The sequence below is a fragment of the Mesorhizobium sp. USDA 4413 genome, assembly GCF_056280365.1.
Genome location: NZ_JBVPRP010000001.1, coordinates 3,821,075 through 3,936,417 on the forward strand (window position 1 = coordinate 3,821,075; position 115,343 = coordinate 3,936,417).

A 115,343-nucleotide genomic window follows, 5' to 3' on the forward strand; every position below is an offset into this window, starting at 1 on the left:
GCATTTGGCTGGGCGACACTAGTCGCTGCGCCGACGGCCAGTTTGATCGAAATTGCGCTCTGGGCAATAATGGTGATGTGCGAGCCGGGTCGAGTGGGAAGGGCCCGGCATTGTGCACGATAGGCGGGAAGGGGTGTTCCCGATGACGACGGCGACGGCCGATCAGGTCTTTCGATTTGGCGGGTTCACGCTCGACCTTGCCATGGGCACGCTGCGCGGCCTCAACGAGCCGCTGTTCCTGCGTCCGAAAGCCTATGCGCTGCTGTCGCACCTTGCCCGCAACATGGGCCGCGTCGTGCCGAAATCGGAACTGATGGATGTCGTCTGGCCGGGCGTCTACGTCACCGAGGATTCGCTGACGCAATCGGTACGCGAAATTCGCAAGGTGCTGGGCGAGGACATGGTGCGCACCGTCTCCAAGCGCGGCTATATGCTTGCCGCCGAGGCCGAAGCTGCGCCCGAGATCAGTACGCAGCCGATCGTGGCGGTCGTGCGCTTTCGCAACGATAGCGGCGATCCGGCCGACGAGGCGATGGTCGACGGTTTTGCCGAGGACCTGATCAACGGCGTGGCGCGGTTCGGCACGGTCACGGTCCTGGCGCGCAATTCGAGCTTCTCCTTCACCTCCTTCGGCCGCGCCGAGTGGCCGCAGATCCGCGCCCGCATCGGTGCCGACTATCTGGTCGAGGGGTCGCTGCGCCGGCAGGGCGAGCATGTTGTGGTGGCCGTCAGCCTTGTCGACATCGCCAGCGCCAGACAGCTCTGGGGCGATCGGTACCAGTCGCAAGGCGCCGGCCTGTTTGCGATCGAGCGCGAGATCGTCGAGCAGATCGTCAGCCGCCTGGTCACCCGGGTCGCCAATGCCGGACTGGAGCAGGCTTCGCGCAAGCCGGTGACCAGCCTTGCCGCCTACGAACTCCTGCTGCGTGGCTTTGCGCTGCTGCGCGATCCCGCCCAGACCGACCAGCGCGGCGCCGAGGCCTTGTTCGAGGCGGCGATCGCTAAGGATCCGAATTATGGGCTGGCCTACTCCTATCTCGCCTTGGCGCGCTCGCTAGATGGGGAGTTCGGGCGCGCCAGCGATGCAGTCCTGGAAAACGCGCGCGACCTTGCCGACAAGGGCCTGGCCTTGTCGCCCGATCAGCCGACCGGCCATCGCGTGCAGTCGCTGATCCGCCTCTATATGCGAGATCACGAGGCGGCCGAGCATCACATGCGCATTGCGCTCCAGCTCAATCCCTATGATGCCGACAGCATCGAGCAGATGGGCATGCTGCTCACCATGCGCGGCCGGCCGCTGGACGCGCTGACCTGGCTGGCCCGCGGCATTCGCATCGATCCCTTGCATCCGCACTGGTACCAGTTCGACCGCGCGCTGGCGCTTTATATGATGGGGGAGTACCGGCAAGCTGCAGAAGCGCTGGAATTGGCAACGCGCCCGGCGCCTTGGATCCGCACGCGGCTGGCAGCCTGCTATGCCCAGCTGGGAGATATGGAGAAGGCGCGTCGGCAGATCGCCCTCATCGACGAGGGCGCTCCGTTCTCGCCGCTCGACTACGCGTTGCGCGGCGTTCCGTTCGAGAGCCAGGCGGATGCCGAGCATCTCGCCGAAGGCGTTAGGCTTGCCCTCGGCTAAATGCGTGTCGCTCAGAGAAACAAAGACCTAAAGCGCGTCGCCTGACTCCGTTTCAGCGCGACGCGCTTCAGGTCGTGCTCGGGACCGATCAATCGGCCACGACCACAATGTAGCGGCCCTGATAGGCGCGATAGTAGGTGCCGCCGCAGCGCCAGACGTCAAAACCGTTGACCTTGGTGCGGACGCAGCCGGCTGGCAGCGTCGCGACCCAGGCTGTCGTGTGCCGCAGCACGCGCCAGGTGGTGGTGCGGCGGGCAACGCCGGCTGCGCTGCGCGGCGTCCAGGGCGCGCCGATGCGGGCCTCGGCGGTACTGACCAGCGACAGGGCCGGGACGGCGCTGCCGATGATCTCGACGGCAGTGATTGCGAGGGCGAGCATAGCTGCTGCCGAGCGGAATTTCCTGGGGGATTTCAAAGGCATATTGGTCTCTCCAGATGTTGGTTGAAGTCTAGTGGGAGGATGTAGCGGCAAGCCGGGCCGAACCCGCCAGTGCCGCCAGGTGAGCAACCACGAACAGAAAGTGCGCCGCGGTTGTGAGATAGCCGACGACGAGCACGTCGGCGGCGATGAAGAACTGCCAGAACAGGAGGTTCGTCGTTCCGAGCAGCACATGCACGGCAGCCATCACGGCATGCCAGATGCGGGAGTAGGCGATACGCCAGAGCGTCACACCGATGATCAAAGCGAGGCCATGCGCCTCGATGAAGCCGATGCCGGTGCCGGGAGCGTTGTTGAGCAGCACGGCCTCGGCGCCGCGGCCAAAGAAGGAGCCGGCAATGTCGGTGGCGAGCCCGCCGACCGATGCGAGGATCAGGAAGCCGGCGTTGAAGCGAACGAGGAGATTTCCAAAAAAGGGAGTCATTGTCGTTCCTTTCGGTAGCTGGTGAGATGCGGCCACGGCGACTCTTCCGCCGTGGCCTGCCTTGTCTCGCCGCTTAGGCGGCCATGGACTGAGGTTCGGCTGCGGCCGTGATCGGTTCGCCCGCCGGCGTGGCCTTGGCCGGCGCCTTGATGCCGAACCAGGTGACGTAGAGCGTCGGCAGGAACACCAGCGTCAGCACCGTCGCCACCATCAGGCCGCCCATCACCGCATAGGCCATCGGTCCCCAAAACACGGTCGGCGCGATCGGGATCATGCCGAGAATGGCGGCCGCCGCCGTGAGCAGGATCGGCCGCAACCGATGGGTGGTGGCGCTGATCACCGCGGCCCACGCCTCCTCGCCGGCGGCGATGTGCTGGTCGATCTGCGCGATCAGGATCACCGAGTTGCGGATCACCATGCCGATCAGCGACATCACGCCGAGGATGGCGACGAAGCCCATCGGTGCGCCGGAGAGGAGCAGCGCGCCGGCCACGCCGATGATTGCGAGCGGAGCGGTGAGCAGCACCAGCACCAGGCGCTGGAAGCTCATCAGCTGGATCATCAGCACCGTCGCCATGATGAACAGCATCAGCGGGAAGACCACGAAGATGCTGGCCTGCGCCTTGGCGCTGTCCTCGATCACGCCGCCCTGCTCGACGCTGTAGCGTGCGGGCAGCTCAGCCCTGAAGGTGGCAATGGCGCTCTCGAGCCGCTTCGACACGGTGGTGGCGTTCTCGCCCGGCGCGACGTCGGCCTGGACGGTCACAGTCGGCAGCCGGCCGCGGCGCCAGATCAGCGGCGGCTCGGTCTGGTAGCTGAGCTTCGCCACCTGCTCGAGCGGCACCCGCCGTCCGCCGGACGCGCTGATCGTCAGGCCGCGCAGCGTGTCGATGCTGGCGCGTTCGCTATCCACGGCACGTGCGACGATGTCGACCAAGTAGGTGTCGTCGCGCATCTGCGTGATCTTCGAGCCCGACAGCACTGCGTTGATCGTCTCGGAGAGCTGCTGCGAGGAGATGCCCAGCGCGCGCGCCCTGTCCTGGTCGACATCGACCTTGATCACCTTGGCCGGCTCGTTCCAGTCGTAGTTGATGTTGCGCACCGAGGCGTCGCTGCCCAGCACCTGCGCGAACTGCTGCGCGAGGCTCCGCGTCTTGTCCGGATCCGGACCGCTGACGCGGAACTTCAACGGCCAGCCGACCGGCGGGCCGAGCTCCAGCGGCGTGACGCGGGCCATGACGTCGTCGAAGCCGGTCGACAGCTGCTTCTCCAGCCGGTCGATGACGGCCTGGCGCACGGCGTGGCCCTTGGTCACCACCACCGCCTGGGCGAAGAAGTCGTTGGCGAGCTGCGCGTCGAGCGGCAGGTAGAAGCGCACCGCGCCCTGGCCGACATAGAAGCTCCAGCGGTCGATATCAGGATCGGCGGCGAGCAGCTTCTCGACGCGCTCGACCACGGCATCCGTCGATTTGATCGAAGCCGTGCGCGGCAGAGTGAGGTCGACCATGACCTCGGGCCGGTCGGACTTCGGGAAGAACTCCTGGCCGACGAAGCCCATGGCAACGACCGAGAGCGCGAACAGCCCGGCCGTCGCCGACAGCACCAGCCACTTCGCTCGTATTGCCATATCGAGCAGCGCCTGGAAAGCGCGGGCGATGCGCGAGGGCTGATGGTTGCCATGGCCCTTGAGGCGGTCCGGCAGCAGGAAGACGCCGGTGAGCGGCGTGAACAGCACCGCAACCACCCAGGAGACGACGAGCGCGATCGCCACGACAGCGAACAGCGAGAAGCAGTATTCGCCGGCGCCGCTCTTGGCGAAGCCGACCGGCACGAAGCCGGCGATCGTCACCACCGTGCCGGTGAGCATCGGGAAGGCGGTGGAGGTGTAGGCATAGGTGGCGGCCGAGATCTTGTCGTAGCCTTCCTCCATGCGCGAGATCATCATCTCGACCGCGATCATCGCATCGTCGACCAGCAGGCCGAGCGCGATGATCAACGCGCCGAGCGAGATGCGCTGCAGCGAGATGCCGAAATACTCCATCGTGACGAAGGTGATCGCCAGCACCAGCGGGATGGCGACCGCCACGACAACGCCCGGACGCCAGCCGAGCGCCAGCAGCGAGACGGCAAGCACGATGGCGATCGCCTCGCCGAGACTTTTTGTGAACTCGCCGACGGATTCTTCCACGACATGCGACTGGTCGGCGACCAGGCCGAGCTCGGTGCCGAGCGGCAGCTCGGCCTCCATCTCATGCATCTTCTCCTTGACGTTATCGCCCAGCGCCAGCGCGTCGCCGCCCGAAGTCATCGAGATGGCGATGCCGACGGCGGGCTTGCCGTTGAAGCGGAACATCGGCTGCGGCGGGTCGGAATAGGCGCGCTTGACCTCGGCGACATCGGCCAGCCGGAAGTAATGGCCGTTGGCGTAGAAGTTGATCGCCTTGAGGCTCTCCTCGGAGGCGAAGCTGCCGGAGACGCGGATGGCGATGCGCTCGGGGCCGGCATCGACCGTGCCGCTCGGCGTAAGCGCGTTCTGCGCCTGCAGCGCCTGCGACAGCGTGCCGACGTCGAGGCCGAGCGCCGCCACCTTCTGTGTCGAGAATTCGAGATAGATCTTCTCGTCCTGCTGGCCGATCAGGTCGACCTTGGCGACGTCCTTCACCGTCAGCAGCCCCGCACGCAGGCTGGTGGCGATATCCTTCAGCTCGCGATGGCTGACACTGTCGGAGGTGAGCGCATAGATCAGCGAATAGGTGTCGCCGAACTCGTCATTGTAGAACGGACCCTGCACGCCGGACGGCAGCGTCGGCTTGATGTCGTCGAGCTTCTTGCGCACCTGATACCAGAGCGGCTGCACCTGGTCGCCGGCAACAGTGTCCTTGAGGTTGACGAAGACGACGGATTCGCCGGGCTTGGTGTAGCTCTTGACGTAGTCGAGGTCCGGCAGTTCCTCGAGCTTCTTCTCGATGCGGTCGGTGATCTGCTCGACCGTCTCGCTGGTGCTGGCGCCCGGCCACATCGTCTTCACCACCATGGTCTTGATGGTGAAGGGCGGATCCTCTTCGCGGCCGAGGCCGCCATAGGCATAGAGCCCCGCAAGGGCAGCCGCGATCATCAGATAGACGATGAAGCTGCGGTGGCGCAGCGCCCATTCGGAAAGATTGAAGCTGGTCATGATGCGGTTCCTTTTCAGGGCGCGCGCAAGCGCGCTCCGCCGGCGCTTGCCGGCTCGCTAAAGAAATGACGGTTTGGGTTCAGTCAGCGCCCGCTGCGTCGCGGGCGCCGTAGTCAGGCCAGGCTGTGCATGGTGCCCGGCACACGGTAGGGCGCGCGCTCAGCGGTTCTCGGCCGAATGGCGAGGCCGGCGAGATAGCGCTGGAAGGCGGACGCTTCCTGGACCGGCGAGGCGAGCGCGACATGGCCGTCCGGCCTCACCAGATAGGCTGCGTCGCGCCGCAATCCGGCTTTCCCGGCGGCGTCGGTCCAGGCGAAGGCGTGGACTGGGATGCCGGTCGGCGCGAGCATCGCCCGGAAATCGCAATCGACCTCGCCATAGACATGGACCTGCCAGTCGAGCGACCGCAGCGGCTCGAAATTCTCGCCATTTGCACCAACAACATAGGGCAGGCGATCGCCGCCGCTGACCTTGCCCGCCACCCCCGAGCTGATCGGCCCGGGGCGGTACTGGATCGCCGTCTGCGAGATCACGCCGAAGAATGCGCGCGACCCGAACGAAGTGTGGAGCCCGATGTTCATGACCTTCGGCATCACGTAACGCCGGAACAGGCCGACCAGCCGCGAGCGGTTGGTGATGAAGCGGAACACCTTGTCGGTGCTTTCGATCAGCTTGTGGGCAAAGGCGATGCGCTCCGGCTCGTAGCTGTCGAGCAGGCGCGGATCGGCCCGGCCCTGCACCACGGCGCCTAGCTTCCAGGCGAGGTTCACAGCATCGCCCATGCCGGTATTCATGCCCTGGCCGCCGGCCGGGCTATGGATGTGTCCGGCATCGCCGACGAGGAACACGCGGCCGGCGCGGAAGCGCTCGGCGACGCGATGATGGACGCGGTAGGTCGAGAACCAGTTGACCTCATGGATCGTGACCCCGGTCTCGCGCTCGATATCGGCGCGGATCGCCTCGAAACTGATCGTCTCGTCGGCCTCATGCGCCTTCGGCACGATGCCGATGAGGCGCAGCGAGCCCGACTGCCGGACCGGCATCACGATGGCGAAGCCGTAGGTGCTGATCGTCGTGTCCATGCCGTTGCGGGTGACGTCGCCTGTGCCCTTCACGTCGGCGACGTAGAAGGCCTGCTCGTAAGTGCCACCGGGAAAGCCGATACCGAGCCCATGGCGCACCGTGCTGCGGGCGCCGTCGCAGCCTGCGAGATAGGCGGCGCTGACGGTCTCGGTCTGGCCATTCCGGCAAAGGGTCGCGATGACCGCGTCACCCTTGTCCTGGAAGGCAACGAGCTCTGTCCCTCGCTCGACCTCGACGCCGGCGCGTTCCAGATGCCTGATCAGCACGCGTTCATGGATGTCCTGCGGCAGCGCGAAGGCGAAGGAGTAAGGGCTGATGCCGCGGCCGAAATCGGACAGTGGCAGCCTGGCGGCGACGCCGGCCGGGGTATGCAACGTAAGCCGTTCCAGCCGGATGCCTTCTGCAAGGATGTCCTCGACGATGCCGATCTGGCGATGGAATTCCAGCGTGCGTGCCTGGACGGCGAGCGCGCGCGAGGTTTCGCCGGGAGCGGCGGCCTTGTCGAAGATGCGCACCGGCACGCCAAGCCTGGTCAGCCACAGCGCGAGCGTCAGCCCGGTCGGGCCGGCGCCGGCGATGAGGACCTTGGTCCTGGACATGGTCATTTTCCTTCTCCCTCGATGATACGAACTTTTTCGTGCTCCCGCAGCCGGTTCACGCCGGCGGTGACGACCAGATCGCCCTTGGCGAGCCCGTCGCGGACCACCACGCGGTCGGTCTCGTAGCGGACGACCGTGATGGGCTTGAGTTCGACAGCGGACGAAGCGGTGACAACCCAGACGGCCGGCTTGCCGTCCTTGTCGAAAAGCGCGCTGCCCGGCAGCACCACGACCGGGGTGCTGGCCAGTTCGGCGCGGCCGCCGACGCTCGCGCCGAAGCGCATTTCGGCGGGGGCATTCTGCAGCGAGACCTTGACCTGGAAGGTGCGGGTCGCGGCGTCGGCCATGGGCGCGATTTCGCGGATGGTGCCGACCGCGGTGATCGCCGGATTGCTGAGCAGCGAGACAATCACTTTTGGTGGATGCTTTGTATCGGGGGCATTGGCGAAAACCGCTTCCGCGATCGAGAACACCGCGTCGCGGCCCTTCGGATCGGCGACGCGCACCACCATCTGCCCGACATTGACGGACTGGCCGGCTTCGGCTCCGGTGGCGGTGACGATGCCGTCGAACTCGGCATGCAGCTCGGTATAGCCGAGCTGGTCCTTGGCCATATCGAGGGCGATGTTCGCCGACTTGAGCTTGGCCTGCGCCGAGCGCAGATTCTTCAGCGTGGCGTCGTAATTGGCGCGGGTGGTAAAACCCTTGGCGAGCAGCGCGCCGATGCGGGCCTCCGCAGCTCTTGCCTCGACAAGCACGGCCTGTGCCGCCGCGACATCGGCCTCGGCGCTGGCGAGCCGGTTGCGATAGTCCTGGTCTTCGATGCGGGCGAGAACCTCGCCCTTCTTCACCGTCGCGCCGATCTCGGCGACGCGTTCGAGCAGTTTGCCCGATACACGGAAGCCGAGGTCGCTTTCGAGCCTTGGCCGGATCTCGCCAATGGCGGTTCGGGTATCTGCGTCGAGCATCGGGGCAACCGCCATAGTCTTGACGAGCTTAGTCTCCGGCGCGGCGGGCTTGGCATTCGAGGCCTCGCTTTTGGCGCCGTGCCAGACCATCGCGGCGCCGCAGGCAAGAACGGCGATCGAGCCGGCGACGAGGCGGCGCCTCAGAGGCTTGTTGTGGAAGAGTGAGGCAATCATGTTGTCTCCATGCCCAAGTTTGCGGTCGCGCAGGGAGGATGCGGCGACCGGGAAATATGTTGGCTGGAGAAGGGATCGGCCGTTGTGGCCTGTCTTTCGCCAGCCCGATCTTCTTGGCGCTTCCGGCTCCGGAAATCCCGAACGGTTTCTGAAAATTTTCCGATGTTTGGGTGAGGCGACCTTGGAACGGCGCAGGGAGACGCCGATGCGGAAGGTCAAACCGTCCAGAAATAGCGCACGAGGTGGAAGAAGATCGGCGCGGCAAAGACCAGGCTGTCGGTGCGGTCGAGCATGCCGCCATGGCCCTCGATCAGATGCCCCCAATCCTTCACGCCCTGGTCGCGCTTGATGGCGGAAGCGACCAACCCGCCGAGGAATCCCATCGTGCAGGCGACGAAGGCGACGGCCGAGGCCTGCAATGGCGAGAACGGCGTAATGAAAGCGAGCAGGGCGCCGAGCAGGCTCGAGGCGGCGAGCCCGCCGATCAGCCCCTCCCAGGTCTTCGACGGCGAGACCTTTGGCGAGAAGCGGTGCTTTCCGAACAGCTTGCCGAAGATGTACTGCAGCACATCGCTGCCCTGCACGACGATGATCAGAAAGGCGACGAGCAGCAGGTTGCGCCCCTCGAAGCCGGGCACGTTCAGCGTCAGCAGCGCAGGGACGTGGCTGACGCAATAGACCGCAATCATGATCGCCCATTGCTGCGCCGACACGCGCTCCAGGAAGCGTTCGGTATCGCCGTGAAGCGCCGTGATCGCCGGCATCAGCAGGAAGCAGTAGACCGGGATGAAGATGACGAACAGTCCATACCAGGCGGTCCACACCAGCCAGTATTGGATCGGAATGACGATGCCGAACATGCCGAGCAGAACCCAATGGTCGCTGCGGCGGCTGTGCGTCAAGGTGACGAACTCGCGCAGTGCCGCGAACGAGATCAGCGCGAACAGGATGGTCATACCGTAGCGGCCGAAGAAGAAGGCGACCGTCATCAGCGCCACCATCACCCACCAGGCATTGATGCGCTGGGTGAGGTTGGTGAGCGTCGCGCTGAGCGGCTTCGGCGCCCGCGCCGACAGCACCGCGGCGGTGGCGCTGGCCGTGGTCAGCACGACGAAAAGTCCGATGATCAGGATGCTGATTTCGTGGCGCATCATTCGTCTCGATGGGGACGGGGATTGAGGGCCAGAAGTTCGGCCCGGGCGCGCTCGAGGAAGGCGCGGCGTTCCTCGCCCGGCGCCACCGCCACCGGCGCGCCGAAGACGACGCGGCAAAGCAGCGGCACCGGCAGGAACTGGCCCTTGGGCAATACGCGCGACATGTTCTCGATCCAGCACGGGATCAGCTCCACTTCCGGCCGCGCCATCGACAGATTGTAGAGCCCGGAGCGGAACGGCAGCAGCTCGTCGCTCATGTTGCGCGTGCCTTCCGGGAAGATGATCAGCGAATGACCCCGGTCGAGGACGGAAAGCATGACGGAGATCGGGTTCTCTTCCGGGCTCGTCCATTGCCGGCTGATCAGCACGGAGGATAGCATGTCCTCGGCGATGAAGCGGCGCAGCCGCGACTTTCGCCAATATTCGGCGGCGGCGACCGCATGTGTGGTGGCGCGTTCTCTTTCGCTGAGGCAGGCTGACAAAAGGATGAAATCGCCATGGCTGGTGTGGTTGGCGAAATAGATGCGCTGCCGGTCCGATGGCTGGCAGCCGCTCCAGATCGGACGCACGCCGGTCACCGCCCGGGCCAGCGCCGCCAGGCCGACGGAGGTAGCCGTCTGCAGCAGCGTGAAGGTCCGGAGCGACAGCTTGTTCATTCCGGCATCCAGAATCCGGCTGTCAGGAACGCGATGACGAAGATCGCGAAGGCGATACGCTGCCGGGCAAGCAGGCGGCGCGTTCCGGCGATGCGGTCGTGGAGCGGGCGCGGAGAGGAGGAGGCGGGCTTGAGCCGCATCCGCGCCAGCACGTCGTCGACAGCGGCGCATCCCGAACGCTCATTGTCATGGCTCGCCATCAGTCGCAACAGCAGTGCGTCGAAGGCGAGAAGCGCCGAAAACCCAAGCACCACGACGGCGCTTGCCGCCGCGACCAACAGCGCCAGCACCGCGATCGGCGCCTGGAGCGCGCCGCGCGCCGAGGCGACCAAAGGCGCGAAGCCGTCGCAGACGAGCACGATCGCGGCCGGCCATGCGGCGTGTTTGATCAGCATCGCGGCAAGGCCGGCTGTCCGCTGCTGATAGGCTTGGTCCGTCATGCCGGCTCGTCCAGTCCGATCTGAAGATGCACTGGTCGTCCGGACGCGGCGAGCTGTTTGCGCGCCTGAGCCGACGTGTGCGAGCGGCCTGTCGCGACCAGCCATCCGGCAACGACGGTGGCGCTGCGCTGGAAGCCGAGCGCACAGCAGACCAGCACCGTGCCTTGCCGGCGCGCCGGCTCGATCCCCGCCACCGCTTGGTTGAGCACACCCACTGGCGGCGGCAGGAGATCGAGCATGCCGAAGCTGTGCCAGCGGCCCGTCGCGTCTCGCGGCCGCTCAAGCTCGGCGGCGAGATCGATCACCGTGCCGAAGCCGTCAGCCTCAGCGGCGCTCGGGAACCGCCCAAGGAAGATGCCATCGGTGACCGGCACGACCGGCGGCAGCTTGCGCGTCCAAGCCCAGACATTGACCCTGGCGCCTAGGCGATAGGGCCAAAGCAGGATGCGACTTGCCAGCGATACACGGCCATCCGCCGCCTTCTGGAACACTTTCGCGCCGGCCCCGGCATAGGCGAAGGCGATGATGGCCAGCGCCAGCGAAGGCCATAGAAGCAACAAGGCGAGGGCGGAGAAGAGGGCGCCGGCCGCAGCGCCCGTTAGCGCCAGAGCGGCGCCCAGCGCGTAGTATAGCGCAAGCCGCCTTGCCTTGTCGTCGGCGGTCAGGCGGAAACCGGCGAACGGCAGCTCGCCCCGTGCCGGAAAGAGCCACAGGGCAAAGAAGCCGAGCAGCGCGCCGGTCGGGATGTCGATGAAATGGTGCTGCCAGGTCGTCAGCACCGAGGCGCCGATCAGAAAGCACCAGCCGTGCCATAGGCCCAGCAAAGGACCGGCGAGGCGCTGGCGCCAGTGATCCCAGACGATCACCAATAGCGCGATGTGCAGCGACGGCGCCTGGTTGAACGGCTTGTCGAAGCCGCCGAGCACGGCAAACAGGAAACCCGGCAGGCCGCTCGTTTCCGGCCGCACGAAGGTGGCGGTCAGCGGAAACAGGATGAAGCAAGCGACGGCGACGATCTGCGCGGTGAGGTAGCGGCCGGCCAGCCGGTCGACGCCCTGGCGGCTGTCGTTGAGCAGGAGCGACAGTCCGTAGAGCAGGTTGATCGACCAGTAGGGCACGATCGTCCAGGCGACGAACGGAACATGGTGTTCCCAGGAGAACACGATGCTGCCGACATGGTCGCGCGTCGAGGCGAGCCAATTGGCGAAGCCGTAAGTCGAATAGAAGAACGGCGCGAGGAAGGCGAGCCACAGCGCTGCGCGAAGGACGACACGCCCATAGGGCTCGGCGCTGGGTGAAAGTGGCGGGGGCTCGACACTGGAAGGCATGCGGCGGTGGTCCTAAAGCCGCCTTGCCATCGAGACGGTGAACATGCCCCATTGGTCGATGCGCTGGTCGAGCTTCTCGAAGCCTGCCGCCTCGACCAACTGATCCATCTCGCCTTGCGTGCGCCGCCGCATCACCCAGGCCTGGCCGCCGCGATGCGAGGTCAGGGTGCGCGCGATCATTTCGAGCTGCGGGTGCCAAGGCTGGTTGGTGTAAATGAGCAAGCTGCCCGGTTGCATGGCGCGGGCCAGGCCGCGGAGCGAGCGCGCAATCAGCGCATTGTCGGAGAAGAGCTCGTAAAGGCCGGACACGATGGCGAGGTCCGGTGCCGGATCGAGCGCGGCGAGCCCGTCGCCGTCGAAGGCGTCGGCGCGCTGGAACGACACGCTGGCCGGCAATTGCCGCTCGGCGATCAGCTTGCGGCCGAGCTCGACATTGAGGTCGGAATAGTCGCACAGCCGAACGCTGGTCGGTTGCTCCCGGCTTTTGTCGATCGCATCGAGGACGTAGCGGCCGTGGCCAGACGCAATGTCCACGATGTTGGTGGACCGCCCAGTGGTCTTCAGTATTGCCAGCGCCGAGCCGATCAGTTCTTCGATGTGAAGCTTGCGCTGACGGATGCCGCGCCAACCGATGGCGTCGAGGAAGGTCCGGTCGACCATGCGGCCGATCGGCCCCAGGCCGCGCGGCTCGTTCTCATAGACATAATCGAGCGTCGAACCGGAATCGAAGCCGGTGGTAACGCCGACCTTCATGCCTTGCGAGAACCAACTGCCGATGCGGATGAAGGCGCGGCTCATCGTCCAGTAGAGGCCATTGGGCGACAGGAGATCGAGCGGCGAGGCGAGGCGGTCGGCCTCATCGCGCGTGTAGCCGGCGATGTCCGCCTGCTGCAGATCGACAGCTGCTGCGGGTGCCGCGAACTGCGCTTCGAGGAACGGCCGGATCAGGTCGAGCGCCTTGGCGCGGTCGCGCTCGCCCAGCGTATCGTGGAAGAAGCCCGGCAGCACGTGGCGTTGCTTCGCGCGGCTGCCGAGATTGACGAAGAACTCGTGCTGCGGCGCGTGCCGCACCACCCAGTCGCTGCCCGACAGAAGAAGTTGCGTCGGCACGGTGATGGCGCGCGCATCGGCAACGACGCGCGCCGCGTGCTGGTAGAGCTCGAGCAGGATGTTCGAGGCGATTGGCCTTGTGATCAGCTTGTCGTTTTCGAAGGAAGCGATGCGCACAGGGTCATGAGTGAGAAGGTTCGCCTTGACGTAGGAATTGACGAAGAAGCGCCCCTTGATCTTTTGCCACAGTGCGATGCCTTCCTTGGCGAAAGGGACATAGAGTTTCACTGAGAAGGCGGGCGAGGCGAGCACCATGGCGCGCAGTTTGGGCGCATAGTCGTGCACCCACGCGGCCGCCAGCACCGCGCCGAAGGACTGCGCGATCAACGCGATATCCTGCGCGGCAAAGCCGTCCCTGGCGGCGATCTCGCGCATGAAACAGTCGATATCGCGCACCAGCGCAGCGAAAGACGGAGCATAGCCGCGCTCACCGGCGGAGCGGCCGTTGCCGCGCGCATCCCAGGCATAGAAGGCGTAGTCGGGCATGCTGAGTTCGTCGACGAGATGCGCCATGCGGCCGCCATGCTCGTGCCCGCGATGGAAGAGCACGACCGCGCCCTTGGCCGTGGCCTGCATCGCCGGCCAGTAGCGGTAAAAGATCTGCGTGCCGTCATGGCTGCGGAAGGCGCGTTCCTGCGCCTGCCGCGCAAGGCTTTCCGCCGGCGCGCTGGCGACCTGTTCGTGAAGCATGGCGGTTCCCCCGGACGGCATGGCGAGTCTCGGTGCTCAGCCGGTGCTGCCAATAAGACCGGCGCGTATCCGGTTTATGGCGGTCAGCAGCGAAAGCGTAGCCATGGCCGGAAACACAAACGGCGCGATTGCCTCCGGCCAGAGTCCGGCGGCGGCGAGCACGGCGACCACGCCGAGCGCCAGCGCCCTGTCGCTCTTGCCGAACGGCCCGGCATAGTTTCGCCCGATCCCGGCGGCGATGCCGAGCACGCCGGCGAACTCGGTGAGCGCCGCGGCGATGGCAAAGGCGACGACACCCCAGGCGCCGAATTGGGGAAGGGCGGCGAAGGGCAGGATCACCGCGAGGTCGGAGACGACATCGCAGATCTCGTTGAGGTACATGCCGAGCGTTGAGGCCTGGCCATGTTCCCGCGCCATCATTCCGTCAATGGCGTTGAGCGCCATGCGCAGGAAAAGCACAAGGGGGATGAGGAAGAGCAGCAGGTTCCAACCGGGGAGGATCGCGATCGCCGATCCAGCCGCGATGGACAGCAGTGCAGCCGCGATCGTTATGCCGTTGGCCGTCACACCCATCGCCGCCAACCTGTTGACCAGCGGCCGCAGCCTTTCCTGGAAAGCCGGCTTCAGCGCATAGAGCGTCGGCATTGCGATGATCCCCCGATCCTCGCCGCCAGATGTATCACAAACATGCCGAACGGCACCAGCACAGCTGCTAAAACACAGTGAATCTCAGGCGGTTGGCACCGTGCCACGCACTCATCGCCTAAGGACGCCGCCGGAACCGGCGCTCAGTGGCGCTTACATGCCGACCTGCGACCATACATTCCTGGCACGGCGCCATGTCGATATGCCGGCTTCTGGAACAAAGCATCCTCTTGAATAGTAAGCACGCTTATCATATGTATCGCTCATGGTTTCAGATGGTATCGACAGATTGGGCTTTTTGATCCACGACGTGCAGCGCCTGATGCGCAAGCGTTTCGAGGCGCGCGCCAGCGGACTGGGCCTTTCATCGGCGCAATGGCGGCTGCTCGTCCGCGTCGCCAAGGAGGCCGGCGTCGCGCAGGCGCGGCTTGCCGAGCTCCTCGAAATCGAGCCGATCAGTGTCTCGCGCCTGGTCGACCGCATGGAGGAGGGCGGCTGGATCGAGCGTCGCCAGGACGCGACCGACCGGCGTGTGCGCATGATCTTCCCGACCGAGAAGGCGAACGCGGCCTATGCCGACGTCAAGAGCCTGGCCGGCGAAGTCTATGAGGAATCGCTGACCGGTGTGTCGGCCGAAGAACGCCGCGTCCTGATCCGCGTGCTGGACACCATCGTGCAGAATCTGACGGACGGCGAGACGTCGTCCCTGGAAAAGATCAAGAATAGAGAAGGGCGGGCAGCATGAACGCGGCAGCCAAGATAGAGGACGACAACGTCACCAAGTTTGCGTCGGCGCAGCCGGTCGCAGAAGCCCCGGCGCACCCGGCGGCCGCTCCGGTCGCGGCTGCGCCCGAGCCGCAGCCAGTCCCGGCCGCGCCAAAAAAGAAGCGCCGCCTCGGCCGCTTCCTGTTGATGGTTGCCCTGCCGCTGGCGCTGCTTGCCGGCGGCGCGTATGTCTGGGTGACCGGCGGCCGCTACCAGGAAACCGAGAACGCCAACCTGCAGCAGGCCAGGATCTCGGTCGCCTCCGACACAGCCGGCCGCATCGTCCAGGTCGGCATAGCCGACAACCAGCTGGTCAAGCAGGGCGACCTTCTCTTCGTCATCGATCCCGAGCCTTACAGAATAGCGCTCGCCCAGGCCGATGCGGCGGTCGCCGCCGCGCGCCTCAATGTCGAGCAGCTGCGCGCCGCCTACAGCCAGGCGATGGCGCAGGAGAAGTCCGCCTCCAGCGAGGTCGACTACGCGCAGTCGCAATATGACCGCGCCGCCGATCTCGCGCAGAAGGGCATCAACGCCAAGTCCTCGCTCGATCAGGCCCGCAACGATCTCGACAAGGCCAAGCAGCAGCTGGCTGTCGCTCAGCAGGGCATCGTCAGCGCCAAGGCGGCACTCGGCGGCAATCCGGATATCGAGACCGACAAGCATCCGACCGTGATGGCGGCGCTCGCCGCGCGCGACAAGGCCGCCTACGACCTGGCGCAGACGACGGTCAAGGCGCCGGCGGACGGCGTCATCTACCAGGCGGCCTCCTTCAAGGTCGGCCAGTATGTTTCGGTCGGCACGCCGCTTTTCGCGCTGGTCGAGACCGGCGACACCTGGATCGACGCCAATTTCAAGGAAACCCAGCTCACCAACATGAAGCCGGGCCAGAAGGCCGAGATCGTTGTCGACACCTATCCGGGCCGCACCTTCGAGGCGACTGTCAAGGCGATCGGCGCCGGCACGGGCGCGGAGTTCTCGTTGCTGCCCGCGCAAAACGCCACCGGCAACTGGGTCAAGGTCACGCAGCGCATTCCCGTGCGCCTGGAGTTGACCGATCCCGACGCCAAGATGGCGCTGCGCACCGGCATGAGCGCCACCGTCACCGTCGACACCGGCGTGGCGCGCGGCCTGCCGTCGATCTTCGGCCACGCTACGGCAGGAGAGCACGCGCAGTAACAATACGCCCCCGCGAATTTTGGGGGCGGAGCAGGGGATTGGTCTGATGGGAGGAGTGGGAAGGATAAGCGTTTAAGATCAGCCGCTTGGCGGCGCGATCAAAACCGAAACCTTCGACACGGACCCGTCGGTCCTCAGGTTTCCGGGCGGCAGGCATCCGCTCCAACAGAGACTTTCGGTCGATGTAACCCCCACATCGATAGTCGCGTCCCACCGCGATGAGGGTCTCTCAACGGAAGGCTTGCCGCCCGGAAGCCCAGTCTACACGTTTTTGTTACCTGCTGGAAGTTCAGCATCATGAGCACGCCCGAAGCCTTCAAGGAAGTGCCGCATCGCGGACTGATCACGGTCGCGCTGATGCTGGCGACGATCATGCAGGCGCTCGACACCACGATCGCCAATGTCGCGCTGCCGACCATGACCGGCGACCTTGGCGCGTCGCCCGACAACATCAACTGGGTGCTGACCTCCTATATCGTGGCCGCGGCGATCATGACGCCGGTCACCGGCTGGCTCGCCGACCGGCTCGGCCGCAAGGAGCTGTTCCTCGCCTCTGTCGTCGGCTTCACCATCTTCTCCATGCTTTGCGGCCTCGCCTGGAGCCTCGAGACGATGGTGCTGTTCCGCCTGCTGCAGGGCGTGTTCGGCGCCGCCATCGTGCCGCTGTCGCAGACCTTTCTGCTCGACATCAACCCGAAGGAACGTCACGGTCAGGCGATGGCGATCTGGGGCGCCGGCATCATGCTGGGGCCGATCCTGGGGCCGACGCTCGGCGGCTGGCTGACCGAGAACTTCAACTGGCGCTGGGTGTTCTTCATCAACCTGCCGGTCGGCATCGTCGCCTTCCTCGGCATGGCCGCCTATCTTCCCGTCATCGCCAAGCGCGTGCGCGGCTTCGACTTCTTCGGCTTTGCCATGCTCTCGCTCGGCGTCGGCGCGCTGCAGCTCCTGCTCGACCGCGGTGGCGAGGTCGATTGGTTCAACTCGGCCGAGATCTGGATCGAGCTCGCTCTGTCGATCACCGGCTTCTGGGTGTTCATCATCCATACGGTGACGGCCGAGCATCCTTTCATCGATCCAAAGATCTTCCTCGACCGCAATTTTGTGACCGGGCTGGGCTTCATCTTCGTGATGGGCGTGCTGATCCTGGCCTCGATGTCGCTGTTGCCGCCGATGCTTGCCAACATCTTCGGCTATCCGACCGTGACGATCGGCGTGGTGCTGGGGCCGCGCGGCATTGGCACGATGATTTCGATGCTGGTCGTGGGGCGCATCATGCACAGGATCGACGCCAGGATCCTCGTCGCCATCGGCTTCCTGCTCACGGCGCAGTCCCTCTACACCATGGCGAGCTTCACGCCGCAGATGGACAACTGGCTGATCATCACCTCGGGTGTCATCCAGGGTCTCGGCATGGGAATGGTGTTCGTGCCGCTGTCGGCGGTCGCCTTTGCCACGCTTGATGCACGCTATCGCACCGACGCCACCTCGCTCTTCAGCCTGGTGCGCAATCTGGGCTCCTCGATCGGCGTCTCGGTGGTCGCGGCGCTGATGGTGCGCAACACCCAGATCAACCACACCGAGCTATCGGCCTTCATCAATCCGTACAATCCGAACCTGTGGGCTGCCTCTCCGGCGGCCGCCGCCGGCGACCCGGCGGCCCTGTCGCAGGTCGACCGCGCGGTGAATGTCCAGGCGATGATGATCTCCTACATCAACGACTTCAAAATCCTGATGGTGATGACGCTGGTCGCGATCCCGTTCGTCATCCTGCTGCGCAAGCCAAAAGCTGCGCCCGCCGGCGGGGCGCCCGCAGCCCATATGGACTGATCCGGCGAAAGCCGGTCTGCTATCTGCCCAGCACCAGCGCCCAGTAACGCAGGGCAGGATCGCGGCCGTCGCGCACATAGGCGAGGCCAAAGCGGCTGAAGTCCGGGTCGAGCATGTTGCGGCGGTGACCGTCCGAATGCATCCAGATGTCGAACAGCTTGTGCTGATCGAAGCGGCCTTCGGCGATGTTCTCCCCCGCGGCACCCCGCACACCGTTATCCTTCATCCGCGAGGCGAAATCCTTGCCCCAGCCGGTGGTGTGGCTCATGCGGGCGCGCGACGCCATATAACCGGCCTGCTGCAGCGCCGCCTGCTCGAGCTGGGCGTCCGGAATCAGGGCCGGCAGTCCGGCAGACGAACGGATCGTGCTCAACGTGCTTGTGGCGGAGGACGACACGCCGGCGCCTTCGCCGGTCGGCAGCGAGACGCTGGTGCAGGCGGCAATAGTGGTGAGTGCCGCAAGGCCGGCGGCCGTGAGCAATGTGCGTCTGTCGATATTGCGGGAATCGGTGATCAGGCTGGTCATAGGCCTCTGATACCGGCGATCGTGGCTTTTGCCGGGCAGGCGTTGAAAATCGCGTTATCCGGCGACATTCCCTGGGAGATCGGCTATGATCGCCATGTTCATGAAGTGGCAGCCACGGGCGGCCACCCTGGCGGTGACCGCCCCCGCGAGAAACGGAGGACGGTTATGGCCGGTTTTCATGTCATGGCGGACGCGCATGGGATGCATGTGCAGCCCACGGTGCGCCACATCACCACGTCGGATCTCTGGGACGCGTTGAGGCTTGGCGCCGAGGATTTCTGGGCCAAGCCGTCGCACTATGTGTTCCTGTGCCTGATCTATCCGATCGTCGGCCTGATCCTGACGCGGTGGAGCTCCGGCTCCAACGCCATCCAGCTCGTCTATCCGCTGATGTCGGGCTTCGCGCTGATCGGGCCATTCGCGGCCATCGGCCTCTATGAGATCAGCCGCCGGCGCGAGCTCGGCATGAGCAGCCGCTGGCATCATGCGCTCGATGTTCGCCATTCGCCGGCGCTGCCGTCGATCGCGGTCATAGGCATCCTGCTTTTCGCGCTGTTCCTGTTGTGGCTATTCACCGCGCAGTCCCTCTATACCAGCCTGTTCGGCGCCGAGCCGCCCGCTTCGGTCGGCGCTTTTCTGCGCGACCTGCTGACGACCGGCAAGGGATGGACGCTGATCCTGGTCGGCAACGCCGTCGGCTTCGTTTTCGCCGTCGTCGTTCTGGCCACCACGGTCATTGCCTTCCCGCTGCTGCTCGACCGCGACGTCGGCGCCGTCTCGGCGATCGAAACCTCGGCCCGTGTGGTGATGGCAAACCCGCTGACGATGGCGCTCTGGGGCCTGACGGTCGCCGTGTTGCTGGTGATCGGCTCGATCCCGCTGTTTGCGGGCCTTGCTGTCGTCATGCCGATCCTCGGTCACGCGACCTGGCACCTATACCGCAAGGTGGTCGAGCCGGAGCAGATCCGGCCGGTGCGCCGGCCGATGTAGATCTCAAGGGCGCCCGGGTGCGTTGAGATTCAGGTCAGGCCGAATCGAGAATGATGGCTGTCGAGAACCGGAGCGGAGCGTACTCAAGTACGTGAGCACCGGAAGCGCGGACAGCCGTCATTCGCAACCCGGCCTCACCTGAATATCAATGCACCTAACGCTGCGCCTCGGTCGCCATCTTCAAGGCCAGCGCCGTCAGCACCGTGCCCATCATCCAGCGCTGCACGATCAGCCAGAAGGGCCGCCCGGCGAGGAAGGTGGCAATCGAGCCGGCCGTCACCGCAATGATGGCGTTGACGGTGAGGCTGATCGAAATCTGCGTCACGCCGAGCACCAGAAGCTGCGACAGAACATGGCCCTTGGCCGGATTGATGAACTGCGGCAGCAGCGACAGATAGAGCACGGCCACCTTCGGATTGAGCAGGTTGGTCATCAGCCCCATTACGAAAAGCTTGCGCGGCCGGTCCCTGGGCAGCTCGCGCAACTGGAACGGAGAGCGCCCGCCGGGCCGCAGCGCCTGCCAGGCAAGCCACAGCAGATAGAGCGCGCCGGCCAAGCGAAGCGCGTCATAGGCGTAAGGCACTGCGAAGATGAGCGCGGTGATGCCGAAGGCTGCCGAGACCACATAGAACAGGAAGCCCAGCGCCACGCCGCCGAGCGAGATCAGCCCGGCTTTCGGCCCTTGCGACAGTGAGCGCGAGATCAGGTAGATCATGTTCGGCCCAGGCGTGAGCACCATGCCGAGGCAGATCAGCGCGAAGGTGAGATGGTTGGCGGCGTCGGGCATAGGATCTCCGGAATGGCTCGAGATGTGCGCCGCTTCGCGGGAACTCGCAAGGGGCTTGGCGGTCAGAGCCTGTTGCGCCAGCGCAAGGCGAGCTTACCCGACCACCCGCAAATTCGACAGCTCGTTGGCAATCTCCTTGAAGTTGTCCGAGAGCGTTGCGCCGGTCGCGTTCCAGAACAGCTTGGCCGGTTTGCTGGGGTCGGTCGGATCCTTGCGGAAGCGGGAATCGGAAGAGCAGGCCTTCAGCGCGGCCATCGCCTTCTGGTCGCTTGCGCTGGTCGACGACATGTCGAGCGCGACTGTCATCACCATGATCTTGGCCGCCTTGGCGTTGTCGCACAGTTTCGTCATCTGCTCGTTCATCGCCGCGGTGTAGTTGCTCGACGAATAGTTGAACTGGCCGATGGCGCTCGATGTGCCGCCGAACAGGCGGGTGACCGAAGTGCCGTTATAGCCGACGCCGGTATAGCCATAGGCGGCATAGGTCGACTTGTTGCCGGCCGGGTCGGGATTAACCGTCGAATAGGTGTTCTCGCCGTCGGTGAGCACGATGACCACTTTGTCGTTGCCGCGTTCGGTTTCCGGCCGCCCCTCGGTGAAGGGCGGGGCGCTGGAGACGGTGCGCCAGCCCCAGGCCATGCCTTCGGGCACATTGGTGTTGCCGTTGGGCTGCATCAGGTCGATCGCCGCCTTGATGGCCGCCAGCCCATCCGTGGTGGTGACGTCGGTGAGCGGAGTGATCGGCGTGGTGGTGCAGCTGTAGTTCGGGCCGGCGCCCTTCGACAGCACCGGTGCATTGATCGGCCGGGGCATGAAATACTTGGCCATGTTGGATTGGCGCGTCTTGCCGGTGGTGCTCGACGGATCGTCGTTCCACCAGCTGTTGGCCGCGCCATAGGTCACCGGCCTCGGCTCATCCGGGTCCTGGGTCACGTACCAGTGGTTGCCGGGTTCGTCCGGAGCGAACATCGGCACGAACATCGTCGCGGGGTCTCCGACGCCAATGCCGGTGTTGTTAGGGCCGCCGGATGCCGGCGTGTCGTCGACATTGTAAGGGTAAGGCCGGACCTCGACGCAGCCCTGCCAGCTGGCGAACGGCCCGTAAGTATCGATATAGTCGTATTCGTCGTGGCTGCGCTTGCAAGTGTGGTTGTCGCGATATTCGTCGCAGACGACGCGCTTGCTGCCAGCGATGCGTTCGTGGCTGGTGACGACCTTCATGTCCCTGTAGAGCTCGAAGCGGGTCAGTATCTGGCCCTCCTCCGTGCCCCAGCCGGTGCCCTTCTTATACCACATGCCGTTGGTCTTCTGGGCGTATTTGTCCGGCGCGTTCAGCGTCGACCAGTCGAAATTCTCATTGGCGACCGGTGACAGCCCGTAGGTGTCCATCCATGGGGCGTTGTCGTTGTCCGGCCCGACATTGACCGAGGCCGCGAACGGAACCAGGCTGAACTGGACCGGCTTGTCGATCTGCTTGATCTGCGAGGCCTGCTGCGCCAGCGTGTCGACGAGTTGCTTGGCCGCCTGCTTGAGCAGGTCGATGCGCTTCTGTCCCGTGCCTGTGCCAGGCGTTGTCATGGAGCCCGAATTGTCGAGCACCATTGCCACTTCCAGCGTGTTCTTCAGCCGCACCTGGGAGTCCATGCCGAGGCTGATCGACTTGTTCGCATCGATCGTGGATGCGCCGACAAGCAGCGAGGAGGACGGATAGAAGTAAGGACGGTAGTTCAGCGTCGCGCTCATCGTAAGCAGGCCGCCGCCGGCCTGGTTGGTCGGCAGCGTGATGTTGAGCGAGATATTGGCGGGGTCGATGCTGTTGAGGTTGGCGTTGAAGAAGTCGACGGCGTAGGCCCTGATCTGGTCGTCGGTGGCGCCTTCGGCAAGCCGCCGCGCGGCAGCGAAATTGGCGGCGTCGAGGGCGTTCAGCACCATCTGCTTCTGGCGGTTGAGCTCGCTGAAATCGACGGCTATCGCCACCGCTCCCATCAGCGGCACCATGGCGACTGCCGTCATGAGCGCATAGTTGCCGCGGCGGTCACGGCAGAATTGATGCCAGGATTTGCGCATTGTAGTTGAAGCGGCCCCCCGCCGGCGGATTCTCTGTCGGACCACACTTCCACAAAACGCTGAAGGACCGGTTTGGCAAACTGGTCGATTGCTTAACGGCGACTTCACCAATCGCTAACCAAGCCAATTATGACAGCATGCCTACGATGAAAAACGCCCGCCTGGGCGGGCGTCGTCGATCGTTCGTCGGGGGCGATCAACTGACGATGCGCAGGTTCGACAATTCGTTGCCGATGTCCCGGAAGTCTTTCGACAGTGAGTCGCCAGTCGAGTTCCAGAACAGCTTCTCCGGCTTGCTCGGGTCGGTCGGATCCTTGCGGAAGCGCGAATCCGACGAACAGGTCTTCAAGGCCGCCATCTGCGCCGCCTCGGCCGTGTTCCTCGAATTAAGGTCGAGGGCGATGGTCATGACGATGATGTTGGCGGCCTTTGCGTTATCGCAAAGCGTGGCGAAGTGCTCGTTCATGGCCTTGGTGTAGGTGGCATTCGAATAGTCTGTCTTGCTGACGCTGTTGCTCGTGCCGAGGAACATGCGGCCGTAGGCGTAGGAGGTATTGTAAGGTTTCACATAACCCAGTGCGGAATAAGTAGACTTGGTAGCCGCCAGGTCATTGTATCCTAGCGAATTTGGTGTGTAATAGGTACTGGCGCCGTCCGTCAGAACGATCAAAACCTTATCGTTGCCTTTTTCACTTTCAGCGCGGCCCTCTGTAAATGGGGCTGTGCTGGAAAGAGTTCTCCAGCCCCAGGCCATGCCTTCCGGTACATTGGTGGCGCCATTGGCGGTCATGGCATCGATAGCTGCCTTGACGGTTGTTGAACCAGCCGTGGTCGAGACATCGGTGAGCGGTGTGATCGCAGTGGTGCTGCAACTTGTATTCGGGCCGGCGTCCGACCCGTAGGCCGGGGTGACGGCGGTTCCCGGATTGAAATACTTCGGCATGTACCGCTGCCGCTCCGCATCCGTACCTGTCGTCAACACATCGGCATGCCAATTGCTGTAGGCGGAGCGCCAAGAGCCGTCGATATTGTCGGTTTCGTCCGGAGCGAACATCGGGACGAACAATGTTGCCGGAGTTGCGGTGGATGCAGGAGTATCCTGGATGTTGTAGGGGTATGGGCGGGATTCCACGCAGCCGCCCCAACCCGCGATGCTGGCATAGTTTGGCGTTGTCGTGGTCGTGCACGCCCTGTTCCTGCCTGTACCCGTGCATGTTGTCGTGGACGTCGTGCTTGCGACGCGTTGCATCTGCTTGTAGAGCGAAAATCGCGTCAGTGGCCGATCCCTCTGCGTGTTATCCCAACCTGCACCACGCGCGTACCAGGCGCCGCCGACGGGTTGGACGTATTTCGTGGGCCACGGCGAATGAGACTGGTCCATGGTCGTCCAGTCGAAATTCTCATGCTGGATGGGCGAGATGCCATCCTGGTCCAACCAGCTTGCCGAGGCGTTTGCCGGGCCGACATTGACCGACGCGGCGAACGGCACGAGGCTGAACTGCACCGGCTTGGAAACCTGTTTCATCAACTGCGCTTGCCCCGCCAATTGATCGACAAGCTGCTTGGCGGCGCTCTTCAATAGGTCGAACCGCACTTTATTCGAGACGCTGATATCGTTCATCGAGCCCGAATTGTCGAGCACCAGCGCCACTTCCAGCGTGTTCTTGAGGCGGATCTCGGACCTGGCCGAGAAGTTGACGGTGGTCTGGCCCGGGGTTCCGCCAAGCAGCGCCACTGCGGCCGGCAGGAAATAAGGTTTGTACTTCAGCGCGGCCTCGAGAATGAGCGTGCCGCCGCCCGCATTGTTGTTCGGCAGGGTTACCGTCAGCGTCGTGTTCGCCGGAAGGACGTGCCTGAGATTGGCCTCGAAGAAGGTTTTGGCATAGGCCTTTGCCTCCGCATCGCTGGCGCCGGCGACGATCTGCTGTGCCGTCGCGATGCCGGCGGCGTCAAGCGCGTTGAGCGTCTCCTGCCGCTCGCGCACCAACTCCGTATAGTCGACCGCCAACGCAACGCCGCCCATCAGCGGTATCATCGTGATGGCAGTCATCAAGGCGTAGTTTCCACGCCTATCGCAAAAAAAATCGCGGATCATTGTGCTTACCCCCGCCAAGGACCCATGCTGGAATACGACCATGGTCGTAGTTGGTGTGCTACCATGGTCATAAATCGTTAAATTTCAGCTTGCGCGAAACGATCAACAACGCGCCGCCTTTTTGACGGCGCGTTAACTCTGTCTTTGCGAGGCTGCGGCACCACCTCGACAGCTGGCGACCGGGAAAGCTCGTGACAGGATGAAGCGCTTCGGTTATGCGGGACCGGCCGTGGCGGCGTCTGAATCGAAGAATGGCTGTCGCGGTCTTGTCAGGGATCGAAATCAGGGACATGGCATGGCGGGTTCGCCTGACATCATCGCTTCGCTCGACAATCTGGCGGGGCGCTACGCCGCTATCCTGTGCGACGTATGGGGCGTCGTGCACAATGGCGAATGGCATTTTCCGGCCGCCGCGGCGGCGCTTGCGAGGGCGCGTGCGGCCAATGTGCCAGTCGTGCTGATCACCAATTCGCCGCGTCGCAGCGCCGACGTCGTCTCCCAGATGAAGGTCATCGGAGTTCCAACCGATGCCTGCGACCGGGTCGTTACGTCCGGCGACGTGACCCGCGACCTGATCGCCGAAGGACCCAGGAAGATATTTCACATCGGTCCGGAGCGCGATTTCACCCTTTACGACGGGCTCGACGTCGATCTCGTCGAGGAATTCGAGGCCTCCGGCATCGTCTGCACCGGCCTCTATGACGACGAGGTCGAGAAGCCCGCCGACTATACCGAATTGCTGCAGCGGCTGCGGGCCCGCAACCTGCCGTTCATTTGCGCCAATCCGGACATCCTGGTGGAGCGCGGCGAGCGCACCATCTGGTGCGCCGGCGCGCTCGCGCGAGATTACGCGCAACTGGGCGGCCGCACGCTGATTGCCGGAAAACCCTTCGCGCCGATCTACGACGTCGCCATGAAGGAGGTCGCTGGCCTTCTCGGCCGCGCCGTCGAGCGCAGGGAAGTCCTCGCCATCGGCGACGGCATGATGACCGATATCAAGGGCGCGGCCGACAACGGCTTCGACGTGCTCTATGTCTCCGGCGGCATCCACGCTCGCGACTATGGCGATCCGCTGCGGCCCGATCCGGAAAGGCTGGCGGGCTTCCTTGAAAGGCACGGCTACCGGCCGGTCGCCGTCATTCCGCGTCTGCAATAGGTTGGTAGTCTGGCCATGACGGGCGCCTCGACATGAAGCAAGCCTTCGAACGTCTTTCGGCGATCGCGCCGCTGCCCGCGCACCTGCGCGGCGGCGTCGTGGCGATCGGCAATTTCGACGGTGTCCATCGTGGTCACCAGTCCGTCCTGGAGCGCGCGCTGAGCGAAGCGCGCCGCAGCGGCGTGCCCGCCCTGGTGCTCACCTTCGAGCCGCATCCGCGCAAGGTGTTCCGGCCACAGGTGCCGCTCTTCGTGCTGACGCCGCCGCCGATGAAGGCGCGGCTGCTCGCCGGACTTGGCTTTGCCGCTTTGGTCGAGCAGCCGTTCACGCGCGATTTTGCCTCGCTCTCGCCCCAGGCTTTCGTGACCGATGTGCTGGAGAAGAACCTCGGCATCCGCCACGCCGTCACCGGTTTCGACTTTCATTTCGGCAAGGACCGCCAGGGTGGTCCGGCCTTTCTGATGGCGGCCGGAGAACGGCACGGCTTCGGGGTGACGCTGGTCGACGCCTTCCGCGATGAAGGCGCCGAGGTTGTCTCGTCGAGCCGCATCCGGGAACTGCTCGCCGAGGGCAGGGCGGAGGAGGCCGCCGGCCTGCTCGGCTACCGTTTCACCGTCGAGGCGGAGGTGATCGGCGGTCAGCAGCTTGGCCGCACTCTCGGCTTCCCGACCGCCAATATGCGGCTTTCGCTGGAAGCGGCCTTGAAGGAAGGGATTTATGCCGTCCGCTTCCGTCGCGCCGATGGCACGCTTCATGACGGCGTCGCCAGCTTCGGCCGCCGTCCGACCGTCGATGACAATGGTGCGCCACTGCTCGAAACATATGTCTTCGATTTTTCCGGCGATCTCTACGGAGAGAACTGCCGGGTTTCGTTCTTCGGCTTCCTGCGGCCCGAGCTCAAATTCGACGGCCTCGACGCGCTGGTGGCGCAGATGAAAAACGACGAGGCCGAGGCGAGGGCGCTGCTGGCGGGCGTGCGCCCGCTCTCGCAACTGGACGCCGAGATCGCGTTCTAGATCGTCCTGTTGCTTCTATCGCTTCAGCGCCAGCCCGATGGCGATGAAGCTCCAGCCCTGGAACACCAGGTCGATCGCCAGGAATATGCCTAGCACCCAGAGGCTGTTCACCGGCCAACCCATGGCGATCATCAGGCCGAGCAGAATGGTGATGATGCCGGCCGCGAGCAGCCACCCCCAGCCTTCATGCGGCCGGTGATTGAAGGCCACCCAGGACCGCAGAAGCCCCGAAGCGACGAGCGCAATCGCCAATAGCAGCGTCAGCACCGCGGAGGCGAGCAACGGGTTGTAGAAGGCGAAAAAGCCGGCGACGGCGTAGAGCAGGCCACTCAGCAGCCAGTAGAAGAAACGTCCCCAGGTCTTGACCCCGAAGGCATGGATGATCTCGATGATGCCTGCCATCAGCATCAGCCAGCCGACGACATAGACGGAGGCAACGGTGGCGATGAACAGATTGCCGAAAGCGATGCCGCCGAAGATCAGCAGCAACACGCCGAGCGCCACGAACCATCCCCACTTGTCCCGCGTCTGGCCGATCGTGTCCTTGAGAGCGTCGCTTGGCAGAGTCATGGTTTCATCTCCCTCGAAATTCACCACCGGTTGTACGGTGAGGGAAAGCTAAACCCAATAGTATTGTCCGTCCAGCAACACGGGTCGACCTACGGGCGGGCGGCGGCCCCCGACCGTGAAGGCGGTCATTCTCGCGATGGCAAGGCTTCGTCCGCAAATGGCGCAAGCACCGCCTCCAGCGTCTCCCGGCCGGCCTGCTCCCAGCTTCGCGCCACGAATTCCGTGGCCTTCGCCTCGTACGCAGCACGGGCCGCGGGCGAGGTGATCCAGCCGCGCATGGCGCTTTCCCACCCTTCCGCGTCGAGCGGATCAAGGCAGAGTCCCGACGAGCCGACGACTTCGGCGATGGCTCCGCCCGTCGAGGCGATCAGCGCCTTTCCGTAGGCCAGCGCCTCAACGGGCGGCAGCCCGTATCCCTCGTAGAGCGACGGGTACACGCAGAACGCACTGTTGCGATAAAGAAGAGACAACGTTGCGTCATCGACGTTGTCGAGATGGACAAGGCTCTTGCCGTAGTCAGGGTGGCTGTGAAGCTTCGCCAGGACCTCTTCGACCATCCAGCCGCTGCGGCCGACGAAAACCAGCTTCATGCCGCTGCGCGCGACCGTTCCGTCAAGGACGAGGCGGCGCCAGACATTCATGAGCAGCGAATGGTTCTTGCGTGGCTCGATGGTCGAAACGAAGAGGATGTAGCGATCCTTATCGAGCCCGTCCGGCAAGCGGCCGTCCGCCTTCGACTTGCGGGCGCTGTCGCAGCCGAGAGGGACATGCCTCAGCTCCGGCAGGCGGACGCCGAGCTTGGCGGCATGGTCCTCGATATCGGCGGTGACCCGCTTCGACGTCAGGATGAACCGGTCCGCCAACCTGATCGCCAAATCCACATAGTGCCTGAATCGCTTGACGTCATGCGGCTTGTACCAGTCGGGAAACTGGATCGGAATGATGTCGTTCAAGAGCACGACAAGCTTTGCGTCCGCCGAACGGCACTCGCGCGAAATGGCTTCGATATCGGTGTGCGACCAGTCATTGTTCATCAAGAGCAGATGGTCGCCCGACGCCGGCTTGTATTTGTCGCCGGCCACCGTCCGCAGCGGCATGATGCGGACGCGTGAACCGTCGTCGCGAGCGACCAGCCGCCGCTCGTTTGCCTTCATCAGCCGGTTTTCGATCCGCTCAAGCACAGGAAGAAGACTACTGCCGGGATTGCGCCGGCCGAAAGCGCCGATTTCCGTTATCAGGACACGGCGCGGCTTTATGATCGCCATCAGCAATTGCCGCGCCCAGTTGGGCCAGCGATCGTAAAACCGCGTCTTGATGCGCGCCGGGTCCGGATAGAAACTCATGTCGCATGAGATATCGCCGGCGATAATCTCTGCCGACACCTGCGGCGAAACCTGCCTGAGGACCCGGTCGATCGGGTCGAACACCGTGAACGCCACCTCGGACGCCTCGAACGCGGCCGCCGCCGCGCTGTAATGCCGCTGCACGCGGACCAGGCCGACCGGAGGGCCGAGCCAGCGCGCCATGCTCGTGAGATCGACGACAAGCCGCATCAGCCGGGCCGCATCAGTTCGGCCGCATCTTTGCAGGGCGCGCGATCATCCTGCGCCAGGCCAATCGAGGTCCGAGCGCGAGCGTCCCGAAAGAGGGGGCGCCGACAGCAGTGAGGAACAGCAGCTTGCACGTGACGGCGATGGGTATGCCCGCGCTTCGCAACAGCAACTCGATGTCGCGTCTTTCCAGGCTGGAGACGCCGACCCCCGTGGCGGCACGCCATGCCAGAAAACTCGCGATTGTCTGCGCGGGTTGGCCGTTCACATCGAACGGCTCGGCGCGATGGCGACGCAACAGCGCGGACTGCCTGGCCAATGCCGCGGCCGCCTTTTGCTGGTCCTGCTTCACGCGCGATACTTGTCCCGGATGCGATCTCAGCTTCACGAGCGGCACTTCCATGTTGGCCAGTTTTCCCGCCTCGGAAAGCCGCAGCCATAGATCGTAGTCTTCGGCATAGGTGAACGCGCGACGATAACCTCCCGCTCGCCGGGCAGCCTCGGTCCGGAACATCACCGTCGGATGGAGCATGGGATTATATCTGGCAAGCGCGTCCCGCAACGGGTCGTTGCCGACGGGGACCTCGATCGGCCTCAACAGCTTTCCCTCCCGGTCGATCTGCAATCCCGCCGTGCCGAGCAGCTGCAAATCGGGATCCGCCTCGAAACGCGCCACCTGCAGGCGCAACCTGTTGGGCAGCGAGACGTCGTCGCAATCCATGCGCGCCACGAGAGAAGCCTGTGCGAGTGAAATCCCCATGTTCAGCGCATCGACGATCCCCTTGCCGCTGTTGGCGACAACTTTGACGCGGCTGTCACGATCGCTGATCGACGTCGCGATCGCGGCGCTGTCATCGCAAGATCCGTCGTCGACGACGATCACTTCGATGTCCGCCAGATCCTGGTCCAGGATGCTTTGCAGGGCCTCGCCGACATATTGTGCGCCGTCTCTCACCGGAATGATCACGCTTACTGTCGGCAATAGAATGATCCTTGCGATAACCGGCCGCGATCGAATGGCCGTCGATTGCCGGATGCGGCAGTCAGGTCTCAAAAATTCCAATTCCAGAGTTCAGCCGATCTGTCGACTGTCAATTTCCTTGTCTGGCCGATCCGAGGAGACCGCAAGGGCGGGGGCGAGCAGCCGCAGGACCGCCTCACGCTTTTTCGCCTTCAACGACGGGTCGCCATCGAGGCCGACTTCATGAAGCCAGCTTCCCCGCCATTCGCAATAGGCCTGTCTGAGATCAATCCCCGGCAAGGCGGCGAATGCATTTATCGGCCGTTGCGGCACCGTGTCCGGGTCCACGTCCCGATAGAGCACCTCCCAATTGGCTCCGCCCGTGTCGAGGCCGGCGAACCAGTCGAGCCCGAAATCGAGAGGCTCGCGGCCGACCGCGTCGAATCGAAAGAAACAATAGCCGGCCCACAAATACCATCGCGCGCCTGCCCAGCGCAGGTCGCCGTAGAAGGCCGTGGCCTCAAGAGGTTCGAACGGGTCGCATCGCTGCGTGGGGAAAAGATCCTGGTCCAGGAATCCGAACGCGGCCGGTGCGGCAGGCTTGAGCACATTGTGCCACATCCAGTTGAGCGCCGCGCCGTGCGACCGGCTCGGGTTTTTCACGGTCCACGGATTGGCCGGCAGCCTGATATAGGCGGCGCCACGCTTCGCGCAAACCCGTCTGTTCTCGTCTGCGGAAGCTTCATCGACGCTATTGTCGGCCACGATATGGAGATCGTGACGAACAAGTCCCCTGGTCAGCCGCAATTGCAGATCCAGGCATTGGGGATCGCCGAAGGCTACCGTCAGCAGGACATGGCGGCCCTGGGCGGCGGCACGAATATCCTGGATACTGCCGTCCGTGGCCGGTTGACGCAGAAAGCTCCGGTCGATTCGCCGGTAACGGGCAGTCTTGATGGCGTGTATTGGCGGCTGCAGCCTCAGCCATTGCCGCCAGTCATATTCGCGCAGGGCCTTTGGCACGGTATGGCAGCTTTCAATCGAGTCCGGCCCGGCAATCGCGGTCGATCAGGGGAATTGCGTGGGCGCGCGCTCCAACTGGCTTTTGGAAAAGCTCGAACGCGGCAGCATCCAAGTCTCTTGATAACCGATTATATACAGCATATTCGTATTTTCGACACGACTGACATTTACGCGCCCTGCTTGTTTGTTTGAACGGAGAAGTCCGGGCGCACCCGGATGCTCTCTGCCGACCTGACTGGGGTAAGACGGCGCTCCGGAAGATGCGATGAGAATCTGCTGCGCAATCTCTGCCCTCTTTATGAACGGGGGGCTGCAAAGGGATTGTCTCAATATCAGCGACCACCTTATCCGGCGCGGCCATAGCGTGACGATCCTGACGACGCGCCAGGTCGGTCATGTCGAGAGCTCGGCGACAATAAAGGTCCATCCGGCACGGGTTCTCTCCAACCCGGGCACCGAATATGCGCTGGGAAGGACCGTCCTGGCGGCCCGGCGGGATTTCGACTGCGTGGTCGGGTTCAACAAGATGGCTGGCCTGGACATCTACTATGCCGGCGACCCACCTTACTTTGCCTCGAAGCTCGGCTGGTGGCGGCCGTTTTCGCCCCGCTTCATTCGCCAGCAGAACCTCGAATCGATGATCTTTGCCCCCGGCAACGCCGCGCAGATCATCGCGCTCAGCGAAAACCAGGCAGCGCTTTACCGCGACTTCTGGCGAACCGAGGGATCTCGCATCCACGTCGTCGGGCCGACGCTCGATCCGCGACGCTGCAGACCGGAACTGCAGGCCGGCGACCGCAGTGATATCCGCGATCGCTTTGGGCTTCCTCGCGAAGCGGTCATTGCCTTGAGCATCGCAAACAGATTGAAGGTGAAAGGTCTCGACCGGGCGGTAAAGGCTCTTGAGCCGTTCCCGGGGATACATTGGCTGGTTGCCGGCTTTCGAAAGGGCAGTGAGGAAGAAATCCGGCTTCGCGGCCTGATCGCCAAATCGGGGATGTCGGATCGGGTCGCGCTGATGGGCATCCAGGAAGATATCCCGGCGATCGTGGTTGCGAGCGATTTCATGCTGCACGCGGCGCGCTTGGAAAATACCGGCACGGTGATCCTCGAGGCGCTCGCGAATGGCCTGCCGGTTATCACCTCGGACGCGTGCGGATATGCAAAATATGTCGAGGCCAGCGGGGCGGGACTGGTCGTGGCCAATCGCGACGATCCCGAAATCTGGCGGCAGGCGATCCTGAGGGCCGGCGATCCGGCAGTCCGCGCGCAATGGCATCAGGCGGCCCTTGCTTACGGAGCGTCAAACCCGCTTACCGGCGGACTGGAAGCGGCCTGCGATCTGATAGAGAGCCTGCGCCGCAACCGGCGTGCCGCTTAGCGCAGCGACATAAGCGATCCCAAATCGCCAAGGGCGCTGCCGCTGTGCCTGGCGCATGCTATCGTCAGGGAGGGTCGTTCCACTGCCGCCCAGAGTCGCCGCTATTGCAAAGGCGCGCCGAAGCTGGTGTCATCCTGTTTTGCACCACTGGTGAGGTACGGTGATGAAGCGCTCTTGTGGGCTTGCCCTGATTTCCTCGACTCTCGCTTTGTGTGCTGCCGCTCCGGTTTCCGCCTCCGCAGCCCAGCCAGGCGATCCGCCGGACGGCATTTCCAAAATAGAAACGGTGGTCGTCATCTTCGCGGAGAACCGCGCTTTCGACAATCTCTATGGACATTTTCCCGGCGCCGAGGGCATCGACAAGGCGAGCCCGGAAAGCCTGCAGCAGCGTGACCGTGACGGTTCCGTCTTGTCCGAACTGCCGCCGGTCTGGGACGGGCTGACTGCCAAGGGCGTTACGCCGCCGGTGACGCAGTCAATGACCGAGCACCTTCCGAACGCGCCTTTCACCGTCAACGACGCGAAAGGTTTCAACGTCCCACTCAACGTCATAACGCACGATCTCTGGCACCGCTATTACCAGAACCAGATGCAGATCAACGGCGGCAAGAACGACATGTTCGTCGCCTGGGGCGATTCAGGCGCCATGCCGATGAGCAACTGGGACACCTCCAAGGGCGATATGTGGGCCGTTGCGCAGAAGTATGTTCTGGCCGACCATTTCTTCATGGGCGGCTTCGGCGGCTCTTTTTTCAATCATCAATGGCTGATCTGCGCCTGCGCGCCTTATTATGCGGATGCCGACAAGAACCCGGCCAAGCCGTCGATCGCGGTGACGGACGCTAGCGGCACAGCACTGAAGGTCGCGGACAATTCGCCGAAATCGGCGCGCGACGGCATCCCGAAATTCGTCTCCGACGGCAATCTGACGCCGGATTTCTACGCGGTGAACACGATGCAGCCACCCTACCAGCCCAGCGGCAACGATCCGGCGCCCGGCGGCGATCCGCGCCTGGCCGATCCGGCCAAGCCCACGACATTGCCGCCGCAGACGGAGCCGACCATCGGCGACGTGCTTAGCCTCAAGCACGTCAGCTGGGCGTGGTATTCGGGCGCCTGGCAGTACACGCTTGAACACGGCAACCACACGCCGATCCCGAATTTCCAGTACCACCACCAGCCGTTCAACTATTACGCCAACTTCGCGCCGGGCACCGAAGCCAGACGCGAGCATCTGCGCGATGCCGGGCTGGGCGGCGTGAGCTTCATCCAGGCCGTTGACGATGGCGTCCTGCCGCAGGTCTCCTTCTACAAGCCCCAGGGCAATCTCAACGAGCATTCCGGCTATGCCGACATCCAGGCCGGCGACCACCATATTGCCGATGTCGTCGCGCATCTGGAGAAAAGCCCGCAATGGCCGCATATGCTGGTCGTCGTCACTTATGACGAGAATGGCGGCATCTGGGATCACGTCGCGCCGCCCAAGGGCGATCGCTGGGGTCCCGGCACGCGCATCCCCGCGATCATCATTTCTCCCTTCGCCAAACACGGCTACGTCGATCACACGCCCTATGACACGACGTCGATCCTGCGCTTCATTACAGAGCGCTTCGAGCTGCCGGTCCTGCATGGCATCGTTGTTCGTGACAAGGCGGTCGCAGCGCATGGGGAGCCGCCGCTCGGCGATCTCACCGGCGGGCTCGATCTGAATTGATGGCCCGTATCCGGAGGACGAAGATGGACGCCGACAGAATTGTCGCGCTGGTCACCGCCGGCGGCATTGAACTCACCGACCGCCGGCGCAACGCCAGCAACGACGGGTGGTCACTCAGCTTCGCCAACGGCGCCACGGTGGAGGTGGGTGAGGACGGATCTGCGCGTATCGGCGGAAAAGGTGCCAAGGCCGTGGCCAGGCTGCTGGACCCGCCGGCCGCGCCGCGCAACGCCTGATCCGGTGGGCCGTCCTCATCTTCGCATGCTGCCGACCGTGTACCGATTTTAAATCAAATTTTACCGAACGCACGGCATGGCTTGCGCGTCGGCGGGTGGTGCCGCCGGCGCGTTTCGCGTAGGGGGTCACAATGCGCATTGTCGGGACGATTCCGTTGGCTCTCGCCGTAGGTCTGTCCACAGCGCCTGTCGCCCAGGCCGGCGAAGGCGGCTGGATATCCGGTGACTGGTATCTCACCCTCGGCGCCACGGCTCTCGTCGCGCCGAATTTCGAGGGCGGCAAGAGATACATGTTGAGCGCCCAGCCGATCATCTCGCTCGGCAAGGCCGGTCCCGAGGCGCGCTTCACCTCACGCAACGACAACATCTCGCTGGCGCTGATCGATGACGGTTCCGTTCGCGCCGGCTTGACCGGCAAGTTCATATTCTCGCGCGAGAGCAAGGACGAGTTGAAGGGCCTCGATCCGGTGCGCTGGGGCGGCGAGGCGGGCGGCTTCTTCGAATTCTACCCGCTGGATTGGGTGAGGGCGCGGGCGGAGCTCACGCACGGCATTCGAGCCCATAACGGTTTCGTCGCGGATATTGCCGCCGACGCCTTCTACGACATCACGCCGACGGTCCGCATTTCTGGCGGCCCGCGCGTCTCTTTCGCCTCGTCCAACTATTTCGACGCCTATTACGGCGTCAGCGCCAAGGAAGCGGCGGCTTCGGGCTTGAGCGAGTACCATCCGGGCGGCGGCGTGAAATCGACAGGCCTCGGCGGCGCGATCACCTGGAAAGTGACGGAGCCGATGACGGCGAGCGTCTTCACCGAGTATTCGCGCCTGATGGGGCCGGCTGCCGATTCCAGCCTGGTCAAGGAACGGGGCGACCGCAACCAGTGGACCTTCGGTGTCTCGACCACTTACCGCTTCAATTTCACGATGTAGGTCGTGAAAGCGGCTTCACGCCTTGAAATCCGCGCTTTATTCCTGTCGCGCCATCCGCTAAAAGCCACGCCATGACGAGCTTTTCGCGCCTTTTCGCGATCGCGATACGAATTACGGGCCCGGTGTTCCGGGCGGCCTGAGCGCCGCTGGAGCCGCCGGGAGTTTCGCGCGCGCCCCTCGCGTTTTTTCATGAACATCAACGCATATTGCCCGAAGGTGGCTTCGGTTTTGGGAAAACGATACGCGTCAAAGCAAGACTTGAACGCCCGGCTTTGTCGTCGGGTACCCTGAGATGGCAGATCAATGACCGACACCGTTGAGACGATCGACTATTCCAAAACGCTCTATTTGCCGCAGACGGATTTCCCTATGCGCGCCGGGCTGCCCGAGAAGGAGCCGGGCCTGGTCAAGCGCTGGCAGGACATGGACCTTTACAAAAAGCTGCGCGAGGAGGCTGCCGGCCGCGAGAAATTCGTACTGCATGACGGCCCGCCCTACGCCAACGGCAACATCCATATCGGCCATGCGCTGAACAAGATCCTCAAGGATGTCATCAACCGCTCCTTCCAGATGCGCGGCTACGATGCCAATTACGTGCCGGGCTGGGACTGTCACGGCCTGCCGATCGAATGGAAGATCGAGGAGCAGTACCGTGCCAAGGGCAAGAACAAGGACGAGGTGCCGGTCAACGAGTTCCGCAGGGAATGCCGCGACTTCGCCGCCAACTGGATCAAGGTGCAGGGCGGCGAGTTCCAGCGCCTCGGCGTCATCGGCGATTTCGACAATCCCTATACGACAATGGCTTACCATGCCGAGTCGCGCATCGCCGGCGAGCTGCTGAAGTTCGCGATGTCCGGCCAGCTCTATCGCGGCTCGAAGCCGGTGATGTGGAGCGTGGTCGAGCGTACCGCGCTTGCCGAGGCCGAGGTCGAGTATCAGGACTATGAGAGCGACACGATCTGGGCGAAATTCCCGGTCGCGAGCCTCGCCCAGCCGGTCGTTGGCGCCGATACGGCGCCGGCGCTGGATGAGACCGCGCTCGATCTGGTCGAGGCGCATGTCGTCATCTGGACGACCACGCCCTGGACCATCCCCGGCAATCGCGCGGTCAGCTATTCGCCGCGTGTCGCCTATGGCCTCTATGAGGTGACGGCGGCCGAGAACGCCTTCGGCCCGCAGCCCGGCGAGAAGCTGATCTTTGCCGACGCCTTGGCCGAGGAATGCGCCGCCAAGGCCAAGGTTACGTTGAACAGGCTTCACAGTGTATCGGCCGAACAGCTTGGCAAGCTTACGCTTTCGCATCCCTTCAAGGGGCTCGGCGGCGGCTATGAATTCCCGGTGCCGATGGTTGCCGGCGAGCATGTCACCGACGACGCCGGCACCGGCTTCGTGCACACCGCGCCCGGCCATGGCCGCGAGGACTTCGATGCCTGGATGGAAGCGGCCGCTGACCTTCGGGCACGCGGCGTCGACACCACGATCCCCTTCACCGTCGATGATGCCGGCTTCTTCACCAAGGACGCGCCGGGCTTCGGCCCGGGGCGCGAAGGTGGCGCGGCGCGCGTCATCGACGACAACGGCAAGAAGGGCAATGCCAACCAGGCGGTCATCGACGAGCTGATCAAGCGCAACGCGCTCTTCGCGCGCGGCCGGCTGAAGCACAGCTATCCGCACTCCTGGCGCTCCAAGAAGCCGGTCATCTTCCGCAACACGCCGCAATGGTTCGTCCATATGGACAAGGACCTCGGCGACGGCACGACGCTGCGCAGCCGCGCGCTGAAGGCGATCGACGATACGCGCTTCGTGCCGGCGGCGGGCCAGAACCGCATCCGCGCCATGATCGAGGAGCGCCCCGACTGGGTGCTGTCGCGCCAGCGCGCCTGGGGCGTGCCGATCGCCGTCTTCGCCGATGAGGACGGCAACGTGCTGAAGGACGAGGCCGTCAACCGGCGCATCATGGATGCTTTCGAGAAGGAGGGCGCCGACGCCTGGTTCGCCGAGGGCGCCAAGGCGCGCTTCCTCGGCAACCACGATGCCTCGAAATGGCACCAGGTGATGGACATCCTCGACGTCTGGTTCGACTCCGGCTCGACGCATGTCTTCACGCTGGAAGACCGCCCGGATCTCAAATGGCCGGCCGACGTCTATCTCGAGGGCTCGGACCAGCATCGCGGCTGGTTCCATTCCTCGCTGCTCGAAAGCTGCGGCACCAGGGGCAAGGCGCCTTACGACACGGTCATCACCCATGGCTTCACCATGGATGAGGAAGGCCGCAAGATGTCGAAGTCGCTCGGCAACACCGTCGTGCCGCAGGATGTCATCAAGCAGTCCGGTGCAGATATCTTGCGGCTCTGGGTGGTGACGACCGATTATTGGGAAGACCAGCGGCTCGGCAAGAACGTGCTGCAGACCAATATCGACGCCTACCGCAAGCTCAGGAACACGATCCGCTGGATGCTGGGCACGCTTGCCCATGACGATGGCCAGGATGTGCCGGTCGAGGCCATGCCGGAACTGGAGCGGCTGATGCTGCACCGGTTGTCCGAACTGGACGAGGTGGTGCGCCAGGGCTACGACGCGTTCGAGTTCAAGCGCATCACCCGCGCATTGCTCGACTTCATGGTGGTGGAGCTCTCGGCCTTCTATTTCGACATCCGCAAGGACGCGCTCTACTGCGACGGGCCGTCCAGCCTGCGCCGCAGAGCGGCCGTGCAGGTGGTGCGCCATCTCTTCGAGTGCCTGGTGAAGTGGCTCGCGCCGATGCTGCCCTTCACCACCGAGGAAGCCTGGCTCGACCGCCATCCGGAAGCCGTCTCGGTGCATCTCGACCAGTTCCCGGCAATTCCGGAAAGCTGGAGGAACGAGGCGCTTGCCGAGAAATGGCGCAAGGTGAGGCAGGTGCGCCGCGTGGTCACCGGAGCGCTCGAGATCGCAAGGGCCGAGAAGGTGATCGGCTCCTCCCTGGAAGCCGTGCCGGTGGTCACCCTCGACGACGCCGCGTTGGAAGCGGCGATCGCTGATGTCGACATGGCCGAGATGGCGATCACCAGCGACCTCGTCATCAGCCGTGGCAAGGCGCCGGAAGGCGCCTTCACGCTCGACGACGTCACGGGCGTGGCGGTGGTGGTGGAGAAAGCCGAGGATCGCGGTCTGGTCAAATGCGCGCGCTCCTGGCGCTACACCGCCGATGTCGGCCAGGATCCGGAATTCCCGGATGTCTCGGCCCGCGATGCGGCCGTGCTGCACGAGCTAAGAGCATTGGGCCGACTCTAGCCACTGTTTATAAGCCGGTGCAAAAGTGCCACGCCGGGCGGCCCGAAACCGCCCATGCGTTGCCCTTAACAAGTGGTTGAGGTAAACACGCGACACTCCGGCAGACAAATTGTCGCCGGATTTCCATCGCAAGTGCGGGGAAGAAGGGGACCGTGCCGTTGGCCGGTGGCGACCGAGAGGCTGTTAGAGTGGGACTTTTTGGCATGACCGACAGAACGTTTGCGCGCGCCGCGCTGGTGGCGCCGCTTGTGGTATCGGCCATCGCAATGTCCGGCTGTGTGAGTTCGCCCACCTACGGAACCGGCAAGACCGCTGCCGCGCAGCTCTTCGACGATGTTTCCGGCGCCGCCTCGATCACGCCGAAGCGTCGCGATCCGATCGACTACAAGCCGCGTCCCGACCTGGTGAAGCCCGCTCCGGGGCAAAAGGAAAGCCTGCCACCGCCGCAGCAGAGCATTCAGACGGCGAGCGCCGACTGGCCCGAATCGCCGGAGGCGCGCCGCGCCCGCATCCGCGCCGACGCCACCGCGCACCAGAACGATCCCAACTACCAGTCGGAAGCAGTCGAGGACGTGCAGACCGATCCCGAAGCGGTGAAGAAGGCGATGGCCGAGTCGGGCTCCAGCCATCCGCCGCGCTGGTCGCCGGATGATTCCAGCGCTACGCGCCGCGCCGAGATTCAGCGCCGGCTCGCCGAACAGAAGCAGGGCGACCCGACTGTTCGCAAATATCTGAGTGAGCCGCCGCTCGCCTATCGCCAGCCCGCCGACACCGCGCCGCAGAACGAGCTCGGAGAGGACGAGTACAAGAAGGAGCGCCGCCTCAAGGCGCAGGCGGAAGGCAAGAAGAGCGGCTGGTTCGATTGGCTGGGTCTGTGAATAGCGAATAGCGAATAGCGAATAGTAGCATTCATTCACTACTCACTTACTACTCACTACTCACTACTCACTACTCACTACCACTCGCCGCCATTCCGTCTCTCCCGAAAGAAATCCTTGAGAATGAGGGCGGCGTCGCTCTCGCCGAGCCCCGGATAGATGTCCGGCGTGTGATGGCAGGTCGGTGACGCGAAGAAGCGCACGCCGTTGATCACCGCGCCGCCTTTCTCGTCGGCGGCGCCGAAATAGAGCCGCCGCAGCCGGGCGAAGGAGATGGCGCCCGCGCACATCGCGCAGGGTTCCAGCGTTACATAAAGGTCGTGGCCCGTCAGCCGCTCGCTGGCGAGCTTGCGGCACGCCTCGCGGATCGCCAGCATCTCGGCATGCGCGGTCGGGTCCGACAGTTCACGCGTGCGGTTGCCGGCTTTCGCGACCACGGTGCTGCCCTTGGTGATGACGGCGCCGACCGGCACCTCGCCGCGGCCGGCGGCCGCCTCGGCCTCCTCAAGCGCCAAGGCCATGAAATGCGGTCGTTTCAAGCGGTTTCCATTCCGATTACTTCTCGCCACCCGGGAGTGATCCTGTTATCTAGCGCGAGACCTTGAAAACCGGAATCGGTTTTGCCGCGCGGCTGGATGCGCAAAATCAAGAATGACACTGCCTGCGTTGGGCGTCCGCAAGGGCGCGCGGCGTCGTAGCAGGCGAAGACGGACAAAGTAATGGACGACGACAAGAAATCTCCACGCGGGCCGCGCAAGGGCGGCTCGAAACCGGCCGGCCCGCGCGGCGGCAAGCCGGGCTTCGGCGCCAAGAAGCCGTTTGCCAAGGGTGAGCGGCCGGTGGCCGCCGGAGGCGAGCGCGGCGACTTCAAGCGCAGCTATAAGCCAGGCGAGACAGGCAAGGGCGCGGAGCACGGCGAGCGACCGTTCCGCAAAGGTCCGCCGCGCGACGGCAAATCCTTCGAAAAGCGTGAAGGCCGCAAGCCTTATACGCCGCGCGGGGACCGCCCGATGGCTGCGGAAAGCGGGCGTCCGGCGCGCGACTTCAAGCGCAGCTACAAGCCGCGCGAGGTCGGTGAAGGTGCAGAGCGCGGCGAACGACCCTTCCGTAAAGGCCCGCCGGGCGACGGCAAGCCCTTCGAGAAACGCGAAGGCCGAAAGCCTTACGCGTTGCGCGGCGACCGGCCGACGACCGCTGAGGGCGAGCGCGGCGAACGCCGTTTCGACCGCCCCAAGCGCGAGTTCGGCGATCGTCCCGGACGCGACTTTGCCGACCGGCCGAAACGCAATTTCAGCGATCGTCCGCGCGCCTCAAAGCCGGAAGGAGGGTTCAAGCCGCGGCCGCGTCCCTCGGAAGCCGCGCCGGAGAGCGGCGAGCGCATCGCCAAGCGGTTGGCGCGCGCCGGTATCGCCTCGCGCCGCGACGCCGAGGAACTGATCGCCGCCGGCCGCGTCAAGGTCAACGGCAAGGTGCTGGACTCGCCCGCTTTCAACGTCGGCGCCAACGACGTCATCCATCTCGACGGCACCGAGATCCCGCCGATCGAGCGCACGCGTCTCTTCCTGTTCCACAAGCCGGCGGGCGTCGTCACCACCAACCGCGATCCGGAAGGCCGCAAGACCGTCTTCGACGTGCTGCCATCCGATCTGCCGCGATTGATGACGATCGGCCGGCTCGACATCAACACCGAGGGCCTCCTGCTCTTGACCAATGACGGCGGGCTGGCGCGTGTGCTCGAACTGCCGGCCACCGGCTGGCTGCGGCGCTACCGCGCGCGCGTCCACGGCAAGGTCGAGGAGAGCGCGCTTGCCGGCCTGCGTGACGGCATCGCCGTCGACGGCGTCTTCTACGGCTCGATCGAGGCCTCTCTCGACCGCGAGCAGGGCACCAATGCCTGGCTGACGCTCGGCTTGCGCGAAGGCAAGAACCGCGAGGTGAAGAACATCCTCGGTGCGCTCGGCCTCGAGGTGACGCGGCTGATCCGCATCTCCTACGGGCCGTTCCAACTGGAGGACCTTCCCGAAGGCCATGTGTTGGAGATCAAGGGGCGCGTGCTGCGTGAGCAGCTCGGCGAGCGGCTGATCGAGGAATCCGGCGCCAATTTCGATGCCGAAATCCAGAAACCGTTTTCCAACAAGCCGGTGCGCGGCGGCGGGCCGCGCCGTGAGGACGTCGAACGGCCGAAATTCACCCGCGACGGTGACCGCCGGCCGATCGGCGAGGGCGGGCTGATCAAAGCGCGCAAGCGCCGCGAAGACAGTCGCGACGAGGCGCTGAGCAAGCTCTCGACGAAACCCGAGCGGGTGTTCGGCGAGCGCGGCGCGAAGTCCGACCGCGGCGGCTTTGGTGACAAGCCGCGTGGTTTCGGCGACAAGCCTCGTTTCGGCGGGAAGAAATCTGAGCGCGAGCAGAGGCCGATCGAACCGCCGAGGCAGCGAAAGGCCAATGTCTGGATGGCGCCGGGCGCCAGGCCGATCGGCAAGGGCAGGGCAGAGGCCGATGCCGCCAGAGCCGCCGAAGCGAAGAAGCGCAAGGCGTCGTTCAAACCGGGCGGCAAGGGCAAATCGGGCGCAAAGCCGTTCGGCAAGCCGCGCGGCGAGCGCCCTGAAGGCGATGGCGGCAACAGGCCGCGCGGTCCGAAGAGGGGCGGCGATGCGGATCGTCGGCGGTGAGTTCCGCGGGCGTCCGCTGGCGACGCCGAAAAGCAATGCCATCCGCCCGACCACCGACCGCACCCGCGAGGCGGTGTTCAACGTCCTGGCGCATCGCTACGCGGAAAAGCTCGAAGGCGGCCGCGTGCTCGATCTCTTCGCCGGCACCGGCGCGCTCGGGCTTGAGGCTCTGTCGCGCGGCGCCTCCTACTGCGTCTTCATCGAGGAATCGACGGAGGGGCGAGGTCTGATCCGCGAGAATGTCGAAATCTATGGGCTCACCGGCCGCACCAAGATCTTCCGCCGCGACGCCACGCATCTCGGCGACGCCGGCACGATCTCGCCCTTTGGGCTGGTCTTTGCCGATCCACCTTATGGCAAAGGGCTCGGCGAGCGCGCGCTGCGCTCGGCCAAGGCCGGTGGCTGGCTTCTGCCTGGCGCGCTCTGTGTCGTCGAGGAGACTGCCTCGGCGCGGTTCGAGCCAGGCCCCGGTTTTTCCGTGATCGACGAGCGCAATTACGGCGAAACGATCATCCGCTTCATCGAGGTGGAGTGAGCGAGGCGCGTCCCTTCTCTCGCATGGGAAGAAGGAAAAGGCACAAGCGCCTCGAAAATGCCGAACAATTCACTTTGCCTCGCCAGCGAACCTTGCCTATCGTCGCAACCGGGACCGGAGACCTTGATGACAACAACGGGGATTGGGCTGCGAGCGGCGCTTCTTGTCGGCACGCTGGCGCTCGCCGCGGCTCCGGCCCGCGCGGCAGACGACAGCGCGGTCAAGGATTTCCTGCTCGACAACGGCATGGAAGTGGTCGTCATCCCGGACCACCGCGCCCCGATCGTCACGCACATGGTCTGGTACAAGATCGGCAGCGCCGACGAGCCGCCCGGCAAATCCGGCATCGCGCATTTCTTCGAGCACCTGATGTTCAAGGCGACGACCCACCACGCCGCCGGCGAGTTCGACCGGGCCGTGGCCGAGATCGGAGGCTCCAACAATGCCTTCACCTCCTATGATTACACCGCCTTCCATGAGACGGTGCCGCCTTCCGCGCTCGAAGAGATGATGAGCTTCGAGGCCGATCGCATGCGCAACCTCATCCTGACCGACGATGTCATCAAGACCGAGCGCGACGTGATCCTGGAGGAGCGCCGCTCGCGCATCGACAGCAATCCGCAAGCGGTGCTCGACGAGGAGGTCGACGCGACGCTCTGGCAGAACCAGCCATACCGCATTCCGGTGATCGGCTGGCTGCAGGAGATGGAAGAGTTGAACCGTCCGGACGCGAAAGCCTTCTACGACGCCTATTATCGGCCGAACAATGCCGTGCTGGTGGTGGCGGGCGACGTCGATCCCGACGCGGTGAAGGCGATGGCCGAAAGGACCTATGGCAAGGTCGCTCGCGGCCCGGACCTGCGGCCGCGCATCCGCCCCGTCGAGCCCGAGCAGAACACGAAGCGCACGGTGACGCTGACCGACGCGCGCGTCTCGGTGCCGAACTTTTCGACGCAATGGGTGGTCCCGTCCTATCACACGGCCAAGCCCGGCGAAGCCGAGGCGCTCGACCTGCTTGCCGAGATCCTCGGCGGCGACAACCGCAGCAGGTTGTATCAGCAGCTCGTCGTCAAGCAGGGTATCGCATCCGAGGCCGGCGCCTATTTCCAGGGCACCATGCTCGACGCCACCAACTTCACCGTGTATGGCGCTCCGCGCGGCGACGCCAGGCTTGCCGATGTCGAAGCGGCGGTCGATGCCGAGATCGCCCGCATCGTCAAGGACGGCGTGAGCGACGACGAACTGGAGCGGGCCAAGACCCGCTATGTGCGCTCCATGATCTTTGCGCGCGACAAGCAGGAGGACATGGCCAACATGTATGGCTCGACGCTTGCCACCGGCGGCAATGTCAAGGACGTCCAGGAATGGCCGGACCGCATCCGCAAGGTAACCGCCGACGAGGTGAAGGCGGTCGCCGCTCGCTACCTGGTGCTCGATCGCTCCACCACCGGCTATCTCTTGCCGCAGCAGCAGGCGGGGAATTGACGATGAGCATGGCAATCGCAACGACAAAGAGCATCTCGTACCCCGCGGCTGAAGGCGGCAGGGTCTACCGCGCCGTCGCCACCCTTTGCTTCGCCCTGTTCTTCCTGCTTTTGCCGGTGCTTGCCGCGCGCGCCGAGATGAATATTCAGGAGGTGAAGTCGAAGAAGGGCGTCACCGCCTGGCTGGTGGAGGACCATTCCATTCCGCTGATTGCGATCCGTTTCGTCTTCGACGGCGGCACGGCGCAGGACCCCTCCGGCAAGGAAGGCCTGGTCAACCTGATGACCGGACTGTTCGACGAGGGCGCCGGCGACCTCGACAGCGAGGCCTTCCAGATGAAGCTCGACGATGCCGGCGCCGAGATGAGCTTCCAGGCGGCGCGCGACGGCACCTATGGCTCGATGCGCATGCTGTCCGACCGGAAGGACGAGGCTTTCGGCCTGCTGAAGCTGGCGGTGAACAGCCCGCGCTTCGACGAGGCGCCGATCGACCGCATCCGCGCCCAGATCCTCTCCGGCATTCTCGCCAATGAGCGGGACCCCAACACGATCGGCCAGCAGCGCTGGCTGCGCGCGATTTACGGCCAGCATCCTTATGCGCGGCCGGACGAGGGCAACAAGGACAGCCTCGCCACCATCACTGCCGACGACCTCAGGGCCTTCCACAAGGCGAATTTCGCCCGCGGCGGCCTGCATGTGGCGGTGGTGGGCGACATCGACGCCGCGACATTGAGCGGCAGGCTTGACGAGGTGTTCGGAGACCTGCCGGACAGGCAGACGCTGGCGCCGGTTGCCGACATCAAGCCCAAGCTCGGCCAGCAGCTCGAAGTGAATTACGACTTGCCGCAGACCTCCCTGCAGCTCGCCTGGCCGGGCGTGAAGCGCAGCGACCCCGATTTTTACGCCGCCGTGCTGATGAACGAGATTCTCGGCGGTTCGACATTTACGTCGCGGCTTTACGAGCAGGTGCGCGAGAAGCGCGGCCTGGCCTATAGCGTCAGCTCCGATCTCGTCGATCACGAGCATTCCAACGCGCTGCTGGTGACGACGGCGACGCGTTCCGACCGCGCCGCCCAGACGCTTTCGATCGTGCGCCAGGTGGTGAAGGACATGGCCGAGAACGGCCCCACCGAGGAGGAACTCGCGGCGACCAAGAAATACATGATCGGCGCCTACGCCATCAACAATCTGGATTCCTCCAGCTCCATCGCCGCGACGCTGGTGGAGCTGCAGCTCGATGATCTCGGCATCGATTATATCAAGCGCCGCGCGGCTCTCATCAACGCGGTGACGTTGGCCGACGTCAAGGCGGCGGCGAAGAAGCTCCTGTCGGCCGACCCCGCGGTGATGGTCATCGGGCCGCCGCTGGTGCAGGTGGCCGGAGGCGGCAAGGGATGAGCCCGACCTTCGGGGTGGCCTTCGGCGGCGGCGGCGCGCGCGGTCTTGCGCATATCCATGTCATCGAGGCTCTCGACGAGCTCGGCATCAAGCCGGCGGCGATCGCCGGCTCCTCGATCGGCGCCATCATGGGCGCCGGCATGGCGTCGGGCATGACGGGCGCCGAGATCCACGACTATGCCCGCTCGATCCTCGGCAGCCGGGCCGAGGTGGCGGCGCGCATGTGGCGCTCGCGGCCGGGCACGATCGCGGAGGCCATGCAGGGCGGCATCCGCGTCAGCCAGTTCAACATCGAGCGCATTCTGAAGGCCTTCCTGCCCGAGGCGATCCCGCCGACGTTCGAGGCGCTGAAGATCCCGCTCAAGGTGACGGCGACCGATTATTTCGGCCACAGCCTTGCGGTGTTCACCGAAGGCGACCTGCATTCGGCGCTTGCCGCTTCGGCGGCGATCCCGGCGGTCTTCCGTCCGGTGACGCGCGAGGGCCGTGTGCTGATCGATGGCGGCATCTACAACCCCGTGCCTTTCGACCTCATCGAGAGGGACGCCGACATCATCATCGCCGTCGATGTCGTCGGCGCGCCGAGCGAGGCCGAGCGCAGGCATCCGACCACCGTCGACCTGATGTACGGCGCCACCCAACTGATGATGCAGTCGATCATCGCCAACAAGCTCGGGCAGCGCCCGCCGGATATTCTGATCCGGCCGAATGTCTCGAAATACCGCGTGCTCGAATTCCTCAAGATCGAGACGCTGATGGCCGAGACGGTCGAGATCAAGGACGAACTGAAGCGCGCCGTCGAGAAGGCCGTGGAGGCGCATGGCGGCAGGCAGGGCGAGAAGAAGGTGGTCTGAAGCAAATGTGCCTCAGTATCGCATCGCCATGCCCGGCCGGCACTCGACCTCATCAAGCCGCTGCCGAGCGATGTGACCGGGAGACAGAGCGACTCGCAAAAGAAAAGCCCGCCATTCGGCGGGCTTCCTTTGCTTTGGCTGAGGCCTTTGCTTAGTTGAACTTGTACTTGGCGTCGATCCGCACGGTGTGGAACGATGGCGTTGAGGTAAGCGTGCCATCCGGCGCACCGAGCTCGGACGAGAAGTCCTTCTTCTCGAATTGCGAATAGCGGTATTCGAGACCGACCGTCATCTTGTCCGACACGGCCGTTTCCAAGCCTGCACCGACCGAGAAACCGCTCGAACCCCAATCGAGAATGTCGCCGATCGGGTCGGAAGCATTGAGATCGAAATGCTGCCAGCTATAGCCGGCCAGCGCGTAGGCAAGCGTCGCTTCATTGACCTTCATGCCAACGCGGCCGAGCACGTCGAAGCCATAGTCGGTGTCAAGGTTGATCGAGCCGCCGCCGAGATCGAGCTTCGAGGTCATCCCGGAATAGCGCGCGTCGACCATGACACCCGCGACCCAGGTGCCGAAGTCTTGATCGTAGCCGAGGCTGGCTTCGCCGAACACGCCTTCGCCGCCGATGCCGTTGAGCTTCACGCCGGCCGGCGGAACTTCGAGCTGATGCACCGACGCGCCGGCGCCGAGTCCGCCACCGACATAGAAGCCAGTCCAGTTATAGGTCGGCGTCTCGAAGCTGACGCCGCCGCCATTGGCCGCGTTGAAGCGATAGCTGGCCGCAACTTCGAAGGTGTGGCGCGAGGTGTCGAGATTGAGCGTGCCATCGGGCGCTCCGAACTGGGAAAGCAGGTCGTCCTTGGTGCTGAAGCGCGTGTAGCGATACTCGCCCTTGAGCGTCCAGTTGCTGTTGATCGCGGTTTCGACGCCGGCACCGACGAAGTATCCGCCCTGGTCCCAGTCCATGCCGAAGCCGGCATTGGTGTCGAGCTTGTACTTCTGCCAGGCATAGCCGCCCAGAACGTACCCCAGCGTGCTCGGCGTCAGCAGGTAACCGGCGCGAACGCCGACATCGAAGCCGTAGGTTTCCTTGATGTCGGCACTGAGGCCGCCCAGAAGGCCGGCATCGAGCGAAGTCTTGATCGTGCCGACATGCGCGTCGATCAGGCCGCCGAGCAGAAAACGCTGCGAGACCATGTAATCGTAGCCGACGGTTGCCTGGCCGAAGATGCCTTCGCCGCCGATGCCGTTCAGCGAGATAGGTATAAAATCACTGCTGAGCTTGTGCACATTGGCGCCGGCGCCGACGCCGAAGCCGACATAGAGACCGCTCCAGTTGAAGCCCGGAGCGGCCTGCTCCTGGACGACGTCGGCGGCATGCGCGGCCGACACCAAAGCGACGGCCGAAACAGCGCCCAACAGAACGGATTTCGCACAAAGACGAAGAAACATAGCCCATAACCCCAAGTTAAAACCCGGCGATGTTCTAGCAGGGGTTGTCGAAATTTGTGGTGGCAGAAATGCCACACCGATGCGCGAACTGCCCCGACGGCAGGCGAAACCGGGCAATGCACCCAGAAATGGTCAGTTCGGCTGTGGACCACCGCGGCAGCTGGACTTGCCTCTCGGTTGTAGCTGGACCAGCCGCGTGATGCCGGAGAAGGCAGGCGGGGTGGAATCGCGCCGGGGACCTTTGCTCGTCCACTTTGTCGACGCCATCAGCGAGTCAACTGGCTCTCGCTCGCTCACCCGCCTCTTCGATCTTGTCCAGAACGGCTTCGGGCGCGACGTCGCGCTTCAGTTCCTTCAACTCGTCGTCCGCTTCGATTTGCACATCCAGGTGCTTGGCAATCTGTTCCACCAGCCTGATGAGCCTGGTCGTCTCGTGTTCGTTGAGCAGGCTTACCTGCAGGTCGAGGTCCGCCCTGGCGTCATCCTCGGCGGCCATGCGGTTCTGGTTGATCAGCACGAAGGTCGACAGAAAGATCGCCTCGACCGAGGCAAACATGGCCAGGACGACCAAAGAAGGGTCCCACGGCCTGATGAGGTTTACTATTCCGACATTGAGGACGATCCAGGCGCCGAAGAGGACGAGGTGGATATAGACGAACATCATGCTGCCGGCGAAGCTGCTGATTGCCGCCGCCGCGCGCTGCTCCAGGGATGCGGCCTTCGCCTCGCGCTTCCGCCTCTCGATAAGAGCCTCGATGTTGCGCGCCAGGGCAGGGGCGAGCCCTTCCGCCGCCGGCCTCGTCGGAGTGGCGTAGCCATGATGCTCTGGGGCGGCTGTGGGATCCATGGTGTCTCTCTCCGGTCTGGCAGCCTAACTCCCTGTTCGGCAATTCGCTCCATCCCGATGTCGAGAGCGACGAAACGCCCGGGACCTCGTTCCGTCCGGCAGCGGGGGCCGGCAGCCCGCTTGCACGGCTCCATCCGCGTTGAGTTCGGTGGGCGAGAGACCTATCTAACGAGGATGCCCGCGCGCCGAAAAACCGACCCGACCGCAAAGCTGGTCGCAGAGTGGCCGCTGTCCGCTGCGGCGACGCTTGGGTCGCCCATGAGGGCGAGGGGCATTTTTCTTGAAATGCGGGCTCGCCTTCCGATCGCCTTGAGAAAGCTGCTCCACATCGAGTCCAGAGTGCTCACCTTGCGCCTGCCGGAGGGCTCGGATGCTGACGCCGGGGCCGCATCGGCGATCTTGTCCAAAGCCATGCAGAATATCGAGGAGCTCCCCGTGATCCCTCGTGAAGTCGAGGACATCCTGACGATCTCGGCGGGCGAACGGCACCGCTGGCTGAAGGACGGTCGGCTGAAAAGCGCCGGGACCAGAACGGTCAAGCTTCGCGGAAGGGCGAGAAAGATCACCTTTCACGTCTTCGACCCGCGCCACATCGAGGATGTGCTCGACCGCGACCTCGTCACCCTCTGGCGCGAGCAAGACGCAGCAACAGCTGCCGAGAACCGGCGCCGAGCCGCCGGCAAGGCGGCCCTGATGCGCGCTCAAAAGAGCCGAGCGGCCGCAGGTGCGGATGACAGCGGGCGGCCCGAAGCCTCTCGCCTGCGCGGTTGGGAAGATTTCGAGAGCGACGGACTGCTGCGCTGACTGTCTCGCGGACGCGCCCATGCGAGGGCGACCCGTGGCACGCCAGCAGCCATAGGCCAGTTTCCATCCGCGCCCGAAGGAAGAGCCGGGCGAGGGGACCGCCCCCATGCGCGATGCTTTCAGCTGCGCGTGCTGCCAAGGCCGTCGGGGCCAAAGCAACAAAGGAGCAGTCTGGGCGTTCTGATCAGCCGCTTGCGGAGCAGCCGAACACATGACCATGCCGCAAATTCTGTCGTTCGCCGTCACCTTCGTGATGATGGCAGCGTTCGTATGGGGGCGCTATCGCTATGATCTCGTCGCGGCGGCGGCATTGTTGCTCGCTCTCGCCGCTGGGATTGTGCCGTTTGACAAAGCCTTTAGCGGGTTTAGCGACGATATCGTGGTCATTGTCGGCAGTGCTCTGCTGGTGAGCGCAGGCATAGCGCGATCGGGCATCATGGAACTCGCCATCCAGCGCTTTGCTCCGAAATTGTCGGGAGTTCGGTCGCAACTGGCGCTGCTGGTGATCGTGGTGACGTGCCTGTCCGCCTTCGTCAAGAATATAGGCGCGCTGGCGATCATGATCCCGATCGCCTTTCAGTTCGCGCGCCGGTCTAGCACATCGCCATCGATATTTCTGATGCCTATGGCGTTCGGGTCGTTGCTCGGTGGTCTCATGACGCAGGTGGGCACTTCCCCGAATATCGTTGTCTCCCGAGTGCGAGAGCAGTTGACCGGAACGGCATTCACAATGTTCGACTTCGCACCCGTCGGAGCGGCTGTAGCCGTCGCTGGAATGATCTTCCTGATGTCCTTCTATTGGCTGTTGCCAGTGCGCGAAAAGCTCGGCGGGGCGCTGAATGAAGCCCTCGACATCAAAGACTACCTTACAGAGGCTCGAGTTGTCGGCGATTCCACCGTGCTTGGGAAAACGGTCGCAGACGTCATGAAGCTTGCCGGCGGCGATGTCATCGTGACGTCGATCTTGCGCAAACGGACGATGCGGATGACGCCGCTGCCCGATGCTGTCCTGAAGGTGGACGACATCCTGTTGCTCGAAGGCGATCCGACGGCGCTGGATCGACTTGTCTCGCAAGGCAAGCTCAGCGTCACGGGCGATCGGGTGAATGATGATGCCACCAGCAGCGAAATGGTAGCCATTGAGGCCGTAATTGGTGAAACCTCCTCCTTGATCGGCTGGACGGCCCAGCGACTTGCCCTCTACGATCGCTTCAACGTCAACCTCCTGGCCGTGAGCCGTCGCGGCCAGCGCCTCGACCGCAGGCTCGCCAATGTCGAGCTAAGGCTCGGCGACGTCGTCGTGTTGCAGGGCAACGCAACGACAATGCCCGAGACACTGCGTGAACTCGGCTGCCTGCCGCTGGCGGAAAGACCTATCCTTCTTGGCAGCGTTCGCAAAGGCATCGTGCCCGTGGCAATTCTCGCCCTTGCCATGCTCACGACTGCCGTTGGCCTGCTCCCTGTTCCCGTCGCTTTCTTTGCGGCCGCGGTGGGGATGGTGCTTTTCAAGGTCATCCCGCTCCGCGACGTCTACCAATCGCTGGATGGTCCAATCCTCGTGATGCTCGCCGTTCTCATCCCGGTGAGCGATTCGCTGCGCACGACAGGGGCGACCGGACTGCTTGCCGCGGAGCTTGCCAGGTTCGGGACCATTCTTCCGGCGCCCGGCGCACTGCTGCTCATCCTCGTCGCCGCCATGGCAGTGACGCCCTTCCTCAACAATGCCGCCACTGTTCTTGTCATGGCGCCTGTCGCCTCGGAATTCGCCGCCGATCTGGGCTATAGGCCGGAAGCATTTCTGATGGCTGTCGCTATTGGCGCCGGCTGCGACTTCCTCACGCCGATCGGGCACCAATGCAACACCCTTGTCATGGGGCCGGGAGGCTATCGTTTCAGCGACTATCCGCGTCTGGGGCTGCCGCTGTCCTTCCTTGTCATCATTGTTGCCGTGCCCATGCTGGCGATCGTATGGCCAATGACCTGACAAGCCATGGAGGAATGCGAACGACCTCGCTGGGAGGCGAGGAGTTCACCGCAAATTGCTCTTTGGAAACAGCACGCGATCGGGTTCTGCATTCATTCGCGCCAGCATTTCCTTGATCAAGCGTGTTTTGGTGCGTCCCGCTTCCTTGGGCGGGACGAGGTAACGCACGATGGCTTCGAGCCAGGTATTTTCGCTGACGCGAAAATGAACCACCGGATGCTCCTTCACTTGCAGCTCGTCCACCGGCGTTTTCGACAGGATGTTCTTATAGACCTTCACCTTCTGGCTCATGATGTCGCCGATCTGCTCGTCCACGACCTCTCTCATGGTTTTCGCCACGAATTCCAGATCGCTCTCATAGGCGAGCTGGAACTTGATTTCGTTCCAGACATAGGGAAACAGCGGCCAGGAATAGTTGAAGACCGGCGTGTCGAAGACGGTGGAGTTCGGGAACTTGATGACGCGTCCGCTGGGATGATCGGTCCAAAGATGTTCTCCGCCGAATTCCCACAACGTCGTGTCGAGATAGCTGACATCGATGACATCGCCATGGGCATCGCCGATGCGAATCCGGTCGCCCACGCGATAAGGCGCCCGGGCCAGAATATAAATCCACGCGATGAAACTGGAGATCGGCATCTGCAGCGCAAAGCCGAGTGTCAGTGAAATCAGGCCGAGCGAAACGACGGCGGCGTACCAGTTCACGAACAGAACTGAAATGGCCACGAAGACGACGGCGATCACCACGATCAATCGGAAAATTCGTTTCAGGTTGAAACGCGAAACACGATTGGGAATTCGGCCGATGAGAAAGACTTCGATGATATTCGCCACCGTCAGCATGACGAAGATGAGAAAGCCGCCCCAGACATAATTCAGCACGCGAACGCGCAAAGACGCGTCTAGCCATTCCAGGCGCCAATTGATGAGAAGTTGGGCGGCAAAGAGCAGCAAGGCGGCGGCAGCGAAGCCAGCCGTCCACCAGAGGTCTTCCTTGCGAAGGCTGAAGCGGAATTTTTCCTCGGGCTTTTTCGCCTGCTGCTGGATGGTTTTGGGATCGGCAGTCCGCTGTGCGGCCCGTTCGAGGCGGGAAAGGTTCTCCTGTTCTTTGTCGCGCGGTTCCATGGCTTCGCCATCCGATGTCGCATCAACATCGAGCAGCGCCTTATCGTTCCCGAGGGCGGCATTGCGATGAGGCGTTTGCCAAGTGGTGGGACCGCGGCGCCATGTTCGACGTGCTCGAACCGGATCTCAGTTTCCTCGCCCGCCTCAAGACCCGGGACCTTGCCGTCGAGGGGCTTCATCCGCAATGGCCTTCAGCTCCGTGAGCTGATCAGCACAGCGGGCAAGGAAGGGTTGGCGCAAGGGGGCGAAGGGGTCGGTCGAGATGGGGTGTGCCCCGTGGGCAGGATGGAAGCGGTTCAGGCAGAAAGCGGATTGGGTGGAATGGCGGGCCGGGGTTGCTACTTGGACTGGTGTGGGAGTGGAAGGATGGGTTGATACTGCCACTAAGCAAGGCGCCCAAGCAGAAGTTGACCCTCGATTTGGTTTTATTGCACTCTTCCTTTAACGCTCTCGGCGAAAGTATTGACAACTTACAACTGGGTGAGCTCTTTACAAACCGAACGCAGCGACAGCGATTCTCAGACGCGATTGTTCATGACGCTAACCTCGCCTACCGAAGAAATCAGCTCCTTAGAAGTTCAAGACAGCAAGACGAACTTTCTGTCACCGCTGCTCGGTGACGAGGCCGAACTGGCGTCGGAATATCGCAGGCGTAGGAACGCCAATGATTTGAAAAGTGTGCACCCCGCAGACGTTCCCGCTGAGGAGGCCAAGGGGTGGGCGATCCAACGCGCCGGAAAGCGCGCCACCCGGCTCAAGCGGCAGAAAGGGCACGACAAATGGCTGGAAGATCGTGTGTGGTGTCTGCTCCACACCATGGGTTATCGGAGTCTCAACGGCGACAGTTTCAGAATCACTTTCACTAGAGGCGACGATTCAGTCGGAAGGAAACAGATTGACGTCTACGCTGAGGACGGCGAGACCGCGCTAGTTATTGAATGCAAATCACGAGCTGAGCGTGGACGGCGATCGCTGCAAAAGGATATCCAGGAGACTATTTCCCTACAGCCCTACTTTAGGGATGCTATTAACAAGCACTCTAAAGGGAAGGCGAAGCCAAAAATAATTTGGGCATACGTGACAAGTAATATACTCTGGTCAAATCAAGATATAGAGAGGGCTGATGCTCACGACATAAAAGTTATCACTGAGAACGAACTTCAGTATTTCGAAACTTTTGTTAAGCATATGGGGCCGGCTGGTCGATACCAGATTCTTGGCGAGTTCCTGAAAGGTCAGAAGGTTCCAGGCCTCGCCGATGTCAAGTTGCCTGCAATTCGGGGCAAAATTGGTGGTGAGTTATTTTATAGCTTTGTTACAACACCTCGCAACCTCCTAAAAATTGCATTTATCAATCATCAAGCTCTCAATCACCCGGACGGACGCCCAGCCTATCAGCGTATGATATCTTCTAGCCGCATTAAGGAAATTGGGGCCTTCATCCAGAAGGGCGGCTTTTTCCCAACCAATATTTTGGTCAATTTCTCGGATGCCCCGAGGTTCGATCTCATCTCGAACGCCGAAAATACCGATCCAAACATCAAATTCGGCTGGATCACATTGCCGTCAAAATACCGCTCGGCTTGGATCATCGATGGTCAACACCGCCTCTACGGATTCTCGCATTTGGATAAGGAATTTTTGGAGCAAAGTCTTTTTGTGCTGGCCTTTGAGAAGATGGCTGTTCAGAAGGAGGCGGATCTCTTTATTACCATCAACCACAAGCAAAAGAGTGTTCCGAAGAGCTTACTGGTTAGCTTGCTTGCCGATATCCGGATGGGTGACAGCGATCCTTCCACTGCACTTTCTGCTCTGGGCTCGGCAGTTGTCAGGGTGATGAACACCGACAAGACAAGTCCACTTGCACGCCGTTTCGCTACCCATGGGGTGCCGCCAGAGCCGAACCAGAACTTGACGATATCTGAAACCGTAAACGGCCTTCGCCGATCGGCGCTGGTCGGCAAGCTTATGGGCAAGACACTTGCCCCGGGGGTGCTATCCGGGGCCACCGATGAGGATACGATAAAGCGGGCTTCAACTGTTTTAAGCGCCTATTTCGAGGAAGTGAGAGTGGCAAATCCGGCTCGATGGGAGGCTGGCCGCGACGCATACATAGCGGTGAATCCGGGTATTCGTGCTCACCTGAGTGTGATCGCCGAGGTGGTGGCATACCTTTCGCACAAAAAGTCGCTGGATTTTCCGCTGATGAAGCCAGAAGAGTTCGCAGGTCACGTCAAAGAGTTCTGCAAGCCCATTTTCACTTTCATAAAAAATGCCTCCGACGATGAAGTCCGGACCAGATTCGCCAGGAGGTTCGGTGAGGGTGGTGTCAAAGAATATACTTATCACCTCATGCAAATCTTGATGCAGACGCACAGCGATTTCGGTTCGGAAGAGTTCAGGCGTTGGGTGGAGCAAAGCACGTCAGAAAAGATTGATGAGGTGAATCAGTTCCTTATGAAGCTTTCTGAGCGCTTAACCGACTATGTAATCGACACATTGAAAAAAGTCCACGGGACCCATCGCCTAGCGAGTGATGAACAAGCGTTCTGGGAGATCGGTGTCGAGAGTGAGCGCATTCGCCGCAACGCGTTTGAAGCACAGCAGAGAGATAAGGCGCGGCGCAAACCCAAGGAGGCTTATCTGAACATAATTGATCTTGCAGAGATCGTTAAGCAGCAGAACAATTGGGACCACTTTGAGCATGTATTCAAAAACCCAACTCCTGGAGAGCGCTCTGGCCAGAAGTACTATCTCTCGTGGATACAAACTTTTAACGAATTGCGTAATATTGCGGCGCACAAGAATCAACTCAAGACTTATACGGACGAGGATCTTGAATTTGTAGAATGGCTACGGACGGAAGTGCATCCGAAGGTTCCGGCATGATACGTCAGCCATTGAAGCCTTTTTTGAAATGGGCAGGGGGAAAACGCTGGCTATTTGAAAGTGGCCAGTTTTCACTGCCGAGCATTTCCGGTCGATATATAGAGCCCTTCCTGGGTGGTGGCGCCGTCTTCTTCGAGAATCAACCAAAGAAGGCAATTCTAAGCGACTGTAATAAGCGGCTGATCGAGTTGTTTGTTGTGATAAGGGACGATCTGCAGCCGTTCGAAGCGTTGATGCAGGAGCACGCCAAGGCTCACTCGAGCGAATATTATTATGAGTTGCGTTCCAAACAGCTAGGAACCCCCGTCGCAAGGGCTGCGCAATTTCTCTATCTGAATAGGACGTGCTGGAATGGTCTTTATCGGGAGAACCTAAAAGGAAAATTCAACGTGCCTATCGGCACGAAGCAGACGGTTATTTTCGACGCAGATGATTTTCCAGCTTGGTCAAGGGCACTACAGGGGACGGACCTAAGGCATCTGGATTTCGAGGAAGCTATCGACGAAGCAGAGGAGGGCGATTTCATATTTGTAGACCCTCCTTATACGGTGCGGCACAATATGAACGGCTTCGTTAAATACAATCAAAATATATTTGCTTGGAACGATCAGCTGCGCTTGCGGGATACGCTTTGGCGTGCGCGTGAACGAGGCGTTTCCTTCGCCATGACGAATGCGGATCACGAAAGCATTAGAGATCTGTATGCAGGATTTGGACTGCACAGGCAGCTAGTTCGGCATAGTGTGATCGCGGGTAAGTCTGCTTACAGGGCTCAGTCGACCGAACTCCTAATTATCGCGTGACGGGCAGAGGCGTAATCCCCTTGCCAACCCCGCCACCTTCCCCTAGTCTCCCTTTTGAGAAAACCTTTTCCCACATCGCCCACGCTCGCTGACCTCGCCGGTCATCTCGCGCAGGGCGATAAGAGAAAACCTTTTCCCAACTTGAGGGTGCACTTCGAAACATGTCCGCCGACGCCCAGCCAGCGCCAGTTTCCGTCAAGCCGCCGGTCACGCTGCGCGAGGTGGCGGCTGCGGCCGGCGTCAGCGTGGCGACGGCGTCCAAGGCGCTGAACGGGCAGGGGCGGATGACGGCCGAGACGCGCGAGCGCATCCGCGAGACGGCGCGGCTGCTCGGCTTCCGGCCGAACAGCCTGGCGCAGAGCCTGCTGCGCAAGCGCTCCTTCACCGTCGGCCTGCTCACCAACGATACATATGGCCGCTTCTCGCTACCGCTGATGGCCGGCGTTTCGGATGCGCTGGTCGACAATGGCGTGTCGGTGTTCCTGTGCAATGTGGAGGACGACACACGGCTCGGCCAGCTGCACGTCGAGGCCATGCTCGACAAGCGCGTCGACGGCATCATCGCCACGGGAAAACGCATCGACCGCCATCTGCCGGTCGATCTTTCCCATCTGCGCATTCCCGTCGTCTACGCCTTCACCCAGCCCGATCCCGGCGCGGTCGGGCTCGTCTCCGACGATGCCGGCGGCGCGCGGCTGGCGGTCGAGCACTTTGTGCGGCTCGGGCGTCGTCGCATCGCCCATGTCACCGGCCCGGCAAGCTTCGCGGTGGTGCATACGCGGGCCGAGGCCTACCGCGATGTCCTGAGGGAGAACGGCTTGGCCGTGAGCGAGCCGCTGCTCGGCGCCTGGTCGGAAGGCTGGGGGCACGATGCTTTCGAAAAACTGTTCGGCAAGGCGGGCAGGGAAGGATGGCCGGACGCCGTCTTCTGCGGCAACGACCAGATCGCCCGCGGCGTCATCGACGCGCTGCGCGAACGCGGCATCCGCGTGCCCGAGGATGTCGGCGTCATCGGCTTCGACAATTGGGAGATCGTGGCCGAGGCGACGCGCCCGCCGCTCACCTCGGTCGACATGAATCTTTCGACGCTCGGCCGCGAGGCCGGGCTCGCTTTGCTTTCGCTCGTGGGCGGCCAGTGGGCCGCGCCGGGCATCAGGAAACTGCCGTGCCGGCTGGTGGTGCGTCAGTCATGCGGCAGTCCGCCGGGATGAAGCAACAAGGCTCAACCGCCCGGATCCGCCGGGCGGCGTGGCCAAAAACAGGGAGGAGAACCATGAGGAGGAATACCGTGAAAACCATGTTTGCCAGGCTGATGCTTGCCGCAGCCGTGATCGGCGGCGGCCTGCAGGCGGCGTCCGCCGAGACCGCCAATATTTGGGTGCGCGCCGACGGCTCGAACTTCATGCCGCGCATCGTCGACGCCTTCAACAAGGCGCATAAGGACCAGATCAAGCTCGACATCATCCCCAATGCCGAGATCATCCCGAAATACGGCGCGGCCGCCGCCGGCGGCACTGCGCCCGACGCGCTGTCGCTCGACCTGATCTATACGCCGTCCTTCGCCGCCGCCGGCCAGCTGGAAGACATCACCGACTGGGCGAAATCCTTGCCCTATTTTTCCAGCCTCTCGCCGGCGCATGTGAAGACCGGCACCTATAAGGGCCACATCTACGGCCTGCCGTTCTCGGCCGATTCCTCGGTGCTGATCTGGAACAAGAAGCTGTTCAAGCAGGCCGGGCTCGATCCGGAGAAGGGGCCGACCAACTGGGCCGAGATCGAGGCGGACGCCGAAAAGGTCAACGCACTCGGCGGCGACATCAAGGGCTTCTACTTCTCCGGCAATTGCGGCGGCTGCAACATCTTCACCTTCACGCCGCTGATCTGGGCTTCGGGCGGCGACATCCTGTCCGAGGACGGCTCGAAGGCGACGCTGGACAGCCCGCAGCTGCGCGGCGCCATCGACCTCTATCGCTCCATGGTCAAGAAGGGCCTGGTGCCCGAGGGCGCGCAGACCGACACTGGCGCCAACTTCTTCGCAGCCTTCGCCGGCGGCAAGATCGGCCTCTCGCCGTCCGGCGCCTTCGCCATCGGCGCGCTCAACACGCAGTATCCGGACGTCGACTACGGCATCACCTTCCTGCCGGGCAAGGATGGCGGCTGGTCGTCCTTTGCCGGCGGCGACAATTTCGTCGTCACCAAGGGCACCAAGAAGATCGCCGTGGTGAAGGAGTTTCTGGACTTCGCCTATTCGCTGGAAGGCCAGACGATCCTTGCCAAATATGGCAGCCTGCCGGTGCGCGGCGACATCGCCAAGGAGGCGCTGAAGGATCTCGACCCGCGCTACCAGGTGGCGGCCGAGGCGATGGCCAAGGGCAAGACGCCTTATTCGGTGGTGTTCAACGACCTGATCAACTCCGCCAACGGCCCGTGGACGCAGATGATCAACGAGGTGTTCTTCGGCGACGACGTCGACGGCGCCATCGCCAATGCGCAGGAGACGATGCAGTCGATCATCGACCAGGCGCCGAACAAATAACCAGGGCCAGCCGGCGGCGGGGATCGCGCAACGTCTCGCCGCCAAGGCTCTGACCGGCCGCCCGCCCCGTCTCCCTGGCCGGGCGGCCGGATGATGTATCCGCTGAATGGCAGGGACTATTGCGTTGAGAAAGCTCTCAAACATGTCGATGGGCAGCCCGATTGTGACAGGCAGTTCGGGGCGCCGGCGGGCTGGCTCCTCCTTCTCCCCTTGTGGGAGAAGGTGGCCGAGCGAAGCTCGGTCGGATGAGGGGTGCTCCAGCGGAGTGAGACGCCGGCATTCCCTGGGAGACAAGCCATGACCGCCATCACCGCCGCCTCCGCGCCCGTCCGCTCACGCGCCGGCGTCAGCCGCCGGCAATGGGTGGGCCTGCTCTACGTCCTTCCGGCGGTCGCCTTCGTGACTGTCTTCTTTGTCATCCCGCTCGGCATGACGGCGTGGATGTCGCTCAACAACTGGCCCTTGATGGGCGAGCATTCCTTCGTCGGCCTCGACAATTATGTCGCCATCCTGCACGACACGCGCTTCTGGAATGCGCTGAAATTCACCTTCTACTATACGGTGGTCGTCACCATCGCGATCTTCGCCGTCGCTTTTCCGCTGGCGATCTTCATCGAAAAGCCGCGTCCGCTCACCAATCTCTACCGCACCGCCTTCTTCATGCCGGCGGTGGTCGGCTTCGCCTCGGCGAGCCTGCTCTGGTCGTGGCTCTTGAATGTCGATTCCGGCCTGTTCAGCCCGGCCGCTTACGACCTCGGCCTGACCGAAAGGAAGGTCAATCTCCTGGCCACTTTCCAGCCGGCCTTCTGGTCGATCATCGCCATGGTGGTCTGGAAGGTCGCCGGCTTCACCATGATCATCCTGATGACCGGCCTGCAGTCGATCCCGCAGGATCTGCAGGAGGCGGCCGTCATCGACGGGGCAGGGCCGTTCGCCAGGTTCAGGGCGATCACCTTGCCCTTGATGCGCCGCACGCTGGCGCTGGCGCTGATCCTGTCGGTCGCAGGCTCGATCCTTGCCTTCGACCAGTTCTACATCATTCTGCGCGGCGGCCCGCGCAACCAGACGCTGACGGCGGTCTACTGGATATTCAACCAGTCCTTCGTCTCGTTCAAGCTCGGCTACGGCGCAGCACTTTCTATGGTGCTGCTGGTCATCCTTGTGGCGCTCAGCCTCGTTCAGCTCTGGCTGCTGCGCAAACCCGAGGGACTCGACTGATGGCCGAAGCGATGTCGCAGAACCGCAAGGCGGCCTTCAGTTTTGCGAGGCACTCCACCGGCATGATCGCCTCGGTCCTGTTCCTGGCGCCGATCGTCTGGACCGTGCTCTCGACCTTCAAGCCGGCGCAGGAAGCGCGCCAGCCGCCGCTGCCGCCTTGGCCGACCACCGGCTTCTCCGTCGAGAATTATGAGACGCTGAACACCTTCGGCGACGGGCTTTGGGCCTCGGCGCAGAACAGCATCTATGTCTCGGTGATGACGGTGCTGCTCTCGGTGCTGGTCAGTGTGCTCGCCGGCTACGGCTTCTCGCGCTTCCGCTTTCCGTTCCGGGACTTCTTCTTCGTCCTCATCCTGTCGACGATCATGATCCCGTTCCAGTCGATCCTGACGCCGATCTTCCTGGTGCTGACGAAACTCGGCCTGCACAACACGCTGACCGGGCTGGTCTGCGTCTATGTCACGCTGCAGCTGCCCTTCTCGATTTTCATGATGCGCAACGCCTTCGACGCGGTGCCCCGCGAGATCGAGGAGGCCGCGCGCATGGACGGCGCCAACAATGTCACCATGCTCATCAAGGTGATGCTGCCTTTGGTCTGGCCGGGCGTCGTCACCATCGCGCTGTTCGCCTTTCTCGGCGCCTGGAACGAGTTCCTTGCCGCGCTCGTGCTGATGACCGACCAGTCCAAATTCACCTTGCCGGTGATGATGACGGCGCTTCAGTCCGGCCGCTTCGGCGCCATCGACTGGGGCGCGGTGCAGGCCGGCGTCACGGTGATGATGGTGCCGTGCCTGATCCTCTTCCTCGCCCTGCAGCGCTTCTACATCCGCGGTCTCATGGCCGGGGCCGTCAAGTAATTCGAATGGAGTGAAGTTCATGACCGTATCGCAGCCCGCCGCCGCAACCGAGGCCGCCAGGCCGAAGCTCGCCTTCCGGCCATTGCCAGTGCCGCAGGTCGATGTCCGGGGCTTCTGGGGCGACCGTGTCGACGCGGTTGCCGCCAAGACCGCCGGCATCCTCTATGACCGCTGCGTCGAGGCGCGCATGCTGGAGCAGATCGATCCGGACGTGCCGTCGCCGGGCGTCGTCATCCCGTTCCATTCGCCGTCGCCGGACGAGGCGGACTCGCAGGGCGCCGAGTTCACCGGCTCGACGGTGACGACACAGATGTTCTGGGACTCCGACTGGGGCAAGACCATCGAGACGGCGGCCTATTCGCTGTACCGGCGCCGCAATCCGGACCTGGAAAGGAAGATCGACGCCGTCATCGACATGTACGAAAAGCTGCAGCAGGAGGACGGCTACCTGTCAAGCTGGTACCAGCGCATCCAGCCGGGCCTGCGCTGGACGAACCTGCGCGACTGCCACGAGCTGTACTGCGCCGGCCACCTGATCGAGGGCGCGGTCGCTTATTACCAGGCGACGGGAAAGCGCAAGCTGCTCGACATCATGTGCCGGTACGCTGACCACATCGCCTCGATGTTCGGCCCCGAGCCCGGCAAGAAAAAGGGGTACTGCGGCCATGAGGAGATCGAACTGGCCCTGGTCAAGCTGGCGCGAGCGACCGGCGAGAAGAAATACATGGAGCTCGCGAAATGTTTCATCGACCAGCGCGGCCAGCAGCCGCATTACTTCGACGAGGAGGCGCGCGCCCGCGGCGCCGATCCGAAGGCCTATCACTTCAAGACGTACGAGTATAACCAGTCGCACAAGCCGGTCCGCGAGCAGGACAAGGTCGTCGGCCACGCGGTGCGCGCGATGTATCTCTATTCCGGCATGGCCGATATCGCGACGGAGTATGGCGACGACACACTGCGCGTAGCGCTCGACCGGCTCTGGGACGATCTCATGACGAAGAGCCTCTACGTCACCGGCGGCCTCGGACCGTCGGCGCACAATGAAGGTTTCACCAGTGATTACGACCTGCCCAACGACACCGCCTATGCCGAGACCTGCGCGTCGGTCGGCCTGGTGTTCTGGGCGAGCCGCATGCTCGGCATGGGCCCGAACGCCCGCTACGCCGACATGATGGAGCGGGCGCTGTATAACGGTTCGATCTCGGGCCTCTCGCTCGACGGCTCGCTGTTCTTCTACGAGAATCCGCTGGAGAGCCGGGGTGGCCACCATCGCTGGAAATGGCACCGCTGCCCGTGCTGTCCGCCCAATATCGGCCGCATGGTCGCTTCCATCGGCTCCTATTTCTATGGCCTCGCCGACGATGCGCTTGCCGTGCATCTTTACGGCGACTCGACCGCGCGCTTCGAGATCGCCGGCCGGCAGGTGAGCCTCGTCCAGACCAGCAACTATCCGTGGGATGGCGCGGTCGTGATTGAGGTCGGGCCGGAAGCGCCGGTTGCGTTCACGCTTCATCTGCGTGTGCCTGCCTGGTGCCGCAAGGCAGCGCTTCGGGTCAACGGCAAGCTCGTCGATCTCGAAGCGGCGATGGTCGACGGTTATGCCGCGATCCGCCGCGAATGGCGCCAGGGCGACAAGGTCGAGCTCGACCTCGAAATGTCGATGGCGCGCCTCTTTGCCAACCCGCAGGTGCGCCAGGACATCGGCCGGGTGGCGTTGACGCGCGGCCCGTTGATCTATTGCGTCGAGGAGACCGACAATGGCGGCGGGCTGCACCGTATCGCCTTGCCGCATGAGGCCAGGCTCGAGGCGCATGTCGAGCCGAACCTGCTCGGCGGCGTCGTCACCCTTTCGGCCATCGGCAGCAGGGCCGATACGGAAAGCTGGGGCGCCGATCTCTACCGCCCCGAACCGCCGGCGACAAAGGAAATGAAGCTCAAGGCAATTCCCTATTTCGCCTGGGACAACCGCGATCCCGGAGAGATGCTGGTCTGGCTGAGGGAGGGGTAGGGCAGCACGCTACAAATGCACGTAGGCCGTCAGCGGCAGATGGTCGGAGGCGACGCGCGACAGCGGCGTATCATGCGCCTCGACGCCTGAGACCAAACCGTGCCGGTTGCCCATGATGCGGTCGAGCGCCAGCACCGGCATGCGGGACGGGAAAGTGGGCACTGCCGGCGGCGCCGGCCCGAAGGTCGTGTGCAGCGTGTTCAGCGCCGAGCGGTTGCCGAGCCGCCATTCGTTGAGGTCGCCGAGCAAGAGCGTGGGCCTCTCGTCGGTGCTGCTCATGATGTCGAGCACGACGCGGGCCTGCTCGGAGCGGGAGCGGCGCAAAAGGCCGAGATGGGCGGCGATGACGCGCAGCGACCGTTTTTCGTCGAGATCGATTTCGGCGACCAGCGCGCCGCGCGGCTCCAGTCCCGGCAGCTTGATCTGGTGGACGTCGCGCACGGTGCCGCGCTTGAACAGAAGCACATTGCCGCGCCAGCCATGCCCCTTGCCGTTTCCGGTGACCGGCACCGGCACCAGCCCCGTTTCCAGTTCCAGCCGGGCAAGGTCGAGCAGCCCGGCCCTGTCGCCGAAGCGGTTGTCGGCTTCCTGCAGGGCGATCACGTCGGGGCTGATCTCGCGGATGACGCGGGCCGTCCTTTCGGGATCGAACCTGCGGTCCGTGCCGATGCATTTGTGGACGTTGTAGGAGGCAACGACGATTTCAGTATCGTTGACGCGCTTGCGCGGCGTCGCCTTCGCCTTGCGCGCATTTCTGCGGCGTATCGACAGGAGCACGGTCTCCGGCAGGCTGCGTCCTTTGATGTCGTCTATCTCCATGATCCTGCTGCTCGATTTCCTGCGCTAAAGATAGGGTGATCCCAGCCACAGCAAACGGTCGAAGACGCGGATTGGGAACGGCCTTGCCTTCAGCGTCTGCAGTGTCACCGGCTGTGCTGTCGAGATGGCTGCGCCGATGCGGGCGTCGATCTCGGCGGCGAAATTTTTGTCCAGCACTTCTAGGTCGATCTCGAAATTCAGCCTTAGCGAACGGGCGTCCAGATTGGAGGAGCCCACATAGGCCCACACGCCGTCGATCGCCATCAGCTTCGAATGGTCGAACGAGCCTTCGTGGCGCCAGACACGGCAATAATGCTTCAGAACCTGGTCGAACTGCGCCATCATCGCATGATCGACGAGGAAAAGGTTATTCACCGCCGGCACGACGATGTCGATTTCCACGCCGCGCCGACCGGCCGTGGTCAATGCGCTGATGAACTCCCGGTCCGGCAGGAAATAGGGCGACATGATGCGGATCGACTTGCGGGCGACCGAAAACGCCCCCATCAGCAGCTTGAGATTGGTTTCGTTGGACGCGTCCGGTCCGGTCGCCACCGCGCGCACCAGCATCGGCTGCCCCGGCGGCGGCATGGCGCGCTCGACCTGCCAGGACCCGTCCTTCAACGCCTCGTTGCCGGCGAACCGCCAGTCCTCGGCGGCGACCGAGAACAGATCGGCCACCACCGGCCCGGTGACCTCGAAATGGGTGTCGCGCGAACTGTCGGAACCGGCGAATTCGGCCGAGAATCCCTTGCGGATGTTCATGCCTCCCGTGAACGCCACCGTGCCGTCGACGACCAGGATCTTCCTGTGGGTCCTGAGATTGGCATAGGGAAGTCTCAGGCCCATGACGATGTTGCCGTTGAAGAGATCGACCGGAACGTCGGCCACCCTGAGCTGTTTCAGGATGCTAGGCACCGAATAGCGCACGCCGACGGCGTCGATCAGCACCCGCACAGCGACGCCGCGCTTGACGGCGTTGCCGAGCGACTGGACGAAAAGCGCTCCGACCGCATCATTGTCGAAAATATAGGTTTCCAGAAGCACGCTTCTTTGCGCCGCGTCGATCGCACGGCACATGGCCGTATAGGCCTCGTCGCCGGTCTTGAGCACGGCGATGGTGTTTCCCGAGGTCAGCGGATGCCGCGCCACCCTATCGCCAAGCGTCTTCAGCCCGGTGAAACGCTGGCCGAATTCGGCGTTGATCAAGGCTTCCAGCGCTACGTCGCGGTCATGCCTGGCGGCGGCCTCGAGCGAGCCCGGCCGCATGGCGCTGATCGTCGCGCGACGGATGCGGTTGATGCCGGCGATGGCGTAGATGATCGCGCCGAGGAAAGGCGACAACAGCATCACGCCCACCCAGCCGGTGGCCGCACGCACGTCTTCCTTCGTCATGATGGCGTGGACGATGCCCACCGCCGCCATCGCCAGCGACAGGATCAGGATAAGCGTCGACCAGTGACTCGCTATAGCCTCGAACATCGGTCCGACTATTGTGCGAGCCGGCGCGGAAGGCAATGCGGGCGGGTCATTCCCGCGTTCATTCGGTTCCCTGAAACCGCGCGGCGAAAACCGCGTTCATCCGGTCAGCCAGTTTCGCGACCGGCCCCGTCTCATCCCAAGCATAGAGGGAGACCACCATAGAGGGCTCGTAGCCGACTTACAGCCTGCTGAAGAAGCCCGACAGAATGTTCGGACCCGCTTCTCCGGGCCGCAGCCTGATCCCGTCCTCGAAACAGTTCAGCGTCACGCATTCGAAACCGCTATGCGCCAGCAGCGCCACCAGCGAGTCGCGGTCGAAATGGTGCAGATGCTCGTTGGGCAAACGCATGCGCCACTTGGCGAACCACGCGTCGCCCTCGGGGCCGAGCTCGCGCCAGCGGCAATAGGGGACGGCGATGGCCAGGTGCCGGGCCTGAAGGCGGGAAAGGAAACCGAGGTCCGGGATGTGCTCGAGCACGTCGAACATGGCGACCAGGTCCCATGAGCCGGCGAGCGCCTCATCCCAGTCCACAAAGCGGACACCCTTGGGCAGGGGAAACTCGGCGATATCGCAGCCGGCACAATCGGCGACCCCGGTTATCTTGGCGGCTTCAATGAACGTGCCGGTGCCATATCCGATCTCCAGCACCGAGCGAGGAATCTCACCCGTGATTCCCAGCACCCAGCCAAGCCGCTGATAGCCGAGCTTGATGGTCCGGTCGCTCAGATCCTCGTAATAAGAAATGTATTTCTTGTCGTATTTGATCGGCGTGAAATCGACCTGGTGAATCACGCCGAACCTGTCCACGTCATAGTTGTCCAGCATGTTCCCGCGCGGCCCCGGAATTCATTACATGGTCATTGACACGTCGCCGCGGCTTTGAGCGCTTCGGCACGGGAAGGCGCGGGCAAATTCCCGATGCGCCGAACGGAAGCATAGAATCTTGGATAGTCGCCGGCACACAGGCCGAACAAGCGAAGAAACGCCGGAACCTGTTCGCCGTAGACGGCGGTCGCCGCGAGCTTCGCGTTGTTGATCGGGCTGTCGAACCAGGCGTCGTATCCGCGGTATCCACCCCAGCGCTTGTCGCGCATCTGCCGGTAGCGCATCCGAAGCCTCTCGATCGTGGCGGCTTTGGCGGCCGCCATCTGCTCCGGGCTGCGCGGGCTCGCATAGACCTGCCTCAACTCGTCCCGGGTTTTCGATATCAGTCCGAGAAAGTCCGCCTTGCGCTTGCGATCGGCTTCGTAGCTACGCAATCCGGCGCGATTGCCGGTGGCGCGGAGCCATTTCCTCGTACCGGTGGTTTCGACGGTAACTGCGAAGGCCTCGTTGAACGCGGAGTCGCCGTTCACGTAGATTTTCTGATGCGCCAGTTCATGGAATATAAGGCTCGCGAGATAGGTGTCGTTCTGGCGCAGCATGGTGCTGAGCAGCGGATCGCTGAACCAGCCCAACGTGGAATAGGCGGTGATGCCCGTCACATAGACGTCCAGCCCCTGTCGTTGCAGTTCGGCGGCATTTGCGAGCGCATCTTTGCGCGAAAAGTAGCCCTTGTAGGGAACGCAGCCGAAGACCGGAAAACACCATGTTACCGGCGCGAGAGAGAATTGCGGCGCGGCAAAGACCGCCAGGGTCACGTCGTTCCGGCCGACGTCGACATAGCTGCGGTAGCTATTGTTATCAGGCAGCGCCAGTTCTTCCGTGGCAAAGCGGCGGATGGCGCTGGCTGACGTCAACTTGGCGCGCAATGGTTCCGGCGTTGAGGGATCACGGATCAGCTTTCCGATATTCTTGCGCGCCGCCATGATCTCAACATGGCCCTCCAACGACTGCGCATAATAGGAAATGCTCGTGCATCCGGCCACGCCGGACGCCATGATCGCCGCGGCAAGCAATCGAAAAACGCGCTTCACAGCTTGCCCACCGCCAGCTCATCTCCTCGGGGGCAAATGTCGCCCTTTTGCCCCGGAGTCTCAAACAGGCGCACCTGTTTTCGTCAAGGCCTGGAGGGCGGCGGCCTGACTTTCGATTTTGGCAGATGGACTGGCCATACGCCAGGCGGCGCTCAGGAAGATCTCGCCCCCAATGGAACCGAAGCACGGCTCGCGCGTTGTGCCCCTCGCGGAAGTGTACCCGCAAGGGGCAGTTTTTCATTCACGACAGTCTTCATCGTTATCCGCCAGGGCTGTGAGGGGGCGCTGTGAGTACGCTGAAATCCAAGCCGCAGTTGGACCGCCGCCAGATTTTAAATGCGCTCAAGGCCTTCCGGCGAGGCGACTTCTCTGTGCGCATCGACAATGTCTATGAAGGGCTCGATTCCGACATCGCAGACACCTTCAACCAGATCGTGGAGATCAACGATCAGGTCACGCGCGAGTTTGAGCGGCTGAGCAGGGTGGTCGGCAAGGACGGGCGGATCGGTGAGCGCGGCCACGTGCGCAACGCCACAGGGAGTTGGGAAACAAGCGTCCGCTCCGTCAACGATCTGATCGAGGACATGGTTCAGCCGACCACCGAGGTGGCTCGCGTCATTGGTGCGGTTGCCAAAGGCGACCTGTCGCAAACCATGATGGTGGAGATCGACGGCCGGCCTCTGCGAGGCGAGTTCCTCCGTATCGGCAAGGTCGTCAACACGATGGTCGGGCAGTTGGGCTCCTTTGCTTCGGAGGTGACCCGCGTTGCCCGCGAGGTGGGCACCGAAGGCAAGCTCGGAGGCCAGGCGCGTGTGAAGGGTGTGGCCGGCACCTGGAAGGACCTGACCGACAACGTCAATGCCATGGCGACCAATCTCACCGGGCAGGTCCGCAATATCGCCGAAGTCACCACGGCCGTGGCCTCGGGCGACCTGTCGAAGAAAATCACCGTCGACGTGAAAGGCGAAATACTGGAGCTCAAGAACACTATCAACACGATGGTGGACCAGCTCAATTCATTCGCCTCGGAAGTGACTCGCGTGGCGCGCGAGGTCGGCACGGAAGGCAAGCTCGGCGGTCAAGCGCGCGTCGAGGGCGTCGGCGGCACCTGGAAAGACCTTACCGACAACGTGAATTCGATGGCCGAGAACCTGACGGGTCAGGTCCGCAACATCGCCGAGGTGACGACAGCCGTCGCGCTCGGCGACCTTTCGAAGAAGATCACTGTCGATGTGAAGGGCGAAATTCTCGAACTGAAGAACACCATCAATACGATGGTGGACCAGCTCAATTCCTTTGCCTCGGAAGTCACTCGCGTGGCACGCGAGGTCGGTTCTGAGGGCAAGCTGGGCGGCCAGGCCCAGGTGCGCGGTGTCGCCGGCACGTGGAAGGATCTGACGGACAATGTGAACTCGATGGCAGAAAACCTGACCGGGCAGGTTCGCAACATCGCGGAAGTGACCACGGCGGTGGCGTCTGGAGATCTGTCGAAGAAGATCACCGTGGCCGTCCAAGGCGAAATCCTGGAGCTCAAGGACACCATCAACACCATGGTGGATCAGCTCAATTCTTTCGCATCGGAGGTGACGCGCGTTGCCCGCGAGGTGGGCACCGAAGGCAAGCTTGGCGGCCAGGCCGACGTGAAAGGCGTCGGCGGCACCTGGAAGGACCTGACCGACAGCGTCAACCTGATGGCTGCCAACCTTACAGGCCAGGTGCGCAATATCGCCGAAGTGACCACGGCCGTCGCGCGCGGCGACCTGTCGAAGAAGATCACCGTCGACGTCAAGGGCGAAATCCTGGAGTTGAAGGACACCGTCAACACCATGGTGGATCAGCTCAACTCCTTCGCTTCGGAAGTGACGCGCGTGGCGCGCGAAGTCGGGTCGGAAGGCAAGCTTGGCGGGCAGGCGCACGTCGAAGGTGTCGGCGGCACCTGGAAGGATTTGACCGACAACGTGAATGCGATGGCCGGCAATCTCACGGTGCAGTTGCGTGACGTCTCCAAAGTCGCGACCGCGATCGCCACCGGCGACCTGACGCAGAAGATTACGGTCGACGCGCTGGGCGAGATCCTGCAGATCAAGGACGTCATCAACACCATGGTCGATCAGCTCAACTCATTTGCGTCGGAAGTGACCCGCGTCGCGCGTGAGGTTGGCTCGGACGGCAAGCTGGGCGGCCAAGCGCAGGTTCGCGGCGTGGCCGGCACGTGGAAGGATCTGACTGACAATGTGAATGCCATGGCCGCGAACTTGACCGGCCAGGTGCGCAACATCGCCGAGGTGACGACGGCGGTGGCCCTTGGCGACCTTTCCAAGAAGATCACCGTCGACGTCAAAGGCGAAATCCTGGAGCTGAAATCCACCATCAACACCATGGTCGACCAGCTCAACTCCTTCGCCGGCGAGGTGACGCGTGTCGCCCGCGAGGTCGGCACCGAGGGCAAATTGGGCGGCCAAAGCCCAGGTCCGCGGCGTCGCCGGCACGTGGAAGGACCTCACCGACAACGTGAATTCCATGGCCGAAAACCTCACTGGCCAGGTGCGTAACATCGCTGAAGTGACCACCGCCGTCGCACGCGGCGATCTGTCGAAAAAGATCACCGTGGACGTCAAAGGCGAGATCCTGGAGCTGAAGTCGACGATCAACACCATGGTCGATCAGCTGAACTCCTTCGCCGGGGAGGTGACGCGCGTGGCGCGCGAGGTCGGTACCGAGGGCAAGCTCGGCGGCCAGGCACGCGTCGAGGGCGTTGCCGGCACCTGGAAGGACCTGACCGACAATGTCAACCTGATGGCCACCAACCTTACCAATCAGGTGCGCGGCATCGCGGATGTCGTGACCGCGGTGGCGCAGGGAAATCTGCGCCGCAAGCTCACCGTCGACGCCAAGGGCGAGATCGCCTCGCTGGCCGACACCATAAACGGCATGATCGAGACCCTCGCCACCTTTGCCGACCAGGTGACCAACGTCGCGCGCGAGGTCGGCATCGAAGGCAAGCTGGGCGGCCAGGCTCGCGTGCCGGGCGCGGCAGGGCTCTGGCGCGACCTGACCGACAACGTCAATCAGCTGGCAGCCAATCTCACCACCCAGGTGCGTGCCATCGCCGAAGTGTCGACGGCGGTGACCAAGGGTGACCTGACACGGTCCATCAGTGTTCAGGCATCAGGCGAAGTGGCGGCGCTGAAGGACAACATCAACGAGATGATCCGCAACCTCAAGGATCAGACGCTCAAGAATGCCGAACAGGATTGGCTGAAGACCAACCTGGCGCGGTTCTCGCGCATGCTGCAGGGTGAGCGCGATCTGGCGACGGTCTCGCGTCTGATCATGTCGGAGCTGGCGCCGCTCGTGAATGCGCAATACGGCGTCTTCTACGTGACCAACCGGGAAGAAGACGAGTCCTATCTCGAGCTTGCCGCGTCCTACGGCGCCGATAGCAAAGCGGTGATGAAACAGCGCCTTGATCTCCGGGAGGGGCTGATCGGCCAGAGCGCTGCGGACAAGCGTGCGATCGTTCTCGACAATGTGCCGCCGGACTTCCTGCGCATCACATCCGGCCTCGGCAACGCCGCACCGGCCAATGTCATCATCCTGCCCGCGCTCTTCGAAGACGAAGTCAAGGCGGTAATCGAGCTCGCCTCCTTCAGCGAATTTCGGGACACACACCAATCGTTCCTGAACCAATTGATGGAATCGGTCGGCATCGTGCTCAACACGATCGCGGCGACGATGCGCACCGAAGGGCTGCTGAAACAGTCGCAATTGCTGACTTCGGAATTGCAGGCGCGCCAGACGGAACTGACCAAGAAGCAGGAGGAACTGCACGCCACCAACGAGGAGTTGCAGGAGAAGGCGCAACTGCTCGAAAACGAAAAGAAGCAGGTCGAGAACAAGAATCTGGAAATCGAAATGGCCCGGCGGGCACTTGAGGAGAAAGCCGAACAGCTCGCCCTGACCTCCAAGTACAAATCGGAATTTCTGGCCAATATGAGCCACGAGCTCCGCACGCCGCTGAACTCGCTGCTCATTCTCTCGAACCTGCTGGCCAGTAACCAGCAGGGTAATCTCAACGACAAGCAGGTCGAGTTTGCCCGAACCATCAATTCGGCCGGGACCGACCTGCTCAGCCTTATCAACGACATCCTCGACCTGTCGAAGATCGAGTCCGGCACCGTCTCCGTCGAGATCAACGACATGCCGCTGGCGCATCTGCGTCAACACATGGAACGCACGTTCCGTCAATTGGCCGCCGACAAGGGATTGGGCTTCACCATAGAACTTGATCCTGGCCTTCCGGAGACGGTGCGCACCGACGAAAAACGGCTGCAGCAAATCGTGCTCAACCTGTTGTCGAACGCATTCAAATTCACCTCGACCGGTAAGGTCAGCCTCACCTTCAGGCCGGAGAAGACCGCTCGGCGCAACGGTGCCCAGGCGCCGAAGGCGCTCGCTATCGCGGTCACCGACACCGGCATCGGCATCCCGGACGACAAGCAAGAAGTTGATCTTCGAGGCTTTCCAGCAGGCCGATGGCACCACCAGCCGCAAATATGGTGGCACCGGGCTCGGCCTGTCGATCAGCCGTGAAATCGCGCGGCTGCTCGGAGGCGAGCTGAGGGTGGAGAGCACGCCGGGCAAGGGCTCGACATTCACGCTCGTAATCCCCTTGGACGGTCCGAGAGCGGTTTCGCAGCCCGTCATTGTCGAACAGGAGGTGGTGGCTCCGGCGGCTGGTGTTTCCGTTCCGGAACTGATCGATGATCGCGATGCCCTCTCGCCCGAAGACAGGGTCGTGCTTATCGTAGAGGACGATCCCACCTTTGCGGGGCTGCTGCTGGGCATGGCGCGCTCGGCAGGCCTCAAGGGCGTCTTGTCCACCGCGGGCTCCGGGACCGTGGCGCTGGCCAGGAAGCTGGTCCCGGACGCAATCACGCTGGACCTGGGACTTTCGGACATAGATGGTTGGGTGCTGTTCGATCTTCTGCGGCACGACCCCAAGACCGCAGGCATCCCGATACATGTCATCTCCGGTGCGGAAGATACGGCGGGCCTGTTGCGCAATGGCGCCGCCAGCGTCTCAACAAAGCCGGTATCGTCGGACGACCTCATGAAGGTGTTCGAGGACATTCAATCGAGCAAGTTGCGCGTCCAGCGCAATGTCCTGATCGTGGATGTCGATCCCGAGCGGCGGCTTGCCCTGGTCGAAGCGATCCGCGACGGCGTCACTTCCGTCACGCCTATCGGTCGGATCCCCGCAAATGGGCGGGGAATAGACTTCGACATCTATGACGCGATTGTGCTGGGCTTTGGGAGGTCGGGCAAGGACAACGCCAAGATGATTGAGGAGATCGCGGCCTCACTTGAGAGCATGTCATCCAAGCTCGTGTTCTTCGCACCCTATCCGGAGGCCCTGGAGCAGCTGATCGGGCTTAAACCGGAGTTGGCGGACGTTGCCCGTGCCGAGAATTTTGGCCAGTTGGCGCTGCTGATGTCGGCAACTTTGCCGCGGGACAGTCACACCAACGGGACTGCGGCCTCCCAACGATCGGACAAGATCGACCTTGCCGGCGCCAAAGTCCTCATCGTCGACGACGACATCCGCAACATCTATTCGCTGACCAGCGTGCTCGAAACCTATGGCATCCAGGTTTTGCATGCCGAGCGTGGTCGCGACGGCATCGCGCTGCTTGAGCAAAATCCAGACATGGACGTCGCGCTCATCGACATCATGATGCCTGAGATGGACGGCTACGAGACGATGCGGCAGATACGCGGCATGCCGCCGATCGCGCACGTCCCCCTCATCTCGGTGACTGCCAAGGCAATGAAGGGCGACCGGCAAAAGTGCCTTGATGCGGGTGCTTCGGATTACATAGCCAAGCCTGTGGATCTCGACCTTCTGCTCGCGCTGCTCCGGGTCTGGATCGGTCGATCGAGACAGCACGCCCAGCCGGCAGAGAAGCTCGTGGCGGCCATGTGACGGGTCGCCAATGCAAAGGATGCTGAAGACAAAATCCGAGCATCGTGCAGCCCTGTCAGAGGTGGCGCAAGGCGCGCGCATCCTCGCCGTTGATGATGACCATCGCAATCTCCTTGCAATCAGCGAAGTCTTGGCTGGAGTGGGCGAGGTTGTCTGCGCACACTCCGGCGAGGAGGCATTGCGGTTCCTTTTGAAGGAAGAGTTCGCCGTAATCCTTCTGGACGTGCTGATGCCGGGATTGGACGGATACGAGACGGCCTCACTGATCCGCCAAAGAGAGCAGTCGAGGCGCACTCCGATCATCTTCCTGACCGCGATCAACAAGGAAGAAGCGCATATGCTGCGCGGCTACGATGCCGGTGCGGTCGATTTCGTCTTCAAGCCCTTCGATTCAGCCATGCTGCGTTCGAAGGTGGCAGTGTTCGTCGAATTGCACGAGAAGAGCCTGGAAATCCAGCGCAAGGCGGTCGTGGAGCAGACCCTGCTGGAGCAGGCCCTGGAGTCGCAAAAGTCGAGACTCGAGGCGGAGCGAGCCTTGCGTGTCGCCGAGCAGCGGCAGGAAGCTATCCTGCAATCGGTTCCGGTTTGCTTTCATGCCCGGTCTCTGGATCCGCCATTCGACGCTCGCTTCGTCACCAGTGGTATCGAGCGGTTGACGGGATTTTCGGCCGAGCGGCTGACGTCCGAACCTGGTTTTGGCCTCAGCCGCGTGCATCCGGACGACTTGCCGGATGTCAAGGCCACTCTCCTCGGCGCCAAGGCGGCCGGCTCGTACAGCTGCGAATTCCGTTGGCATTGCGCCGATGGCAAATACCGGACCTTTCTGGACCAGGGGATCGTTTCGCACAATCCACTGGAAGGTACCGACGAGATCGTCGGCACGCTGCTCGACATCACCGAGCGGCGCGAGCTTGAAGACAGGCTGCTCAAGGCGCAGCGCCTTGACGCCATCGGCAAGCTTACAGGCGGACTTGCCCATGATTTCAACAACCTGCTTGCAGCGATCCTCAGTGGGCTCGGGCTGCTCGAGCGCAGCACCGCGCTCGACGAGCAGGGGAAGAAAGTGCTCGATCTCACGAGGCGTTCCGCCAAGCAGGGCGCCGACCTGGTCAATCGCATGCTCGCCTTCTCCCGGCGTCAGCACCTGAAGCCTGAACCTTTGCAACTGGCGGGGCTGATCGAGCCGCTGAACGGGCTCGTCGCGCCCGTGCTCGGAGGTCTGGTTCGCTTCGAATGGCAAATCGACAACTCGGTTTGGCCGGTGCTGGTGGACGCGGGCCAACTCGAACTCGCTCTCATGAACTTGGTTTTCAATGCGCGCGATGCGATGCCTACGGGAGGTTCAATCACCATACGCGCCGAGAATCACACGGCCCACGTGAGCTCCGACGAGCTGGGCGCGGGCGACTATGTCGTCATCTCGGTCATCGATACCGGTTCAGGCATTCCGGCCGATCTCGTGGCGAAGGTCATAGAACCCTTTTTCACGACAAAACCCGTCGGCAAGGGCACCGGCCTTGGCCTCAGTACCGTCTACGGCTTTGCCAAGCAGTCAGGCGGCACGCTTCGGATCGAGAGCGTTGTCGGGCGAGGCACGGCGATGCATCTGTGGCTGCCACGATCGTTGAAGCAACCGGCCCGATCAGTCGAGCAGGGGCAGGTCAGCCAGCCGCGCACTAACGGCGATGGCGCCCAGCCGTCTGTATTATTGGTCGACGACAGCGATGCCCTGCGCGAGTTGACCGCAGCGTCCTTGAGGCAAAGCGGCTTCGCTGTGACATGCGCAGCCGGCGGTGCCGAGGCATTGGCCAAGATCGAGAAGGCGCCGCAGGATTTCGATGTGATCGTCACCGACTTTGCCATGCCGCTCGTTTCAGGTCTGGACGTGATACGATTTGCGCGCAACCTGAAGGCGGATTGGCCCGCGGTCATCATTACGGGTTACGCCGACACCAAGGCGATCGGCGATCTGCCGGCGGACGTTCCATTGCTGGCGAAACCCTACAAAGACCGGGAGCTTGTCGAGTCTATTCTGCTGGCGAAACAGACGCGCGACCGGGCCTGAAATCGTGGCCGGCAATATCGTCAATCTCAGCCCCGCCTCCCCATCAGCCGCAGCCACGGCGCAAGATGGAACCCCGCCATCAGGAGATACATCGGCACCATGCCGCTGAGCACCGAGGCGCCTGACATGCACATCATGTCGTGGCCGCCATAGGCAGCCGTCAGCAGGGCCATTGCCGCGAAGGTTGGCGCGGCGGCGAGGCAAAGCCAGTCGGCGAGGCCGAAACCGCTCAGGCGAGGGGAGGGATCGTCGAAGCTCATGATGTCCACCTTCCGGAGTGGTCAGGTTTACAAGCGCTGAGGGAGGGAAGGGCGTGGCGAGATCGGCTCCGGCGGCATGCGGCGCGCGCCGCCGGAGTCGCCTCACGCTCAGGCGCTCTTGTTGCGGAACGCCGCTTCGCCGGCATCCGACACCTCGACCCATCTCTGGTCGGGCGCGGCACCCTCTTGGTAGTTGTCGTGCCAGTTCCACCACTTGTAGGTCTGGGTCTGCGGATAGCCCTCGGGCGAATCCTCCCACACCTCCTGGCGGCCGAGCGGCGTGACATCGAGATAGCTCCAGACGGTGCCGAACGCCTCGTCGCCGCGGTTGTTGACGAAGTAAGTGCGGAAGATGCGCTTGCCGTCATGGATGAACACGTTGTGGCCATGCCATTCGTCGACGCCGAAATCCTTATCCCAGCTGTCGGTGATGGTGTACCAGGGCATCTTCCAATCCATCCGCTCCTTCAGCCGCTGGATATCGGCCTGCGGCGCACGCGAGGCATAGGCAAGCGTGGTGTCGCGGGCGTTAAGATGCGCGAGGTTGCCGACCATGTCGGCGCCGAGCGAGCAGCCGCGGCAGGCGTGTTCCGGCCAGCCATAGACGCCTGGCTCGAAAAAGGCACGGTAGATGACCAACTGGCGGCGGCCTTCGAAGAGGTCGAGCAGGCTCATCTTGCCGTTCGGACCTTCGAAGACATAGTCCTTCTTGACTTCCATCCACGGCATGCGGCGGCGCTCGGCGGCCAAAGCGTCGCGGGCGCGGGTGAGTGCCTTTTCCTTGACCAGCATCTCTTCATACGCGCCTTCCCACGCTTCCTGCGAGACGACCGGCGGTGTCTTCATGTGTTGGGTCATTGCTCTTGTCCCGTTCTTGGGTTTGGTTGGGGGTGACGAGGACAGACATAGGGCCGCATGGTTCGATGGTGAGAGTTACAAGTGTGACGCGATTTGATCCGGCGCACCCTGAGGCGAAGGCATGGATTCGCTGATCAATGCCGCAGGCCGCGCGCTTGCCGCGGGCGATCCGCTCGGCGCCTTGAAGCGCGTCGCGCTGCGCGACGACGCGCCGGCGCTGGCGCTGCGCGGCATAGCGATGGCGCAGCTCGGCGATTTCGCCAAAGCCAAGGCCTTGCTGAAGGACGCCGCCCACGCCTTCAGCCCGAAGGAAGCGGTAGCGCGCGCCCGCTGCGTCGTCGCCGAGGCCGAGATCGCATTGGTCTCTCGCGACCTCGGCTGGCCGGAGAAGGCGCTGCGAGCCGCGAGGGCGACGCTTCAATCGCATGGTGATCGCTTGAACGCCGCCTATGCCGGCAGCCTCGAGGCGCGCCGCCTGATCCTAATCGGCCGGCTCGACGAGGCCGAGCGGCTGCTCTCGGATTTCGATCCGGCGCCGCTGCCGCCGGTCGCACGCGTCGCGCATGAACTGGCTGCGGCCGGCATCGCGGTCCGGCGCCTCAAGACGAAGGCGGCGCGTTCCGCGTTCGGCCGGGCATCGCTCGCCGCTTTTGAAGCCGACATCCCGGCATTGAAGGCCGAAGTCGAAGCGGCATCCCTGGTGCTGAAAATGCCGGTCGGGCGGCTGATCGCGCGCGGCATGGAGAAAGAGCTTCTGCTCGACGAAGTCGAGGGGCTGCTGACCTCAGGCGCACTGGTCATCGACGCCTGCCGCAACGTCGCGCGCGAAGGCGACGCGGTCGTTTCGCTGGCGACCCGGCCGGTGCTGTTTGCGCTGGCGCGCACGCTTGCCGAGGCGTGGCCGGCGAATGCCTCGCGCGAGATGCTGCTCAAGCGCGCCTTCCGGGCAAAGCATGCCGATGAATCGCATCGTGCGCGGCTCAGGGTTGAGATGGGACGGCTGCGCGCCGAGGTCGCCGGCTTGGCCGAGATCAATGCGACTGCCGGCGGCTTTGCGATCGTGCCGCTGAAGGCCGTCGAGGTCGTCGTGCTGGCGCCGCCGGTCGAGGAGGAGCACGGTGCGGTGCTTGCTTTCCTGACCGATGGTGAGGCCTGGTCGAGCTCGGCGCTGGCGATCGCGCTTGGCGCCAGCGCGCGCACCGTGCAAAGGGCGCTGGAGGAGCTGTCGGCACAGAACAAGGTGCAGGCGGTCGGTCGCGGGCGGGCGCGGCGTTGGATGATGCCGCCGGTGACCGGATTCCCGACTGTGTTGTTACTCCCGGGTCCGCTGCCGACCGATTAGTCTGCGGCCATTGTTCGAATGGAGGTCGAAATGAAACGAGCCGCTGCCGAGATCCTGCGTGAATATGGACCGTTCCCCGGCGTCGAGCGTATCAACGGCGTTACCTATGACGGCGAGAATGTCTGGTTCGCCAGTGGCGACAAGCTGAACGCGCTCGATCCCGACACTGGCATGATCGTGCGTACGATCGATGTCGCCTCGCATGCCGGCACTGCCTTCGACGGCGAGTATCTCTACCAGATTGCCGAGGATCGCATCCACAAGGTCGACCCGAAGATCGGCAAGGTCGTCGCCACCATTCCCGCTCCCGGCAACGGGGGTGACTCGGGGCTCGCCTGGGCCGAGGGTTCGCTCTGGGTCGGCGAATACAGGGCGCATAAGATCCATCAGATCGATCCTGAAACGGGCAAGGTGATCCGCACGATCGAATCCAAGCGCGTCGTCACCGGCGTCACCTGGGTCGACGGCGAGCTCTGGCATGCCACCTGGGAGGGCGAAGAGGGCGATCTGGTGCGCATCGATCCCGACACGGGCGACGTGCTGCAGGAGCTGGCGATGCCCTCCGGCGTATCGGGGCTGGAATCCGACGGCGGCGGCTGCTTCTTCTGCGGCGGCGGGAGCAGCGGCAAGATCAAGGCCGCGCGGCGTCCGGGACATGGAGCAATTCCAGGAAAAGTGTGAGCGGTCTTCCGTCCGGAATTGGGTAAAGAGATAGGGCGTTTCGCCGTTCCGTGAAACGAACGCACCAGCGGCGGCAAGTAACGGACTGGCGGAAGGGGGGAGGCCCGGTCAGGCCGCCTCGCGTGCCGGCTGCGTCAGAGGCTTGTTGGAGGCCTTCGCGGCGTTCGGCCCATCGACATGCGCCCAGGCCGGCCGCTCGAACAGGAAGGCGCCGAAGCCGATGCGCTTGACGATGAAGTAGAGCACCACAGGGCTGATGACCGAGACGAGCAGCACCGCCAGGCTCAGCATGCCGGTGTCGGTCAGAAGGCCGCTTGCCAGCATGACACCGCGGAAGATCGACATCGGTATGGTGAAGGCGACATAGACGACCAGCGAATGTTCGCCGAGCCAGCGCAGCCATTCCATCGAGGCGAATTTCGACAGAAACCCGCCGGCGACGCACAGCGCCACCGCGCCGCCGACGGCCAGCGCCAGATGCAGCGGCGGCCATGCTGCCAGGCCCATCTGCATGCCGACCGGCTGCACGGCGTAGCCCGGCGAAAAGACGAGCAGGCCGTTGACCACGGCCCAGGCGAGCAGGCCCGCAACGGCGATCGCCGGCCGTACCTGCGTCCACGCCACCAGCCGGAAGATCGCCGGCGCAAGCACGAAGCCGAGATAGAAGAACACGAAATAGGCCGCGAACTGCTCGAGCGCGTAGCTGTCCGGCTTCGGCGCCCACATCTGTAGCGCGGCGGCGACCGGGATGACGATCCAGTGCGGCACGCGGAGCTCGCGCAGCACACGGATGGCGACGCCGAACACCGCCAGCATGTAGATGAACCACAGGACGCCATAAGGCTGGACGACCGCCATTGCGAGGTCGTGCAGCATTCCTGCCGGATCGCCGCTGAAGATGCCGATCTTCAGCCCGATCGAGATGATCGCCCAAAGCACGTAGAAATAGAGATAGTGGACGACACGGCGGTCGACATAGCGCCGCCACGGCCGGTCGATCACCTGCGACAGGAACAGGCCCGAGATCAGGAAGAATTCCGGCATGCGGAAGGGCGTCGCAAAGCCGATGGCGTAGTGCAGGAAGCCGACGCCGCCGGTGTATTCGCCGGTGTTGTAGGCCGAATACATCATCACCACCAGGATGATGGAAAGGCCTTTTGCCGTATCCACCCACGGCATGCGGTTCGGGTTGCTCATGAACGATCTCGAGGAAATTCAACTGCCGCAATTCTAGCGGACCAGCGAATGGCTCGCAGCAACAAGCTTACGATATCGTAAACGGAAACCTTGTTCCGGGCCGGCGTTAACCATCGCCTGACGCCGGGAGTGTAGCGGCGGCATGCGTTTCGCGCATCGCTATCGCGACGATCACACCCGACAGGAAGGTCAGCGCCGCGATTGCTCCGATCGCCGCAACGAAGCCGAAGAAGTCGGCGACCAGGCCGGCGGACAGCGCACCGATCGCGTAGCCGAGGTCGCGCCAGAAGCGATAGACGCTGAGCGAGCGCGCCCGCCAGGAGGGATGCGAGGCGTCGGACACCGCCGCGATCAGGCTCGGATAAACCATTGCCGTGCCGAGCCCGAGAAGCACGCTCGCCAGCAGCCACCAGCCGAAATCGCGCGTCATGGCGGTCAAGAGAAGTCCCGCCGCCTGCACCCACATGCCGGCGACGATCAGCCCCTTGCGACCCCAGCGGTCGCTCAACGGCCCGGTGGCGACCTGAAGGATGCCCCACACTGCCGGATAGACCGCCTTGAGGATGCCGATCCGCTCGATGCCGAGGCCGTTGGCGACGAAGAAGAGCGGGAACAGCCCCCAGCTCATGCCGTCGTTCAGGTTGTTGACCAGCCCGGCCTGCGAGGCTGCGAACAGATTGCGGTCACCGAAGGAGGTCAGCATGAGGATCTCCCGGAAGGCGAGCGGAGAAGCCTGTTTTGGATGGTCGGCCAGCTCCAGCCGCACATGCTGGCGGGTGTCGCGCACGAGCAGGATCGACAGTGCGGCGCCGAGAACCGCATAGCCGACGCCGAGATAGATCGGCACGGGGCGCAGCCCGTAACGGCTCGCCAGATAGCCCGTGAGGAAGGCGGTCACGCCGACGGCGAGGTAGCCGGCGAACTCGTTGAGGCCGACGGCGAGCCCGCGTGACTTCGGCCCCACGAGGTCGACCTTCATGATCACCGTCATCGACCAGGCGAACCCCTGGTTGATGCCGAGAAGGGCATTGGCGGCGACGATCCAACCCCAGCTCGGCGCCCCGATGATGATGAACGGCACCGGCAGGCCGAACAGCCAGCCGAGAATCAGCACGCGCTTGCGGCCCCATGTGTCGGCAAGCTGACCGGAGACGAGGTTGGCGCAGGCCTTGACCACGCCGAAGCTGACGATGAAGGAGGTGACGAGCGTGGTGGAGGCGACGCCGAATTCCTCCGCGCCGATCAGCGGCACGACGGTCCGCTCGATCCCGACCATGCCGCCGACGAAGGCGTTGATCAGCACCAAGAGCGAAAACTGCTTCCAGTTGGCCTTGAGGCCGAGCGCGACGGCCGACGCTGCTGCGCTCAAGATTTCGCTCCGGCGTTCGCGGCCCGGTTCTGGGCGGCGTCCGGGGGCGGGGGAGGGATGTCGGCGGTCATGGCGGCGACGAACTCACCTTCGTCCTCGATGCGGAAGGCCTTATTGAAGCGCCGCTCGAAGCCGATGGTCGATGTCGGCTTGCCGCTCAGCGAGCGGCCGCAGACCGAGCCGGAATAGGCGCCGGGCAGCACCTCGATATGGTCGGGCAGTTCCTTCAGCCGGCGCGCGCTGGCATAGAGCGCGCGAGCCCCGTCCTCGGCACTGGAGGCTAGTTCGGTGCGGCCGAGATCGCCGACCATCAGCGTGTGCCCGGTGAGCACGAACCAGGGCTCGTTCGACCGCGTCCGGTCGGTGACGACCAGGCTCAGATGCTCCGGCGTATGGCCTGGCGTATGCATCACCGTCGCTGTGACATTGCCGAGCTCGAGCACCTCGCCATCCTTGACGCGCCGGAACGGAAAGCCCGTCTCGGCGCCCTCGAACAGCACGTATTCGGCGCCGGTCGCCTCAGCCAGCGCCCGACCGGCCGATATATGGTCGGCATGGATATGCGTGTCGACGATATAGAGGATGCGCATCCCCGTGGCGCGCGCCGCCTCGAGATAGGGCGCAATGTCGCCGACCGGATCGACAACGGCCGCTGACGCCTTGCCGCCGCAGCCGAACAGATAGGAAGCGGCGACCGGATCGATGTGCAGGAACTGCCTGAGAATCATCGCTTTCCTCTCCGCCGCACGGCTGCCTGTGCGGGCCGCCCGGCTTGACAGCAATGGCCGAAACCGTCATTCAACAATTCTGTTGAATGACGGTGCTTCACGGAACGGCCGATGTCAATCCGCAATCCGAAACAGGCGCTCTACGAACAGTTCGCGATCGTCGCCAAGGCGCTCGGCCATCCGCTGCGGCTGGAAATGATCGAGCATCTGGCGCAAGGCGCGCGCAGCGTCGAGGCGCTCGCCGCGAAGCTCGGTCAGCCGATAGCCAACGTCTCACAGCACCTGCAGGCACTGCGCCGCGCCGGCATCGTCTCGGCCGAACGCGACGGCAAGTTCGTGCATTATTCGCTGAGCGATGAGAGCGTGCTTTCCGCCTTCGCGTCGGTGCGCGGCGTTGCCGAGCGGCAGCTTGCCGAGGTCGATCGCATCGTGCGCGGCTATTTCGACGCGCGCGACGACATGCGGCCGGTCACGCGCGAGGAACTTCAGAGGCTGATGCGCGATGGCCTTGTGACGGTGATCGACGTTCGACCAGCCGATGAGTTCGCGCTCGGCCATGTGCCGGGCGCCACCAATGTCCCGTTGGGAGAAGTCAAGGCGTGGTCCGGCAGCGCCGACGCCGGCAAGGAAGTCATCGCCTACTGCCGCGGCCCATGGTGCGTGATGTCCTTCGAGGCGGTCGCGGCGCTGCGCTCGCTAGGTCATTCCGCGCGTCGACTGGAGGACGGGATGCCGGAATGGAAAGCCGCCGGCCTGCCGGTGGAAGTGTTGGCTGGTATTGCGGCTAAGTAGGCGGGGCGGAATGCTCGCTAGCCGAAAGGCCACTGAGCGCCAATTGCAACCGTTCCGGATACCGCCGCTGAGCTTGGCGGCAACGTCGACGTGGCTTTCGGCGCGATGGCGCCAACCTGGTTCGGACATCGTCCCGGCAGACACGTTGAGGACTGCGACTCCAAGGTCCGCTTCGTCGCTGGAGTGCTGATTGCCTCTCGGATCCGGGTTATTGCCGTGGCCTTCTGTCTTCGTTCTTGGCGAGACGATCCAGCAACTTCCGAAGCCGCTCGGGCAGCCACTGCTCAACGCGAAAAATCGGCAGTCAACGCAGATGACGCCGCACCGCCTCATTCGCGAATTGGCGGCGTAATAATTTGGCTAGATCCTTGCGTCGATCTCGGGGCACAGCTTCCGACCTGCTCAACGGTCAAACCGGGCTCAATTAGAATTGTTCCTGTGCCGAGCCGCGAACGAATGAGCGAACTGGCGCTCGTCCTGCCTGGGCCCACAGGTGCCGTTCGGATTGGGTCCCACGGCCCGTCGTCCACGCCAGTCGCTGTGCCGGAACGGCACAAGTCCTATTGCGAAACTGCGCAAAGCGCATATCATTTGGCGTGGTGGGATAGACGGTATTCGGCGGTCGAAGGGCAACAGGCCGTCGACGCGCGTTGCGCTAAGCAGACTCGGTCGGACTCTATTGAGCCGCGCCCCGGGGATCAGGCGATGCAGCAAGGGGGTATGAATGTTGCGGCTAAGGGGCCCGGCCAGCGTGGGCTGGCCGATGGCGATACTGCCCGGGAGCAGACCGTCCTCTTCCGCTTCACCGACCGATTGTATCGAGCCAAAACCGTTGCCGAGATCTACGACGCCGCTTTGGATGCCATTTGCGACGCGCTTGGTTCGTCACGCGCCTCGATCCTAAGATTTGACAGCCACGGCGTCATGAGCTTCGTCGCGTGGCGCTCACTCTCTGAAGAATACCGAGAGGCAGTTAACGGCCATTCGCCTTGGACGCGCGGTGAGCACAATGCCGAGCCGATCTATGTCGAGGACATCCGTTGCAGCGGTGAATCTCAGCAACTCATCGACACGGTCCTTGCGGAAGGAATCGAAGCGCTGGCCTTTATCCCGCTTGTCAGCTCCCGCGAGCTCGTCGGCAAGTTCATGGTCTACTATCCAGTACCCCATCACTTCACGGATCGTGAACGCGAGCTGGCGTTAACCATCGCCCGCCAGCTCGGGTTTGCGATCGAGCGGAACCGGGCGGAAACGACAGCAGCGCGACTGAGCGCGCTTGTCGAATCCTCGGATGATGCCATCAGCGCGACCGATCTGGAAGGCATCATCACAGACTGGAACAGCGGAGCCGAACGCCTTTACGGCTACAGCCGACGGGAGATTATCGGGCGCCCGCTGATCTCGCTCATTCCGCTCGACCGGCAACACGAGGAGCGGCAGATTCTGTCCCGCATTCGCAATGGTGAGCATGTTGATCACTTCGAGACCGCACGCCTGCGCAAGGACGGCAGTTTGGTACCCATCTCTTTGACGGTTTCCCCTATCGCGGATGCATCGGGCAAGATTGTCGGCTCGTCCAGAATTGCCCGCGGAATATCCGAGCGGCTGCGCGCGCAAGAGCAGCGGGAGCTGCTGCTTCGCGAGATGGACCACCGCGTGAAGAATCTCTTTGCGATCGCAAGCACCATCGTCAAACTGAGCGCGTCAGCCGCTGAAACGCCGGCCGTGCTCGCTTCCATCGTTTCTGACCGCCTCGGCGCCCTCGCGCGGGCGCATGCGCTGACGATGCTCCCGTCGACTGGCCATTCTGTTCTGGTCGCGACGAGCCTACATGCATTGATCGCCGCAATCCTCGCGCCATATCGCCATGGGACCGACGAGCATCCCCGCTTCGCGATCAGTGGCATCGATATGCCGGTGCCTTCAGCGATGATCACGCCGCTTTCTCTGCTGCTGCACGAATTCGCCACCAACGCTGCCAAATACGGCAGCCTCTCGGCGGCAGATGGGTCGATAGAGATAGCTTGCTCCGATCGGGACGGCGCGGTCCTTATTCGATGGCGGGAGATTGGCGGACCGCCGCCGGACGGAACCACGAAAGAGGGCTTCGGCACCCGCTTAGTCCGCGCCGTGGCAAGCCAGCTCGGCAGCGTCGACCGAATGTGGGATCCCGCCGGCGTCGTCATCGAGCTGACGATTGATGGTCAAAAATTTTCGGCCTGACCCGCCGAGCCGCACCTTGCCTCCCCACTGCCCGATAAAGCGCGACCGGCTTCAGGAATGGGCAGCCACGCTCGATCGTTCAGTCAGATCTCGCTCACAGTCCAATTGCAAGTGACTGGGGCGCCGTCATCGTCGCGGAGGCCCGCAGGAACCCTCGTTGCCAACAAAACGTTTTCTTGTACGTGGCCAAAGACGGCCGCAAGGAGGATACGAAAATGAAACTCAAGCTACTTGCACTGAACGCGATTGCCCTCACGATGCTGACTGGGGCCGCGATAGCGGGCTCGACATCTGGTACCTCGGCGCTCGACGATCCAGCCAAGATGTCGCCGTTCTTTACCGACGCTGGGATGAAAACCCTCAGGAGTGAAGCCGACTTTAAAACGGCGTGGATGGCGATGAAACCGGACGAGCGCACCGCGGTATTGAAGGACTGCGGCGATACGACTCTTAACAAATCGCACGCTGAATTTTGCGCTATGGCAAAGAAGATGGGAGGCTAAGCAGCCTCCCTGACATCAGGCATACCTCAGGTGCCCGGCTAAGGCAGGCCGGCCGGGTGACAGGCGAGCTACATTCATTGGCCTGCCCCAGCTCTCAGTCCTTGGCGCGCTCGACGTAGGAACCGTCGGCGGTCATCACCACGATGCGCGTGCCGGCGGAGATGTGCGGCGGCACGGCGGTGCGCACGCCGTTGGAGAGCACGGCGGGCTTGTAGGAGGAAGACGCCGTCTGGCCCTTGGTGACCGGCTCGGTTTCCACCACTTCGAAGACGGCGCGCTGCGGCAGCGTCAGCGAGATCGGCACGCCATTGAACTGCGCGAGCTGCACGGCCATGCCTTCCTGCAGATAGGGCGCCATGTCGCCGACCACGCTTTCGGAAGCCACGACCTGGTCGTAGCTTTCCGGGTTCATGAAGTGAAAACCTTCACCGTCGGAATAGAGGAAGGTATGCTCGCGTTCCTCGACATAGGCGCGCTCGACCATTTCGGTGGTGCGGTAGCGTTCCGACACTTTCACCCCGTCGCCGATGCGGCGCATGTCGAGCTGGGTCACAGGCGTGCCCTTGCCAGGGTGGATGTTTTCGGCAAAGAGGATGACATAGAGCTTGCCGTCCTTATCGACGACGTTGCCTTTGCGTAAGGAACTGGCGATGACCTTGACCACGATATTCGATCCCGTTCGAGTTTTTCGGCCTGCAAGCGTCGATTTCCGCGAAGCGGCGACGGCGGGCATCGCGTGCGCCCTAGCGCATCTTGCGCCGAACCGCCAGCCTTGCGCGCGATTTTCCTGCCCATGACCGCCGCTTCGCCCTGGTGGAGGCCTGATATCCATGCGGATCGCCGGCCACGGCTGATGGCGCGCAACGCCATCGCCGCCGCCCTTCGTGGCTGGTTCGTGCAACGCGACTTCGTCGAGGTGACGACCTCGGCGCTGCAGGTTTCGCCGGGCAACGAGGCGCATCTCGCCGCCTTTGCCACCGAGGCGATCGGGCCCGACGCGTCGCGCCGCCCGCTCTATCTCCACACCTCGCCGGAATTCGCCTGCAAGAAGCTGCTTGCCGCGGGCGAGGAACGTATCTTCAGCCTCGGCCCGGTCTGGCGCAACCGCGAGCGCGGGCCGCTGCATCACCCCGAATTCACCATGCTCGAATGGTATCGCGTCGGCGAAACTTATGAGCGCTTGATGGATGACTGCGCCGAATTCCTGGCGCTCGCCGCGGAAAAGGCCGGCGCCCGGAGTTTCCGCTTTCGCGGCCGCGAGGCCGATCCGTTCGCGGAGCCGGAGCGGCTGAGCGTGGCCGAAGCCTTCGCCCGTCATGCCGGCATCGACCTGCTCGCGACCGTTTCGGTCGACGGCAGCACGGACCGCGGCGCGCTTCATGGGGCTCTGGTCGGAGCCGGCCTGCGCACCGCGCCCGACGACAATTGGGCCGACCTGTTCAGCCGGGTGATGGTGGAAAAGATCGAGCCGGCGCTGGGGCAAGGCCGGGCCACCATCCTTTACGGCTATCCGATCTCCGAGGCGGCGCTCGCCCGGCCGAGCGCAGACGACCCGCGCGTTGCCGAACGCTTCGAGCTCTATTGCTGCGGCGTCGAGCTCGCCAACGCTTTCGGCGAGCTCACCGACCCGGCCGAACAGCGCCGCCGGTTTACCTCAGAAATGGACGAGAAAGAGCGCGTATATGGCGAGCGCTATCCGCTCGATGAGGATTTCCTCGCGGCTTTGGCCCTCATGCCGCAAGCAAGCGGCTCGGCGCTGGGCTTCGACCGGCTTGTGATGCTGGCGACCGGAGCTACCAGGATCGATGACGTGGTCTGGGCGCCGGTGGCCGACTAGCCCTTTTATCCGCTTGCGGCAAAGCATCTCGCACGGTCCGGGGCGATTGCCTTGAGATTGCCGCATCCGCCATTGCACTAGCGTTGGTGCAACAATAAATGGTGCGAATGCATCCATAACGGTGCCCATGGCATTCATGGACTGTGCGAAAGCGTCCATGTTGGGCGCAGCATCCATAGCCGGCAGGGTCCCCTGACGGCGTGCTTGAACAAACAGGAATAAACTATGGCCGACCAGCTCGACGCAGCAAAATTGACCGATCGCGTCGCGGCGCTCGTCGAGGCCGCCAAGCGCGCCGGCGCGGGCGCGGCCGACGCGGTGGCGGTGCGCGGCCGCTCGGCCGGCGTCTCGGTTCGGCTGGGCAAGGTCGAGGGCACCGAATCGTCGGAGAGCGAGGATGTGTCGCTGCGCGTCTTCGTCGGCCAGCGTGTGGCGAGCGTCTCGGCAACCGCCGCTTCCGATCCGAAGGCGCTTGCCGAGCGCGCGGTGGCGATGGCGAAGGTCTCGCCCGAGGATCCGTTCCAGGGCCTCGCCGATCCCGCGCTGCTTGCCCGCAATTTGCGCGATCTCGACCTGTTCGACCCGACCGAAGTGTCGGCAGACCAGCTGAAGGAGGCAGCCCTTTCCGCCGAAGCGGCCGCATTGGCCGTCAAGGGTGTCACCAATTCCTCCGGCAGCAGCGCCAGCGCCGGCCTGGGCGGTCTTGTGCTCGCCACCTCGCATGGCTTTGTCGGCCAGTATGTCGCCTCGCGCTTCTCGCGCTCCACCAGCGTCATTGCGGGTGAGGGAACCGCGATGGAGCGCGACTACGAATTCTCCTCGCGCCAGCATTTCGCCGATCTCGACGCGCCGGAAGAAATCGGCCGCAAGGCCGGCGAGCGCGCGGTGCGTCGCCTGGGCGCCCGTAAGGCGGCGACCGGCCCAGTCGACGTGGTGTTCGATCCGCGCGTGGCGCGCGGCATAGCCGGCCATCTCGCCGGCGCCATCAACGGCGCGGCTGTTGCCCGCAAGACCAGCTTCCTGCGCGACATGATGGGCAAGCAGGTGGCTTCGGCCTCAATCACGGTTACCGACGAGCCTTTGCGGCGGCGCGGTCAGGCGTCGCGCCCCTTCGACGGCGAGGGCGTCGAGGGCGAGAAGCTGCTAATGGTCGAGAAGGGCGTCTTGAACCACTGGTTCCTGTCGACCTCGGCCGCGCGCGAGCTTGGTCTCGTCACCAATGGACGCGGTTCGCGCAGCGGCTCGTCGGTCTCGCCGTCCTCGACCAATCTTGCCATCGAGCCCGGCGAGCGTTCGCCGGAGGATTTGATCGCGTCGTTGAAGAGCGGCTTCTATGTCACCGAGGTGTTCGGCCAGGGCGTCGACATGGTGACCGGCGAATACAGCCGCGGTGCCTCCGGCTACTGGATCGAGAACGGCGTCTTGGCCTATCCGGTCGCAGAGGTGACGATCGCCTCCAACCTGAAGACCATGTTCCTCAGCATGGAGCCCGCGAACGATCTCGACCGCAATTTCGGCACGGCGGCGCCGACGCTCCTGATCGAGGGGATGACCCTTGCCGGCGCTTGACCAATTGACATCGAGCGACGCCCGCGAAGACCTCGCTTTGCTGCGCGAGGCCGCCCGCGAGGCCGGCGCCATCGCCATGCGCTATTTCGGCAACAACCCGCAGGTGTGGATGAAGGGCGGCACCTCGCCGGTGAGCGAGGCCGATCACGCGGCGGACGCCTATCTGCGCGAGACCTTGCTCAAGGCGCGTCCGGATTATGGCTGGCTGTCGGAAGAGACCGCGGATGACCACGCGAGGCTGTCGGCGCGCCGCACCTTCGTCGTTGACCCGATCGACGGCACGCGCGGCTTTCTCGATGGCCTGCATTCCTGGTGCGTCAGCGTCGCCGTGGTCGAGGACGGGCGCTCGCTCGCCGGCGTCCTTGAATGCCCGGCCAAACGGGAGACCTATTGGGCGCTGCCGGGCGAGGGCGCCTATCTCAACGACAAGCGCATCCATGTGCGCCCGCTGGGTGAAACCGTCGATATCGGCGGACCCAAGCCGCTGGTCGACCTGATGCCGCAGGGCTGGCAGGACAGGCTGCGCCGGACGGCCTACATTCCCTCGCTTGCCTACCGGCTGGCGATGATCGCCGCCGGCAAGCTCGATGCGACCTTCGTCAAGCCGAACGCGCATGACTGGGACATCGCCGCCGCCGATCTTATTGTGACCGAGGCCGGCGGCGCGCTCCTCGACCGCACCGGCAAGCCGCCGCGATATGCCGGCGAGGTGATCAATCACGGCGCGCTCGCCGCCGGCAGCGGCGAACTGCTTGGCGTGCTGGCCGGCGTCATTGCCGGCGTTGACCAAGGGTGAGTCGGCCCGCAGTTCCAAAATCGGCCGCTTTGGGCTAAACATTTCACAAAATTCATGAATCTGCGAAGGATCGGCATGGCCGTGGAAGACGGAAAGAAGCAGCTTTTGCACCTGGTTTTCGGTGGCGAGCTGAAAAAGCTGGGTGGAACCGAGTTTCGTGACCTGGACGCGCTCGACATTGTCGGCATCTACCCCGACTATCAATCGGCGCACGCCGCATGGAAGGCGAAGGCGCAGGCCAGTGTCGATAATGCCCACATGCGTTATTTCGTTGTTCATCTGCATCGTTTGCTCGATCCAGAATCGAAGGTCGGCGGTTGACGTCGATGGAGCATGAAGCGGTGAAAGGGACGACCGGGCGGCGCGCCGCCAGGCGCGGCGGCACGCGCACGCTGTGGCGGCGTATCCGCGAACCTTTGGCGCAGTCGAGTTTCGTCAAGAACTTCATCGCCAGCCTGTTTGCCTGGTTCGTGCGTCTGATTCGCATCACCAGCCCGCTGGTCAAGGGCTCGACCCAGGTTGCCGGCGGCGCTTACGCGCATCTTGAACCCGGCATCATCGCGCTCTGGCACGGTCAGCATCTTCTGACCCCTGCCTATTATCCCAAGGGCCGGCCGCTGGTCGCCATGGTCTCGCGCAGTGCCGACGCGGAGCTCCAGGCGCTGATGATCGAGAAATTCGGCATTGAGGCGGTGCGCGGCTCCGGCGGCCGCAACAGTTCGAGGCATCTCGACAAAGGCGGCGCCAAGGCCCTGATCGCGCTGAAGAAGTCGCTCGTCGCAGGCAAGAACGTCGCCATGATCGCCGACATTCCGAATGGCACGCCGCGCGATGCCGGGCTCGGCATCGTTCTTCTGGCAAAGCTTTCCGGCCGGCCGATCCTGCCTGCGGCCATTGCCACCAGCCGCCGCAAGGTGTTGGAGAAGAGCTGGGACAAGACCACCATCAACCTGCCTTTCGGCCGCTCGGCGGTCATCGTAGGCCCGCCTGTCTTCGTGCCGGCCGATGCCGATGATGCCGAGATGGAGCGCAAGCGCCAGGAGGTAACCGTCTCGCTGAACGCCGCGACGGCCGAGGCCTATCGCCTCGTGGACGGCCGCAAATGAGCGAGCGTTGGGCGCGTGCGGCCCTGACCGCCTACCGCTATGCGGGGGCGGTCGCCTATCCGCTGATCGGTCCTTATGTCGCCTGGCGCGCCTCGCGCGGCAAGGAGGATCGCGCCCGCCGGCGCGAGCGCTACGGTGTCGCCGGCCGTCCGCGGCCGGAAGGGCCGGTGATCTGGATCCATGCGGCGAGCGTCGGCGAGACGATCGCGGTGGTGCCGTTGGTCCAAAGCATCCTCGATTATGGCGTCAACATCGTTCTGACCACCGGCACCGTGACCTCGGCCAAGGTCGCCGAGGAGCGCCTCGGCAGCCGCATCATCCACCAATATGTACCGCTCGATCTCAAGCCCGCTGTGAGCCGCTTCCTCGACCACTGGCGGCCGGAACTGGCGATCATCGCCGAATCGGAGATCTGGCCGATGACCATCCTGGAGCTTGGCGCCCGCAACGTGCCGCAGGTTCTGGTCAACGGTCGGTTGTCGGACCGCTCTTTCATATCGTGGAAGAAGCGCTCCAGCGTCGCCGAGGCGCTGTTCGAGAATCTCGCCCATGTCATCGCCCAGTCGGATGTCGACGGCGAGCGGTTCCGCGCGCTCGGCGCCCGGCCGGTCACCGTTTCCGGTAACCTCAAGGTCGATACCAACCCGCCGCCCGTCGACGAGCGGGCCTTAGCCACCCTGCAGCGCCAGATCGGCGCTCGCCCGACCTGGGCGGCGATCTCGACCCATGACGGCGAAGAGGTTGTGGCCGCTGAGGTCCATGCCAGCCTGCATAAGCGCCATCACGGGCTCTTGACCATCGTCGTGCCGCGCCACCCCGACCGCGCCGATGCGCTTGCCGCGCAGATTTCCGGCATGGGCCTTTCCGTGGCAAGGCGCAGCAAGGGCGACCGCATCTCGCCCGATACCGATATCCTTCTGGGCGATACGATCGGTGAAATGGGCCTTTACCTGAGGTTGACCGAGATCGCTTTCGTCGGCCGCTCGCTGACTTCGCAAGGGGGCCAGAACCCGCTCGAGCCGGCGATGCTCGAAACCGCCGTGCTGGCAGGCCGCAACGTGCAGAATTTCCGCGAGGCCTATCAACGCCTGCTCGACAGCGGCGGCGCCAAGCTGGTGCGCGATCGCGACATGCTGACCGGCGCCGTCAATTTCCTTCTGACCAACGAAGCGGCGCGCCACGAAATGATAGCGGCGGGTGCTGCCACCGTCGACGAGATGCGCGGCGCGCTTGCCCGCACGCTGAAATCGCTAGAGCCTTACATCCAGCCGCTGGTCGTCAAGGCGCGCCTCAAAGGCGCAAACGGGCGCTAGAGCCGGATTCAGATTTCAGGTCGATTCGACCTGAAATCTGAATCCGGCTCTAAATCAAAGAGGGAGAGCATGATGTCGACCGAAAACCGCTTCACACTTTTCGGCATCATGCTCTAGGTATGATCCCAAAAAACGAATCCGATTTTTGGAAAGGATCACGCGCACAACCGAATTGCGCGGAACCCACGCGATGACCAGTGAAGCGCCACCCTTTTGGTGGGAAAAGCCGGACTGGCGCGTGCTTGCGCTGTCTCCAGCCTCGGCGATCTATGGGCTGGTTGCCGGCCGCCGCATGCGCCATGCTCCGCGCGAGAAGGTCGCAGCACCGGTGCTGTGCGTCGGCAATCTTACGGTCGGCGGCAGCGGCAAGACGCCGGTCGCCATCGCTTTGGCAAAGCAAGCCCGGCGCATGCAGCTCACGCCGGGCTTCCTCTCGCGCGGCCATGGCGGCTCGTTTGCCAAGCCGCATGTCGTTGATGCTCACCATGACGCCGCCAAGCATGTCGGCGACGAGCCGCTGCTCCTGGCCGAACATGCGCCTGTCGCAGTGACGGCGAACCGCGCTGCCGGCGCGAAGCTGCTCATCGAGCAACATGGCTGCGACTTCCTGATCATGGATGACGGGTTCCAGTCGGCGCGCATCCATATCGACTATGCGCTGGTGGTGGTCGACGCCCGCTTCGGCATCGGCAACGGCCGCGTCATCCCGGGCGGGCCGCTCCGTGCCAAGGTCGTCGACCAGCTGGTGTTCACCAGCGGCTTGCTGAAGATGGGCGAGGGGACCGCCGCCGACGGCGTCGTGCGTCAGGCGGCGCGCGCCGGGCGGCCGATCTTCCTGGCGCATGTCGAGCCGGCGGACCCGTCGCGCTTCTCCGGTGGCCGCTTCCTTGCCTTCGCCGGCATCGGCCATCCGGAGAAATTCTTCGACACGGTGCGCGGCGCGGGCGGCGAAGTTACGCTGTCGCGCGCCTTTCCGGATCATCATTTCTATGCCCAGGACGAGCTTGCCGACCTCCTGACGCTTGCCCAGCAGGAGGGGCTGCGCCTCGTCACCACGGCAAAGGACGCTGCGCGGCTGCGCCACGGCGAGACACCCGCTGGCTTCCTCGATCGACTGGATGTGCTCGACATCGAGGCCGTGTTCGAGCTCGATCATGTGCCCGAGCGCATTATCGACGAGACGCTCGACGCCTGGCGTCAGCGCAAGATGCGGGGCTGAGCTTCGAACAGGATGTCAAACGTGTGAGGCGGTCCTGCGACCGCCGTCAATTGCCGTTGATGAAGCGGCGGAAGTAGCGAACCGTCTCGCGGAGCCCATCCTCGAGAGCGACGCGAGGGGACCAGTCCAGCATCGATCGCGCCAGGCCTATGTCGGGTTGCCGCTGGCGGGGATCGTCTTGCGGCAGCGCCTTGAACTCGATTTTGGACTTGCCGCCGGCAATGCCCAGCACAAGTTCGGCCAGTTCCAGGATCGTGACTTCCGCCGGGTTGCCAACGTTGACGGGGCCCACGAAATCGTCGGGCGTGGCCATTATCCGAGCCAGGGCATCCACAAGATCGTCGACATAGCAGAAGCTCCGCGTATGGCTGCCGTCACCATAGATGGTTATCGGCTCGTTCCGCAGCGCCTGGACGATGAAATTGCTGACCACGCGCCCGTCCGACGGGTGCATGCGGGGCCCGTATGTATTGAAGATGCGCACCACCTTGATTGGCACGTTCGACTGACGCCAATAGTCGAAGAACAGCGCCTCGGCACATCTCTTGCCTTCGTCGTAACAGCTGCGGGGCCCGATCGGATTGACATGCCCCCAATAGGCCTCGGTCTGGGGATGGACGTGCGGGTCCGCCATAGACCTCGGATGTCGAGGCCTGAAGGATCCTGGCCCTGGAGGCGCGTGCGAGATCGAGCATGTTGATCGCGCCATAGACGCAGGTCCGGGTCGTCTCGATCGGAATGCGCTGGTAATGAACAGGCGATGCCGGGCAGGCGAGATTGAAGATCTGATCCGTTTCGACTTTGAGAGGCAGGGTAACGTCGTGCCTCAGAAACTCGAAACGTGGATTGCCCAACAGGTGGCGGATGTTTTCCTCCAAGCCGGTGGAAAGGTTGTCGGCGCATATGACCTGCCGTTCCTGTGTTAGCAGCAGGTCGCATAGATGCGAGCCGATGAAGCCCGCCCCACCCGTTACAAGAACCTTCACAATAATCCCCGTAACCGTCGCCCTTTGGTGTCTATAGCCCCGGAAACCCGAAAGTGTCAGCACCGAAATAACGGGCCTGGACCATCGGTGGGAGGGGAAAAGGTGGCTGCGCCTATCCCGCCCGCCGCATCGCCTTCAGGATCGCCTCGTCGCGCTCGACGTTGAGCTTGCTTTCGAAGTCGAAATGCCAATCCCTTTCGCGCGGCGCTGAAGTCGAGGCGTCGCCGCGCCGGATTTTCTGGTCGAGGTCGGCGAGCGAGCGCGACCAATAGTGATTGATCCTCAATATATCGAGATTGGGAGGCATGCCGGGGACTATGGCCCGTCGATGGGTATCAACCCCTTCGCCGGACAGGAATTTCGACAGATGGACGCCCGGCTTGTAGACCATGCGGGGGTTGACGATTGTCTTGACTGTCGTGATGTCCGGCCCGGCCCGCATCGTGTAGGCTTCGACCACCGGACCCTTAGGCCTTTCGACATGGCCGGAGGAACCGAAAAACGCTTCCCAGACGCAGACGCCCGGCAGGTCGCGATAGTCCCTGAGAACGGAGCGCACGTCACGCCCGTCGGGCGCGAAAAGAAACTCGTCGATATCGAACAGCCCGATCCACAGCGCTTCACGCCAGTGTCTGCGGATACAATCCTTATAGGCCGACAACTGCCCCACCGGCCGCGGCCAATCGATCAGCGTGACCAGCCCTTCCTGGATGAACGGCTCCAGCACCGTCCTAAAGTCGTCGGTGGAGAAGTTATTGTAGAGGTAGAAATGCTCAAATCCCACACTGCGGTGGAAGCTGATCCATTCGGCCAGGAACGGCGCTTCCTCTCGGAAGATGGCGCAGGCCGTCAGGTTGAACCGTGGGGCTTTCGACACCGCCCGGTCGCGCAATCTCGCACGCATGACAAGCGGCATGCGAACAAAGGCCTTGAGAGATTTTCCGAAATTTTTCACTGCGGTACCCTTAAGCGCGGTCGAGGATGGTTGCCACGGCGCCATGGGCTCGCATGGTCTATCCCCGCTTGCGCAACTCCGGGTGCATCTCGATCTCGCGGGCAAGCGAGACCGCGGCGTTTACATAGGGCTCCTGCCGGGCGACGCTCCAATATTTGAGCTCGTCGAGTGGGATGTTCTCGCCCGTCACCGCGCAGCGCACGAAGGAGCCGGGACTGGTGACCTGGAAGTCGCCGTCGAGATAGCGGATCCGGGCTTCCCTGCCGCCCGGGCCTTCGAAACGGTTCATCATGAAAGGACGCTTGCGTTCATCGGGTTTCAATCGCCACAAATCGCCGGCAACGTCAAGCTTGACGCAATGCTCATGCAGTATGGCTCAAGCGCAAAAATGGTTCCGGAAGCCGGCATGGAAATCTCCTCGACCCGCTTGAGCACGCTGATCGGTGAAGCGCTCACCGCGCAGGCGGTGCCGTCGCCCAGGGCCGATCCGGCGGCGGCTGCCTTGATCAAGACACTGGTCCAGCCGCCCGCGCCCTCGACGGGGCAGGCGGCGCAAATCGCAGCCCAGTCCCTGCAAAGCGCTCAGCCGCGCCCTGCCGCCCAGGTATCGCAGCGCCTGTCGTCCTCAGAGGTCGAGAATGCTTACCGCGCCGTCATGGAGCCCGATGCCGCCACCGACGATGCGCCGGCAAGGCCGTCGACGGGCAGGGCGGCGATGGATGCCGATCTTACTCCGCGCCGCTTCGCCTCACCACAGGCAGCGGTTGCCGACAATGCGTCCAGGCCTGCGCCGGCATTGTCGACATTTTCGCCGGCCATCGCTTCCGCCGCTATGCTGGTCGCGGCCAACGCCAATGCGCCGCAGCCTCACGGTGCCGCTGTCCGTCCGGCAGGTCACGCGCCGCGCTCCGATTCTGTCCCGGTGTCGCTCTGGACGATATCGGTCGTCACGGCCATCGTCTCGGCCGTGACGGCCACCATCATGGTTTTGTTGCTGCGCTGATCCCGCCCAAAAGCAATTCCAGGAAAAGTGTGGGCGGTTTTTCCGTCCGGAATTGCGTCAAATGGCAACTAAGAAGATAGAGGGGTTCGCCGTTTCCGTGAAACGGTGAAACGCTCTAGACATCATCCTGCAGGAAAGCTTCGAGCTTTTCCGGAGCAAGCCCCGCCTGTTCGGCGATGCGCCTGGCAAGGTCGGCCGCCGCCGCGCGCGGCCGGCCGACCGGGCGGTCCATCCAATAAGACACCGGATTGAGCGCAACGCGCTCATCGACGCCAACGATCCGGCCGGATCGAAGCTGGTCCGCCGTCAGCGGTGGCCGCGCCAGCGCGATGCCCAGCCCGTGCGCCGCCGCGTCCAGCACCAGATTATAGTCTTCGAAACGCCTGTCCTGCGGACGCGGACGGTAATCTATGTCCTGTGCGGCAAACCATGCGCGCCATGCGGACGCGTCGGAATCGTTGATCAGCGGGAATTTCAAAAGCCGGGTAGGATCGCCACGCCCGATCTCCTTGGCGAGCTCCGGCGAGGCGATTGGAAAAATCTGCTCCTCGAAAAGCTGCACCGAGACGCGACCGGGAATGCGGCCGCGCCCGCAGCGCACCGAAAGATCGATGCCTTCGTCGGCCAGGTCGGCCTGACGGTTGTCGACATCGAGCACGATGCGCAGCTTGGTCGGATGGTTCTCCAATGCGGCCATGCGCGGCATCAGCCAAAGCCCGCTGACCGAAGGGATCGAGGCCAGCCGCACCACGGCGGTGCCGCGCGGCTCGACCCAGCGGTCGGAGTTGAACGAGATCAGCGCGAAGGCCTCGGCGGTCCTCAAATGCAGGCGGTTGCCCTCGATCGTCAGCGTCACGCCGCGCGCATTGCGCTCGAACACCTTCAAGCCAAGCCAGTCCTCCAGCTTGGCGATCTGGCGGCTCACCGCGCCATGGGTGAGATTGAGTTTTTCGGCCGCCGCGGAAAAGCTCCCCGTGCGCGCCGCCGCGTCGAAGGCGCGCAACGTCTCGAGCGGCAATATCTGATCTGAGCTGTGATCCATGCTCACAGCTGACCCTCGAATTGGTCGTTTGTCAATTGGCCGGCAATGGCGTCTTCTGCGTCCATGGCACAGAAAGACGAGGTTACGGCAATGAGCGCTTACACCGGCACGTTGAATGAAACACAGCGCATGGACGGCACGGCGGCCGTCGCGGTGGCGCTGACGGTGCTCGGCTGGGCCTCCGCCTTCCCGGCGATCCGCGCCGGCCTTGCCGCCTTCCAGCCGCTGGAGCTCGGCGCGCTGCGCTTCGCCATCGCGGCCGTGCCGGCGGCGATCTTCCTTGCGGTGAAGCGCCCGGCGCTGCCCAGGATCGACGAGCTGTGGCGCTTTGCCTTTGGCGGCGCGATCTTCGTCGCGCTCTACACCGCCATGCTCAATTTCGGCGAGCTCACCGTCTCGGCGGGCGCGGCCGGCTTCATCATCAATGTCAGCCCGATCTTCACGGCAATCATGGCGATGGCACTGCTCGGCGAGCGCTTTTCCGGCATAGCCTGGCTCGGCACGGTGATCTCCTTCACCGGCATCGGCATCATTGCGGTGGCCGACGGGCAAGGCCTGCATTTCAACGCCGGCGCGCTGCTGGTGCTGGGCTCCGCGCTGTGTTCAGCCGTCAACACCATCGTGCAGAAGCCGCTCTTTGCCCGCCATCATCCGCTGACGATATCCGCTTCCAACATGGTGCTCGGGGCGCTTTGCCTGTCGCCATTCCTGCCCGAGGCGTTCCGTCAGGCTGCCGTCGCCGACCATGCCGGTCTCGGTGCCGTCACCTATCTCGGCATCGTGCCCTCGCTGATCGCCTATGCAGCCTGGGCGACCGCACTCTCCCGCCTGCCCGCCGCGCGCGCCTCGAACTTCCTCTATCTCGTCTCGCCGACCTCCGCCTTGATCGGCTTCTTCTGGCTGGGCGAGGTCCCGTCCCTGCTCGGTATCCTCGGCGGTGCGCTAGCGCTGGGTGGCGTGATCGTGGTGAATTTGAAGAGGTAGACCAGATGGTTGAAGACTTTTTCTGACTCAAGAAAACAGCCGCTTCGAGCGGCTCTTTTCTACCCTCTCATCCGGCCGCTACGCGGCCACCCCTCTCCCCGTCGGGGAGAAGAGATTAGCGCCGGCGCTGAAAGTCTCCTCTCCCCACCGTGGAGAGGTCAGCCGAGCGAAGCGGAGGCTCGGCGAGGGGCCCTGGCGCACTCACCGTCGCCCGAACAGCCTTTCGATGTCGGCGAGCTTGAGCTCGATATAGGTCGGCCGGCCATGATTGCAGGTGCCTGACCCGGGCGTCGCCTCCATCTGGCGCAGCAACGCGTTCATCTCCTCGGCCTTGAGCAGCCGGCCCGAGCGCACCGAACCGTGACAGGCCATGGTCGCGGCTATTCTGTCCAGCCGTTCTTTGAGCGTCTCGACGGTGTCGTTGTCGGCGATCTCGTCGGCGAGGTCCCGCACGAGCTGCTGTACGTTGGTTTCGCCGAGCATCGAGGGCGTCTCGCGCACCGCCACCGCGCCGGGGCCGAAGCGTTCGAGGCCGAGGCCGAACTTGGCCAGTGTCTGCGAATGCATCGCGAGCCGCTCGGCATCCTCTTCCGGCAGGTCGACGATCTCGGGCAAAAGCAGCATCTGCGAGGGCACCGCGCGCGAACGCAGCGCATTCTTCAGCGCCTCGTAGACCAGCCGCTCATGCGCGGCATGCTGGTCGACGATGACGAGCGAATCTCTGGTCTGGGCGACGATATAGTTCTCATGCACTTGCGCGCGCGCCGCGCCCAGCACCGTGCCGAGCAGCGGCTCGGCCGGTTCGGCGGTGCCGGCCCGCGCATCGGCGCTGGCGAGCGGCCCGGTGTCGAAGGCGGCCTGCTCGTTTTCGGCGAAGCCGTTCCGATGCGGCCGTGCCTCGCCCATGTCCAACGGCCGCTGCGCCGAGCGCAGCGGATCGAAGCCTCCGGAGCCGGAAGCGTGATAAGCGGCCTCATAGCTGCGATGGCCGTTGGCCGACCCGGGATGCGAGTAGGGCGCCGCCCCCGGCCGGAACGCCGCCATCATGCCAGCGGCCCCCGTTGTCGCCGCGCGGATGCCCGCGCCGGCCAGCGCCTCGCGGATGGCGCCGACGATCAGCCCGCGCACTAGGCCCGGATCGCGAAAACGCACATCGGCCTTGGCGGGATGGACATTGACGTCGACCGTCGATGGGTCAAGCGACAGGAAGAGCACGGTCACTGCGTGCCGGTCTCGCGGCAGCACATCGGCGAAGGCGCCGCGGATCGCGCCGGCGATCAGCTTGTCGCGCACCGGCCGTCCGTTGACATAGGCATATTGCTGCAGCGCATTGGCGCGTGTGTAAGAGGGGATCGAGACGTGGCCGGCAAGGTGCACGCCGTCACGCATGGCGTCGATGGCAATGGCGTTGTCCGGGAAATCCTTGCCCATCACCTGCGCGACGCGGGCAAGCCGGCCCTCCGGCGTGTCGCTCGTTGCCGGCAGTTCCAGCGTCGAGCGGTCGGCGCCGGCAAGCGTGAAGCGGACAGCGGGAAAGGCAATGGCGATGCGCTTCACCACGTCACTGGTGGCCGAGCTTTCGGCGCGCTCGCCCTTCATGAATTTTAGCCTTGCCGGCGTGGCGAAGAAAAGGTCGCGCACCTCGACCGTCGTGCCGCGATTGGCGGCCGCCGGCTTCACCGCCGAGACACGGCCCCCGTCGATGCCGATCTCGGCCGCGCTGTCGCTGCTTGCCGTGCGCGAGCGGATCGACAGCCGCGCGACCGAACCGATCGAGGGCAGCGCCTCGCCGCGGAAGCCCAGCGAGCGGATATCGTGGATGTCGTCGGCGAGCTTGGAGGTGCAGTGCCGCGCCACCGCCAGCGCCAGTTCCCGTTCGGGAATGCCCGAGCCGTCATCGGTGACGCGGATGAGGTTCAGCCCGCCGCCGGCGGTGACGATCTCGACTCTGCTGGCACCCGCGTCGAGTGCATTCTCGACCAGCTCCTTCACCACGCTTGCCGGACGCTCGATGACCTCGCCGGCGGCGATCTGGTTGATCATCGTTTCGGAAAGCTGGCGGATGGGCATGAGGGGATTATAGGCGGATTCGAATGGCGTGGGGGAGGGGGCAGTTCACGCCTGCGCCACCAGCCAGTCCCTGACCCTGCGTGCATTGTCGCTGAGGTCGCGGTTCTTCGGCCAGATGACGTGGAAGCCGATGCCGGTTCTCATGACATGATCGGTCACCACCACCAGCAGCCCCGATGCCACCAGGCGCTCGACCAGATGCCGCCATCCGAGCGAGATGCCTTGCCCTTCCATCACCGCCTGGATCACCAGCGCATAGTCGTTGATGCGCAAGCCGCGCTCCGCATTGCGCAGGCTGGTTCCGGCGGATGCGAACCATTCGTCCCAGGTCGGCGCCTCGCGATAGGGCTCCTCGAGATGGATCAGCCGGTGGGTGGCCAGTTCCTCTACCGTCTTCGGCATGCCGAATTTGGCGAGATAGCTCGGCCCCGCGACCGGAAAGATCTCTTCGTCGGAGAGCGACAGCGAATGATAGTCCGGCCAATCGCGCGGCACGCCGCCGCGCACCCCGAGCGGTATGCCCTCGGCGATGATGTCGAGGTCGCGGTCGGCGGTCTGGATGCGCAGATCGATCCCCGGCAGTTCGTCGCGGAACTGCTGCAAGCGCGGCATCATCCAGAACGAACCGAAAGCGGTCGAGGCGGCTAACGTCACATGCCCGCCGGTCGCCTGCAGGCGAAGGTCCTCCGCCGATTTGCGGATATGAGACAGGCCGAGCGAGACATCGGCATGGAACCGCTCGCCGGCTTCGGTCAGAAGCACCTGGCGGTGGCGCCGCTGGAACAGCTTGGCGCCGAGCTGCTCCTCCAGGCCGCGCACGGCATAGGAAACGGCGGCCTGCGTCATGCCGAGCTCGCGCCCGGCGGCGGTGAAACTGGAAAGCCGGCCGGCGGCTTCGAAAACGACGAGGCTGCCGGCCGAGGGCAGGAGGTGGCGCAGGCTTCGCATAAGCACAACTTATACAGAAGATCAGGATTTTCCAGCGTCACAGCCATATTTTGTCTCGCTAACGTGAGTGGCGGGAAGAAGGAGGCTCCATGAACGCACCGGCCGTTGAATTGACCGAACAGACCCACCGCCGCGGCGGCGGCCGTCTTGGCCGAAAGGCGCTGAGAAGCGCGCCGATCGCGTCCTTCCCGACCCTCGTGCGCAAGATCCCCGCCTACGAGATCGTGCCGGACGAGGCGGTGGAACTGATCCACGAGGAATCGCTCAAGGTCCTCGAGGAGGTGGGCTGCGAATTCCGCGACGACGGGGCGATCGCGCTCTGGAAGGCCGCCGGTGCCGATGTCAGGCAAACGCGTGTCCGCATCGATCGCGCGCTTTTGATGGAGCTGGTCTCGAAGGTTCCGGCGGAGTTCACGCTGAATGCCCGCAATCCCGAGCGCACCGTGCGCGTCGGCGGCAAGAACTCGATCTTCGTGCCGATGTATGGCGCGCCCTATGTCCGCGACCTCGACAACAAGCGCCGCTACGGCACGCTCGCCGACCTCAACAATTTCCACAAGCTCGCCTATATGGCGCCGGCGCTACATTCGTCCAGCTCGGTCATCTGCGAGCCGATGGAAATTGCGGTGCCGAAGCGGCATCTCCACATCATCCACTCGGCGCTGAAGCACTCCGACAAGCCGTTCATGGGCATCGTGACGTCCAAGGAGCGGGCCGAGGACACGATGGCGATGGCTGCAATCGTCTTCGGCGAGGAGTTCGTGCGCGACAATCCGGTGCTGGTGGCGATCACCAACTGCAATTCGCCTCTGGTGTGGGACGCCACTATGATCGACGCCATGCGGGTCTATGCGAGCCACAACCAACCGCTGATCCTGGCGCCCTTCGCGCTCTGCGGCGCCTCGACCGCGGCCTCCGCCGTCGGTGCGGTGGCGCAGGTCAACGCCGAGGCGCTTGCCGGCGTGGCATTGACCCAGCTCATCCGGCCCGGCTCGCCGCAGATCTATGGCCAGTTCATGGTCACCGTCGACATGAAGACCGGCGCGCCGATGGGCGGCACGCCGGAAGCGGCGCAGATGATGTATCTGATGGGCGCGCTGGCCAGGAAGTACAAGCTGCCGTGGCGCACCTCCGGCTTCCATGTCGGCTCCAAGCTCAACGACGCCCAGGCCGGCTACGAGGCGAACATGCTGATGCATGCGGCGATCCTTTCCGGTGCCAATTACATCTGGCATTCGGCCGGCTGGCTGGAGGCGGGGCTCACCTGCGGCTATTCGAAATTCGCCATAGACTGCGAGCAGCTGGTCGGCTGGTACAAATACGCCGGCGGCGTATCCTTCGACGATTTCAAGGACGCTATGGCGGCGATCCGCGAGGTCGGTCCGCAAGGGCATTTCCTCGGCACCCAGCACACGCTCGAGCATTTTGAGAGCGCCTTCTTCATGCCCAACATCATGGACTTCAATTCCTTCGAGCAGTGGACTGCCGAAGGCGCGAAGGACCATGACACGCGAGGCCTTGAAAAGGCGCGCGCCATGCTCGCCGACTACCAGGAGCCGAAGCTCGACGAGGGCATTGCCGAAGGTCTCAGGGATTTGATCGCGCGGCGCGAGGAAAGGCTGCCGGACAGCATTAGTTGATAGAGACGACAGTCCAAGCAAACGGGCGAAAAGACCTGATCAAACCAATGGGAGAAAGAGAATGACACTGTTCAGAAGCAATGGCGACCGGGTACCGGCCGCGATCGAAGCGATGGCGGAGGAGGCGCGCGCGGGGCGTGTCGACCGGCGCGAATTCCTGGCGCTGGCAAGCGCCTTCGGCGCATCGACGGCTTTCGCCTATGGCATGATCGGCCTTGCCGCGCCGACCAAGGCGCTCGCCGACGAGCCGAAGAAGGGCGGAACGCTGCATGTCGCGATGTCGGTCAAGGCGCAGAAGGATCCGCGCACCTATGACTGGACAGAGATGGCGAACGTCACCCGCTGCTGGCTGGAGCCGCTGGTACGCTACACGCACCAGTTCACCTTCGAGCCGGTCCTGCTCGAGAGCTGGGACGTCAATGACGACGCCACCGAATACACGCTGCATCTGCGCAAGGGCGTCACCTGGAACAATGGCGATGCCTTCAATGCCGATGACGTGGTCGCCAACCTGAACCGCTGGTGCGAGAAGGGGGCTTCCGGCAATTCCATGGCCGCCCGTGTCGGCGCGCTGATCGACACCAAGACCGGTAAGGCCAAGGATGGCGCGATCACCAAGGTCGATGACCATACGGTCAAGCTGAAGCTCGTCGAACCCGACATCGCCATCATTCCCGGCTTCACCGACTATCCGGCGCTGGTCGTGCATCGCGACTTCGACAAGGACGGCGCCGATCCGATCAAGAAGCCGATCGGCACCGGAGCCTTCGAGCTGGTATCTTACGCGGTCGGGTCGAAGGCTGTCGTCAAGCGCCGCGAGAACGGCAAATGGTGGGGCGGCGAAGCACCGCTCGACGGGGTCGAGTTCATCGACTACGGCACCGACTTCAACGCCACGCTGAACGCCTTCGATTCCGGCGAGATCGACCTCGACTTCGAAACGCCGGCCGACTTCATCGACGCTCTCGACAAGATGGATCTGGTGAAATCAGAGGTCGCGACCGCGACGACGCTCGTTGCCCGCACCAATATCACGCATAAGCCCTATGACGACAAGCGGGTCCGCAACGCGCTGCAGATGGCGGTCGACAACAACCAGGTGATGCAGCTCGGTTATAGTGGCCGTGGTACGGTCGGTGAGAACCATCACGTCGCCCCGATCCATCCCGAATACTACCCGCTGCCCAAGAAGCAGCGCGACGCCGCCGGCGCCAAGAAGCTGATGGCGGAAGCCGGCCAGGCCGACTTCGAGCATGAACTGATCACCGTCGAGGACGAATGGCAGAAGAACACCGGCGACGCGATTGCCGGCCAGCTGCGCGAGGCCGGCATCAAGGTGAAGCGGACGGTGCTGCCCGGTTCGACCTTCTGGAACGACTGGACGAAATATCCTTATTCCATGACCATCTGGTACATGCGCCCGCTCGGCGTGCAGGTGCTGGCGCTGGGCTACCGCACCGGCGAGGCCTGGAACGAGACGGCCTATTCCAATCCGGAGTTCGACGCCAAGCTCAAGGAGGCGCTGTCGCAGATCGACGTAGCCAAGCGCAAGGAGGTGATGAAGGACGTCGAGGCGATCCTGCAGGACTCTGGTGTCATCGTCCAGCCCTTCTGGCAGAAGCTCTACTGTCACATGAACAAGAAGGTGAAGAACTATTCGATGCACCAGACCTACGAAATGGATTTCCAGAACGTCTGGCTGGATGCCTGACCGCGCCTGGCCTTCATGAGCCGCAAAAAAGGCGATATGCAGGATGCGTGGTGGCAAGCGTGCTGCCACGCACCGAACCCCGGAGAACCTGCATGAAGCCGATAGTGCTTGCCGCTGTCCTTTCGATTGCCTTGCCTGACGCCGCGCTTGCCGGGCCTGCGTCCAACGCCGTGAAGTTCTTCTACGTGCCCGCGGTGAAGTTCGAGGCGGACGCCAAATACCGTGATCGTTTCACCGAGCCGGTCACCAGGCTGTTCGAAGCCAACGACAAGGCGCAGAAGGAAAAGCCCGACGAGGTGTCCTGCATCGACTTCGACCCAGGCCTCGACGCCCAGGATTTCGACCAGAAGACCCTGTCGAAGACGCTGAAGCTCACCGAGGCCGTCAATGGCGACACCGCCGAGGTGACGGCAAGCTTCAATCTCTTCCCGGAAGGCGATGACTCAAAAAGGGAAATGGTGTGGTCGCTGAAGAAACTGGACGGCAAGTGGAAGATCGCCGACATCAGCTCCAAGACCAACGATTGGAAGCTCAGCGCGCTGGAATGCGGCGCCTCGACGGAGTGATGCCGTGCTTCGCCGCCTCGTCCTCGCGCTGGCGAGCTTGTCGATGCTGGCCGCGGGGCTGAGCGGCGGCGCCTCGGCGCAGGGGCTCTTCGGCGCGCCGCCGCCAAAAGCCTCATCCGGCGACAATGCGCCAGCGGATAACGGTTCGCCGCTGGCCGTACCGCCGGCTGCGCAAACCAAACCGGCCGAACTGCCGCCTCCCGCGCCTGTCCTGCCCGGATCGCCCACGGCGGTGGTCAAGCCCTTCTACGAGCATCTTGGTCTCGAGCTCGATCCCGCCCAGCGCAAGAACTTCATCGACCCGGCGAAAACCGTTCTCGACAAGAGCGACGCGCTGCGCGCCTCGGGGCAGGGCGAGTGCCTCGATCCCAACATGGCGCTGGACAATGCCAACTATGACAAGCTCGCCATCGACAAGAGTCTGCGCACCATCGAGGCCGTCAATGGCGACGAATCCAAGGTGGTGGTCGCCTTCGTCGTCGAGGGCCACCAGCACCGGCTGGAATGGAAGCTGAAGAAAGTCGGTGGGGCCTGGAAAGTCGCCGACCTTCTGTCAGTCACCGGTGAGTGGGCGCTGAGCCAATACCAGTGCGAATGATGGCGGTCAGCTCAACCGCGCCCGCGATAGGGCGCCACGCCGGTGTCGGGCAGCCAGGCATCCTTGGGCGGCGCGCCGGTCTGCCAGAATACGTCGATCGGGATGCCGCCGCGCGGGAACCAGTACCCGCCGACGCGCAGCCAGAGCGGCTTGGTCGCCCCCACGATGCGGCGGCCGATCATCACCGTGCACTCTTCATGGAAGGCGCCATGGTTGCGGAAAGAGGTCATGAACAGCTTCAGCGACTTCGATTCCACCAGCGTCTTATCGGGCGCGTAATCGATGACGATGTGGGCGAAGTCGGGCTGGCCGGTGACCGGGCAGAGCGAGGTGAATTCGGGGCAGGTGAAGCGCACGATCGCCGGCGGACCGTCGCCGCGCTGGAACGGCACGGTCTCCAGGACCGCCTGTTCGGGGCTCTGTGGCGTCTCGACGTGCTTGCCGAGCTGGGTGAGGTTCTTGGCGTCGGTCATGGGTGGCTCCTTGCTCCCGGCCGCTGGAAACGCAGTTCAACGGCGGCGGGCGCGAAAACGAAGGTTGAAAGAAGCGTTGCGGTCCTCTCGGGCACAGCGCGTTTGGCCGCTCATTAGCATCGGACCGAAAAGTGCGCAGCGGTTTTCGGATGAATCCGATGCGTGAAATGGAAGCGGGAGCGCTCACCTCCCGCACAATTTGAACGGCAGGAAGACAATGACCAGCAACGACCCGCTTCTCCAACCCTACCAGCTCAAGCATCTGACGCTGAAGAACCGAGTGATGTCGACCAGCCATGAGCCGGCCTATTCCGAGGACGGCATGCCGAAGGAGCGCTACCGGCTCTATCACGCAGAGAAGGCCAAGGGCGGCATGGCGCTCACCATGACGGCTGGCTCGGCGATCGTCTCGCGCGACAGCCCGGCCGCTTTCGGCAATCTGCATGTCTATGACGACCGCATCGTGCCCTGGCTCGCCGAACTGGCGGATTCCTGCCACGAGCATGACTGCAAGGTGATGATCCAGATCACCCATCTTGGGCGCCGCACCGGATGGAACAAGGCGGATTGGCTGCCGGTGCTGTCGGCCTCGCCGGTGCGCGAGCCGGCGCATCGCGCCTTCCCGAAGGCCATCGAGGACTGGGACATCGAGCGCATCGTCGCCGATTATGCCGCGGCTGCGCAGCGCTGCCAGGCGGCCGGCCTCGACGGCATCGAGTTCGAATCCTACGGCCATCTGATGGACGGCTTCTGGTCGCCTTTGACCAACCATCGCGACGACGAGTTCGGCGGCTCGCTCAACAATAGGCTGCGCTTCACCGATATGGTGCTCGACGCCGTGCGCGCCGCCGTCGGCGATAAATTCATCGTCGGCATCCGCATGGTCGCCGACGAGGACTTTGAAAATGGCATCTCGAAGGAAGTGGGCGTCGAGATCGCCAGGCGCCTGGCCTCATCCGGCAAGGTCGACTTTCTCAACATCATCCGCGGCACGATCGAAACCGACGCGTCGCTGACCAAGGTCATCCCGGTGACGGGCATGCGCTCATCGCCGCATCTCGATTTCGCCGGCGAGGTGAGGGCGGCGACGAAATTCCCGACCTTCCATGCGGCCCGCATTTCCGACGTCGCCACCGCCCGCCACGCCATCGCCAGCGGCAAGCTCGACATGGTCGGCATGACGCGCGCCCACATCGCCGATCCGCATATCATCAAGAAGGTGATGGAAGGCCGCGAGCATGAGATCCGCCCTTGCGTCGGCGCCACCTATTGCCTCGACCGCATTTATGAAGGCGGTGAGGCGCTGTGCATCCACAACGCCGCGACCGGCCGCGAGGCGACCATTCCGCACATCATCGCGAAGAGCGAAGGACCAAAGAAAAAGGTCGTGGTGGTGGGGGCGGGCGCCGGCGGCCTGGAAGCCGCGCGTGTCGCCGCCGAGCGCGGCCACCAGGTGACGGTGCTCGAAGCTTCCAGCCAGGCAGGCGGCCAGGTGCGCTTGGCGACCCAGAACCCGCGCCGCAAGGAGCTGATCGGCATCATCGACTGGAGGTTGGCCGAGCTCGACCGCCTCGGTGTCGAGATCCGCTACGACACCTGGGCCGAGAAGGACGATGTGCTGGCGCTGTCGCCGGACGTGGTCATCGTGGCGACGGGCGGCGTGCCGCAGAACCCGCCGCTGACGGCCGGCGACAATCTCGTTACGTCGAGCTGGGACATCATGGCCGGCAGCGTCAAGCCGGCCGAGAATGTCCTGCTCTACGACGATAATGGCGGCCATCAGGGCATGGGCGCGGCCGAACTCATCGCCAACAGCGGCTCGAAGCTGGAACTGGTCTCGCCGGAGCGCTTCTTCGCGCCGGAAATGGGCGGCATGAACCACGTGCCCTATATGCGCGCCTTCCACGAGAAAGGCGTCACCGTCACCATCAACACAAGGCTGCGCTCCGTGCGGCGCGAAGGCAACCAGCTCGTTGCCGAGCTGGCGTCGGACTTCGCTGACGGCTGGCGCGGCGAGCGGCGCGTCGACCAGGTCGTGGTCGAGCATGGCACCGCGCCGCTCGACGATCTCTATCTGTCGCTCAAGCCCCTGTCGAAGAATCGCGGCGCGGTCGATTACGAGCGCCTTGTGAGCGGCGGCGAGATTTTTCCGCCGCGCAATCCCGAAGGTGGCTTCGTGCTGTTTCGCATCGGCGACGCGGTCGCCTCGCGCAACATCCACGCCGCCATCTATGACGGCATCCGGTTCGGGATCAGGATCTGACTGACAAGCCGCAGCTCAAATCGAGGCGGCAGGAAAAGCGCCGTACGGGGTTGGGTATCGGTTGCGGGTACCGCGCCCTCTGCGGTCGGCTGTTCACTGCGGCGCCAAAAGCATTTGTATATGCTTGTATGTATAACCAAGGATCGGTTAGTCTGCGAGCGAGGGCAGGCCGGCAAGGCCAAGGAGGATCGACATGCGCAATGCTTCCCTCTTCGACCTGTCGGGCAGGAAGGCGCTCGTCACCGGCGCCAGCCGCGGCATCGGGCGCGGCATCGCCGAGGCGCTGAGCGCGGCCGGCGCCGCTGTCGCCGTCACGGCGCGCAGCCTTGCTTCGCTGGAGGAGACGACGGCGGCGATCAGGGCCGCCGGCGGGGTTGCGCATGCCATTGCCCTGGACGTTACCGACGTCGCCCGCTGCCGCGCCGCGACCGCCGAGGCCGCCAACCTGCTTGGCGGTCTCGATATCCTGGTCAACAATGCCGGCATGGAAGAGGTCAGGCCTTCGCTCGATGTCGATGAAGCGCTCTGGGACCGCATTGTCGATACCAACCTCAAGGGCGCCTTCTTCTGCGCCCAGGCCGCCGCCCGCCACATGCGCGATGCCGGAAGGCCCGGCGCCATCATCAACCTGTGCTCGCTGACCTCCGAAGTCGGCATACCCACGGCTGTGCCCTACGGCTCGTCGAAGTCGGGCCTGCTCGGCATGACGCGGGCGCTGGCGGCGGAATGGGCGGGTCTCGGGATCAGGGTGAACGCCATTGCACCCGGGTATTTCAGGACGGCGATGACGGAAGTGTTCTACGCCGACGAGGCGTGGCAGCAATCGATGCTGGCCAAAATACCGCAGCATCGTTTCGGCGATCTTTCGGATCTGCACGGGATCGCGGTGTTCCTGGCCTCGGATGCCTCGGCCTACATCACAGGTCAGTCGTTTCCGGTGGACGGGGGTTTTCTTGCCTCGATCTGAAGCGGCTTGCGGTGGCCAGCTTGGCGGCAGGGCGCAGGAAAATACTGGCCGCCATTATACATACATGTATATACTTTTCCCGTGTTTCTGAGGAGCAGCGATGTCCGAGATCAGCTTCCACGACCTCTCTTCCGCCAGCGCCGAACGGCGGGCGAGCCTGCTGAAGCGCGCCGAGGCCGACCTCTCGGCCTTCGCCGAGAAGGTCCGCCCGATCCTCGAGGCGGTCAGGACGGAAGGCGACGCGGCCTTGCTCCGCTTCGTCAGGGATCTGGACAAGGCCGATGTGGCCGCGGGCAGTCTGAAGGTTTCGGAAGCGGAGTTCGACGCCGCCTTCGGCAAGGTCGACAAGGATGTCATCGACAGCATCCGGTTTGGCATCGCAAACATCAGGCATTTCCATGAGGAGCAGCGTCCCGAGACGATGTGGCTCAAGGAGGTCCGTCCCGGTGCCTATGCCGGCGACCGCTACACGCCGATCGCCTCGGTCGCGCTCTACGTTCCGCGCGGCAAGGGCGCCTTTCCGTCGGTGACGATGATGACCTCCGTTCCGGCCGTCATCGCCGGCGTGCCGCGGATCGCCATCGTGACGCCGCCGACCGCGGACGGTTCCGTCGATGCCGCGACCCTGGTCGCCGCACGGCTCGCCGGGGTCGAGACGGTCTACAAATGCGGCGGCGCGCATGCGGTCGCGGCTGTCGCCTATGGCACCGAGACGGTGAAGCCCGCGCTCAAGATCGTCGGGCCTGGCAGCCCCTGGGTGGTTGCGGCAAAAAGCCTGCTCTCCTCGATCATCGACACCGGTCTTCCGGCCGGGCCGTCGGAAGCGATCATCTTCGCCGACGACAGTGTCGACGGCGGCCTCGCCGCGCTCGATCTTCTGATCGAGGCCGAGCACGGACCGGATTCCTCCGCCTATCTCGTGACGCACAGCCGCAAGGTCGCCGACGCTGCCTTGGCAGCACTTCCCGAGCACTGGTCCCGCATGAGCGAGCAGCGGGTCGAGTTTTCGCGCGCAGTGCTGACCGGCAGGCGCGGCGGCATCGTGCTGACCGCTTCGCTGGAGGACAGCTACCGCTTCATTAACGACTATGCGCCCGAGCATCTCGAGATCCTGTCCAAGGAGCCGTTCGCGCATCTCGGCCACATCACCGAGGCCGCCGAGATCCTCATGGGGCCGCACACGCCGGTGACGCTCGCCAATTTCGTCCTCGGGCCGAACGCGGTGCTGCCGACCAGCCGCTGGGCGCGCACCTACGGGCCGCTTTCGGTGACGGATTTCCTCAAGCGCTCGTCGGTCGGCTATGTGACCTCGACCGCCTATCCGGAGCTTGCCGGCCATGCCCGCAGGCTCGCCCGCTATGAGGGCTTCAGCTCGCATGAGAACGCGGTCTCGGAAATCCGCGACCGCTATCTCGGCGCCTGACGGACCGGCATGATGAAGGCCGCCAGACTCCACGGCCCCGGCGACCTGCGCGTCGAAGATATCGCCGCGCCAGGGGCTCCCGACGCCGGCTGGGTGAAACTCAATGTCGATGCCGCAGGCATCTGCGGTTCTGACCTCCACAATTTCCGCACCGGACAGTGGATAAGCCGCGTGCCGTCGACGGCCGGCCACGAGCTGACCGGCACGGTGGTCGCGGTCGGCGCGGGGGTCGACACGGTCGCCGTGGGCGATCGGGTCGTCGCCGATTCCCGTTTCTGGTGCGGAGAGTGCGTGCAGTGCCGCGCCGGCAGGCGGCATCTGTGCGCCGCGCTGGGCTTCGTCGGCGAAGTCTGCGACGGCGGCTTTGCCGAAGAGGCGCTCCTGCCTGCGCGTCTGCTGCATGTCATCGACGCCGCGCTCGACGAAAGGGTGGCGGCGATGGCCGAGCCGCTCGCCGTGGCGCTCCATGCCGTGCGGCGCCTGCCAAAGACGGCGGGTTGCGTGCTTGTCGTTGGCTGCGGCACCATCGGCGGCCTGGCGGCGCTGCTCTTGTCGCGGACGTTCCCGGGCAGGGTGCTGATCGCCGACCGCAACAAGGCCCGCTGCGAGCGCGTCGCCCGGGTGACCGGCGCCACCATCGTCGATCTCGACCGCGGCGCCGTCGCCGCCGCGACCGCCGATGCGCCTTTGCTTGCGGCCGTCGAGGCCACCGGCAGTATCGCCGCGCTCGACCAGTTGCTGGGTGTTCTGGGCTCCGGCGCCACTGTCGCGCTGGTCGGCATTTTCCACGGGCGCCTCGACATCGACCCCAACGTGCTGGTCGAACGCGAGATCGGGCTCCTGGGATGCCACGCCTTTGCCGACGAACTGCCCGACGCCATCCGCATGCTGGCGGAGCTGTCCGGGCCGCTGATCAGCCTAATCGATCGCGAGATCGGCCTGGACGATATTCCCGCCGCTTATGAGCGTCTTTTGGCGGGGCAGGGCGACGGCTTGAAAACCATTATCCGGATGCGGCGGCCTGCCGGCGCGTGATTGCCGACAGCTTGCAGGAAAGGACTTTCGAAAATGAGTGCTTTGCCCGATACGGCCAGCCCCCTCTACGAGAAGGTCAAGGACTACATCCTGACCAACATCGGAACCGGCAAGTGGAGCACGGACCGCAAGCTGCCGTCCGAAAATGAATTCGTCGCGGCGCTCGGCGTGTCGCGGATGACCGTTCACCGCGCCTTGCGGGAGTTGACCTCGGCCGGCTTCCTGATCCGGCTGCAGGGCGTGGGGACATTCATCGCGCCGCCCCGGCCGCAATCGACGCTGATCGAGATCAACAACATCGCGGCCGAGATCGTCGCGCGCGGCAACAGGCATCGCTCCGAGGTTCTCGTCCTCGAAAGGATCATGCCGACCAAGGAGCTCTCGCTGTCCTTCGAATTCGCCAAGCGCGCGGCGATCTATCATTCGGTTGTCGTCAACTTCGAGAACGACCTGCCCGTGCAGCTGGAAGAGCGCTTCGTCAATCCGAGCCTGATACCGGACTACGACAAGCAGGATTTCTCGAAGACGGCTACCTACGATTACCTGATGCAGAAGACGCCGGTGACCGAGGTCGAGCATATCATTTCCGCTGTCCCGGCCGATGCCGAGACGGCGCGGCGCCTCGCCATCGACATCGGCAGTTGCTGTCTTCTCCTGCATCGCCGGACCTGGACCGGCGCGGTCGTCGCCACCATCAGCAAGCTCACCTATGTCGGTAGCCGCTACTCGCTCGGCAGCCGCTATTCTCCGTCGCGCAAGACCTGAGACGGGTGGGGCGGTTCATGCCTCCGGCGCCGGTCATGAAGGGGCAGGGATCGGGTTGCCAAAATGCTGCCAAGCGCACGGAAATCAGCCTCTCCAGCTTGTATATGCATGTATGTATTTTAGCCTTGACATCCATTGCCGCCGACGTTGAATATCGTTTCACTTCCCTCGACGTGGCAGGTAAGACGCCGAGGCACAGTGCCGCAAGAAGCAGAAGCCGCATTCTACCGGACAGGAAGTTTGGTTCAAAAAAGCGGTCTGAATCATCAAGGGGAACAAAGATGATGCGTAACCTCACAGGACAATTCCGGGCGCTCGTGGTGGCGGCCACCGTCGGCTTCGCCCCGCTGGCCCACGCCGCCGATACGGCCATTCCCGCGACGCCCGAGGCTGGATCGTTCAAGATCGGCATCGAGCCGTGGCTGGGCTACGGCCAGTGGCATGTCGCCGAAGCCAAGGGCCTGTTCAAGGCGAGCGGTCTGTCGGACGTCCAGATCGTCAACTTCACCGAGGACAAGGACATCAACGCCGCCCTGGCGAGCGGCCAGCTCGACGCGGCGAACATCGCTACCCACACCGCCATGGGCATGGTTGCGGCCGGCCTGCCGGTCAAGATCGTGTTGCTGCTCGACGTCTCGATGACCGCTGACGCCATGATCGCCGGCAAGGACGTCAACTCGATCGCCGATCTCAAGGGCAAGCAGGTCGCCTTCGAGGAAGGCACGACCAGCGACATCCTGCTGAAATACGCGCTGGCCAAGAACGGCATGTCGATCGCCGACGTCCAGCCGGTGCCCATGCCGGCGGCGGATGCCGGCAGCGCGCTGATCGCCGGCCGCGTCCCGGTCGCGGTCACCTATGAGCCCTATCTCACCACGGCCAGGGCGCAGAACAAGGACGTCAAGCTTCTCTTCACCGCCGGCGAGGATCCCGGCCTGATCAGCGATGTGCTGGTGGTGCGCGACGAGGTCATCAAGTCGCGGCCCGGCCAGGTGCTTGCCATGATCAAGGCCTGGGACGCCGCGCTCAAGGACTACAATGCCGACACGCCCGGCGGCCGCGCCATCATCTCCAAGGCGGTGGGCTCGAGCGTCGAGGACCTGAACACCGCCTTCGACGGCGTGCGCTACTATTCGCTTGCCGAGAACAAGGGCGCGCTGACGGGCGATTTTTCCACCAAGACATTCGCCGACGTCGAGGCCGCCGCCAAGAATGCCGGGCTTCTCCAGTCCGACGTGACGCCGGAGCAGATGATCGATCCGGCCTTCGTTAAGGCCGCGCAGTAGGCCGGGTCGTGGCGGCCGCCGAGATGTCCGACGAGCCTGCCGGCAAAGCGAGCCAGCCTGGCGCGGCGACGGGACCTGCCGCCAGGCAGGCGACGCGCCGCCGCCGATCCTCCGGGATCGGAGCGCCGATCGCGCGCTCCCGTTTCCTGATCATCGCCGTGGCCGTCTTTGCCGGTCTCGGCCTCGCCTGGTGGGCGGCGACGGGGCTCGACCTGGTCAAGCCGATCTTCCTGCCGTCGCCCGCCAGCGTGGCAACGCAGCTCGGCAAGCTCTGGGCCGACGGCACGCTGCTGACCGATCTCAAGGCCTCGATCTACCGTATTTCGGTCGGCTTCCTGATCGCCTCGGCGCTGGCTATCCCGATCGGCGTGCTGATCGGCAGCTTCAGGGCCTGGGAAGCTGCCATCGAGCCGCTTGTGGACTTCATCCGCTACATGCCCGTCGTGGCATTCGTGCCCCTCTCCATCCTGTGGGCGGGGACGAGCGACGTCCAGAAATTTCTAATCATCTTCATCGGCACCTTCTTCCAGCAGGTGCTGATGATCATGGACAACGTCAAGCGCGTGCCGGGCGACTTCGTCGGTCTCGGCAGGACGCTCGGCCTGCCGGATCGCAAGATCCTGACGCGCATCGTGGTGCCCAGCGCCTTGCCGGGCATCTGGGACACACTGCGCATCAGCCTAGGCTGGGCCTGGACCTGGCTCGTGCTGGCCGAACTCGTCGCGGCGACGTCCGGGCTCGGCTATCGCATCACCGTCTCACAGCGCTATTTCCAGACCAACACCATCATCGGCTACATCCTTCTGCTCGGCATTCTTGGCCTGATCACCGATCAGGTCATGAAGGCGCTGGGCAAGGTGCTGTTCCGTCAGGACAGCCGTTCATGACGAGGCAAGGCCAATGAATTCCCCCAAGCTGCGGATCAAAGGTCTCCACAAGAGCTTCGGCACCGGCGCGCGGCGCACCGAAGTGCTGCGCGACATCAATCTCGACCTCGCCGACAACGAGTTCATTTCGCTGGTCGGCACGTCGGGCTGCGGCAAGAGCACGCTGCTGTCGATCGTCGCCGGACTGCAGGATTTCGACTCCGGCGATCTCGACATCGACGGGTCGCCGATCCTGAGGCCGGGTCTCGATCGCGGCGTCGTTTTCCAGTCTTATACGCTGCTGCCCTGGCTGACGGCGCAGCAGAACATCGAGTTCGCCCTCAAGGCCGCCGGCCATGACCGTGCCACCTGCCGCAGGATCGCGCTTGAGCATCTCGACCTGGTCAAGCTCCCGCACTCGGCCAATCTCTATCCATCCGAACTTTCGGGCGGCATGAAGCAGCGCGTCGCCATTGCGCGCGCGCTTTCCTACCGCCCCAAGATGCTGCTGATGGACGAGCCCTTTGGTGCGCTCGATGCCCTGACCAGGCATCAGATGCAGGAGCTGCTCACCCAGATATGGGAGGAGCACAGGCTAACCGTGCTCTTCGTCACCCACGACGTCGAAGAGGCCGTCTATCTGTCGGACCGCATTGTCGTGATGGGCATCGGCCCGGGGCGCATCATGCGAACTTTCGACGTCGACATCGAGCGCCCGCGCCGCGAAGAGGTCATGGAGAGCGCCACTTTCATGGACCTGCAGCGCAATGTTCACAAGGCGATTCGCGA

The 115,343-nt window shown here is 63.7% G+C and carries 93 protein-coding genes and 2 pseudogenes (1 of these 95 cut by a window edge); 55 read left to right on the forward strand and 40 right to left on the reverse strand.

The window, feature by feature from the left end:
• The first annotated feature begins 142 nt into the window (after window positions 1-142).
• On the forward strand, window positions 143-1,636 hold the full coding sequence (locus tag ACVMIM_RS18675) for a winged helix-turn-helix domain-containing tetratricopeptide repeat protein (RefSeq protein ID WP_476113785.1): 1,494 nt from the start codon (window positions 143-145) through the stop codon (window positions 1,634-1,636).
• 88 nt (window positions 1,637-1,724) lie between these two features.
• On the opposite strand, the gene ACVMIM_RS18680 is transcribed toward ACVMIM_RS18675, so the two are convergent.
• The 11 genes from ACVMIM_RS18680 to ACVMIM_RS18730 all read right to left on the reverse strand — a co-directional run bounded on the left by ACVMIM_RS18680 (window position 1,725) and on the right by ACVMIM_RS18730 (window position 14,521).
• Window positions 1,725-2,057, reverse strand: coding sequence for a hypothetical protein (locus ACVMIM_RS18680; RefSeq protein ID WP_476113787.1), 333 nt, complete (start codon window positions 2,055-2,057; stop codon window positions 1,725-1,727).
• Window positions 2,058-2,085: 28 nt separating this feature from the next.
• Window positions 2,086-2,499, reverse strand: coding sequence for a hypothetical protein (locus ACVMIM_RS18685; protein WP_476113788.1), 414 nt, complete (start codon window positions 2,497-2,499; stop codon window positions 2,086-2,088).
• A gap of 73 nt (window positions 2,500-2,572) precedes the next feature.
• Complete coding sequence (locus ACVMIM_RS18690) at window positions 2,573-5,674, reverse strand: efflux RND transporter permease subunit (RefSeq protein WP_476113789.1); 3,102 nt, start codon at window positions 5,672-5,674, stop codon at window positions 2,573-2,575.
• Between the two features lie 113 nt (window positions 5,675-5,787).
• A complete protein-coding gene (locus tag ACVMIM_RS18695; RefSeq protein WP_476113790.1) occupies window positions 5,788-7,362 on the reverse strand; it encodes an FAD-dependent monooxygenase in 1,575 nt (524 codons plus the stop codon).
• Window positions 7,359-8,498, reverse strand: coding sequence for an efflux RND transporter periplasmic adaptor subunit (locus ACVMIM_RS18700; RefSeq protein ID WP_476113791.1), 1,140 nt, complete (start codon window positions 8,496-8,498; stop codon window positions 7,359-7,361). Before ACVMIM_RS18700 ends, ACVMIM_RS18695 begins: the two co-directional genes overlap by 4 nt.
• Before the next feature lie 215 nt (window positions 8,499-8,713).
• Window positions 8,714-9,649: a phosphatidate cytidylyltransferase gene (locus ACVMIM_RS18705; RefSeq protein ID WP_476113792.1), complete on the reverse strand. Its 936-nt coding sequence runs from the start codon at window positions 9,647-9,649 to the stop codon at window positions 8,714-8,716.
• On the reverse strand, window positions 9,649-10,308 hold the full coding sequence (locus ACVMIM_RS18710; RefSeq protein ID WP_041001119.1) for a lysophospholipid acyltransferase family protein: 660 nt from the start codon (window positions 10,306-10,308) through the stop codon (window positions 9,649-9,651). The genes ACVMIM_RS18705 and ACVMIM_RS18710 overlap by 1 nt, the downstream gene beginning before the upstream one ends.
• A complete protein-coding gene (locus tag ACVMIM_RS18715) occupies window positions 10,305-10,748 on the reverse strand; it encodes a hypothetical protein (RefSeq protein ID WP_476113793.1) in 444 nt (147 codons plus the stop codon). The genes ACVMIM_RS18710 and ACVMIM_RS18715 overlap by 4 nt, the downstream gene beginning before the upstream one ends.
• Window positions 10,745-12,076, reverse strand: a complete 1,332-nt coding sequence (locus ACVMIM_RS18720) for a phosphatase PAP2/dual specificity phosphatase family protein (RefSeq protein ID WP_476113794.1) — start codon at window positions 12,074-12,076, stop codon at window positions 10,745-10,747. Before ACVMIM_RS18720 ends, ACVMIM_RS18715 begins: the two co-directional genes overlap by 4 nt.
• A gap of 12 nt (window positions 12,077-12,088) precedes the next feature.
• A complete protein-coding gene (locus tag ACVMIM_RS18725; RefSeq protein WP_476113795.1) occupies window positions 12,089-13,876 on the reverse strand; it encodes a bifunctional alpha/beta hydrolase/class I SAM-dependent methyltransferase in 1,788 nt (595 codons plus the stop codon).
• 36 nt (window positions 13,877-13,912) lie between these two features.
• Window positions 13,913-14,521: a CDP-alcohol phosphatidyltransferase family protein gene (locus tag ACVMIM_RS18730; RefSeq protein WP_278050569.1), complete on the reverse strand. Its 609-nt coding sequence runs from the start codon at window positions 14,519-14,521 to the stop codon at window positions 13,913-13,915.
• A gap of 265 nt (window positions 14,522-14,786) precedes the next feature.
• On the opposite strand from ACVMIM_RS18730, the gene ACVMIM_RS18735 reads away from it, so the two are divergent.
• From ACVMIM_RS18735 to ACVMIM_RS18745, 3 genes are all read left to right on the forward strand, one after another.
• Window positions 14,787-15,266, forward strand: coding sequence for a MarR family winged helix-turn-helix transcriptional regulator (locus tag ACVMIM_RS18735; protein ID WP_041001110.1), 480 nt, complete (start codon window positions 14,787-14,789; stop codon window positions 15,264-15,266).
• A complete protein-coding gene (locus ACVMIM_RS18740; protein WP_476113797.1) occupies window positions 15,263-16,462 on the forward strand; it encodes an HlyD family secretion protein in 1,200 nt (399 codons plus the stop codon). The genes ACVMIM_RS18735 and ACVMIM_RS18740 overlap by 4 nt, the downstream gene beginning before the upstream one ends.
• A gap of 297 nt (window positions 16,463-16,759) precedes the next feature.
• The gene (locus tag ACVMIM_RS18745; RefSeq protein ID WP_476113798.1) at window positions 16,760-18,292 is read left to right on the forward strand and encodes a DHA2 family efflux MFS transporter permease subunit; all 1,533 of its coding nucleotides are present in this window, start codon (window positions 16,760-16,762) and stop codon (window positions 18,290-18,292) included.
• Between the two features lie 19 nt (window positions 18,293-18,311).
• On the opposite strand, the gene ACVMIM_RS18750 is transcribed toward ACVMIM_RS18745, so the two are convergent.
• Entirely contained in the window at window positions 18,312-18,818 is a 507-nt protein-coding gene (locus ACVMIM_RS18750) for a CAP domain-containing protein (RefSeq protein ID WP_278050566.1), read from the reverse strand.
• A gap of 165 nt (window positions 18,819-18,983) precedes the next feature.
• Here ACVMIM_RS18750 and ACVMIM_RS18755 point away from each other — a divergent pair, with 165 nt between their 5' ends.
• Window positions 18,984-19,808, forward strand: coding sequence for a DUF2189 domain-containing protein (locus ACVMIM_RS18755; RefSeq protein WP_278050565.1), 825 nt, complete (start codon window positions 18,984-18,986; stop codon window positions 19,806-19,808).
• A 154-nt stretch (window positions 19,809-19,962) separates the two neighbouring features.
• On the opposite strand, the gene ACVMIM_RS18760 is transcribed toward ACVMIM_RS18755, so the two are convergent.
• The 3 genes from ACVMIM_RS18760 to ACVMIM_RS18770 form a co-directional block, all read right to left on the reverse strand.
• A complete protein-coding gene (locus tag ACVMIM_RS18760; protein WP_476113800.1) occupies window positions 19,963-20,595 on the reverse strand; it encodes a LysE family translocator in 633 nt (210 codons plus the stop codon).
• Between the two features lie 93 nt (window positions 20,596-20,688).
• Window positions 20,689-22,662, reverse strand: coding sequence for a TadE/TadG family type IV pilus assembly protein (locus ACVMIM_RS18765; protein WP_476113802.1), 1,974 nt, complete (start codon window positions 22,660-22,662; stop codon window positions 20,689-20,691).
• Between the two features lie 196 nt (window positions 22,663-22,858).
• Window positions 22,859-24,757, reverse strand: coding sequence for a pilus assembly protein TadG-related protein (locus ACVMIM_RS18770; protein WP_476113804.1), 1,899 nt, complete (start codon window positions 24,755-24,757; stop codon window positions 22,859-22,861).
• Between the two features lie 295 nt (window positions 24,758-25,052).
• Between ACVMIM_RS18770 and ACVMIM_RS18775 the strand changes: the two genes are divergently transcribed.
• Together ACVMIM_RS18775 and ACVMIM_RS18780 are read left to right on the forward strand one after the other, a co-directional pair.
• Window positions 25,053-25,913, forward strand: a complete 861-nt coding sequence (locus ACVMIM_RS18775; RefSeq protein ID WP_476113806.1) for a TIGR01459 family HAD-type hydrolase — start codon at window positions 25,053-25,055, stop codon at window positions 25,911-25,913.
• 32 nt (window positions 25,914-25,945) lie between these two features.
• Entirely contained in the window at window positions 25,946-26,929 is a 984-nt protein-coding gene (locus tag ACVMIM_RS18780) for a bifunctional riboflavin kinase/FAD synthetase (protein WP_476113808.1), read from the forward strand.
• 15 nt (window positions 26,930-26,944) lie between these two features.
• Here the strand turns inward: ACVMIM_RS18780 and ACVMIM_RS18785 are convergent, their stop codons facing one another.
• The 4 genes from ACVMIM_RS18785 to ACVMIM_RS18800 form a co-directional block, all read right to left on the reverse strand.
• On the reverse strand, window positions 26,945-27,499 hold the full coding sequence (locus tag ACVMIM_RS18785; protein WP_041001091.1) for an HdeD family acid-resistance protein: 555 nt from the start codon (window positions 27,497-27,499) through the stop codon (window positions 26,945-26,947).
• Between the two features lie 125 nt (window positions 27,500-27,624).
• On the reverse strand, window positions 27,625-29,052 hold the full coding sequence (locus tag ACVMIM_RS18790) for a glycosyltransferase family 4 protein (RefSeq protein ID WP_476113810.1): 1,428 nt from the start codon (window positions 29,050-29,052) through the stop codon (window positions 27,625-27,627).
• A gap of 13 nt (window positions 29,053-29,065) precedes the next feature.
• Window positions 29,066-30,031, reverse strand: coding sequence for a glycosyltransferase (locus ACVMIM_RS18795; protein ID WP_476113811.1), 966 nt, complete (start codon window positions 30,029-30,031; stop codon window positions 29,066-29,068).
• Between the two features lie 90 nt (window positions 30,032-30,121).
• A complete protein-coding gene (locus ACVMIM_RS18800) occupies window positions 30,122-31,033 on the reverse strand; it encodes a hypothetical protein (RefSeq protein WP_476113812.1) in 912 nt (303 codons plus the stop codon).
• A 298-nt stretch (window positions 31,034-31,331) separates the two neighbouring features.
• Here ACVMIM_RS18800 and ACVMIM_RS18805 point away from each other — a divergent pair, with 298 nt between their 5' ends.
• The 6 genes from ACVMIM_RS18805 (at window position 31,332) to ACVMIM_RS18830 (ending at window position 39,444) form a co-directional block, all read left to right on the forward strand.
• Window positions 31,332-32,414 (forward strand): glycosyltransferase family 4 protein, encoded by a 1,083-nt coding sequence (locus tag ACVMIM_RS18805; RefSeq protein WP_476117292.1) that lies wholly within the window; start codon window positions 31,332-31,334, stop codon window positions 32,412-32,414.
• Between the two features lie 163 nt (window positions 32,415-32,577).
• A complete protein-coding gene (locus ACVMIM_RS18810; RefSeq protein WP_476113813.1) occupies window positions 32,578-34,128 on the forward strand; it encodes an acid phosphatase in 1,551 nt (516 codons plus the stop codon).
• A gap of 23 nt (window positions 34,129-34,151) precedes the next feature.
• Window positions 34,152-34,364: a hypothetical protein gene (locus ACVMIM_RS18815; RefSeq protein ID WP_476113815.1), complete on the forward strand. Its 213-nt coding sequence runs from the start codon at window positions 34,152-34,154 to the stop codon at window positions 34,362-34,364.
• 131 nt (window positions 34,365-34,495) lie between these two features.
• Window positions 34,496-35,293, forward strand: a complete 798-nt coding sequence (locus tag ACVMIM_RS18820) for a MipA/OmpV family protein (protein ID WP_476113816.1) — start codon at window positions 34,496-34,498, stop codon at window positions 35,291-35,293.
• A gap of 303 nt (window positions 35,294-35,596) precedes the next feature.
• A complete protein-coding gene (gene ileS / locus ACVMIM_RS18825; RefSeq protein WP_476113818.1) occupies window positions 35,597-38,566 on the forward strand; it encodes an isoleucine--tRNA ligase in 2,970 nt (989 codons plus the stop codon).
• Between the two features lie 203 nt (window positions 38,567-38,769).
• A complete protein-coding gene (locus ACVMIM_RS18830) occupies window positions 38,770-39,444 on the forward strand; it encodes a hypothetical protein (protein ID WP_476113820.1) in 675 nt (224 codons plus the stop codon).
• A 77-nt stretch (window positions 39,445-39,521) separates the two neighbouring features.
• Here the strand turns inward: ACVMIM_RS18830 and ACVMIM_RS18835 are convergent, their stop codons facing one another.
• Complete coding sequence (locus tag ACVMIM_RS18835) at window positions 39,522-39,983, reverse strand: nucleoside deaminase (protein WP_476113821.1); 462 nt, start codon at window positions 39,981-39,983, stop codon at window positions 39,522-39,524.
• Window positions 39,984-40,163: 180 nt separating this feature from the next.
• Between ACVMIM_RS18835 and ACVMIM_RS18840 the strand changes: the two genes are divergently transcribed.
• The 5 genes from ACVMIM_RS18840 (at window position 40,164) to ACVMIM_RS18860 (ending at window position 46,387) form a co-directional block, all read left to right on the forward strand.
• Window positions 40,164-42,116 carry a pseudouridine synthase gene (locus ACVMIM_RS18840; RefSeq protein ID WP_476113823.1) on the forward strand — a complete coding sequence of 651 codons (1,953 nt, stop codon included), beginning with the start codon at window positions 40,164-40,166 and terminating at the stop codon, window positions 42,114-42,116.
• Window positions 42,097-42,651 (forward strand): 16S rRNA (guanine(966)-N(2))-methyltransferase RsmD, encoded by a 555-nt coding sequence (rsmD, locus tag ACVMIM_RS18845; RefSeq protein WP_476113824.1) that lies wholly within the window; start codon window positions 42,097-42,099, stop codon window positions 42,649-42,651. The genes ACVMIM_RS18840 and rsmD overlap by 20 nt, the downstream gene beginning before the upstream one ends.
• A 126-nt stretch (window positions 42,652-42,777) precedes the next feature.
• On the forward strand, window positions 42,778-44,136 hold the full coding sequence (locus tag ACVMIM_RS18850) for a M16 family metallopeptidase (RefSeq protein ID WP_476113826.1): 1,359 nt from the start codon (window positions 42,778-42,780) through the stop codon (window positions 44,134-44,136).
• 2 nt (window positions 44,137-44,138) lie between these two features.
• Window positions 44,139-45,533 carry a M16 family metallopeptidase gene (locus ACVMIM_RS18855; protein ID WP_476113827.1) on the forward strand — a complete coding sequence of 465 codons (1,395 nt, stop codon included), beginning with the start codon at window positions 44,139-44,141 and terminating at the stop codon, window positions 45,531-45,533.
• A complete protein-coding gene (locus ACVMIM_RS18860; RefSeq protein ID WP_476113829.1) occupies window positions 45,530-46,387 on the forward strand; it encodes a patatin-like phospholipase family protein in 858 nt (285 codons plus the stop codon). Before ACVMIM_RS18855 ends, ACVMIM_RS18860 begins: the two co-directional genes overlap by 4 nt.
• A 151-nt stretch (window positions 46,388-46,538) precedes the next feature.
• Here the strand turns inward: ACVMIM_RS18860 and ACVMIM_RS18865 are convergent, their stop codons facing one another.
• Together ACVMIM_RS18865 and ACVMIM_RS18870 are read right to left on the reverse strand one after the other, a co-directional pair.
• Window positions 46,539-47,840, reverse strand: a complete 1,302-nt coding sequence (locus tag ACVMIM_RS18865; protein WP_476113830.1) for an outer membrane protein — start codon at window positions 47,838-47,840, stop codon at window positions 46,539-46,541.
• A 274-nt stretch (window positions 47,841-48,114) separates the two neighbouring features.
• A complete protein-coding gene (locus ACVMIM_RS18870; protein ID WP_476113831.1) occupies window positions 48,115-48,687 on the reverse strand; it encodes a DUF1003 domain-containing protein in 573 nt (190 codons plus the stop codon).
• A 174-nt stretch (window positions 48,688-48,861) separates the two neighbouring features.
• On the opposite strand from ACVMIM_RS18870, the gene ACVMIM_RS18875 reads away from it, so the two are divergent.
• Both ACVMIM_RS18875 and ACVMIM_RS18880 read left to right on the forward strand, forming a co-directional pair.
• Window positions 48,862-49,491, forward strand: a complete 630-nt coding sequence (locus tag ACVMIM_RS18875; protein WP_476117294.1) for a hypothetical protein — start codon at window positions 48,862-48,864, stop codon at window positions 49,489-49,491.
• A 211-nt stretch (window positions 49,492-49,702) separates the two neighbouring features.
• Complete coding sequence (locus tag ACVMIM_RS18880) at window positions 49,703-51,475, forward strand: SLC13 family permease (RefSeq protein WP_476113832.1); 1,773 nt, start codon at window positions 49,703-49,705, stop codon at window positions 51,473-51,475.
• Window positions 51,476-51,520: 45 nt separating this feature from the next.
• Here the strand turns inward: ACVMIM_RS18880 and ACVMIM_RS18885 are convergent, their stop codons facing one another.
• Window positions 51,521-52,600 carry a mechanosensitive ion channel family protein gene (locus ACVMIM_RS18885; RefSeq protein WP_476113834.1) on the reverse strand — a complete coding sequence of 360 codons (1,080 nt, stop codon included), beginning with the start codon at window positions 52,598-52,600 and terminating at the stop codon, window positions 51,521-51,523.
• A gap of 462 nt (window positions 52,601-53,062) precedes the next feature.
• Here ACVMIM_RS18885 and ACVMIM_RS18890 point away from each other — a divergent pair, with 462 nt between their 5' ends.
• From ACVMIM_RS18890 to ACVMIM_RS18920, 7 genes are all read left to right on the forward strand, one after another.
• On the forward strand, window positions 53,063-55,489 hold the full coding sequence (locus tag ACVMIM_RS18890; protein ID WP_476113836.1) for a DGQHR domain-containing protein: 2,427 nt from the start codon (window positions 53,063-53,065) through the stop codon (window positions 55,487-55,489).
• Window positions 55,450-56,292 carry a DNA adenine methylase gene (locus ACVMIM_RS18895; RefSeq protein ID WP_476113837.1) on the forward strand — a complete coding sequence of 281 codons (843 nt, stop codon included), beginning with the start codon at window positions 55,450-55,452 and terminating at the stop codon, window positions 56,290-56,292. The genes ACVMIM_RS18890 and ACVMIM_RS18895 overlap by 40 nt, the downstream gene beginning before the upstream one ends.
• Before the next feature lie 161 nt (window positions 56,293-56,453).
• Window positions 56,454-57,503 (forward strand): LacI family DNA-binding transcriptional regulator, encoded by a 1,050-nt coding sequence (locus tag ACVMIM_RS18900; protein ID WP_476113838.1) that lies wholly within the window; start codon window positions 56,454-56,456, stop codon window positions 57,501-57,503.
• Between the two features lie 86 nt (window positions 57,504-57,589).
• Window positions 57,590-58,828 carry an ABC transporter substrate-binding protein gene (locus ACVMIM_RS18905; RefSeq protein WP_476117296.1) on the forward strand — a complete coding sequence of 413 codons (1,239 nt, stop codon included), beginning with the start codon at window positions 57,590-57,592 and terminating at the stop codon, window positions 58,826-58,828.
• A gap of 297 nt (window positions 58,829-59,125) precedes the next feature.
• Complete coding sequence (locus ACVMIM_RS18910; protein ID WP_278050543.1) at window positions 59,126-60,046, forward strand: carbohydrate ABC transporter permease; 921 nt, start codon at window positions 59,126-59,128, stop codon at window positions 60,044-60,046.
• Window positions 60,046-60,903: a carbohydrate ABC transporter permease gene (locus tag ACVMIM_RS18915; RefSeq protein ID WP_476113840.1), complete on the forward strand. Its 858-nt coding sequence runs from the start codon at window positions 60,046-60,048 to the stop codon at window positions 60,901-60,903. The genes ACVMIM_RS18910 and ACVMIM_RS18915 overlap by 1 nt, the downstream gene beginning before the upstream one ends.
• A gap of 19 nt (window positions 60,904-60,922) precedes the next feature.
• Complete coding sequence (locus tag ACVMIM_RS18920) at window positions 60,923-62,911, forward strand: glycoside hydrolase family 127 protein (RefSeq protein WP_476113842.1); 1,989 nt, start codon at window positions 60,923-60,925, stop codon at window positions 62,909-62,911.
• Between the two features lie 9 nt (window positions 62,912-62,920).
• On the opposite strand, the gene ACVMIM_RS18925 is transcribed toward ACVMIM_RS18920, so the two are convergent.
• From ACVMIM_RS18925 to ACVMIM_RS18940, 4 genes are all read right to left on the reverse strand, one after another.
• On the reverse strand, window positions 62,921-63,730 hold the full coding sequence (locus ACVMIM_RS18925; RefSeq protein WP_476113843.1) for an endonuclease/exonuclease/phosphatase family protein: 810 nt from the start codon (window positions 63,728-63,730) through the stop codon (window positions 62,921-62,923).
• A gap of 24 nt (window positions 63,731-63,754) precedes the next feature.
• Entirely contained in the window at window positions 63,755-65,212 is a 1,458-nt protein-coding gene (locus ACVMIM_RS18930) for a phospholipase D-like domain-containing protein (protein ID WP_476113844.1), read from the reverse strand.
• A gap of 178 nt (window positions 65,213-65,390) precedes the next feature.
• Entirely contained in the window at window positions 65,391-66,038 is a 648-nt protein-coding gene (locus tag ACVMIM_RS18935; protein WP_476113846.1) for a class I SAM-dependent methyltransferase, read from the reverse strand.
• A 32-nt stretch (window positions 66,039-66,070) separates the two neighbouring features.
• Window positions 66,071-67,093 (reverse strand): aminopeptidase, encoded by a 1,023-nt coding sequence (locus ACVMIM_RS18940; RefSeq protein ID WP_476117297.1) that lies wholly within the window; start codon window positions 67,091-67,093, stop codon window positions 66,071-66,073.
• Between the two features lie 323 nt (window positions 67,094-67,416).
• Here ACVMIM_RS18940 and ACVMIM_RS18945 point away from each other — a divergent pair.
• Window positions 67,417-73,115, forward strand: a pseudogene (locus ACVMIM_RS18945) (HAMP domain-containing protein).
• Window positions 73,116-73,134: 19 nt separating this feature from the next.
• Window positions 73,135-75,180, forward strand: coding sequence for a response regulator (locus tag ACVMIM_RS18950; protein ID WP_476113847.1), 2,046 nt, complete (start codon window positions 73,135-73,137; stop codon window positions 75,178-75,180).
• 26 nt (window positions 75,181-75,206) lie between these two features.
• Here ACVMIM_RS18950 and ACVMIM_RS18955 read toward each other — a convergent pair whose 3' ends face one another.
• Together ACVMIM_RS18955 and ACVMIM_RS18960 are read right to left on the reverse strand one after the other, a co-directional pair.
• Complete coding sequence (locus tag ACVMIM_RS18955) at window positions 75,207-75,440, reverse strand: hypothetical protein (RefSeq protein WP_052458849.1); 234 nt, start codon at window positions 75,438-75,440, stop codon at window positions 75,207-75,209.
• A gap of 108 nt (window positions 75,441-75,548) precedes the next feature.
• Complete coding sequence (locus ACVMIM_RS18960; protein ID WP_476113849.1) at window positions 75,549-76,298, reverse strand: DUF899 domain-containing protein; 750 nt, start codon at window positions 76,296-76,298, stop codon at window positions 75,549-75,551.
• 121 nt (window positions 76,299-76,419) lie between these two features.
• On the opposite strand from ACVMIM_RS18960, the gene ACVMIM_RS18965 reads away from it, so the two are divergent.
• Window positions 76,420-77,640 carry a helix-turn-helix domain-containing protein gene (locus ACVMIM_RS18965; RefSeq protein WP_476113850.1) on the forward strand — a complete coding sequence of 407 codons (1,221 nt, stop codon included), beginning with the start codon at window positions 76,420-76,422 and terminating at the stop codon, window positions 77,638-77,640.
• A gap of 30 nt (window positions 77,641-77,670) precedes the next feature.
• Window positions 77,671-78,321, forward strand: a complete 651-nt coding sequence (locus tag ACVMIM_RS18970) for a Vgb family protein (protein ID WP_278050533.1) — start codon at window positions 77,671-77,673, stop codon at window positions 78,319-78,321.
• 108 nt (window positions 78,322-78,429) lie between these two features.
• On the opposite strand, the gene ACVMIM_RS18975 is transcribed toward ACVMIM_RS18970, so the two are convergent.
• The 3 genes from ACVMIM_RS18975 to ACVMIM_RS18985 all read right to left on the reverse strand — a co-directional run bounded on the left by ACVMIM_RS18975 (window position 78,430) and on the right by ACVMIM_RS18985 (window position 81,615).
• The gene (locus ACVMIM_RS18975) at window positions 78,430-79,518 is read right to left on the reverse strand and encodes an acyltransferase family protein (protein WP_476113852.1); all 1,089 of its coding nucleotides are present in this window, start codon (window positions 79,516-79,518) and stop codon (window positions 78,430-78,432) included.
• Between the two features lie 106 nt (window positions 79,519-79,624).
• The gene (locus ACVMIM_RS18980; protein WP_476113853.1) at window positions 79,625-80,887 is read right to left on the reverse strand and encodes an MFS transporter; all 1,263 of its coding nucleotides are present in this window, start codon (window positions 80,885-80,887) and stop codon (window positions 79,625-79,627) included.
• Window positions 80,884-81,615, reverse strand: a complete 732-nt coding sequence (locus ACVMIM_RS18985; RefSeq protein ID WP_476113855.1) for an MBL fold metallo-hydrolase — start codon at window positions 81,613-81,615, stop codon at window positions 80,884-80,886. Before ACVMIM_RS18985 ends, ACVMIM_RS18980 begins: the two co-directional genes overlap by 4 nt.
• Window positions 81,616-81,726: 111 nt before the next feature.
• Here ACVMIM_RS18985 and ACVMIM_RS18990 point away from each other — a divergent pair, with 111 nt between their 5' ends.
• From ACVMIM_RS18990 to ACVMIM_RS19000, 3 genes are all read left to right on the forward strand, one after another.
• Window positions 81,727-82,407: an ArsR/SmtB family transcription factor gene (locus ACVMIM_RS18990; protein ID WP_278050529.1), complete on the forward strand. Its 681-nt coding sequence runs from the start codon at window positions 81,727-81,729 to the stop codon at window positions 82,405-82,407.
• 720 nt (window positions 82,408-83,127) lie between these two features.
• Window positions 83,128-84,630: a PAS domain S-box protein gene (locus ACVMIM_RS18995; RefSeq protein WP_476113856.1), complete on the forward strand. Its 1,503-nt coding sequence runs from the start codon at window positions 83,128-83,130 to the stop codon at window positions 84,628-84,630.
• Window positions 84,631-84,845: 215 nt separating this feature from the next.
• Complete coding sequence (locus tag ACVMIM_RS19000; RefSeq protein WP_278050527.1) at window positions 84,846-85,133, forward strand: hypothetical protein; 288 nt, start codon at window positions 84,846-84,848, stop codon at window positions 85,131-85,133.
• A gap of 94 nt (window positions 85,134-85,227) precedes the next feature.
• Here the strand turns inward: ACVMIM_RS19000 and efp are convergent, their stop codons facing one another.
• Window positions 85,228-85,797, reverse strand: a complete 570-nt coding sequence (efp, locus tag ACVMIM_RS19005) for an elongation factor P (RefSeq protein ID WP_278050526.1) — start codon at window positions 85,795-85,797, stop codon at window positions 85,228-85,230.
• Between the two features lie 129 nt (window positions 85,798-85,926).
• On the opposite strand from efp, the gene epmA reads away from it, so the two are divergent.
• The 7 genes from epmA (at window position 85,927) to lpxK (ending at window position 92,973) form a co-directional block, all read left to right on the forward strand.
• Window positions 85,927-86,970: an EF-P lysine aminoacylase EpmA gene (epmA, locus tag ACVMIM_RS19010; RefSeq protein ID WP_476113858.1), complete on the forward strand. Its 1,044-nt coding sequence runs from the start codon at window positions 85,927-85,929 to the stop codon at window positions 86,968-86,970.
• Window positions 86,971-87,195: 225 nt separating this feature from the next.
• Entirely contained in the window at window positions 87,196-88,539 is a 1,344-nt protein-coding gene (locus tag ACVMIM_RS19015) for a TldD/PmbA family protein (RefSeq protein ID WP_476113859.1), read from the forward strand.
• Entirely contained in the window at window positions 88,526-89,335 is an 810-nt protein-coding gene (locus ACVMIM_RS19020) for a 3'(2'),5'-bisphosphate nucleotidase CysQ (protein WP_476113861.1), read from the forward strand. Before ACVMIM_RS19015 ends, ACVMIM_RS19020 begins: the two co-directional genes overlap by 14 nt.
• Window positions 89,336-89,410: 75 nt before the next feature.
• Window positions 89,411-89,656 carry a DUF4170 domain-containing protein gene (locus ACVMIM_RS19025; RefSeq protein ID WP_041002569.1) on the forward strand — a complete coding sequence of 82 codons (246 nt, stop codon included), beginning with the start codon at window positions 89,411-89,413 and terminating at the stop codon, window positions 89,654-89,656.
• Between the two features lie 5 nt (window positions 89,657-89,661).
• On the forward strand, window positions 89,662-90,441 hold the full coding sequence (locus tag ACVMIM_RS19030; RefSeq protein WP_476113863.1) for a lysophospholipid acyltransferase family protein: 780 nt from the start codon (window positions 89,662-89,664) through the stop codon (window positions 90,439-90,441).
• The gene (gene waaA / locus ACVMIM_RS19035; protein WP_041001017.1) at window positions 90,438-91,754 is read left to right on the forward strand and encodes a lipid IV(A) 3-deoxy-D-manno-octulosonic acid transferase; all 1,317 of its coding nucleotides are present in this window, start codon (window positions 90,438-90,440) and stop codon (window positions 91,752-91,754) included. Before ACVMIM_RS19030 ends, waaA begins: the two co-directional genes overlap by 4 nt.
• A 190-nt stretch (window positions 91,755-91,944) precedes the next feature.
• Window positions 91,945-92,973: a tetraacyldisaccharide 4'-kinase gene (lpxK, locus tag ACVMIM_RS19040; protein WP_476113865.1), complete on the forward strand. Its 1,029-nt coding sequence runs from the start codon at window positions 91,945-91,947 to the stop codon at window positions 92,971-92,973.
• 46 nt (window positions 92,974-93,019) lie between these two features.
• Here the strand turns inward: lpxK and ACVMIM_RS19045 are convergent.
• The 3 genes and pseudogenes from ACVMIM_RS19045 to ACVMIM_RS19055 all read right to left on the reverse strand — a co-directional run bounded on the left by ACVMIM_RS19045 (window position 93,020) and on the right by ACVMIM_RS19055 (window position 95,206).
• A pseudogene (locus tag ACVMIM_RS19045) lies at window positions 93,020-93,962 on the reverse strand (UDP-glucuronic acid decarboxylase family protein).
• Window positions 93,963-94,071: 109 nt separating this feature from the next.
• A complete protein-coding gene (locus ACVMIM_RS19050) occupies window positions 94,072-94,875 on the reverse strand; it encodes a glycosyltransferase family 92 protein (RefSeq protein ID WP_476113867.1) in 804 nt (267 codons plus the stop codon).
• Between the two features lie 97 nt (window positions 94,876-94,972).
• Complete coding sequence (locus ACVMIM_RS19055) at window positions 94,973-95,206, reverse strand: DUF2093 domain-containing protein (RefSeq protein ID WP_040986608.1); 234 nt, start codon at window positions 95,204-95,206, stop codon at window positions 94,973-94,975.
• Between the two features lie 114 nt (window positions 95,207-95,320).
• Here ACVMIM_RS19055 and ACVMIM_RS19060 point away from each other — a divergent pair, with 114 nt between their 5' ends.
• Complete coding sequence (locus ACVMIM_RS19060) at window positions 95,321-95,917, forward strand: hypothetical protein (RefSeq protein ID WP_476113868.1); 597 nt, start codon at window positions 95,321-95,323, stop codon at window positions 95,915-95,917.
• Window positions 95,918-96,032: 115 nt separating this feature from the next.
• On the opposite strand, the gene ACVMIM_RS19065 is transcribed toward ACVMIM_RS19060, so the two are convergent.
• Complete coding sequence (locus tag ACVMIM_RS19065; protein ID WP_476113870.1) at window positions 96,033-96,959, reverse strand: LysR substrate-binding domain-containing protein; 927 nt, start codon at window positions 96,957-96,959, stop codon at window positions 96,033-96,035.
• A gap of 90 nt (window positions 96,960-97,049) precedes the next feature.
• On the opposite strand from ACVMIM_RS19065, the gene ACVMIM_RS19070 reads away from it, so the two are divergent.
• A complete protein-coding gene (locus tag ACVMIM_RS19070) occupies window positions 97,050-97,943 on the forward strand; it encodes a DMT family transporter (RefSeq protein WP_476113871.1) in 894 nt (297 codons plus the stop codon).
• Between the two features lie 201 nt (window positions 97,944-98,144).
• Here ACVMIM_RS19070 and mutL read toward each other — a convergent pair whose 3' ends face one another.
• Window positions 98,145-100,013: a DNA mismatch repair endonuclease MutL gene (gene mutL, locus ACVMIM_RS19075; protein WP_476113873.1), complete on the reverse strand. Its 1,869-nt coding sequence runs from the start codon at window positions 100,011-100,013 to the stop codon at window positions 98,145-98,147.
• A 45-nt stretch (window positions 100,014-100,058) separates the two neighbouring features.
• Window positions 100,059-100,961 carry a LysR substrate-binding domain-containing protein gene (locus ACVMIM_RS19080; RefSeq protein WP_278050516.1) on the reverse strand — a complete coding sequence of 301 codons (903 nt, stop codon included), beginning with the start codon at window positions 100,959-100,961 and terminating at the stop codon, window positions 100,059-100,061.
• Between the two features lie 89 nt (window positions 100,962-101,050).
• Between ACVMIM_RS19080 and ACVMIM_RS19085 the strand changes: the two genes are divergently transcribed.
• The 4 genes from ACVMIM_RS19085 (at window position 101,051) to ACVMIM_RS19100 (ending at window position 105,476) form a co-directional block, all read left to right on the forward strand.
• The gene (locus ACVMIM_RS19085) at window positions 101,051-102,601 is read left to right on the forward strand and encodes a trimethylamine methyltransferase family protein (RefSeq protein WP_476113874.1); all 1,551 of its coding nucleotides are present in this window, start codon (window positions 101,051-101,053) and stop codon (window positions 102,599-102,601) included.
• 61 nt (window positions 102,602-102,662) lie between these two features.
• Entirely contained in the window at window positions 102,663-104,312 is a 1,650-nt protein-coding gene (locus tag ACVMIM_RS19090; RefSeq protein WP_476113875.1) for an ABC transporter substrate-binding protein, read from the forward strand.
• A gap of 92 nt (window positions 104,313-104,404) precedes the next feature.
• A complete protein-coding gene (locus ACVMIM_RS19095; RefSeq protein WP_476113877.1) occupies window positions 104,405-104,878 on the forward strand; it encodes a DUF3828 domain-containing protein in 474 nt (157 codons plus the stop codon).
• Window positions 104,879-104,882: 4 nt separating this feature from the next.
• Window positions 104,883-105,476 carry a YqhG/Tai3 family protein gene (locus ACVMIM_RS19100; protein ID WP_476113878.1) on the forward strand — a complete coding sequence of 198 codons (594 nt, stop codon included), beginning with the start codon at window positions 104,883-104,885 and terminating at the stop codon, window positions 105,474-105,476.
• Window positions 105,477-105,487: 11 nt separating this feature from the next.
• Here ACVMIM_RS19100 and queF read toward each other — a convergent pair whose 3' ends face one another.
• Entirely contained in the window at window positions 105,488-105,949 is a 462-nt protein-coding gene (gene queF, locus ACVMIM_RS19105; RefSeq protein WP_476113879.1) for a preQ(1) synthase, read from the reverse strand.
• Between the two features lie 217 nt (window positions 105,950-106,166).
• Here queF and ACVMIM_RS19110 point away from each other — a divergent pair, with 217 nt between their 5' ends.
• The 8 genes from ACVMIM_RS19110 to ACVMIM_RS19145 all read left to right on the forward strand — a co-directional run.
• Window positions 106,167-108,212 carry an oxidoreductase gene (locus tag ACVMIM_RS19110; protein ID WP_476113881.1) on the forward strand — a complete coding sequence of 682 codons (2,046 nt, stop codon included), beginning with the start codon at window positions 106,167-106,169 and terminating at the stop codon, window positions 108,210-108,212.
• Window positions 108,213-108,405: 193 nt separating this feature from the next.
• Window positions 108,406-109,179 (forward strand): SDR family NAD(P)-dependent oxidoreductase, encoded by a 774-nt coding sequence (locus ACVMIM_RS19115; protein ID WP_476113882.1) that lies wholly within the window; start codon window positions 108,406-108,408, stop codon window positions 109,177-109,179.
• Between the two features lie 100 nt (window positions 109,180-109,279).
• Entirely contained in the window at window positions 109,280-110,602 is a 1,323-nt protein-coding gene (hisD, locus tag ACVMIM_RS19120; protein WP_476113884.1) for a histidinol dehydrogenase, read from the forward strand.
• Between the two features lie 12 nt (window positions 110,603-110,614).
• The gene (locus ACVMIM_RS19125) at window positions 110,615-111,637 is read left to right on the forward strand and encodes a zinc-dependent alcohol dehydrogenase (RefSeq protein WP_476113886.1); all 1,023 of its coding nucleotides are present in this window, start codon (window positions 110,615-110,617) and stop codon (window positions 111,635-111,637) included.
• A gap of 33 nt (window positions 111,638-111,670) precedes the next feature.
• Window positions 111,671-112,402: a histidine utilization repressor gene (hutC, locus tag ACVMIM_RS19130; protein ID WP_476113888.1), complete on the forward strand. Its 732-nt coding sequence runs from the start codon at window positions 111,671-111,673 to the stop codon at window positions 112,400-112,402.
• A gap of 284 nt (window positions 112,403-112,686) precedes the next feature.
• Entirely contained in the window at window positions 112,687-113,688 is a 1,002-nt protein-coding gene (locus ACVMIM_RS19135; RefSeq protein ID WP_041002560.1) for an ABC transporter substrate-binding protein, read from the forward strand.
• Between the two features lie 23 nt (window positions 113,689-113,711).
• Window positions 113,712-114,575, forward strand: a complete 864-nt coding sequence (locus tag ACVMIM_RS19140; protein ID WP_476113889.1) for an ABC transporter permease — start codon at window positions 113,712-113,714, stop codon at window positions 114,573-114,575.
• Window positions 114,576-114,588: 13 nt separating this feature from the next.
• Window positions 114,589-115,343, forward strand: the 5' portion of a protein-coding gene (locus tag ACVMIM_RS19145) for an ABC transporter ATP-binding protein (RefSeq protein ID WP_476113891.1). It continues 28 nt past the right edge of the window; only the first 755 of its 783 coding nucleotides appear in the window; it begins with the start codon at window positions 114,589-114,591; its stop codon lies off the right edge, out of view.

Coding starts and splice junctions, on each gene's coding strand:
- ACVMIM_RS18675 (WP_476113785.1), top strand. CDS start 143: ATGACGACGGCGACGGCCGATCAGGTCTTTCGATTTGGCGGGTTCACG.
- ACVMIM_RS18680 (WP_476113787.1), bottom strand. CDS start 2,057: ATGCCTTTGAAATCCCCCAGGAAATTCCGCTCGGCAGCAGCTATGCTC.
- ACVMIM_RS18685 (WP_476113788.1), bottom strand. CDS start 2,499: ATGACTCCCTTTTTTGGAAATCTCCTCGTTCGCTTCAACGCCGGCTTC.
- ACVMIM_RS18690 (WP_476113789.1), bottom strand. CDS start 5,674: ATGACCAGCTTCAATCTTTCCGAATGGGCGCTGCGCCACCGCAGCTTC.
- ACVMIM_RS18695 (WP_476113790.1), bottom strand. CDS start 7,362: ATGACCATGTCCAGGACCAAGGTCCTCATCGCCGGCGCCGGCCCGACC.
- ACVMIM_RS18700 (WP_476113791.1), bottom strand. CDS start 8,498: ATGATTGCCTCACTCTTCCACAACAAGCCTCTGAGGCGCCGCCTCGTC.
- ACVMIM_RS18705 (WP_476113792.1), bottom strand. CDS start 9,649: ATGCGCCACGAAATCAGCATCCTGATCATCGGACTTTTCGTCGTGCTG.
- ACVMIM_RS18710 (WP_041001119.1), bottom strand. CDS start 10,308: ATGAACAAGCTGTCGCTCCGGACCTTCACGCTGCTGCAGACGGCTACC.
- ACVMIM_RS18715 (WP_476113793.1), bottom strand. CDS start 10,748: ATGACGGACCAAGCCTATCAGCAGCGGACAGCCGGCCTTGCCGCGATG.
- ACVMIM_RS18720 (WP_476113794.1), bottom strand. CDS start 12,076: ATGCCTTCCAGTGTCGAGCCCCCGCCACTTTCACCCAGCGCCGAGCCC.
- ACVMIM_RS18725 (WP_476113795.1), bottom strand. CDS start 13,876: ATGCTTCACGAACAGGTCGCCAGCGCGCCGGCGGAAAGCCTTGCGCGG.
- ACVMIM_RS18730 (WP_278050569.1), bottom strand. CDS start 14,521: ATGCCGACGCTCTATGCGCTGAAGCCGGCTTTCCAGGAAAGGCTGCGG.
- ACVMIM_RS18735 (WP_041001110.1), top strand. CDS start 14,787: ATGGTTTCAGATGGTATCGACAGATTGGGCTTTTTGATCCACGACGTG.
- ACVMIM_RS18740 (WP_476113797.1), top strand. CDS start 15,263: ATGAACGCGGCAGCCAAGATAGAGGACGACAACGTCACCAAGTTTGCG.
- ACVMIM_RS18745 (WP_476113798.1), top strand. CDS start 16,760: ATGAGCACGCCCGAAGCCTTCAAGGAAGTGCCGCATCGCGGACTGATC.
- ACVMIM_RS18750 (WP_278050566.1), bottom strand. CDS start 18,818: ATGACCAGCCTGATCACCGATTCCCGCAATATCGACAGACGCACATTG.
- ACVMIM_RS18755 (WP_278050565.1), top strand. CDS start 18,984: ATGGCCGGTTTTCATGTCATGGCGGACGCGCATGGGATGCATGTGCAG.
- ACVMIM_RS18760 (WP_476113800.1), bottom strand. CDS start 20,595: ATGCCCGACGCCGCCAACCATCTCACCTTCGCGCTGATCTGCCTCGGC.
- ACVMIM_RS18765 (WP_476113802.1), bottom strand. CDS start 22,662: ATGCGCAAATCCTGGCATCAATTCTGCCGTGACCGCCGCGGCAACTAT.
- ACVMIM_RS18770 (WP_476113804.1), bottom strand. CDS start 24,757: ATGATCCGCGATTTTTTTTGCGATAGGCGTGGAAACTACGCCTTGATG.
- ACVMIM_RS18775 (WP_476113806.1), top strand. CDS start 25,053: ATGGCGGGTTCGCCTGACATCATCGCTTCGCTCGACAATCTGGCGGGG.
- ACVMIM_RS18780 (WP_476113808.1), top strand. CDS start 25,946: ATGAAGCAAGCCTTCGAACGTCTTTCGGCGATCGCGCCGCTGCCCGCG.
- ACVMIM_RS18785 (WP_041001091.1), bottom strand. CDS start 27,499: ATGACTCTGCCAAGCGACGCTCTCAAGGACACGATCGGCCAGACGCGG.
- ACVMIM_RS18790 (WP_476113810.1), bottom strand. CDS start 29,052: ATGCGGCTTGTCGTCGATCTCACGAGCATGGCGCGCTGGCTCGGCCCT.
- ACVMIM_RS18805 (WP_476117292.1), top strand. CDS start 31,332: ATGAACGGGGGGCTGCAAAGGGATTGTCTCAATATCAGCGACCACCTT.
- ACVMIM_RS18810 (WP_476113813.1), top strand. CDS start 32,578: ATGAAGCGCTCTTGTGGGCTTGCCCTGATTTCCTCGACTCTCGCTTTG.
- ACVMIM_RS18815 (WP_476113815.1), top strand. CDS start 34,152: ATGGACGCCGACAGAATTGTCGCGCTGGTCACCGCCGGCGGCATTGAA.
- ACVMIM_RS18820 (WP_476113816.1), top strand. CDS start 34,496: ATGCGCATTGTCGGGACGATTCCGTTGGCTCTCGCCGTAGGTCTGTCC.
- ileS (WP_476113818.1), top strand. CDS start 35,597: ATGACCGACACCGTTGAGACGATCGACTATTCCAAAACGCTCTATTTG.
- ACVMIM_RS18830 (WP_476113820.1), top strand. CDS start 38,770: ATGACCGACAGAACGTTTGCGCGCGCCGCGCTGGTGGCGCCGCTTGTG.
- ACVMIM_RS18840 (WP_476113823.1), top strand. CDS start 40,164: ATGGACGACGACAAGAAATCTCCACGCGGGCCGCGCAAGGGCGGCTCG.
- rsmD (WP_476113824.1), top strand. CDS start 42,097: ATGCGGATCGTCGGCGGTGAGTTCCGCGGGCGTCCGCTGGCGACGCCG.
- ACVMIM_RS18850 (WP_476113826.1), top strand. CDS start 42,778: ATGACAACAACGGGGATTGGGCTGCGAGCGGCGCTTCTTGTCGGCACG.
- ACVMIM_RS18855 (WP_476113827.1), top strand. CDS start 44,139: ATGAGCATGGCAATCGCAACGACAAAGAGCATCTCGTACCCCGCGGCT.
- ACVMIM_RS18860 (WP_476113829.1), top strand. CDS start 45,530: ATGAGCCCGACCTTCGGGGTGGCCTTCGGCGGCGGCGGCGCGCGCGGT.
- ACVMIM_RS18865 (WP_476113830.1), bottom strand. CDS start 47,840: ATGTTTCTTCGTCTTTGTGCGAAATCCGTTCTGTTGGGCGCTGTTTCG.
- ACVMIM_RS18870 (WP_476113831.1), bottom strand. CDS start 48,687: ATGGATCCCACAGCCGCCCCAGAGCATCATGGCTACGCCACTCCGACG.
- ACVMIM_RS18875 (WP_476117294.1), top strand. CDS start 48,862: ATGCCCGCGCGCCGAAAAACCGACCCGACCGCAAAGCTGGTCGCAGAG.
- ACVMIM_RS18880 (WP_476113832.1), top strand. CDS start 49,703: ATGACCATGCCGCAAATTCTGTCGTTCGCCGTCACCTTCGTGATGATG.
- ACVMIM_RS18885 (WP_476113834.1), bottom strand. CDS start 52,600: ATGGAACCGCGCGACAAAGAACAGGAGAACCTTTCCCGCCTCGAACGG.
- ACVMIM_RS18895 (WP_476113837.1), top strand. CDS start 55,450: ATGGCTACGGACGGAAGTGCATCCGAAGGTTCCGGCATGATACGTCAG.
- ACVMIM_RS18900 (WP_476113838.1), top strand. CDS start 56,454: ATGTCCGCCGACGCCCAGCCAGCGCCAGTTTCCGTCAAGCCGCCGGTC.
- ACVMIM_RS18905 (WP_476117296.1), top strand. CDS start 57,590: ATGTTTGCCAGGCTGATGCTTGCCGCAGCCGTGATCGGCGGCGGCCTG.
- ACVMIM_RS18910 (WP_278050543.1), top strand. CDS start 59,126: ATGACCGCCATCACCGCCGCCTCCGCGCCCGTCCGCTCACGCGCCGGC.
- ACVMIM_RS18915 (WP_476113840.1), top strand. CDS start 60,046: ATGGCCGAAGCGATGTCGCAGAACCGCAAGGCGGCCTTCAGTTTTGCG.
- ACVMIM_RS18920 (WP_476113842.1), top strand. CDS start 60,923: ATGACCGTATCGCAGCCCGCCGCCGCAACCGAGGCCGCCAGGCCGAAG.
- ACVMIM_RS18925 (WP_476113843.1), bottom strand. CDS start 63,730: ATGGAGATAGACGACATCAAAGGACGCAGCCTGCCGGAGACCGTGCTC.
- ACVMIM_RS18930 (WP_476113844.1), bottom strand. CDS start 65,212: ATGTTCGAGGCTATAGCGAGTCACTGGTCGACGCTTATCCTGATCCTG.
- ACVMIM_RS18935 (WP_476113846.1), bottom strand. CDS start 66,038: ATGCTGGACAACTATGACGTGGACAGGTTCGGCGTGATTCACCAGGTC.
- ACVMIM_RS18940 (WP_476117297.1), bottom strand. CDS start 67,093: ATGGCGTCCGGCGTGGCCGGATGCACGAGCATTTCCTATTATGCGCAG.
- ACVMIM_RS18950 (WP_476113847.1), top strand. CDS start 73,135: ATGCTGAAGACAAAATCCGAGCATCGTGCAGCCCTGTCAGAGGTGGCG.
- ACVMIM_RS18955 (WP_052458849.1), bottom strand. CDS start 75,440: ATGAGCTTCGACGATCCCTCCCCTCGCCTGAGCGGTTTCGGCCTCGCC.
- ACVMIM_RS18960 (WP_476113849.1), bottom strand. CDS start 76,298: ATGACCCAACACATGAAGACACCGCCGGTCGTCTCGCAGGAAGCGTGG.
- ACVMIM_RS18965 (WP_476113850.1), top strand. CDS start 76,420: ATGGATTCGCTGATCAATGCCGCAGGCCGCGCGCTTGCCGCGGGCGAT.
- ACVMIM_RS18970 (WP_278050533.1), top strand. CDS start 77,671: ATGAAACGAGCCGCTGCCGAGATCCTGCGTGAATATGGACCGTTCCCC.
- ACVMIM_RS18975 (WP_476113852.1), bottom strand. CDS start 79,518: ATGAGCAACCCGAACCGCATGCCGTGGGTGGATACGGCAAAAGGCCTT.
- ACVMIM_RS18985 (WP_476113855.1), bottom strand. CDS start 81,615: ATGATTCTCAGGCAGTTCCTGCACATCGATCCGGTCGCCGCTTCCTAT.
- ACVMIM_RS18990 (WP_278050529.1), top strand. CDS start 81,727: ATGTCAATCCGCAATCCGAAACAGGCGCTCTACGAACAGTTCGCGATC.
- ACVMIM_RS18995 (WP_476113856.1), top strand. CDS start 83,128: ATGAATGTTGCGGCTAAGGGGCCCGGCCAGCGTGGGCTGGCCGATGGC.
- ACVMIM_RS19000 (WP_278050527.1), top strand. CDS start 84,846: ATGAAACTCAAGCTACTTGCACTGAACGCGATTGCCCTCACGATGCTG.
- epmA (WP_476113858.1), top strand. CDS start 85,927: ATGACCGCCGCTTCGCCCTGGTGGAGGCCTGATATCCATGCGGATCGC.
- ACVMIM_RS19015 (WP_476113859.1), top strand. CDS start 87,196: ATGGCCGACCAGCTCGACGCAGCAAAATTGACCGATCGCGTCGCGGCG.
- ACVMIM_RS19025 (WP_041002569.1), top strand. CDS start 89,411: ATGGCCGTGGAAGACGGAAAGAAGCAGCTTTTGCACCTGGTTTTCGGT.
- ACVMIM_RS19030 (WP_476113863.1), top strand. CDS start 89,662: ATGGAGCATGAAGCGGTGAAAGGGACGACCGGGCGGCGCGCCGCCAGG.
- waaA (WP_041001017.1), top strand. CDS start 90,438: ATGAGCGAGCGTTGGGCGCGTGCGGCCCTGACCGCCTACCGCTATGCG.
- lpxK (WP_476113865.1), top strand. CDS start 91,945: ATGACCAGTGAAGCGCCACCCTTTTGGTGGGAAAAGCCGGACTGGCGC.
- ACVMIM_RS19050 (WP_476113867.1), bottom strand. CDS start 94,875: ATGCCGCTTGTCATGCGTGCGAGATTGCGCGACCGGGCGGTGTCGAAA.
- ACVMIM_RS19055 (WP_040986608.1), bottom strand. CDS start 95,206: ATGATGAACCGTTTCGAAGGCCCGGGCGGCAGGGAAGCCCGGATCCGC.
- ACVMIM_RS19060 (WP_476113868.1), top strand. CDS start 95,321: ATGGAAATCTCCTCGACCCGCTTGAGCACGCTGATCGGTGAAGCGCTC.
- ACVMIM_RS19065 (WP_476113870.1), bottom strand. CDS start 96,959: ATGGATCACAGCTCAGATCAGATATTGCCGCTCGAGACGTTGCGCGCC.
- ACVMIM_RS19070 (WP_476113871.1), top strand. CDS start 97,050: ATGAGCGCTTACACCGGCACGTTGAATGAAACACAGCGCATGGACGGC.
- mutL (WP_476113873.1), bottom strand. CDS start 100,013: ATGCCCATCCGCCAGCTTTCCGAAACGATGATCAACCAGATCGCCGCC.
- ACVMIM_RS19080 (WP_278050516.1), bottom strand. CDS start 100,961: ATGCGAAGCCTGCGCCACCTCCTGCCCTCGGCCGGCAGCCTCGTCGTT.
- ACVMIM_RS19085 (WP_476113874.1), top strand. CDS start 101,051: ATGAACGCACCGGCCGTTGAATTGACCGAACAGACCCACCGCCGCGGC.
- ACVMIM_RS19090 (WP_476113875.1), top strand. CDS start 102,663: ATGACACTGTTCAGAAGCAATGGCGACCGGGTACCGGCCGCGATCGAA.
- ACVMIM_RS19095 (WP_476113877.1), top strand. CDS start 104,405: ATGAAGCCGATAGTGCTTGCCGCTGTCCTTTCGATTGCCTTGCCTGAC.
- queF (WP_476113879.1), bottom strand. CDS start 105,949: ATGACCGACGCCAAGAACCTCACCCAGCTCGGCAAGCACGTCGAGACG.
- ACVMIM_RS19110 (WP_476113881.1), top strand. CDS start 106,167: ATGACCAGCAACGACCCGCTTCTCCAACCCTACCAGCTCAAGCATCTG.
- ACVMIM_RS19115 (WP_476113882.1), top strand. CDS start 108,406: ATGCGCAATGCTTCCCTCTTCGACCTGTCGGGCAGGAAGGCGCTCGTC.
- hisD (WP_476113884.1), top strand. CDS start 109,280: ATGTCCGAGATCAGCTTCCACGACCTCTCTTCCGCCAGCGCCGAACGG.
- ACVMIM_RS19125 (WP_476113886.1), top strand. CDS start 110,615: ATGAAGGCCGCCAGACTCCACGGCCCCGGCGACCTGCGCGTCGAAGAT.
- hutC (WP_476113888.1), top strand. CDS start 111,671: ATGAGTGCTTTGCCCGATACGGCCAGCCCCCTCTACGAGAAGGTCAAG.
- ACVMIM_RS19135 (WP_041002560.1), top strand. CDS start 112,687: ATGCGTAACCTCACAGGACAATTCCGGGCGCTCGTGGTGGCGGCCACC.
- ACVMIM_RS19140 (WP_476113889.1), top strand. CDS start 113,712: ATGTCCGACGAGCCTGCCGGCAAAGCGAGCCAGCCTGGCGCGGCGACG.